114 protein-coding genes, 3 tRNA genes and 1 other annotated feature (2 of these 118 only partly in view) are annotated in these 111,619 nt (G+C 58.8%); of the genes, 64 read left to right on the forward strand and 53 right to left on the reverse strand.

Annotation, left to right across the window (positions count from 1 at the left end; translation table 11 throughout):
- Both EXN68_RS02565 and EXN68_RS02570 read left to right on the forward strand, forming a co-directional pair.
- Positions 1-90 carry the final stretch of a response regulator transcription factor gene (locus tag EXN68_RS02565; RefSeq protein WP_142839505.1) on the forward strand. 519 nt of this gene lie to the left of the window's left edge, so the window shows 90 of its 609 coding nt (coding positions 520-609); the start codon falls outside the window, past its left edge; it ends in the stop codon at positions 88-90.
- Positions 91-179: 89 nt separating this feature from the next.
- Positions 180-662: a GlcG/HbpS family heme-binding protein gene (locus EXN68_RS02570; RefSeq protein WP_142839506.1), complete on the forward strand. Its 483-nt coding sequence runs from the start codon at positions 180-182 to the stop codon at positions 660-662.
- Positions 663-727: 65 nt separating this feature from the next.
- On the opposite strand, the gene EXN68_RS02575 is transcribed toward EXN68_RS02570, so the two are convergent.
- Positions 728-2,611: an ABC-F family ATP-binding cassette domain-containing protein gene (locus EXN68_RS02575; RefSeq protein ID WP_142839507.1), complete on the reverse strand. Its 1,884-nt coding sequence runs from the start codon at positions 2,609-2,611 to the stop codon at positions 728-730.
- A gap of 172 nt (positions 2,612-2,783) precedes the next feature.
- Entirely contained in the window at positions 2,784-3,830 is a 1,047-nt protein-coding gene (locus EXN68_RS02580; protein ID WP_161991168.1) for a GGDEF domain-containing protein, read from the reverse strand.
- Between the two features lie 247 nt (positions 3,831-4,077).
- On the opposite strand from EXN68_RS02580, the gene EXN68_RS02585 reads away from it, so the two are divergent.
- The gene (locus tag EXN68_RS02585; RefSeq protein WP_142839508.1) at positions 4,078-4,773 is read left to right on the forward strand and encodes a glutathione S-transferase family protein; all 696 of its coding nucleotides are present in this window, start codon (positions 4,078-4,080) and stop codon (positions 4,771-4,773) included.
- Positions 4,774-4,876: 103 nt separating this feature from the next.
- Positions 4,877-5,299 carry a nucleoside-diphosphate kinase gene (gene ndk, locus EXN68_RS02590; protein WP_003502118.1) on the forward strand — a complete coding sequence of 141 codons (423 nt, stop codon included), beginning with the start codon at positions 4,877-4,879 and terminating at the stop codon, positions 5,297-5,299.
- Positions 5,300-5,555: 256 nt separating this feature from the next.
- Here the strand turns inward: ndk and EXN68_RS02600 are convergent, their stop codons facing one another.
- Both EXN68_RS02600 and EXN68_RS02605 read right to left on the reverse strand, forming a co-directional pair.
- Complete coding sequence (locus tag EXN68_RS02600; RefSeq protein ID WP_142839509.1) at positions 5,556-6,068, reverse strand: hypothetical protein; 513 nt, start codon at positions 6,066-6,068, stop codon at positions 5,556-5,558.
- Positions 6,065-6,616, reverse strand: coding sequence for a CGNR zinc finger domain-containing protein (locus EXN68_RS02605; protein WP_142839510.1), 552 nt, complete (start codon positions 6,614-6,616; stop codon positions 6,065-6,067). Before EXN68_RS02605 ends, EXN68_RS02600 begins: the two co-directional genes overlap by 4 nt.
- Before the next feature lie 61 nt (positions 6,617-6,677).
- Between EXN68_RS02605 and EXN68_RS02610 the strand changes: the two genes are divergently transcribed.
- Positions 6,678-7,574, forward strand: a complete 897-nt coding sequence (locus tag EXN68_RS02610; protein WP_142839511.1) for a branched-chain amino acid ABC transporter permease — start codon at positions 6,678-6,680, stop codon at positions 7,572-7,574.
- Positions 7,575-7,632: 58 nt separating this feature from the next.
- Here EXN68_RS02610 and EXN68_RS02615 read toward each other — a convergent pair whose 3' ends face one another.
- The 5 genes from EXN68_RS02615 to EXN68_RS02635 all read right to left on the reverse strand — a co-directional run bounded on the left by EXN68_RS02615 (position 7,633) and on the right by EXN68_RS02635 (position 11,880).
- Positions 7,633-8,100 (reverse strand): molybdenum cofactor biosynthesis protein MoaE, encoded by a 468-nt coding sequence (locus tag EXN68_RS02615; RefSeq protein WP_142839512.1) that lies wholly within the window; start codon positions 8,098-8,100, stop codon positions 7,633-7,635.
- A 4-nt stretch (positions 8,101-8,104) separates the two neighbouring features.
- Complete coding sequence (gene moaD / locus EXN68_RS02620; RefSeq protein WP_142839513.1) at positions 8,105-8,359, reverse strand: molybdopterin converting factor subunit 1; 255 nt, start codon at positions 8,357-8,359, stop codon at positions 8,105-8,107.
- Positions 8,359-8,946, reverse strand: coding sequence for a CDP-diacylglycerol--glycerol-3-phosphate 3-phosphatidyltransferase (gene pgsA, locus EXN68_RS02625; protein ID WP_046798832.1), 588 nt, complete (start codon positions 8,944-8,946; stop codon positions 8,359-8,361). Before pgsA ends, moaD begins: the two co-directional genes overlap by 1 nt.
- A gap of 103 nt (positions 8,947-9,049) precedes the next feature.
- The gene (uvrC, locus tag EXN68_RS02630; RefSeq protein WP_161991169.1) at positions 9,050-11,095 is read right to left on the reverse strand and encodes an excinuclease ABC subunit UvrC; all 2,046 of its coding nucleotides are present in this window, start codon (positions 11,093-11,095) and stop codon (positions 9,050-9,052) included.
- On the reverse strand, positions 11,092-11,880 hold the full coding sequence (locus EXN68_RS02635; protein WP_142839514.1) for an SDR family oxidoreductase: 789 nt from the start codon (positions 11,878-11,880) through the stop codon (positions 11,092-11,094). The genes uvrC and EXN68_RS02635 overlap by 4 nt, the downstream gene beginning before the upstream one ends.
- Positions 11,881-12,230: 350 nt before the next feature.
- Here EXN68_RS02635 and EXN68_RS02640 point away from each other — a divergent pair, with 350 nt between their 5' ends.
- Positions 12,231-12,887 carry an outer membrane protein gene (locus tag EXN68_RS02640; RefSeq protein WP_142839515.1) on the forward strand — a complete coding sequence of 219 codons (657 nt, stop codon included), beginning with the start codon at positions 12,231-12,233 and terminating at the stop codon, positions 12,885-12,887.
- 115 nt (positions 12,888-13,002) lie between these two features.
- Here the strand turns inward: EXN68_RS02640 and EXN68_RS02645 are convergent, their stop codons facing one another.
- From EXN68_RS02645 to EXN68_RS27355, 4 genes are all read right to left on the reverse strand, one after another.
- Positions 13,003-13,599 carry a glutathione S-transferase gene (locus EXN68_RS02645; protein ID WP_142839516.1) on the reverse strand — a complete coding sequence of 199 codons (597 nt, stop codon included), beginning with the start codon at positions 13,597-13,599 and terminating at the stop codon, positions 13,003-13,005.
- Between the two features lie 22 nt (positions 13,600-13,621).
- Positions 13,622-14,389: a ribonuclease T2 family protein gene (locus EXN68_RS02650; protein ID WP_142839517.1), complete on the reverse strand. Its 768-nt coding sequence runs from the start codon at positions 14,387-14,389 to the stop codon at positions 13,622-13,624.
- Positions 14,390-14,514: 125 nt separating this feature from the next.
- Positions 14,515-14,904: a type II toxin-antitoxin system HicB family antitoxin gene (locus EXN68_RS02655; RefSeq protein ID WP_161991170.1), complete on the reverse strand. Its 390-nt coding sequence runs from the start codon at positions 14,902-14,904 to the stop codon at positions 14,515-14,517.
- A 48-nt stretch (positions 14,905-14,952) separates the two neighbouring features.
- On the reverse strand, positions 14,953-15,138 hold the full coding sequence (locus EXN68_RS27355; protein WP_161991171.1) for a type II toxin-antitoxin system HicA family toxin: 186 nt from the start codon (positions 15,136-15,138) through the stop codon (positions 14,953-14,955).
- 261 nt (positions 15,139-15,399) lie between these two features.
- On the opposite strand from EXN68_RS27355, the gene EXN68_RS02665 reads away from it, so the two are divergent.
- Complete coding sequence (locus tag EXN68_RS02665; RefSeq protein ID WP_142839520.1) at positions 15,400-16,347, forward strand: lysylphosphatidylglycerol synthase domain-containing protein; 948 nt, start codon at positions 15,400-15,402, stop codon at positions 16,345-16,347.
- A 3-nt stretch (positions 16,348-16,350) separates the two neighbouring features.
- Here EXN68_RS02665 and EXN68_RS02670 read toward each other — a convergent pair whose 3' ends face one another.
- Positions 16,351-17,214 carry a 23S rRNA (adenine(2030)-N(6))-methyltransferase RlmJ gene (locus tag EXN68_RS02670; RefSeq protein ID WP_142839521.1) on the reverse strand — a complete coding sequence of 288 codons (864 nt, stop codon included), beginning with the start codon at positions 17,212-17,214 and terminating at the stop codon, positions 16,351-16,353.
- Between the two features lie 28 nt (positions 17,215-17,242).
- Between EXN68_RS02670 and EXN68_RS02675 the strand changes: the two genes are divergently transcribed.
- From EXN68_RS02675 to EXN68_RS02690, 4 genes are all read left to right on the forward strand, one after another.
- Entirely contained in the window at positions 17,243-19,447 is a 2,205-nt protein-coding gene (locus tag EXN68_RS02675; RefSeq protein WP_161991212.1) for a molybdopterin-containing oxidoreductase family protein, read from the forward strand.
- Between the two features lie 11 nt (positions 19,448-19,458).
- Positions 19,459-20,055 carry an NUDIX domain-containing protein gene (locus EXN68_RS02680; RefSeq protein WP_142839522.1) on the forward strand — a complete coding sequence of 199 codons (597 nt, stop codon included), beginning with the start codon at positions 19,459-19,461 and terminating at the stop codon, positions 20,053-20,055.
- Between the two features lie 22 nt (positions 20,056-20,077).
- Positions 20,078-20,689 (forward strand): NUDIX domain-containing protein, encoded by a 612-nt coding sequence (locus EXN68_RS02685; RefSeq protein ID WP_142839523.1) that lies wholly within the window; start codon positions 20,078-20,080, stop codon positions 20,687-20,689.
- Positions 20,690-20,833: 144 nt separating this feature from the next.
- Positions 20,834-21,787: a peptidoglycan-binding domain-containing protein gene (locus EXN68_RS02690; protein WP_142839524.1), complete on the forward strand. Its 954-nt coding sequence runs from the start codon at positions 20,834-20,836 to the stop codon at positions 21,785-21,787.
- An 80-nt stretch (positions 21,788-21,867) separates the two neighbouring features.
- Here the strand turns inward: EXN68_RS02690 and EXN68_RS02695 are convergent, their stop codons facing one another.
- The 4 genes from EXN68_RS02695 to EXN68_RS02710 all read right to left on the reverse strand — a co-directional run bounded on the left by EXN68_RS02695 (position 21,868) and on the right by EXN68_RS02710 (position 25,597).
- The gene (locus tag EXN68_RS02695) at positions 21,868-22,803 is read right to left on the reverse strand and encodes an omptin family outer membrane protease (protein WP_142839525.1); all 936 of its coding nucleotides are present in this window, start codon (positions 22,801-22,803) and stop codon (positions 21,868-21,870) included.
- 131 nt (positions 22,804-22,934) lie between these two features.
- Positions 22,935-23,609: a phosphoribosylglycinamide formyltransferase gene (purN, locus tag EXN68_RS02700; protein ID WP_142839526.1), complete on the reverse strand. Its 675-nt coding sequence runs from the start codon at positions 23,607-23,609 to the stop codon at positions 22,935-22,937.
- Positions 23,606-24,679: a phosphoribosylformylglycinamidine cyclo-ligase gene (gene purM / locus EXN68_RS02705; RefSeq protein WP_142839527.1), complete on the reverse strand. Its 1,074-nt coding sequence runs from the start codon at positions 24,677-24,679 to the stop codon at positions 23,606-23,608. Before purM ends, purN begins: the two co-directional genes overlap by 4 nt.
- 123 nt (positions 24,680-24,802) lie before the next feature.
- On the reverse strand, positions 24,803-25,597 hold the full coding sequence (locus EXN68_RS02710) for a class I SAM-dependent DNA methyltransferase (protein WP_142839528.1): 795 nt from the start codon (positions 25,595-25,597) through the stop codon (positions 24,803-24,805).
- A gap of 275 nt (positions 25,598-25,872) precedes the next feature.
- On the opposite strand from EXN68_RS02710, the gene EXN68_RS02715 reads away from it, so the two are divergent.
- Genes EXN68_RS02715 through ppx form a run of 4 tightly spaced genes read left to right on the forward strand, consistent with a single transcriptional unit; the run spans position 25,873 to position 31,584 of the window.
- On the forward strand, positions 25,873-27,030 hold the full coding sequence (locus EXN68_RS02715) for an AI-2E family transporter (RefSeq protein ID WP_142839529.1): 1,158 nt from the start codon (positions 25,873-25,875) through the stop codon (positions 27,028-27,030).
- Positions 27,031-27,032: 2 nt separating this feature from the next.
- Positions 27,033-27,761, forward strand: a complete 729-nt coding sequence (gene hdaA / locus EXN68_RS02720; protein ID WP_142839530.1) for a DnaA regulatory inactivator HdaA — start codon at positions 27,033-27,035, stop codon at positions 27,759-27,761.
- 56 nt (positions 27,762-27,817) lie between these two features.
- Positions 27,818-30,064: an RNA degradosome polyphosphate kinase gene (locus EXN68_RS02725; RefSeq protein WP_161991213.1), complete on the forward strand. Its 2,247-nt coding sequence runs from the start codon at positions 27,818-27,820 to the stop codon at positions 30,062-30,064.
- Complete coding sequence (gene ppx / locus EXN68_RS02730; protein ID WP_046798850.1) at positions 30,061-31,584, forward strand: exopolyphosphatase; 1,524 nt, start codon at positions 30,061-30,063, stop codon at positions 31,582-31,584. Before EXN68_RS02725 ends, ppx begins: the two co-directional genes overlap by 4 nt.
- Before the next feature lie 8 nt (positions 31,585-31,592).
- Here the strand turns inward: ppx and EXN68_RS02735 are convergent, their stop codons facing one another.
- From EXN68_RS02735 to EXN68_RS02770, 8 genes are all read right to left on the reverse strand, one after another.
- A complete protein-coding gene (locus EXN68_RS02735; RefSeq protein ID WP_142839531.1) occupies positions 31,593-32,249 on the reverse strand; it encodes a DapH/DapD/GlmU-related protein in 657 nt (218 codons plus the stop codon).
- A 173-nt stretch (positions 32,250-32,422) separates the two neighbouring features.
- Positions 32,423-32,770, reverse strand: a complete 348-nt coding sequence (locus EXN68_RS02740) for a hypothetical protein (protein ID WP_142839532.1) — start codon at positions 32,768-32,770, stop codon at positions 32,423-32,425.
- 103 nt (positions 32,771-32,873) lie between these two features.
- Positions 32,874-33,221: a YunG family protein gene (locus tag EXN68_RS02745; RefSeq protein ID WP_142839533.1), complete on the reverse strand. Its 348-nt coding sequence runs from the start codon at positions 33,219-33,221 to the stop codon at positions 32,874-32,876.
- Between the two features lie 158 nt (positions 33,222-33,379).
- Positions 33,380-34,738 carry an esterase-like activity of phytase family protein gene (locus tag EXN68_RS02750; RefSeq protein ID WP_142839534.1) on the reverse strand — a complete coding sequence of 453 codons (1,359 nt, stop codon included), beginning with the start codon at positions 34,736-34,738 and terminating at the stop codon, positions 33,380-33,382.
- Positions 34,739-34,890: 152 nt separating this feature from the next.
- The gene (locus tag EXN68_RS02755; protein WP_052820378.1) at positions 34,891-35,919 is read right to left on the reverse strand and encodes an adenylate/guanylate cyclase domain-containing protein; all 1,029 of its coding nucleotides are present in this window, start codon (positions 35,917-35,919) and stop codon (positions 34,891-34,893) included.
- A gap of 205 nt (positions 35,920-36,124) precedes the next feature.
- Positions 36,125-36,733 carry a hypothetical protein gene (locus EXN68_RS02760; protein ID WP_161991172.1) on the reverse strand — a complete coding sequence of 203 codons (609 nt, stop codon included), beginning with the start codon at positions 36,731-36,733 and terminating at the stop codon, positions 36,125-36,127.
- Positions 36,734-36,810: 77 nt separating this feature from the next.
- Positions 36,811-37,971 carry a ribonuclease D gene (gene rnd / locus EXN68_RS02765; RefSeq protein ID WP_142839535.1) on the reverse strand — a complete coding sequence of 387 codons (1,161 nt, stop codon included), beginning with the start codon at positions 37,969-37,971 and terminating at the stop codon, positions 36,811-36,813.
- A gap of 82 nt (positions 37,972-38,053) precedes the next feature.
- Entirely contained in the window at positions 38,054-39,325 is a 1,272-nt protein-coding gene (locus EXN68_RS02770) for an MFS transporter (protein ID WP_142839536.1), read from the reverse strand.
- Between the two features lie 180 nt (positions 39,326-39,505).
- On the opposite strand from EXN68_RS02770, the gene aspS reads away from it, so the two are divergent.
- The 4 genes from aspS (at position 39,506) to EXN68_RS02790 (ending at position 47,102) form a co-directional block, all read left to right on the forward strand.
- The gene (gene aspS / locus EXN68_RS02775; protein ID WP_142839537.1) at positions 39,506-41,293 is read left to right on the forward strand and encodes an aspartate--tRNA ligase; all 1,788 of its coding nucleotides are present in this window, start codon (positions 39,506-39,508) and stop codon (positions 41,291-41,293) included.
- Positions 41,294-41,546: 253 nt separating this feature from the next.
- A complete protein-coding gene (creD, locus tag EXN68_RS02780; protein WP_142839538.1) occupies positions 41,547-42,992 on the forward strand; it encodes a cell envelope integrity protein CreD in 1,446 nt (481 codons plus the stop codon).
- Between the two features lie 314 nt (positions 42,993-43,306).
- On the forward strand, positions 43,307-45,412 hold the full coding sequence (locus EXN68_RS02785; RefSeq protein ID WP_142839539.1) for a methyl-accepting chemotaxis protein: 2,106 nt from the start codon (positions 43,307-43,309) through the stop codon (positions 45,410-45,412).
- A gap of 78 nt (positions 45,413-45,490) precedes the next feature.
- Positions 45,491-45,546 (forward strand) — a sequence feature (sul1 is cis-regulatory element that is thought to sense ions involved in sulfur or methionine metabolism; They are found in Alphaproteobacteria).
- A gap of 74 nt (positions 45,547-45,620) precedes the next feature.
- Positions 45,621-47,102 (forward strand): SulP family inorganic anion transporter, encoded by a 1,482-nt coding sequence (locus EXN68_RS02790; RefSeq protein ID WP_142839540.1) that lies wholly within the window; start codon positions 45,621-45,623, stop codon positions 47,100-47,102.
- A 40-nt stretch (positions 47,103-47,142) separates the two neighbouring features.
- Here EXN68_RS02790 and EXN68_RS02795 read toward each other — a convergent pair whose 3' ends face one another.
- Positions 47,143-48,333, reverse strand: coding sequence for a hypothetical protein (locus EXN68_RS02795; protein ID WP_142839541.1), 1,191 nt, complete (start codon positions 48,331-48,333; stop codon positions 47,143-47,145).
- 229 nt (positions 48,334-48,562) lie between these two features.
- On the opposite strand from EXN68_RS02795, the gene parC reads away from it, so the two are divergent.
- Positions 48,563-50,815 (forward strand): DNA topoisomerase IV subunit A, encoded by a 2,253-nt coding sequence (parC, locus tag EXN68_RS02800; RefSeq protein WP_142839542.1) that lies wholly within the window; start codon positions 48,563-48,565, stop codon positions 50,813-50,815.
- A 3-nt stretch (positions 50,816-50,818) separates the two neighbouring features.
- On the opposite strand, the gene EXN68_RS02805 is transcribed toward parC, so the two are convergent.
- The 5 genes from EXN68_RS02805 to hemB all read right to left on the reverse strand — a co-directional run bounded on the left by EXN68_RS02805 (position 50,819) and on the right by hemB (position 54,008).
- Positions 50,819-51,208 (reverse strand): type II toxin-antitoxin system death-on-curing family toxin, encoded by a 390-nt coding sequence (locus EXN68_RS02805; RefSeq protein ID WP_142839543.1) that lies wholly within the window; start codon positions 51,206-51,208, stop codon positions 50,819-50,821.
- The gene (locus tag EXN68_RS02810) at positions 51,205-51,426 is read right to left on the reverse strand and encodes an AbrB/MazE/SpoVT family DNA-binding domain-containing protein (RefSeq protein ID WP_142839544.1); all 222 of its coding nucleotides are present in this window, start codon (positions 51,424-51,426) and stop codon (positions 51,205-51,207) included. The genes EXN68_RS02805 and EXN68_RS02810 overlap by 4 nt, the downstream gene beginning before the upstream one ends.
- 74 nt (positions 51,427-51,500) lie before the next feature.
- Positions 51,501-52,259: an arginyltransferase gene (locus tag EXN68_RS02815; RefSeq protein ID WP_142839545.1), complete on the reverse strand. Its 759-nt coding sequence runs from the start codon at positions 52,257-52,259 to the stop codon at positions 51,501-51,503.
- A 178-nt stretch (positions 52,260-52,437) separates the two neighbouring features.
- Complete coding sequence (locus tag EXN68_RS02825; RefSeq protein WP_046798865.1) at positions 52,438-52,896, reverse strand: RDD family protein; 459 nt, start codon at positions 52,894-52,896, stop codon at positions 52,438-52,440.
- A gap of 98 nt (positions 52,897-52,994) precedes the next feature.
- Positions 52,995-54,008, reverse strand: coding sequence for a porphobilinogen synthase (gene hemB / locus EXN68_RS02830; protein WP_046798866.1), 1,014 nt, complete (start codon positions 54,006-54,008; stop codon positions 52,995-52,997).
- A gap of 184 nt (positions 54,009-54,192) precedes the next feature.
- Here hemB and EXN68_RS02835 point away from each other — a divergent pair, with 184 nt between their 5' ends.
- From EXN68_RS02835 to EXN68_RS02895, 12 genes are all read left to right on the forward strand, one after another.
- Complete coding sequence (locus EXN68_RS02835) at positions 54,193-54,630, forward strand: DUF6163 family protein (protein ID WP_046798867.1); 438 nt, start codon at positions 54,193-54,195, stop codon at positions 54,628-54,630.
- A 234-nt stretch (positions 54,631-54,864) separates the two neighbouring features.
- Positions 54,865-55,374: a transcriptional regulator LdtR gene (gene ldtR, locus EXN68_RS02840; RefSeq protein WP_169539083.1), complete on the forward strand. Its 510-nt coding sequence runs from the start codon at positions 54,865-54,867 to the stop codon at positions 55,372-55,374.
- Positions 55,375-55,748: 374 nt separating this feature from the next.
- Positions 55,749-57,080, forward strand: coding sequence for a L,D-transpeptidase family protein (locus EXN68_RS02845; RefSeq protein ID WP_142839547.1), 1,332 nt, complete (start codon positions 55,749-55,751; stop codon positions 57,078-57,080).
- A 188-nt stretch (positions 57,081-57,268) separates the two neighbouring features.
- Positions 57,269-58,558: a serine hydroxymethyltransferase gene (gene glyA, locus EXN68_RS02855; RefSeq protein ID WP_142839549.1), complete on the forward strand. Its 1,290-nt coding sequence runs from the start codon at positions 57,269-57,271 to the stop codon at positions 58,556-58,558.
- Between the two features lie 12 nt (positions 58,559-58,570).
- Complete coding sequence (gene nrdR, locus EXN68_RS02860; RefSeq protein WP_006312828.1) at positions 58,571-59,050, forward strand: transcriptional regulator NrdR; 480 nt, start codon at positions 58,571-58,573, stop codon at positions 59,048-59,050.
- Between the two features lie 2 nt (positions 59,051-59,052).
- Positions 59,053-60,297 (forward strand): bifunctional diaminohydroxyphosphoribosylaminopyrimidine deaminase/5-amino-6-(5-phosphoribosylamino)uracil reductase RibD, encoded by a 1,245-nt coding sequence (ribD, locus tag EXN68_RS02865; protein WP_142839550.1) that lies wholly within the window; start codon positions 59,053-59,055, stop codon positions 60,295-60,297.
- Positions 60,297-60,908 carry a riboflavin synthase gene (locus EXN68_RS02870; protein ID WP_110759266.1) on the forward strand — a complete coding sequence of 204 codons (612 nt, stop codon included), beginning with the start codon at positions 60,297-60,299 and terminating at the stop codon, positions 60,906-60,908. The genes ribD and EXN68_RS02870 overlap by 1 nt, the downstream gene beginning before the upstream one ends.
- A 295-nt stretch (positions 60,909-61,203) precedes the next feature.
- Complete coding sequence (locus EXN68_RS02875) at positions 61,204-61,836, forward strand: LysE family translocator (protein WP_065115375.1); 633 nt, start codon at positions 61,204-61,206, stop codon at positions 61,834-61,836.
- A gap of 174 nt (positions 61,837-62,010) precedes the next feature.
- On the forward strand, positions 62,011-62,457 hold the full coding sequence (locus EXN68_RS02880) for a 6,7-dimethyl-8-ribityllumazine synthase (RefSeq protein ID WP_020809943.1): 447 nt from the start codon (positions 62,011-62,013) through the stop codon (positions 62,455-62,457).
- Between the two features lie 4 nt (positions 62,458-62,461).
- On the forward strand, positions 62,462-62,959 hold the full coding sequence (gene nusB / locus EXN68_RS02885) for a transcription antitermination factor NusB (protein WP_046798873.1): 498 nt from the start codon (positions 62,462-62,464) through the stop codon (positions 62,957-62,959).
- Between the two features lie 21 nt (positions 62,960-62,980).
- Positions 62,981-64,204, forward strand: coding sequence for an MFS transporter (locus EXN68_RS02890; RefSeq protein WP_142839551.1), 1,224 nt, complete (start codon positions 62,981-62,983; stop codon positions 64,202-64,204).
- 220 nt (positions 64,205-64,424) lie between these two features.
- A complete protein-coding gene (locus EXN68_RS02895) occupies positions 64,425-66,563 on the forward strand; it encodes a sodium-translocating pyrophosphatase (protein ID WP_142839552.1) in 2,139 nt (712 codons plus the stop codon).
- 81 nt (positions 66,564-66,644) lie between these two features.
- Here EXN68_RS02895 and EXN68_RS02900 read toward each other — a convergent pair whose 3' ends face one another.
- The gene (locus EXN68_RS02900) at positions 66,645-67,175 is read right to left on the reverse strand and encodes an outer membrane protein assembly factor BamE (protein WP_046798876.1); all 531 of its coding nucleotides are present in this window, start codon (positions 67,173-67,175) and stop codon (positions 66,645-66,647) included.
- 270 nt (positions 67,176-67,445) lie between these two features.
- Here EXN68_RS02900 and EXN68_RS02905 point away from each other — a divergent pair, with 270 nt between their 5' ends.
- The 5 genes from EXN68_RS02905 (at position 67,446) to EXN68_RS02925 (ending at position 71,276) form a co-directional block, all read left to right on the forward strand.
- A complete protein-coding gene (locus tag EXN68_RS02905; protein ID WP_142839553.1) occupies positions 67,446-67,985 on the forward strand; it encodes a ubiquinol-cytochrome C chaperone family protein in 540 nt (179 codons plus the stop codon).
- Between the two features lie 8 nt (positions 67,986-67,993).
- Positions 67,994-68,557, forward strand: a complete 564-nt coding sequence (locus EXN68_RS02910; RefSeq protein ID WP_142839554.1) for a YceD family protein — start codon at positions 67,994-67,996, stop codon at positions 68,555-68,557.
- 100 nt (positions 68,558-68,657) lie between these two features.
- Positions 68,658-69,719, forward strand: a complete 1,062-nt coding sequence (gene plsX / locus EXN68_RS02915) for a phosphate acyltransferase PlsX (protein WP_003496661.1) — start codon at positions 68,658-68,660, stop codon at positions 69,717-69,719.
- 4 nt (positions 69,720-69,723) lie between these two features.
- Positions 69,724-70,695, forward strand: a complete 972-nt coding sequence (locus tag EXN68_RS02920) for a beta-ketoacyl-ACP synthase III (RefSeq protein ID WP_046798878.1) — start codon at positions 69,724-69,726, stop codon at positions 70,693-70,695.
- Positions 70,696-70,937: 242 nt separating this feature from the next.
- Positions 70,938-71,276 (forward strand): integration host factor subunit alpha, encoded by a 339-nt coding sequence (locus EXN68_RS02925; protein WP_003502236.1) that lies wholly within the window; start codon positions 70,938-70,940, stop codon positions 71,274-71,276.
- Here the strand turns inward: EXN68_RS02925 and EXN68_RS02930 are convergent.
- On the reverse strand, positions 71,258-71,512 hold the full coding sequence (locus EXN68_RS02930) for a hypothetical protein (RefSeq protein ID WP_142839555.1): 255 nt from the start codon (positions 71,510-71,512) through the stop codon (positions 71,258-71,260). The two genes, EXN68_RS02925 and EXN68_RS02930, sit on opposite strands and share 19 nt — an antisense overlap.
- A 30-nt stretch (positions 71,513-71,542) precedes the next feature.
- Between EXN68_RS02930 and EXN68_RS02935 the strand changes: the two genes are divergently transcribed.
- From EXN68_RS02935 to EXN68_RS02985, 11 genes are all read left to right on the forward strand, one after another.
- On the forward strand, positions 71,543-72,076 hold the full coding sequence (locus EXN68_RS02935; RefSeq protein WP_142839556.1) for a MerR family transcriptional regulator: 534 nt from the start codon (positions 71,543-71,545) through the stop codon (positions 72,074-72,076).
- A gap of 187 nt (positions 72,077-72,263) precedes the next feature.
- On the forward strand, positions 72,264-72,992 hold the full coding sequence (locus EXN68_RS02940) for a nuclease (protein ID WP_142839557.1): 729 nt from the start codon (positions 72,264-72,266) through the stop codon (positions 72,990-72,992).
- 138 nt (positions 72,993-73,130) lie between these two features.
- Positions 73,131-73,216, forward strand: a tRNA-Leu gene (locus tag EXN68_RS02945).
- 162 nt (positions 73,217-73,378) lie between these two features.
- Entirely contained in the window at positions 73,379-75,883 is a 2,505-nt protein-coding gene (locus EXN68_RS02950; RefSeq protein WP_161991173.1) for a heavy metal translocating P-type ATPase, read from the forward strand.
- Between the two features lie 13 nt (positions 75,884-75,896).
- Entirely contained in the window at positions 75,897-76,919 is a 1,023-nt protein-coding gene (locus EXN68_RS02955) for a 2Fe-2S iron-sulfur cluster-binding protein (RefSeq protein WP_142839949.1), read from the forward strand.
- A gap of 11 nt (positions 76,920-76,930) precedes the next feature.
- Positions 76,931-77,419 (forward strand): Cu(I)-responsive transcriptional regulator, encoded by a 489-nt coding sequence (gene cueR / locus EXN68_RS02960; RefSeq protein WP_142839558.1) that lies wholly within the window; start codon positions 76,931-76,933, stop codon positions 77,417-77,419.
- 69 nt (positions 77,420-77,488) lie between these two features.
- Entirely contained in the window at positions 77,489-78,433 is a 945-nt protein-coding gene (locus tag EXN68_RS02965; protein WP_142839559.1) for an ABC transporter permease, read from the forward strand.
- The gene (locus EXN68_RS02970; protein ID WP_142839560.1) at positions 78,423-79,376 is read left to right on the forward strand and encodes an ABC transporter permease; all 954 of its coding nucleotides are present in this window, start codon (positions 78,423-78,425) and stop codon (positions 79,374-79,376) included. Before EXN68_RS02965 ends, EXN68_RS02970 begins: the two co-directional genes overlap by 11 nt.
- A 139-nt stretch (positions 79,377-79,515) precedes the next feature.
- Complete coding sequence (locus EXN68_RS02975) at positions 79,516-80,580, forward strand: ABC transporter ATP-binding protein (protein ID WP_142839561.1); 1,065 nt, start codon at positions 79,516-79,518, stop codon at positions 80,578-80,580.
- Between the two features lie 11 nt (positions 80,581-80,591).
- The gene (locus tag EXN68_RS02980; protein WP_161991174.1) at positions 80,592-81,602 is read left to right on the forward strand and encodes an ABC transporter ATP-binding protein; all 1,011 of its coding nucleotides are present in this window, start codon (positions 80,592-80,594) and stop codon (positions 81,600-81,602) included.
- 238 nt (positions 81,603-81,840) lie between these two features.
- A complete protein-coding gene (locus tag EXN68_RS02985) occupies positions 81,841-83,334 on the forward strand; it encodes an ABC transporter substrate-binding protein (RefSeq protein ID WP_142839563.1) in 1,494 nt (497 codons plus the stop codon).
- A gap of 381 nt (positions 83,335-83,715) precedes the next feature.
- On the opposite strand, the gene EXN68_RS02990 is transcribed toward EXN68_RS02985, so the two are convergent.
- Both EXN68_RS02990 and EXN68_RS02995 read right to left on the reverse strand, forming a co-directional pair.
- A complete protein-coding gene (locus EXN68_RS02990; RefSeq protein WP_142839564.1) occupies positions 83,716-83,973 on the reverse strand; it encodes a heavy-metal-associated domain-containing protein in 258 nt (85 codons plus the stop codon).
- 95 nt (positions 83,974-84,068) lie between these two features.
- On the reverse strand, positions 84,069-85,526 hold the full coding sequence (locus EXN68_RS02995) for a TrkH family potassium uptake protein (protein ID WP_161991175.1): 1,458 nt from the start codon (positions 85,524-85,526) through the stop codon (positions 84,069-84,071).
- An 80-nt stretch (positions 85,527-85,606) separates the two neighbouring features.
- Between EXN68_RS02995 and ilvA the strand changes: the two genes are divergently transcribed.
- The 3 genes from ilvA (at position 85,607) to EXN68_RS03010 (ending at position 88,646) form a co-directional block, all read left to right on the forward strand.
- On the forward strand, positions 85,607-86,881 hold the full coding sequence (gene ilvA / locus EXN68_RS03000) for a threonine ammonia-lyase (protein ID WP_142839565.1): 1,275 nt from the start codon (positions 85,607-85,609) through the stop codon (positions 86,879-86,881).
- Positions 86,882-86,954: 73 nt separating this feature from the next.
- A complete protein-coding gene (locus EXN68_RS03005; RefSeq protein WP_142839566.1) occupies positions 86,955-87,263 on the forward strand; it encodes an HlyU family transcriptional regulator in 309 nt (102 codons plus the stop codon).
- 117 nt (positions 87,264-87,380) lie between these two features.
- Positions 87,381-88,646 carry a GGDEF domain-containing protein gene (locus EXN68_RS03010; RefSeq protein ID WP_142839567.1) on the forward strand — a complete coding sequence of 422 codons (1,266 nt, stop codon included), beginning with the start codon at positions 87,381-87,383 and terminating at the stop codon, positions 88,644-88,646.
- A 42-nt stretch (positions 88,647-88,688) separates the two neighbouring features.
- Here the strand turns inward: EXN68_RS03010 and EXN68_RS03015 are convergent, their stop codons facing one another.
- Complete coding sequence (locus EXN68_RS03015) at positions 88,689-89,306, reverse strand: FMN-dependent NADH-azoreductase (RefSeq protein WP_142839568.1); 618 nt, start codon at positions 89,304-89,306, stop codon at positions 88,689-88,691.
- 151 nt (positions 89,307-89,457) lie between these two features.
- Here EXN68_RS03015 and EXN68_RS03020 point away from each other — a divergent pair, with 151 nt between their 5' ends.
- Together EXN68_RS03020 and EXN68_RS03025 are read left to right on the forward strand one after the other, a co-directional pair.
- A complete protein-coding gene (locus tag EXN68_RS03020) occupies positions 89,458-90,426 on the forward strand; it encodes a LysR family transcriptional regulator (protein WP_142839569.1) in 969 nt (322 codons plus the stop codon).
- 375 nt (positions 90,427-90,801) lie between these two features.
- On the forward strand, positions 90,802-91,344 hold the full coding sequence (locus tag EXN68_RS03025; RefSeq protein ID WP_142839570.1) for a DUF2087 domain-containing protein: 543 nt from the start codon (positions 90,802-90,804) through the stop codon (positions 91,342-91,344).
- 142 nt (positions 91,345-91,486) lie between these two features.
- Here EXN68_RS03025 and EXN68_RS03030 read toward each other — a convergent pair whose 3' ends face one another.
- From EXN68_RS03030 to EXN68_RS03040, 3 genes are all read right to left on the reverse strand, one after another.
- The gene (locus EXN68_RS03030) at positions 91,487-93,475 is read right to left on the reverse strand and encodes a bifunctional 2',3'-cyclic-nucleotide 2'-phosphodiesterase/3'-nucleotidase (RefSeq protein WP_142839571.1); all 1,989 of its coding nucleotides are present in this window, start codon (positions 93,473-93,475) and stop codon (positions 91,487-91,489) included.
- A gap of 216 nt (positions 93,476-93,691) precedes the next feature.
- A complete protein-coding gene (locus EXN68_RS03035; protein WP_046798894.1) occupies positions 93,692-94,027 on the reverse strand; it encodes a PilZ domain-containing protein in 336 nt (111 codons plus the stop codon).
- A 99-nt stretch (positions 94,028-94,126) separates the two neighbouring features.
- A complete protein-coding gene (locus tag EXN68_RS03040) occupies positions 94,127-94,594 on the reverse strand; it encodes a DUF1203 domain-containing protein (RefSeq protein ID WP_142839572.1) in 468 nt (155 codons plus the stop codon).
- Positions 94,595-94,757: 163 nt separating this feature from the next.
- On the opposite strand from EXN68_RS03040, the gene EXN68_RS03045 reads away from it, so the two are divergent.
- Both EXN68_RS03045 and EXN68_RS03050 read left to right on the forward strand, forming a co-directional pair.
- On the forward strand, positions 94,758-95,636 hold the full coding sequence (locus tag EXN68_RS03045; RefSeq protein ID WP_142839573.1) for a DUF4344 domain-containing metallopeptidase: 879 nt from the start codon (positions 94,758-94,760) through the stop codon (positions 95,634-95,636).
- Between the two features lie 52 nt (positions 95,637-95,688).
- Positions 95,689-96,333 (forward strand): dihydrofolate reductase family protein, encoded by a 645-nt coding sequence (locus EXN68_RS03050; RefSeq protein ID WP_142839574.1) that lies wholly within the window; start codon positions 95,689-95,691, stop codon positions 96,331-96,333.
- Between the two features lie 245 nt (positions 96,334-96,578).
- On the opposite strand, the gene sseA is transcribed toward EXN68_RS03050, so the two are convergent.
- The 4 genes from sseA to EXN68_RS03070 form a co-directional block, all read right to left on the reverse strand.
- Entirely contained in the window at positions 96,579-98,000 is a 1,422-nt protein-coding gene (gene sseA / locus EXN68_RS03055; protein WP_142839575.1) for a 3-mercaptopyruvate sulfurtransferase, read from the reverse strand.
- 16 nt (positions 98,001-98,016) lie between these two features.
- Complete coding sequence (locus EXN68_RS03060; protein WP_142839576.1) at positions 98,017-98,754, reverse strand: alanyl-tRNA editing protein; 738 nt, start codon at positions 98,752-98,754, stop codon at positions 98,017-98,019.
- A gap of 12 nt (positions 98,755-98,766) precedes the next feature.
- Positions 98,767-99,804 (reverse strand): cysteine synthase A, encoded by a 1,038-nt coding sequence (locus EXN68_RS03065; RefSeq protein WP_142839577.1) that lies wholly within the window; start codon positions 99,802-99,804, stop codon positions 98,767-98,769.
- A 122-nt stretch (positions 99,805-99,926) separates the two neighbouring features.
- Positions 99,927-101,366 carry a cryptochrome/photolyase family protein gene (locus EXN68_RS03070; protein WP_142839578.1) on the reverse strand — a complete coding sequence of 480 codons (1,440 nt, stop codon included), beginning with the start codon at positions 101,364-101,366 and terminating at the stop codon, positions 99,927-99,929.
- A gap of 188 nt (positions 101,367-101,554) precedes the next feature.
- On the opposite strand from EXN68_RS03070, the gene EXN68_RS03075 reads away from it, so the two are divergent.
- The 3 genes from EXN68_RS03075 to EXN68_RS03085 all read left to right on the forward strand — a co-directional run bounded on the left by EXN68_RS03075 (position 101,555) and on the right by EXN68_RS03085 (position 103,086).
- A complete protein-coding gene (locus EXN68_RS03075; RefSeq protein ID WP_046798901.1) occupies positions 101,555-101,836 on the forward strand; it encodes a DUF982 domain-containing protein in 282 nt (93 codons plus the stop codon).
- A gap of 135 nt (positions 101,837-101,971) precedes the next feature.
- Positions 101,972-102,529: a methylated-DNA--[protein]-cysteine S-methyltransferase gene (locus EXN68_RS03080; protein ID WP_142839951.1), complete on the forward strand. Its 558-nt coding sequence runs from the start codon at positions 101,972-101,974 to the stop codon at positions 102,527-102,529.
- Positions 102,530-102,642: 113 nt separating this feature from the next.
- Positions 102,643-103,086 (forward strand): TIGR02594 family protein, encoded by a 444-nt coding sequence (locus tag EXN68_RS03085; RefSeq protein WP_142839579.1) that lies wholly within the window; start codon positions 102,643-102,645, stop codon positions 103,084-103,086.
- A 63-nt stretch (positions 103,087-103,149) separates the two neighbouring features.
- On the opposite strand, the gene EXN68_RS03090 is transcribed toward EXN68_RS03085, so the two are convergent.
- On the reverse strand, positions 103,150-103,389 hold the full coding sequence (locus EXN68_RS03090) for a hypothetical protein (RefSeq protein WP_142839580.1): 240 nt from the start codon (positions 103,387-103,389) through the stop codon (positions 103,150-103,152).
- Between the two features lie 172 nt (positions 103,390-103,561).
- On the opposite strand from EXN68_RS03090, the gene EXN68_RS03095 reads away from it, so the two are divergent.
- Entirely contained in the window at positions 103,562-103,981 is a 420-nt protein-coding gene (locus EXN68_RS03095; protein ID WP_142839581.1) for a DUF2934 domain-containing protein, read from the forward strand.
- A 100-nt stretch (positions 103,982-104,081) separates the two neighbouring features.
- Here EXN68_RS03095 and EXN68_RS03100 read toward each other — a convergent pair.
- Positions 104,082-104,156, reverse strand: a tRNA-Asn gene (locus EXN68_RS03100).
- 176 nt (positions 104,157-104,332) lie between these two features.
- Between EXN68_RS03100 and EXN68_RS03105 the strand changes: the two genes are divergently transcribed.
- Complete coding sequence (locus EXN68_RS03105; protein ID WP_142839582.1) at positions 104,333-104,611, forward strand: hypothetical protein; 279 nt, start codon at positions 104,333-104,335, stop codon at positions 104,609-104,611.
- Positions 104,612-104,615: 4 nt separating this feature from the next.
- Here the strand turns inward: EXN68_RS03105 and EXN68_RS03110 are convergent, their stop codons facing one another.
- Positions 104,616-105,260 (reverse strand): exopolysaccharide biosynthesis protein, encoded by a 645-nt coding sequence (locus EXN68_RS03110; protein WP_046800349.1) that lies wholly within the window; start codon positions 105,258-105,260, stop codon positions 104,616-104,618.
- Positions 105,261-105,780: 520 nt separating this feature from the next.
- Here EXN68_RS03110 and EXN68_RS03115 point away from each other — a divergent pair.
- Both EXN68_RS03115 and EXN68_RS03120 read left to right on the forward strand, forming a co-directional pair.
- The gene (locus EXN68_RS03115; protein ID WP_142839583.1) at positions 105,781-106,368 is read left to right on the forward strand and encodes a YqaA family protein; all 588 of its coding nucleotides are present in this window, start codon (positions 105,781-105,783) and stop codon (positions 106,366-106,368) included.
- A gap of 137 nt (positions 106,369-106,505) precedes the next feature.
- Complete coding sequence (locus tag EXN68_RS03120) at positions 106,506-107,060, forward strand: dual specificity protein phosphatase family protein (protein WP_161991176.1); 555 nt, start codon at positions 106,506-106,508, stop codon at positions 107,058-107,060.
- 327 nt (positions 107,061-107,387) lie between these two features.
- On the opposite strand, the gene EXN68_RS03125 is transcribed toward EXN68_RS03120, so the two are convergent.
- A complete protein-coding gene (locus tag EXN68_RS03125; protein WP_142839585.1) occupies positions 107,388-107,591 on the reverse strand; it encodes a hypothetical protein in 204 nt (67 codons plus the stop codon).
- 353 nt (positions 107,592-107,944) lie between these two features.
- Between EXN68_RS03125 and EXN68_RS27565 the strand changes: the two genes are divergently transcribed.
- Positions 107,945-108,085 carry a hypothetical protein gene (locus EXN68_RS27565; protein WP_137002497.1) on the forward strand — a complete coding sequence of 47 codons (141 nt, stop codon included), beginning with the start codon at positions 107,945-107,947 and terminating at the stop codon, positions 108,083-108,085.
- A 392-nt stretch (positions 108,086-108,477) separates the two neighbouring features.
- On the opposite strand, the gene EXN68_RS03135 is transcribed toward EXN68_RS27565, so the two are convergent.
- Together EXN68_RS03135 and EXN68_RS03140 are read right to left on the reverse strand one after the other, a co-directional pair.
- Positions 108,478-108,738, reverse strand: a complete 261-nt coding sequence (locus EXN68_RS03135; RefSeq protein WP_046800344.1) for a hypothetical protein — start codon at positions 108,736-108,738, stop codon at positions 108,478-108,480.
- Positions 108,739-109,011: 273 nt separating this feature from the next.
- Positions 109,012-109,088: transfer RNA gene (locus EXN68_RS03140), tRNA-Pro, on the reverse strand.
- Positions 109,089-109,316: 228 nt separating this feature from the next.
- On the opposite strand from EXN68_RS03140, the gene EXN68_RS03145 reads away from it, so the two are divergent.
- Entirely contained in the window at positions 109,317-109,853 is a 537-nt protein-coding gene (locus tag EXN68_RS03145; protein WP_142839586.1) for a DUF1269 domain-containing protein, read from the forward strand.
- Between the two features lie 73 nt (positions 109,854-109,926).
- Here the strand turns inward: EXN68_RS03145 and EXN68_RS03150 are convergent, their stop codons facing one another.
- From EXN68_RS03150 to uppF, 3 genes are all read right to left on the reverse strand, one after another.
- Positions 109,927-110,568 (reverse strand): hypothetical protein, encoded by a 642-nt coding sequence (locus tag EXN68_RS03150; protein ID WP_142839587.1) that lies wholly within the window; start codon positions 110,566-110,568, stop codon positions 109,927-109,929.
- Between the two features lie 173 nt (positions 110,569-110,741).
- The gene (locus EXN68_RS27570; RefSeq protein WP_193559493.1) at positions 110,742-110,891 is read right to left on the reverse strand and encodes a hypothetical protein; all 150 of its coding nucleotides are present in this window, start codon (positions 110,889-110,891) and stop codon (positions 110,742-110,744) included.
- Between the two features lie 78 nt (positions 110,892-110,969).
- Positions 110,970-111,619, reverse strand: partial view of a polysaccharide biosynthesis O-antigen ligase family protein UppF gene (uppF, locus tag EXN68_RS03160; protein ID WP_142839588.1) — the 3' portion only. It continues 592 nt past the right edge of the window; 650 of the gene's 1,242 nt are visible here — the last part of the coding sequence; its start codon lies off the right edge, out of view; the stop codon is at positions 110,970-110,972.

The raw sequence follows: 111,619 nt of genomic DNA on the forward strand, positions 1-111,619 counted from the left end.
AGTCATCGCGCCGCCATCGGCCTCAAGCTCGGCACCACCTCACAGGCGGAAATGACGAGGCTGTGGCTGGAGGCCGGCGCAGATCGGTAGAACTACTGACCACCCGGCAAGGCTTACGGATTCGCAGCCGTGTTTTATTTGCCTAGGTTGAAGTCCTCATCAAGCAAGAGGACCTTTTCATGATCCGTAATCTTCTCATCGCGTCCGTTCTGATCGCCCCTTCGGCTGCATTGGCCCAGACGCTGCCGACCGCTCCTTACCTGCCGCTCGAAATGGCTGAAAAGGCGGCCAAGGCAGCGCTTCAGGCTTGTGTCGCAAAAGGTAGCGCCGTCACCGTTGCCATCGTCACCCGCGACGGCGCCACCAAGACGGTCTTGAAGGCGGATAATTCCGGCCCGCATACGGTCTCCAGCGCAACCGGCAAGGCTTTCGCCGCCGCATCGCTCGGTCGTGATAGCGGCGAGATCGCGGATTTCATCGCCTCCAAGCCTGCCAATGATGGTCTGCGCAATATGGACGAGCGCATGGTCATCCAGGCCGGCGGTCTGCCGATCAAGATCGGTGAGGCTCTCGTCGGCGGCATCGGCGTCGGCGGTGCGCCCTCGGGTGCCATTGATGTGGAATGCGCCCGTGAAGGCCTCAACGCCATCGGCGCCAAGTAAGCAGCGTCAGATAAATCCGGCGGCTTCTGAAAAAGCCGTCGGAATTGGGCCCGCGCTGACGCGCATCACCCAGCCATTGCTTCCTCATATTCGCCGGAAAGCATCAGCCATTGCTCTTCGGCGTCGGAAAGTTTGGCAGCGGCCTCGCCACGTTCCTTGACCTTCTGTGCAGCCTTGGCGGGCGCCTTTTCGTAAAGGGCGGGGTCCGCCAGTTCCTTGTCGAGCGCCTGAATCATTTTCTCAAGCTTCGCCGTCAGGGATTCGATTTCGTTGATCTTTTTCTTGAGCGGCGCAAGCTGGGCGCGCTTTTCCGCATTCGCCTTGCGTTGATCTGCCTTCGACGCCTGATCGGACGCGGCCTCGGTCTTGTCTTCCTTTTTCTTGCCGGAGGAAACGACGATGTCGCGATATTCCTCCATGTCGCCTTCGAAGGTTTTGACCGTGCCATCGGCAACCAGCCACAGCCGGTCCACCGTCGCTTCGATGAGGTGACGATCGTGCGAGATGAGGATGACCGCGCCGTTATAATCATTCAGCGCCTCGATCAGCGCGCGGCGGCTGTCGATATCGAGATGGTTCGTCGGTTCGTCGAGAATCAACAGGTTTGGCGCGTGGAATGCGGCAAGCCCCATCAGCAGACGCGCTTTTTCACCACCGGACAGATCCTTCGCCGCCGTCGCCATCTTTTCCGTCGCAAGGCCCATCTGCGCCACGCGTGAGCGCACCTGTGCTTCAGGCGCCAGCGGCATCAGCTTGCGCACATGTTCTACCGGCGTTTCATCAGGCACCAGATCATCCAGCTGGTGTTGCGCGAAGAAACCGATCTTCAGGCCGGGGGCGGTGCGAAGATCGCCCGCCTGCGGGGCAAGCCGGCCGGAAATGAATTTCGCGAAGGTGGATTTGCCATTGCCGTTGGAGCCGAGCAACGCAATGCGATCGTCATTGTCGATGCGCAGATTAAGCTGCTTCAGGATCGATTTGCCCGGTTCGTAACCCACGGCACCGCCATTGATGGCGACGATGGGCGAGGCGGGCTGTTTTTCGGGCTCGGGAAATGTGATCGGCTGAACATGGTCCTCGATAACAGCGGCAACCGTGCCCATGCGCTCCAGCGCCTTGATGCGGCTTTGCGCCTGCCGGGCCTTGGTGGCCTTGGCACGGAAGCGGTCGATGAAGCTTTGCAGATGTTTGCGCGCAGCGTCGCTCTTGACCTTGGCCTTCATCTGCAATTCGTCGGCCTCTGCCTTCTGGCGCTCGAACTGGTCGTAACCGCCGCGATAGAAGGTCAACTTCTTCTGGTCCAGATGCACGATGGAATTGACGGCATTGTTCAGAAGGTCGCGATCGTGGCTGATGATGATGACGGTATGCGGATAGCGGCGAATATATTCCTCCAGCCACAGCGTGCCTTCGAGGTCGAGATAGTTGGTCGGCTCGTCGAGCAGCAAAAGGTCCGGCTCGGCAAACAGCACGGAGGCGAGCGCCACGCGCATGCGCCAGCCGCCGGAGAAGGAGGAGGCGGGGCGAAGCTGCGCCTCGTGGTTAAAGCCGAGACCGGCAAGAATGCTGGACGCGCGGGCCTCGGCCGAATGCGCATCGATATCGACGAGCCGCATCTGGATTTCGGCGATCCGGTGAGGATCAGTCGCGGTTTCCGCTTCGGCCACAAGGGCGCTGCGTTCCTTGTCGGCGGAAAGCACGATTGATATCAGCGATTCTTCCGTTCCCGGCGCTTCCTGGGCCACCTGGCCGATGCGCGCCTGTTTGGGAATGCTGACCGAACCGCTTTCGGCGGAAAAATCGCCGGTAATCACCTTGAACAGGGTGGATTTGCCGGCGCCGTTGCGGCCAACGAGACCCACCTTCACGCCGGCGGGCAGCGCCACGCTGGCATGGTCGAGAAGCAGGCGCCCGGCGATACGGGCGGAAAGGTCGGTAATCGTAATCATGGCGCCGTTTTGGCCGAACTGCGTGGCCAAGGCAAGAGCGCCCGCGCCACATCGGATCATATATGGCGTTTGAAGCGTGTCGGTTTAGACGGAATTGTCGGGCGTGCGCGCAAACTTTGGTTTTGCGCATTTTTCGGGCGCAAAACCGCGATGCATTTTCACTGGAAGTGCTCTAACAGCCGAGCTGGGCCAGATAGCTGCTGCGGCTGTGCTGAGCCAGGTCCCGGGAATAACCAACAACACAGTTGCGCGTGCCGCAGCGTGCCGAAAGCAGGGCAAGTTCGGCATGGCTGAAAAATTCGGCGGGCGTGGCGGTGCCATCCACCGCCGCAACGCCGATCGAAACCGTCAGATGTTCGCCTTCGCCTTCGCTGGTCACGAAGCGCAGCGCCTCCACACTTTGCCGCAGCCTTTCGGCAATCGCTTCTGCGGTATTTTGCGAGACGTTGGCAAACAGAAAGGCAAATTCATTACCGCCGACGCGTGCAACGAAATCGTCCTTCTTGATGGTCTTGCGGAAGAGCGCCGCAAACCGCCGGAGCGCCTTGTTGCCGGCGCTTGCGCCATACTTGCCATTGATTTCGCGGAAGCGGTCAATGTTGAGCAGCATCAGCGAGGTGGCGGATGCCGCCTGATCGCCGGCGAAAAGGTCTGCGAGTTTTTCGAGGAAAGCCGCGCGGTTGGGAAGCGCCGTCAATGCGTCCCGCAGGGAACTTGCCTGCAGTTCGGCCCGGCGTTTTTCAACTTCGCGGATTTTCATCAGCCCCATGGCGATGAAGTGCCTCAGGCTCGTCTGTTCCTCGTGAATGTCGCCCATCAATCGGGCGAGCCGCTCGGTTGCCGGCGGCTCCTGATGATTTTCCTCGGCAAGGCTGGCGATGAATGTTTCGGCGCGCTGCACGCCGGCTTCCAGCCGCGCTGAGATCTGCTTCAGCGTTTCGAAGGCCTCGTTGGCCATTGCCTCGGCCTCGATCTTCGAAAAGCCGGGCAGATCGTGTCTCTGGCCGATAATATCGATTTCATGCTGCTGCGGCGCGTTGCCAAGCGCCAATATATCGCGCCCCATGGCCGGGTTGTGCCCCGACAATATTTCATAGATCAATTCGTAATTGCGCGGCAGTGGAGCAATATTCATCTTGGCGATGAATTGCGTGATCTTGGTAACGACAAGACCGTTTTTTGACTGTTCGCGTTTTTTATCGCCAGCAGATGTCGTCACCGTCAGCCCCAAAAAGATAGTATTTATGGATTCATCGAAATATTCAGTATCCGAATGCGACTATTCCTACACGCCACGGTTTAAAATAGACTAAACTCTTGGGATGTTTTTGTCGTCTTGATGCTGGAATTCACGTTTGGCGGCGCGGGGACGGCTTTTGATCGATAACATGATTAATGCTGATTTGATTTCAGGCCATTGCCGTTCTTATATCGTTGTATCGATATAGCCAAAGAAGGTGCTGCCCATGACGAATTCCAGAACCTTGTACTCGCTGTGTGGAAGCGACATTTCCAGGCCGTTTTCTCCCCATTGCTGGAAAACCGTGCTTTCGCTGGCGCATAAGGGGCTGGATTTCGAGGAGCGCCCCTTGCCCTTCACGGTCATACCGACGGTTGAGGACGGTTTTTCGCGGACGGTGCCGATCCTGCGCGACGGCGAGCAGCTGGTGAGCGACAGTTTCGAAATTGCGCTTTATCTGGATGACGCCTATCCGGAGCGGCCGTCGCTGTTTGACGGGGAGGGCGGCAAGGCAATGGCCCGCTTCGTTGAAAGCTGGTCCCAGACGGTGCTTCACCCGGCCATCACCCGTATCGCCCTGCTGGATATCCACAATATGCTGGATGAGCCGGATCGCCGTTATTTCCGTGACAGCAGGACGAAAGCGCTTGGCCGCCCGCTTGAGGATGTAGCGTCGAACCGCGAAGCGGAAATCGCGGCCTTTCCGGCATTGCTGGCGCCGATCCGTCGCATGTTGAGCTTCCAGCCCTTTATCGGCGGCACGTCGCCGCTTTTTGCCGATTACATCGTGTTCGGGGCGCTGCAATGGGCAAGGATCACCACCGGCGCCGATCTGTTTTCCGATAATGACCCGGTGCGGGACTGGTTCGAAGGCTGCCTTGATCTCTATGATGCAAGAGGCCGCAGTGTGACAGCGGCGTGAAATGTCTCGCGCCGTTATCGCAATATGGTCGATCCCCCTTGTTTTCGGGCCTTTGGGCGGGTAAAGACCGCCCACTTTCTATATAGGAAAAGGAAACGGACACATGGCGATTGAACGCACATTTTCGATGATCAAGCCGGACGCAACCAAGCGTAACCTGACGGGCGCGATCACCAAGGTATTTGAAGATAACGGCCTGCGCATCGTCGCCTCCAAGCGCGTCTGGATGAGCAAGCGCGAAGCTGAAGGCTTCTACGCCGTTCACAAAGAGCGTCCTTTCTTCGGCGAACTCGTTGAAGGCATGACTTCCGGCCCGACCATCGTTCAGGTTCTGGAAGGCGAAAACGCCATCCTCAAGAACCGCGAAATCATGGGCGCCACCAACCCGGCCCAGGCCGCTGAAGGCACCATCCGCAAGTCCTTCGCGCTTTCCATCGGCGAAAACTCCGTTCACGGTTCCGACGCTCCGGAAACCGCCGCACAGGAAATCGCCTACTGGTTCGCCGAAACCGAAATCGTCGGCTGATTCAAAATATCAACGGCTTGAATCGCCCTCTCAGGCGAATGCACGAAGCTGTTGGAAAGACTCAAGGAAACGGAGCCGAAAGGCTCCGTTTTTTTGTTGGTAGGGAGCTTACATGCCGAAACTCCCCACGACCCTCATTCCTGTGCTTGTCACAGGAATCCAGCCGACGCGCGTCTGCGCGGCGAGAGGAGTCTTTCAGCCCAACGACTTGGTCTGGCTAGATTCCTGTGACAAGCACAGGAACGAGGTAAGCAAATCACGACGCCGGACACCCCTGGGCCGGCCGCATATCCGTCGTACCGTCAGGTTTGAACACCTCCGGATTGGGCGTGTAGAGCGGCCCGACCACCAGCGGTTTGGCGGGAAGAAGCGACTGGTCCGTGTCGGAGTGGATCGTGGTCTCTATCGTCTGCAGAATATCGCCCTCCGGCCCCTTGATGCGGATGATGACTTTATAGGGCCGATCCTGCTTCACGCACTCGACCGGCGGGCTCTGAACGGCGATCTTTTCGTCGGCTGGAAAAATCCTGTCGCTCGTCGTCAGGTCAGGACCACCACGGGGATTTTCGAATGAGCCCTCCACCGTGCTGCCGTCGGCGATGGGCGCGACGCGCTGCAGGGTCACCAGATAGGTGGCAATCGCCACGCGGTAATTGAAGACGAACATGCGGCCTGAAATCTTCGCGACCTCGCGCGGTTCGTCGCGCTGACAGCCGGAGAGACCGAGCGCGGCCATAACCGCCAGCAATGAAAGGGCAATGCTGTTCATGCCTGCGCCTCCTTTGTCCGGTGGTAGTGCCGGCTGGCTTTTTGCCGGTTGCCGCACACCGCCATGTCGCACCAGATCCGGCTTCTGTTCTTGCTGCGATCGATGAAGAGCCAGCCGCAATTGCCGCAGATCCGCAGCCGTTCCCGTGTCTCCCGTGCAAGCAGCGACAGGGCGGAATGGGCGGTGGCGTTGCCGAGGCTTTCGGCCGCCGGAAAGGTGCGCAAGGCCGTGCCGCAGGCGAAAAGAAGGTCCGCCAGCCTGGCGTCATCACCGCCGGCACCCATGATCGACGAGCGAAAACAATCGTCGATCGCCTCTCGAAGTTTGAGAAGGATTGGCCGTTGCTCCGCTTCGGGTGCGTTGAGCGCGGGAAACCTGTCGCGCTCCGCGCCAAGCTGTGTCGATGCCTCGGCAAAAGTGGCGATCTGTTCGGGCACTGCAAAACGGTCAACCGATTTTGCGACGTCCGAGCGCAGGATCACACTATTGGCGACATCAAGCGCCAATGCGCCGCCTGCGAAACGATGAGCTGTCCAGCGAAAGGTCATACCGGATATTATAACTGTCAAAACGTATTTTAACAGTTATAATAATAGTGGGAGGACGCGCATGGCTTATTTCCTGCAACAATTGCTGAATGCCGTGCCGGTCGCAGCCCTCTATGCGGTTCTGGCCTTCGGTTATGCAATCGCCTTTTCGGTCACCAAACGTGCCGATGTCACCTATGGTGCCATATTCGCCTTCGCCGGCCAGACCTGCCTGTTATTTGCCGATTTCGGCTGGAACCGGTTATGGCTGGTTCTGCCGGCCACACTGGCGCTTGGGGCGGGGGCAGGGCTGTTCGGCGGGTTGTGGGCTGCGGGTTTCGTCGGCAGGGCGGTGATGCGGCCGCTGGCGAAAGCCTCTCCCAATGCGGTGACGGTCGCCTCCATCGGCGTGCTTATTGCGCTTACCGAAAGTGCAAGGCTCGCCGCCGGCACAAGGCAATTGTGGCTGCCGCCACTTCTGTCGCAACCGGTGCGCTTCTGGAGCGATGGCGGCTTTGCCGTGACCCTGACGCCAATGCAGATGCTGAACACGGCAGCGTTTGGACTGCTCGTCCTCTCAGGATCCGTTTATCTCGGCCGTTCCGCTTTCGGCAGACGATGGAAAGCCGTATCGGATGATCCGCTTGCGGCATCGTTCTGCGGCGTAAATGCGGGCCGGGTATTCCTGCTATCCTACTGCGCGGCAGGACTTGTCGCCGCCATTCCCGGTGTGCTGGCCACTTTTTATTACGGCACCATGGATTTTGGCGCCGGCCTCGTCTTCGGCCTCAAGATCGTGCTGATTTCGGCAGCGGGCGGTTATGCCAGCCCGCTTATCTGCGGTTTGGGGGCGGCGGCCGTCGGATTTGCGGAAACCCTGTGGGCCGGTTATGGCCCGGTCGTCTGGCGTGATGCGGCGGTGCTGGCGCTTCTGGTCGGCTGGTTGATTGTCATGCGCAGCAGGGCGGAGGCGCCTTGAGGCATTTCCGAAAGCGGACTGCGGTTCTCCGCCCGGAAATGCGGGAAAAGGCGATGAATTACCGCCACTTGTCCTTCGCCGAATCGTCGGTCGTCTTGGCTGATACCCAGTCTCGCACCGCTCCGTCCTTGCCATGTTCCTTTTTCCAGAACGGGGCGGAGGTCTTCAGATAGTCCATCACGAAATTTGCGCCGTCGAAGGCCGCCTGCCGATGGCTGGAAGCGGCAATGACGAGAACGATATTCTCGCCGGCAGCGATCTTGCCATGGCGGTGGATGGCGGTGAGGCCGAGAAGGTTGAAGCGTTCGATGGCGAGTTCGGCGATGCGGGTAATTTCGGCTTCAGCCATGCCTGGATAATGTTCAAGCTCCAGCGCTGCCAGTGTTCCGCCGTCGTCGCGGCAAAGCCCGGTGAAGGCGACGACCGCGCCGATGCTTTTGTCGCGTTGCGTCAGCCGCCTGGTTTCGTCCGCGGCATCGAAATCCTCACTTTGCACACGGATCGTAGGCTGCACGGCTTTCTGCATCCGCTCATCCCCCGGTCATCGGCGGAAAGAGACCGATCTCGCGCGCGCCGACGATGCTTTCGTCATGCTCGACATGTTCCTGATTGACCGCAACGCGGATCACATCTGGAAATTCGAAGGCCGCCTCGTAATTTTCGCCACGGGTTATGAGCCAGGCAATCAGCTCACCAGCCGTAGTGACGGAGGAGGGGATGTCCAGCTCCTCCTCATCAGTGCCGATCTTCTCGCGCACCCAGGCGAAATAAACGATGCGTGTCATCAGTCTTCGTCCACGATGTGCTTGAGGCCGGCCTTGAAGTAATCATAACCGGTATACATGGTGAGCGCAGCCGCAAGCCAGAGAAGCGTAATGCCCATCTCTGTCGTATAGGGCAGGACCTTGTCACCCGCCGGACCTGCCAGCAGGAAGGCAATGGCGACCATCTGGATCGTTGTCTTCCACTTGGCGATGCGGGTGACGGGAACACTGACCTTCAGCGCCGCCAGATATTCGCGCAGGCCGGAGACCAGAATTTCGCGGCAGAGAATGGTGATGGCGGCCCAGAGCGACCAGCCGGCGATGGTACCGTCCGCAGCCATCAGCAGCAGCACGGAGGCGACCAGCAGCTTGTCGGCGATCGGGTCCAGCATCCGGCCGATATTGGACGTCTGGTTCCAGATGCGGGCCAGATAACCGTCGAGGAAATCGGTTAGCGAAGCAATGATGAACAGCCAGAGCGCCGTCCAGCGCGCGAAATCCGAGCTTTCCAGCTTGCCCTCGATGAAGAAGCACAAAACGATGACAGGAACCGCCAGAATGCGGCCATAGGTCAGAAGATTGGGGATGCTGTATGCGCGCGAAGCCATGGGAAACCTGTCAGTCAAAGATCAGCTGTCTTGATGCCGCCCCTGACGCATAGGGTCAACATGTGATTATGTTTTTTTAGCAGTTCGCCACGACGGTTCGGTATCAATCGCCGCCGCTCTCGTGGAAGTGATTGTAGATTTGCCGAGCCACCGCCTCGGAAATGCCGGTGACGGCCATCAGGTCGTTGAGGCCGGCACGCGAAACGGCCTTGGCAGTGCCGAAATGCTGCAGCAGCGACCGCTTGCGACCGGGGCCAATGCCTGAGATTTCATCCAGCGGATTGCGTATCATTTCCTTCTTGCGCCGCGCCCGGTGCGAGCCGATGGCGAAACGGTGGGCTTCATCCCGCATGCGCTGGATGAAATAGAGCACGGGATCGCGCGGCGGCAGGGAGAAATCGCTGCGTCCATCTGCGAAAAAGCGTTCGCGGCCGGCATCGCGGTCCACACCCTTGGCAACGCCGATGGCGGTCACACAGTCACGAATGTCGAGTTCATCAAGGATGGCGCGCACCGCCGTCATCTGCCCCTGACCGCCATCGATCAGGATCACGTCCGGCCAGCTGGGGAAAGGCATGTCGGCCGCTTCCTCCGGTGTGGGTGTCTTGTCGCGGTCCGGCTTGCCCTCTTCCTTCAGCAGGCGTGAGAAACGGCGGGTCATCACCTCGCGCATCATGCCGAAGTCGTCACCCGGGGTGATGTCGGTCGATTTGATGTTGAACTTGCGATACTGGTTCTTCACGAAACCTTCCGGCCCCGCCACCACCATGCCGCCCACGGCATTGGTGCCCATGATATGCGAGTTATCGTAGATCTCGATGCGGCGCGGCACATAGGGCAGGCTGAAGGTTTCTGCAAAACCTTTCAGAAGCCGTGCCTGCGAAGAGGTTTCCGCCAGCTTGCGGCCATGCGCCTCGCGGGCATTGGCAAGAACATGGTCAGTAATGTCCTTCTTCTCGCCGCGCTGCGGCACGCTGATCGTGACCTTGTGGCCGGCTTTTTCGCCGAGTGCTGCGGCCAGCAACTCCTGTTCCTCGACGGTTTCGGACAGCAGGATCTGCTTCGGCACCGGCTTGTCGTCGTAAAACTGCGCAAGGAATGCGTTGAGGATTTCCGAGCCGGGCAGGGAAGGGTCCGCCTTCGGGAAATAGGCACGATTGCCCCAGTTCTGGCCGGTGCGGAAAAAGAACACCTGAATGCAGGAAATACCGCCTTCGTGGTGGATGGCGAAAACATCCGCTTCCTCGATGCCGGCCGGATTGATGCCCTGATGGCTCTGGACATGCGAAAGTGCGGCCAGCCGGTCGCGATAGACGGCGGCACGCTCGAAATCGAGATCCTCGGCCGCCTCGTTCATCTGCCGCGCAATGGCGGTCTTGACGCTCTGGCTTTTGCCGGACAGGAAATCCTTGGCTTCCTTGACGAGTTCCGCATACCCCTGATCGCTGATCTCATGCGTACAGGGGCCGGAACAGCGCTTGATCTGGTACAGAAGACAGGGACGCGTGCGGGTCTCGAAAACACTGTCGGTGCAGGTGCGGATCAAAAAGGCGCGTTGCAGCGAATTGATCGTGCGCCCCACTGCGCCGGCCGACGCAAAGGGTCCGAAATAATCGCCCTTGCGCGCCCGTGCACCCCGGTGCTTGAAAATCGCCGGGGCGCGATTGTCGGCGGTGATGAGAATATAGGGAAACGATTTGTCGTCACGCAGAAGCACGTTAAAGCGCGGCCGCAAGCGCTTGATGAGGTTGGCTTCCAACAGAAGCGCCTCTGTCTCCGTGCGGGTGGTGACGAATTCCATATGGGTGGTGAAACGCACCATCTGGGCGATGCGATTGGAATGCACGCGGCCCTGGGCATAGTTGCCGACACGCTTCTTCAGCGAGCGCGCCTTGCCGACGTAAAGAACGTCGCCCGCTTCGTTGAACATGCGATAGACACCCGGCGAGTTGGGCAGGTGTTTGACGAATTCGCCGATGAGGTCCATGCCCTTCAGGCCGGATTCATTCTTCCAGCCCGCATTCCAGTCCATGCCCACGGCGTCGCGCGGAGCCTCCGCCACTTCTGTCGCGGCAAGGCTTGCATCGTCGTCTTCATCGTCGGTTTCATCGAAGAGAATACCGCCATCAGGCAGCTTCTTTCCGTTCATTCAGGTATCTCCGCCACGTCAGGGGTTTCCCAGCCAAGGTGCTGGCCGCCGTCGAGCGCGATCATTTGTCCGGTGACCGACGGCGTATCATAAAGAAAGCGAATCGTCCGCCCGAACTCATCCGGGGCAGGACCACGCTTTAATATAAGGCCGTCGATCTGCGCCTGAAAGTCCTCGGGCGCCTGTCTTTCGCTTTTGAAGGAAGGACCCGGCCCGATGGCGTTCACCCGCACACGCGGCGCAAAGCTCTGCGCCATCGTGCGTGTCGCAGTCCAGAGGGCGGATTTCGAAAGCGTATAGGAATAGAAGCGGGGTGTGAGCGCCAGCACGCGCTGATCGATGATATTGACGATCAGACCGGATTTGTCCTTCGGCAATTGCTCGACAAAAGCAGCGGCGATGAGGGACGGTGCCCGCACATGCACGGAAAAATGTGCATCGAAGATCGTCGGATCGGGTTTGTCCGCACTGTCGTCCAGAAAAACCGAGGCATTATTGACGACGACGCCGATGGGGCCGAGGGCGGAAGCTGCCTGTTCGACAAGCGCCATGGTTGGCGCAGATTGTGTCAAATCCGCCTGAACGGCAACGGCCTTGCCACCGTTTTGCCTTATTTCGTTAGCGAATTCCTCGGCCTGCGCCATCGATTCATTGGCATGGACGGCAATCGCAAAGCCATGGGCGGCCATATCGGTGGCGATTGCCCGACCAAGCCTTCGGGCGGCTCCGGTTATCAAGACTGTCTTTTGTATATCTTCTTTCACGGCGGACCTGCATTTGCTCATACATGCCCTATGTGCTGGATATAAATGCAAATCGCAAGCTGTCCATCAGCCCTAAAAGAATTGGGCGATTTTTTATTCGCAATGCAATTTTGATTTAATTTAAATATAACTAAGTTTAAAGCCGATCTATTGCTGATTAGGCTTCTGTTAGGGTTAATAAAACCCTTGTGGCAATTAGGCAACGTCTAATTCTAGTCACGTGTCTGCCCCAAACAATTCACATTTTGGCTCTTTGATCTCCGCATTCTCCCATCAAGTTCAGTTTCCAGAGGGGCGATTAACCCGACGATTTTTACACCGCGTCTGAAAACAATGTTTTGAGTGCAGAGCGGTCCTGAAAGGAGAATAGCATGCGTATTTTCGTAGCAACCCTTATGGCTTCGACCATGGCCGCTGCCGGCTTTTCGGCTGCTCACGCCGCTGACGCCGTAAACGAAGTGCCCCAGGCGCCGGTGTCCTACGACCAGCCCGCACCGGTCAAGGATTGGTCCGGCGCTTACCTCGGTGGTACGGTCAACTATGACTGGGGCCGTTTCAGCTCCAGCAATGACGGCCGTGACGCCAAGGGCTTTGGTGGCGGCCTGTACGGTGGTTACAACATGCAGAGCGGCCAGATCGTTTACGGTGCGGAAGCAGACGTGAACCTGGGCGACGAGAAGGGCTCTGCCGGTACGGTTGCCGGTCGCGCCATCGAAGGCAAGCAGGGCGTCAACGGCTCGCTGCGTGGCCGCGTTGGTTACGACATGAACCCGTTCCTGCTCTATGGTACGGCCGGTCTTGCTGTCTCCGACAACAAGGTTCGTGACGCGACCTCCAAGGACAGCGCCACCGCCCTCGGTTACACCGTTGGTGCCGGTGTTGAAGCCATGGTGACCGACAACATCACCGCCCGTCTGGAATATCGCTACAGCGACTACCAGAAGAAGGACTACGGTCTCGACTCCGGCGCATTCTCGCGCGGTTTCGACGATCACTCCGTCAAGGCCGGTATCGGCGTCAAGTTCTGATCCTTCACGGATCGGTCAAGGAAAAGCCGGGGCGCAAACCCCGGCTTTTTTGTTTTTGTTCTTGTGGGTTGCCGAGAGCGCCCGGCGATCTGGCCGGGCACTGTTCCGCTTCGCCTCAGGCGGCTGCCTTCATTTCCGCATAGGCTTCGAAACGCTTGCCGAAAATCTCCGGCCATTGTGCCAGCGCATCGCGGCCTTCGGCCCATTCACCGGCAAAACGCAGGTCGAGATAACCGATCATCGCTGCCAGCGCGAAATGGCCGCCATGCAGCTTCTTGCCGGTCTTGGGCAGGTTGGCGTTCAGATGGTCGAGGCCCCGGACCACTTTTTTCCACTGCTTGTCGATCCACGGCTGATGGATCTTGTCCTCCGGGCGAAAACGGCGCTCGTAAACGATGGCCAGGAGACAATCCATGATGCCGTCGCAAAGCGCTTCCAGAATTTCCGCTTCCGTGCGCTTGCCGTCCTTTTTCGGGTAAAGCTTGCCGCCCGAAAGACGGTTGAGATAATGCATGATCGCCACGCTGTCATAAACCGAGCCGCCGTCGTCCAGCAGCAGGACGGGGATCTTGCCGAGCGGATTATTCTCCATCAGCGTTGCGGGCTCGGCGCTGGCGTCGACGCGCACATCGGTAATCTCGATGCCGAGATGGCGGGCGGCCATGCGCACCTTGGCGGAATAGGGGGAGGCGGGTGAATAAAGCAGTTCCATGGTTGGGTCCTATGGGGTTGAATTAGCGTATGGGGATGATTTCGGTGGAGCCGGCGCGGCAGCCTTTGCGGTCAAGCTCGGGGCAGTCGCGAAATGTCATGTCCCTGTTGAGGCAGATGCGCACTTCTTCCAGGCGCTTTCCATCACAGCTGATCGAGATGCCGCGTTTCGACAGGCCGGGATTGGCGTCGGTGAAGGCGGTTTCGATGGCGTCGGCGGAAAGGGTGGCGGCTTGCGCGCCCGAGGCGATCTTGCCCGGCAGCGTTACGGCTTCAAATGCGGCCCGCGTCACTGAAAAATAATCTTTCTGCGACAGGCCGGAACAGGAGCCGTGTTTGCGCCACTGGTGGCCGATCAGACCCATGGAGGGCATGATATCGAACATGCTGCGGCCGAGCGCGTCCGGCACACGGTCCGGTTCGCCGCTTTTGCAGAATTCGGGATAGCCGTTTTCGTTTTGCGGCCAGAGCCCATGCACGACGAAACCGTAACGCCTGTCGCTGCCGCATTGCTGGCGATTGCCGGAACCTTCCGAACTGGCGCAGAATGCCGGCGACCAGGATAATGACAGCACGTAAAAATCAAAACCCGTGCCGCGAGGGGCGGGGTTGGTGCCTGCATGCTGTTGGGATGCATCGCGTCGAGGTGCGTCTGGATTTCCAGCGGGCTGTGATTGCGATTGTGTCTGGCGGTTCGAATTGGAGCTGGTGGGAACGGTTTGTTCCTGCGCAAACCACAGCGCGGCAAGCGACAGAATACCGAAAGCGATGAAACCGGCATAACGATTCATTCCGTGCGCGCTCTCCGGAAAGTGGATGACCTCACATCGCCTGAAGGCGACAGAGCGGTCTTACATCAACTTGTGAACGGGGCAAATGTTGTTTCGTGTGAGCTGCCAATACTTCCCACAATCCCTCAGCCGCCCATCTGCGCAATACGTCGCGTCATCCAGTTGACGTAGCTGGTGCGCGTCATCTTGCGTCTGGTGGACTCCTTGTCAATGAAATCGAGAACGTCGGCGTCAAGCATCATGTTGGCACGCACGGGTTTTCCCGCAAGACGAATGAGTGGCACACTCGTCAACATGCTTCCCCCAGGCACGGATACCTCTTCGAGCGCGCTGGGTTCCGCCAGAGGCGCGTTGTCTCGCTCCATTTCAAGCGCGTAATCGCGCAGGGCTTCTTCGGCGTTGATAATCGCTTCGTCTATGGTTTCACCCATGGCGACCACGCCGTCCATATCCGGAAAGACCACGCCATAAGCGCCTTTCTCTCCATCTATAAGTGCGGGATATCTGACAGTCATTTCGCAGTTCCATAGGTCGTTGAACATTGGTTTTTCGCGACGGGAACGTTAAGCGTTCCACCCGGCCTTCTTCGCAATGGAACCCGCCACGCCGGGACTGAGTTGACGGTGCCTCGGCACCTGTACAAATCCCTTTTCGGGGTGGCGATAGATGTCGTGGGCGGCTCCATGCCGGTCGAACGCCCAACCTTCTTCCTTCAGCCGCTTGATGACTTTAGCAGCATTTATTTCCATTAAATCTCCGCTGTGCATATATTTGCACTCGCAATCGGAAAGGTCAATTTCTGCTGTGCATATATTTGCACGATTACAGCCTTGTGAATGCTGCGTGAGGACCACGTGGGGTAGGAGTGTGACACGGCAACAAAAGGTGACAGGCAATTTTTTGTGAAAAGGTTGAAAGCTTCGCCGCATAACGAATAGACTCCGGCGAATCTTCCGCGAAAGACGGAAGGAGGCTGGGGTGAAGCTGGAGGAAATAGGCGGCATGACCGCATGAGATTCAAGAAATATATCTGGCCTGTCGTTGGTCTGGCGACGATCGGGTTTTCAGCCTGGCTGCTTTATCATGAGCTGCGCGGTCTTTCGCTTGATGATCTCTGGGAAAGCTTCATGGCCATCCGTGTGCGGGACTGGGTGTGCTCCGGCATGGCCACACTGCTGGCCTATGCCGCGCTTGCCGGCTACGATCGCATTGCGCTCCAGCATCTCGGCCGCAAGGTGAACTGGTTCTTCATCACGCTCACCTCGTTTACCACCTATGCGCTTTCCCACAATGTCGGTGCTTCCGTGTTTTCCGGCGCCGTGGTGCGCTACCGGGCCTATACGTCCAAGGGCCTGAGCGCCGCCGAGGTTGGCGTTCTCGTTGGTCTTTGCTCCTTCACCTTCATCATCGGAACCATCATGCTCATCGGCATGGTGCTGCTTTACGAGCCTGACATCACCGAACGCTTCACCGGCATCCTTCCCGTCGAGGCCTCCACAACAACAGGCATCCTGCTGCTTGTTATCGTCGGCCTTTACGTGCTTGGCAGTCTGCTGAAGCTGAAACCGCTGAAAATCCGCTCGTTCTTCCTGCCCTATCCGGCACCGAAACTGGTGGCGCAACAGCTGGTCATCGGGCCGATCGAGTTGATCGGTGCGGCGGGCATCATCTATTTCGCGCTGCCGGAGGCCGGAAATCCCGGTTTCATGATCATTCTCGGGATATTCCTGATTTCTTTCTCGGCGGCGCTGATTTCCCATGCGCCGGGCGGGCTTGGCGTGCTGGAACTGGTCTTCGTCACCGGTCTGCCGGATATGAACCCGGCGGACGTGATCGCGGCGCTGCTGGTTTTCCGGCTGTTCTACCTCATCATTCCCTTCATCATGGCCCTGTTCGTGATCCTGTTCTTCGAACGGTCACAGCTTGCAGAGGCGCAGAAACGGGAAGGGCTGAGGTAACCCTCAGTCCTCCTCCGGCTTTTCCTCGCCGCGCAGCCAGAAGGCGCGGTGAGAGGCGTAGCGATCCTGCGCCATCACCGTTTTCAGGAAGGGCAGGAGCGTGTGCAGCTCGTCCTTCAGCGTATAAGGCGGGTTGACGATGATGAGGCCGGAACCGCTCAGGCCTTCCAGCCGGTCGCTTTTGACGGAAAGCTCGGCGCACAGCATTTTCGGAATGTCGAAGGATTGCAGCCGCTCGTGAAAATCCTTGATCGGTGCACCCTTTTTCAGCGGATACCACAGGCAATAGGTGCCGGTGGAAAAACGCCGATAGGCCTTGTTCAGGCCATCGGCCAGCCGCTGATATTCGTTTTCGAGCTCGAAAGGCGGATCGACAAGGACGAGGCCACGTTTTTCCTTGGGCGGCAGATGCGCGCCGAGCGACAGCCAGCCGTCCAGCTCGGTTACCCGGACCTGATAATCGCCCTCGAAGAGACGGGATAAAGCCCGGCTATCGTCCGGATGCAGTTCCATGGCCGAAAGCCGGTCCTGCGGACGAAACAGCATGCGTGCGAGTTTCGGCGAGCCGGGATAAAATTGAATGCCGCCCTCCGGATTGAGTTCCTTTACGGCGGTGAGATAGGGTTCGAGCAGTTCGGCGATGGGGGCGGGCAGGTCGGCCTCCACCAGCTTGCCGATGCCGGTCTGCCATTCGCCGGTCTTCTGCGCCTCTTCCGAGGTAAGGTCGTAAAGCCCGATGCCGGCATGGGTATCCAGCACCCGAAACGCCTTCTCCTTGTTCTGCAGGTAGCGCACCAGGCGGGCAAGAACCGCGTGTTTGAGAACATCCGCGAAATTGCCGGCGTGATAGATGTGGCGGTAGTTCATGGATGTGTCTCGCTTGCAGATGGTCAGGATGAATATTCTTGATGGACGTCACTTCGGCCTTTTGGCCGCAACATTGATGCAATATACAAAAGCCATGAACGTTGCGACCCCGATCTCCGCTGAAAAAGCCGCCACCAAGGCCGAACTCCGTACCGGCCACACCGTCTGTCCGCATGACTGTCCGAGCGCCTGCGCGCTGGAGGTCGATATCAACGCGGAAGGCCGTATCGGCCGCGTGCGCGGCGCCAATAGCAATACATACACCGCCGGCGTCATCTGCGCCAAGGTGGCGCGCTATTCCGAACGCATCTATCATCCCGGCCGTTTGCTGACCCCGAAGCGCCGCAAGGGCGAAAAAGGAGCGGGTGACTGGCAGGAGATTTCCTGGGAAGCGGCGCTGGACGAGGTGGCGGATGCTTTCGTCAAGGCGGAGGCCCGGCATGGCGCCGAGGCCATCTGGCCGTATTTCTACGCCGGAACCATGGGGCAGGTGCAGCGCGATTCCATCGAGCGGCTGCGCCACGCCAAGAAATATTCCGGCTTCTTCGGCTCGATCTGCACCAACATGGCCTGGACGGGTTACGTGATGGGCACGGGTGCGCTGCGTGGTCCCGATCCGCGCGAGATTGGCAAGGCCGATGTCGTCGTCATCTGGGGCACCAATGCGGTTGCCACGCAGGTCAATGTCATGACCCATGCGGTCAAGGCCCGCAAGGAACGCGGCGCAAAGATCGTCGTCGTTGATATCTACGACAATCCGACGATGAAACAGGCCGATATGCGCATCGTCGTTCGCCCCGGCACGGATGCGGCGCTCGCCTGCGCCATCATGCACATCGCCTTCCGCGATGGTTATGCCGATCGCGATTACATGGCGCGCTTTGCCGACGATCCGGCCGGGCTGGAAGCGCATCTGAAGACGAAGACGCCGCAATGGGCGTCGGAGATTACAGGTCTTTCCGTCGAAGAGATCGAGGATTTCGCAAGGCTCGTTGGAACGACGAAAAAGACGTTCTTCCGGCTGGGTTACGGTTTTGCCCGCCAGCGCAACGGCGCGGTCGCCATGCACGCGGCCCTGTCGATCGCCACCGTGCTCGGCTCCTGGCAATATGAGGGCGGCGGCGCGTTCCACAATAACGGCGATATTTTCAGGCTCAACAAGGCGGAACTGATGGGCACGGCCTATGCCGACCCCGATGTGCGCCAGCTCGACCAGTCGCAGATCGGCCCCGTGCTGACGGGCGATGCCAATGCGCTGCGCCACGGCGGCCCGGTGACGGCGCTGCTCATCCAGAACACTAACCCCGTCAACGTGGCGCCCGAACAACGGCTGGTGAAGCAGGGTTTCCTGCGCGACGATCTTTTCGTTGCCGTGCATGAGCAATTTATGACCGAGACGGCTGACATGGCCGATATCGTGCTGCCGGCCACCATGTTTCTCGAACATGACGATATCTACCGCGCCGGTGGCCAGAACCATATTCTGCTTGGGCCCAAACTTGTCGAGCCGCCGGAAACGGTGCGCACCAACCTCTTCGTCATCGAGGAACTGGCGAAACGCCTCGGCGTCGATCATATGCCCGGTTTCGGCCTTTCGGCCCGCGAGCATGTCGACCGTATGCTGAAAGTCAGCGGCTGGGGTGATTTCGATACGCTGGCGGAGGAGAAGTGGATCGATGCGCAGCCGTCCTTCGAGGTGGCGCATTATCTCGAGGGTTTTGGTTATGGCGACGGAAAGTTCCGATTCAGCCCGGATTGGGCAACGGGGCCGTCTCCGAACAAACCGCCGAAAAATATCGGTGTCATGGGGCCGGTATCCGAGTTTCCGAAATTCCCGGATCAGGTGGATGTCATCGAGACCGCCGACGGGGATCATCCCTTCCGGCTGGCGACATCGCCGGCCCGCAATTTCCTGAACTCCACCTTCGCGGAAACCAAGACCTCCGTGCAGAAGGAAGGCCGCCCGGAATTGATGATCTGCGCCGAGGATGCCGCCGGTCACGGTATCGCCGATGGCGACGTCGTCCGCATTGGCAATGCACGCGGCGAAGTACGCCTCCATGCGAAGATTGTTGAGGGCGCCAGGCCAGGCGTGCTGATTGCCGAAGGGCTGTGGCCCAACAAGGCGCATCTGGATGGCGAGGGCATCAATGTTCTCACCGGCGCCGATGCCGTTGCCCCCTATGGTGGCGCGGCTTTCCATGACAACAAGGTTTGGCTGCGCAAAGACTGACGGGACATGGAATGAGCAAGTTCGACAATGTGAAGATTGAAATTCTGAAAGACGAGACGCTCTCGAAGAACTGGTACCATCTCCGCAACATCACCTATGATTACACCAATTCGAAGGGTGAAACGAAAGTCATCCGGCGTGAGGCCTATGATCGCGGCAATGGCGCGACCATCCTGCTTTACGATCCGCGCCGTGAGACGGTGGTGCTGGTGCGGCAGTTTCGCATGCCCACCTACGTGAACGGCTATCACGGCTGGCTTCTGGAAGCGCCCGCCGGCCTGCTGGATGGTGACGACCCGGCCGAGGCCATTCGCCGCGAAGTGATGGAAGAAACCGGATATGTCGTGAAAGACGTGCGGTTTCTGTTCAAATCCTTCATGTCGCCCGGTTCCGTGACCGAAATTCTGCACTTTTTTGCCGCCATCATCGATTCATCGGATCGGGTGGAGGAGGGCGGCGGTGCCGCACACGAGGACGAGGACATCGAGGTTCTGGAGTTTTCACTGGCGGATGCCATGAAGATGATAGAAACCGGCGATATCTGCGACGGAAAAACGATCATGCTGCTGCAATGGGCGGCCCTGAACAAATCGTCCCTCACCCTGTGACGGAATTGCCTGCGGAGTGATTATGGACCGTTCATTGAAAATGACTGCTGCCGGCGAGGCGGACAGAATACGGCTGGTGGAAAAAGAGACGGTCTGGAAGGGCTTCGTGCATATGCAGAAGCTTATTTTCGACCAGCGCATGCCGGATGGCAAAACGATCCGCATCGTGCGCGAAGTGCACGACCACGGCAGCGCCGCGGCCATTCTGCTTTACGATAAGAAGCGCGACAGCGTGGTGATGGTGCGGCAGTTCCGCCCCGCCGCCTTCGTAAACGGCGATCCAAGCTTCATGATCGAAGTCCCGGCCGGCCTTCTCGATGACGACAATGCGGCCGACGCCATTCGCCGTGAGGCGATGGAAGAATCCGGTTACGCGGTTGAGAAGGTCGATTATCTCTTCGATATGTATGCCAGCCCCGGAACCCTGACGGAAAAGGTCAGCCTCTTCGTCGCGCATATCGATCTCGACGTGCAGGCCGGTAACGGCGGCGGTCTGGCAAGCGAAGGCGAGGATCTGGAAGTTTTGACCTATGGTCTCGACGAAGCCTTTGCGATGATCGCATCCGGCGAAATCACCGATTCCAAGACGATTATCCTGCTGCAATGGGCAATGCTCAACCGTCACAGCCTTTAATATTAAAGGCTGTGCGAAAACGGGGAATGTCTTTCGAACTATACTCTAGATTACTTCAAATTCAATTAAAAATTGTTGTTGATTAATTAATCAACCCCGGTAAGCTTGGTGTGTCTAGGTTCACAAGCGGCTGGGGGGCTGGCTATGATTTTGGAAAAGGGTTCGCGCGGCAGTGCCGTGCAGGCGGTCCAGGAAATTTTGAATTTTCTGCATTTCGAGGGGCGAAAATCGGCCTCGGCCGATTATGAAAGCCTCGAGACGGACGGCGTCTTCGGTGCGGATACGGAAGAAGCGGTACTGTCATTTCAGGCGGACAATCAACTTTATGAAGATGGTCGCATAGGGCCTGTAACGCTCGCTGCCTTGCAGCAGGCATATGAAACACGGCAGCGGGAATTGGTCTCGCCGCTATCACTGGCAGGCGATGCGAGCTACAGCATCGAGACGGGTGAGGCGGACCTTTTCGGAACGGGAAAGGAAAAAGGGTATCCGCGTGTCAGGCTGCGCAGCGACGTTATGTCCGCCTATAAGCAGGTCTACAAGGAGGTTCGTCGCCAGGGTGGATTGATGACATCTTCCGGCGGCGTCCGCGATTTAAACGCCACGGTCAGCAAAAACCGCAGCGCCACTTCCTTTCACTACTCAGGGCGGGCGCTCGATCTTTTCATCTGGAGCGGTATGCAGGATCCGTCGAACGACGCCTATGTCGCCCAGCGGATCGGCGAGAGACGCTACAATGTTTATGCCCGTTGCTGGCAGGATAGGGCTGAAAAAGGAGCTTTGCCGCCGCAGCAGACGATTCCCGATGTCGTGACCAACAAGAACCGCGTCAAGGGAGTGTCCGTCACGGGCCATTTCCTCGACTTGACGGCCCTTTTTGCCAAGAACGGTTTCAAACCGATCCGCGCACGCGCAGCCTTCGAGAAGGGTGGCGATTATCTCGGCGCGGAATGGTGGCATTTTCAATGGGAGGTCGGCCTTGTGCCCGGCGCTTCAACCTTCGGTGCCGAATTGTTGAAGATATATTCCAAGGCAACCTTGGCCAACACGCCGCCATGGGCCTACCGTGATTATATCTGGCAGCAGGACTGGTTTTAGATACTGATTGGGCAATGTGCCCATAAACCAAAGCCGCGCCTTTAATGAGGCGCGGTTTTCTGGGCAGACCTCATTGAGTGTCAGAACCGGCCCTTGATACCGGCGCCCACGAAAATCGACTGCAGGTCGCCGCCACCGGCATTCTTTTCCGATGTGAGGTTTCCAGCGCCCGCGCCACTATAATGCGTGTCCCCGCGCCCCAGGCTGGTATATTCATAGGCGCCATCTATGTAGATCGAGGCATTCTGGGTCAGGTCATAGGCAACACCCGCCTTCACCCCGAACATGCCGGCAACGTCGAATTTATCGGTAAAGCGCATGTCGCGCATCCAGTGATCATCCGTCGCCTTGGCAAAAACCATCGCGCCGCCCTCCAGGCCGGCATTGAGCGACCAGTTGCCGAATCTCTGGCCGCCGGTCAGGTTGCCGTAGAAGGCGGGGATTTGCTGGCGATAGGTAATGCCCTTTTCACCGTCCTTGAACCTGATGTTCAGATCTCTTCGAGAGAAAAGGCTGTAGACGGCGCTGCCGCCATAGGCCGACCATTGCACATCCGTATAACGAAAACCGACGCCGGCGCTGAGATATTGCTGGGGATCATCCAGCAGCATGCGGTTAAGCTCGAAGCTTCCCGAAAAATAGTGATCAAGTCGCGTATCATCGTGTTGGGAGCGATGGCTCCAGTTGTTTTTAGAGCTGTCTCTGGAAAAAGGCGCTATCCAGTCATAGTCGGTCATGTAGCCGTCGCCTTCGAAGCCGACGCGGCCTTCGGCCTTGACGCGCCAGCCGGGTGCAAGCTCAAGCCCGAGAGAGCCGCGCAACGCCATGGCGTTTTTGGTTTCCCATTCCAGTTCGCTCAGCTTGCTGCCGCCGATATGAACGGTTTCCGTTGCCCGAAGATTGAGAACACCGGCATCCAGCGAAGCGGTAATGCCGTTTTGTTCTGCGGCGAGCGGCAGGCTGGTGCTCATCAGCAAAACTGCCGTAAGCGGCAGGGAAAATCTCGAAAATGGCATAATCGCTCCTGACTGACCGGAGGGCCCGAAATGCGGGCCGTTGCAGGCATTAGAGATGATTATGGTAAATGATCGGTTTATTTTTCCGGAAATACCACTTTAAGTATTTTTGTACTTTAGTGATTTCTTTATCAGAAAGTGGAAATCAGACTAGAATACTCGGATTTACTTTCGTTGTCCGTGAAGACGGCCTTGCCGCCTTCCATCCGCACTTTGCCTTCTGCAAGTCGCTTCAGGGCGAGTGGGTAAAGCTGGTGCTCGACGCTCAGAAGCCGCGCCGCGAGTGTCTCGGCCGTATCGTTGGAAAAGACCGGAACAGCGCCCTGAGCAATGGTCGGACCTTCATCCATGCCTTCGGTCACGAAATGCACGGTGCAGCCGGAAATCTTCATGCCGCTGTCGATGGCGCGCTGATGGGTGTTGAGACCCGGGAAAAGCGGCAGCAGCGACGGGTGGATATTGATGATGCGGCCTTCATAGGGCGCGATGAAATCGCCTGATATCAGCCGCATGTAACCGGCAAGGCAGATGATGTCGGGTGCGATTTCGCCAAGTGCGGCCAGAATCGCGCCCTCATGCTCGACCTTGCTGGCATAGGTCTTCCGCTCGAAGACGAGCGTCGGAATGCCGAGATGCTGGGCTTTTTCCAGCCCGCCCGCAGAAGCCTTGTCCGAGATCACACAGGCGATTTCAGCCGGAAAATCCGCTGCCTGACAGGCCTTGGCCAGCGACACCATGTTGGAGCCGCCGCCGGAGATGAAAACGACGACACGTGTGCGACCGGACGACAGGGCGGCGCGCATCATAGGCCGAGAGTACCCTTGTAGATCGTGCCATGCGCGCCCTCTTGCCGGGCGACCATGCGGCCGAGCGGGAACACGGTTTCGCCTTCCGCCGTCAGCGCATCGGTAACCTTGGCAGCATTTTCAGCCGAAACGACCACGATCATGCCGACGCCGCAATTGAAGGTGCGCAGCATTTCCTTGGCCTCGACGCCGCCGGTCTTTGCTAGCCACGAGAAGACCGCCGGAACCTTGATCGCATCGAGATCGATCTCGGCGGCGAGATGTTTGGGCAGAACGCGCGGAATATTCTCGGGGAAACCACCGCCGGTAATATGCGCCAGCGCCTTCAGCGCGCCGGTCTCACGGATCGCCTTCAGAAGCGGCTTCACATAAATGCGTGTCGGTGTCAGCAGTGCTTCACCAAGCTTCTTGCCTTCGGCAAAGGGGGCAGGGGCGTCCCAGCCTAGACCGGAAACCGAAACGATCTTGCGCACCAGCGAAAAGCCGTTGGAGTGAACGCCGGAGGAAGACAGGCCGAGAATGACGTCACCTTCGGCAATGTCGCCAGCCGGCAGAAGCTGGCCGCGTTCGGCCGCACCCACGGCAAAGCCTGCGAGATCATAGTCACCGTCGGAATACATGCCGGGCATCTCGGCGGTTTCGCCGCCAATCAGCGCACAGCCGGATTCGCGGCAACCGGCAGCGATGCCGGAAACGATGGCCGCACCTTGATCCGGGTCGAGCTTGCCGGTGGCGAAATAATCAAGAAAGAACAGCGGCTCGGCGCCCTGAACGACGAGATCGTTGACGCACATGGCAACGAGGTCGATGCCGACCGTATCGTGATAATCCGCGTCGATGGCGATCTTCAGCTTGGTGCCGACGCCGTCATTGGCGGCCACCAGAACCGGATCGGTAAAACCAGCCGCCTTCAGATCGAACAGGCCGCCGAAGCCGCCAATTTCGCCATCTGCGCCGGGACGCCGTGTCGAGCGCACCGCCGGTTTGATCTTTTCGACCATCAGATTGCCGGCGTCGATATCCACACCTGCGTCACTATAGGTAAGACCGTTCTTGCCCGACTGGCTCATGGCTCTCGTCTCCGCTGGTTCCTTTGGCGTCGCCATTCGCACGGGACGGGGCCTGATGCAAGGGTTTGAGTGGCAAAAGCTCCGGTTTTTAACGGCTTTGGCAGGGCTTGCGGTGTGAGACACTCATGATGCCGGCGAAGCGACGCGACAGACGAGATTAAGCAACCCGTCATTGGACGTATCGGAATTTTTCTCGATCGGTCGGCCGTTCTCGCCGAAACGGGCGACGATTTCGAAACCCGCCGCTTCCAGCTGGCGGGTCTGGGCGGCAAGGTCGATGAAATAAAACAGGCCGCTCCAGCGATGCGCCTGATCCACCAGAATGGCGTATTCAGGTGTCTGCCGGGTGGCGGCCTGCAGGCGCAGATAGTTTATCCAGCTTTGCGGATGCAGCGAATTCACCACTTCCCGCGGGTGCCAGGATCGCCGATGCAACGGCATGCCGCCGGCGCGTTTCCATTGCCGGTTATGAAATGAGAAGATGAAATAACCGCCGGGCGCCAGAATGCTGCTGATGGCATGGATGATGGCGAGCCGATCCTCATGGCCGAAGGCGCTTAAAATCGCGAGCGCCCCGAGCACGCAGTCGAAACGCTCCGCGCCGAATTGCCCGATCGCCCGCACATCCATGTCGAGAAAGGTGGCTGCCGGAAAATTGCGCCGCGCCAGCGCCAGCATGGGTTGCGAACGGTCGATGCCGATATAGTCACCCACCAGCGGCAGAAGCGGCTTCGTCGTCCGGCCAGTGCCGACCCCGAGATCAAGCAGCCGTTTGCCGGCATAGGCATGGCGAAACTGGTCTAGAATAATGCGTTCGGCCGGATAAAGCTGCTGGTTGTCGTACCACTCGGCAATGTCGGGGTGATCGAAAAGACCGGCGTTATGTTCCGCGATGCCATTTTCACTGGTGCCTTGCATCGTGCCTCCGGTTGCCGGACATCACAGAGCGCTGCGGGCTCGCCCGACTATTATTTTATATTTGTCTAATATTGGCGGTCGGTCAACCTGCCGTTGCGGCCCAAAGCCCCGGAAAGGCGGGATTTTGCCGACTGGACGAGTTTGCATTGGAAAAAGATAACCAGGCCTGGGTGCTCCGGCGGCCCGTGCGCAGCCGCAGCGGTCTTGACCATAAGCATATGGGCATCCTATCTCCATCTTGGGCGGTGACGGCACGGCGACAAGAGGATGAATGAATGCAACCCCATGTAAGCGGCATGAGCCTGCGCCGGCAGGTATTTTTCTGGATCGGCGTGCTTGCCGTCTTTGTCCTTTTCCTGATGGTCTTCAGCTCCATTCTGCTGCCCTTCGTGGCCGGCATGGCGCTTGCCTATTTTCTTGACCCGGTTGCCGACTGGCTGGAGCGTCGCGGTCTCAACCGGCTAATGGCGACGGTCGTCATTCTCGTCTCCTTCGTGCTGATCTTCGCACTGTCGCTCATCATCATCATTCCGCTCATCGCCGCCCAGGCCTCGGAATTCATCACCCGTATCCCGCAATATATCTCGTCCCTGCAACAGTTGATTGCCGGTGCCGATACCAACCTGCTGCCGGACTGGGTGAGCAACCAGATCGACGCCGTGAAGGAGAATTTCTCCAAGCTCCTCACCGAAGGCGCCGGTTTCATCGGCACGCTGCTGACGCAGATCTGGAACTCCGGCAAATCGCTGGTCGATGTCGTGTCGCTGCTGGTCGTCACCCCCGTTGTCGCCTTTTACCTGCTGCTCGACTGGGACCGGATGATCGACAAGGTCGACAGCTGGATACCGCGCGACTACGTGCATACCGTCCGCCAGATCGCCCGCGACATGGACAAGACGATTGCCGGTTTCGTGCGCGGGCAGGGGTCGCTCTGCATCATTCTCGGTGTTTATTATGCCGTTGGCCTGTCGCTGGTGGGCTTGAATTTCGGCCTGCTGATCGGTCTTTTCTCCGGCCTCATCAGCTTCATTCCCTATATCGGCTCCATGGTCGGCCTCATCCTTGCCGTCGGTGTCGCCATCGTGCAGTTCTGGCCGGATTACATCTATGTGTTTCTCACACTTGCCGTGTTCTTTTCCGGCCAGTTCATCGAAGGCAATATCCTGCAGCCGAAGCTCGTGGGCAAAAGCGTCGGTCTGCATCCGGTATGGCTGATGTTCGCTTTGTTCGCCTTTGGCGCATTGTTCGGTTTCGTCGGTCTTCTGGTCGCGGTTCCGGCGGCTGCCGCCGTCGGCGTGCTTGTCCGCTTCGCATTGTCGCGGTATCTTGAAAGCGATCTCTACCACGGACACGCTGCCAACCTTCCATGGGACGCCAATCCTGGCCCGGAAGAAAAGGAAACGCCCTCCGCCAAGGTGGATGGTCAGGGCTGACGATGACTGACCCAATCAAAACCGATAACGCCCGGTCGAAGGCCGAGCAGCTGCCGCTCGCATTCTCACACCAGGCCGCCTCCGGCCGGGAGGATCTCCTCGTGTCCGCGTCGCTTGCGGCCGCGGTCAGCCTTGTCGATGAATGGCCGAACTGGCGCGCGCCGGTCGTCGTGCTGGCCGGGCCACCCGGCTCGGGAAAATCGCATCTCGCCAATATCTGGAAAAACATTGCCGGCGCCCGGGATATCCACCCGCAGGCCGGCGGTGATGCCGCGCGTGCGGCCGAGAACGGACCCGTTCTTTTCGAGGATGCCGACCGCCGCGGTTTTGACGACACCGAACTCTTCCATGTCATCAACAGCGTGCGCCAGCACGGCACGACGCTTTTGATGACAAGCCGGCAATGGCCGGCTGCATGGCCGGTAACGCTGCCGGACCTGCGCTCGCGCCTGAAGGCCGTGACGGTGGTGGAGACCGGCGAACCGGATGAGGGGCTGCTGGCGCAGGTGCTGGTAAAACTCTTCGCCGACCGGCAGCTTTACATGGATGACAAACTCATAGGTTACATCGTCAATAGAATGGAGCGCTCGCTTGATACGGCCCAGACGATTGTGGACCGCATCGACAGGCTGGCGCTTGCGCGCGGAACGAGAATAACCCGCCCGCTGGCAGCGGAAGTCCTCAATGCGATGGACAGCGCCGCGGCGGGCAGCGAGCTGGACATCGATTGACGACTGTCACAGTTCCGTCGTCAAACTGTTATACGGGCAAGAAGGACGATCACGCGATGCAACAGGATCACGGGACGGAAATTGGTCAGGGGATGGAACAGGGCATGGACGCAGTAGCGCAGGACAACTTCGACAAGGTTCAGCCGGTGACCGAGGGCGAGAGCCTCTGGGATAGCCCCGCCCGTTTCGTCAACCGTGAATTCTCCTGGCTCCAGTTCAACCGTCGCGTTCTTGAAGAAACGCTGAATACGGATCATCCGCTTCTGGAGCGGCTGCGTTTCCTCTCCATCTCTGCCGCCAACCTCGATGAATTCTTCATGGTCCGCGTCGCCGGCCTCGAAGGCCAGGTTCGCCAGAAGATCACCGTGCGGACGCCGGATGGCAAGACGCCGGCCGAGCAGCTGGAAGATATTCTGAAAGAAATCGACAATCTGCAGATGGAGCAGCAGGCCTCGCTCGCCGTGCTGCAGCAATATCTCGCCAAGGAAGAAATCTTCGTCGTGCGGCCTGCCGCACTGTCCGATGCCGACCGCACCTGGCTTGGCACCGAATTCGAAGAGCGCATCTTCCCGGTGCTGACGCCGCTGTCCATCGACCCCGCGCACCCGTTCCCCTTCATTCCCAACCTCGGCTTCTCGATGGGCCTGCAGCTCGACAGCGTCAACGGCCGCGAGCCGATGACCGCGCTCCTGCGCCTGCCACCCGCACTCGACCGCTTCGTGCGCCTGCCGGATGACAAGAACGCCATTCGTTACATCACGCTTGAAGATGTGGTCGGCCTGTTCATCCACCGGCTTTATCCCGGTTATACGGTCCGCGGCTTCGGCACCTTCCGCATCATTCGCGACAGCGATATCGAGGTGGAGGAAGAGGCGGAAGATCTGGTTCGTTTCTTCGAAAGCGCGCTGAAGCGCCGCCGTCGCGGCTCCGTTATCCGCATCGAGACCGACAGCGAAATGCCGCAGTCGCTGCGCCAGTTCGTGGTGCATGAGCTTGGCGTGCCGGATAACCGCGTCGCGGTTCTGCCGGGTCTTCTGGCGCTCAACACCATTTCGGAAATCGTGCGCGCGCCGCGCGACGACCTGAAATTCGAGCCTTACAACGCGCGTTTCCCCGAGCGTGTACGCGAACATGCCGGCGATTGCCTCGCCGCCATCCGCGAAAAGGACATGGTGGTTCACCACCCCTATGAAAGCTTCGACGTGGTCGTGCAGTTCCTGCTGCAGGCAGCGCGCGATCCCGAAGTTCTCGCCATCAAGCAGACGCTTTACCGTACTTCCAATGACAGCCCGATCGTCCGTGCGCTGATTGACGCGGCCGAAGCCGGCAAATCCGTCACCGCTCTGGTGGAATTGAAGGCACGCTTTGACGAAGAAGCCAACATCCGCTGGGCGCGCGATCTGGAGCGTGCCGGCGTGCAGGTGGTGTTCGGCTTCATCGAACTGAAAACCCACGCCAAGATGTCGATGGTGGTGCGCCGCGAGGACGGCAAGCTCAGAACCTATTGCCATCTCGGCACGGGCAACTATCACCCGATCACGGCCAAGATTTACACCGACCTGTCCTTCTTCACCTGCAACCCGAAGATCGCCCACGACATGGCGAATATCTTCAACTTCATCACCGGTTATGGTGAGCCGGAAGAGGGCATGAAGCTGGCGATTTCGCCCTATACGCTGCGCTCACGCATCGTGAAGCACATCAATGAAGAGATCGAGCACGCCAAGCGCGGTGCGCCGGCGGCGATCTGGATGAAGATGAATTCGCTGGTCGACCCTGAAATTATCGATTCGCTTTACCGCGCCAGCGCTGCCGGTGTGGAGATTGATCTGGTGATCCGCGGCATCTGCTGCCTGCGCCCGCAGGTGGCCGGTCTTTCCGACAATATCCGCGTCAAATCCATCGTCGGCCGCTTCCTCGAACACAGCCGGATTTTCTGCTTCGGCAACGGTTTCGGCCTGCCGTCCGACAAGGCGCTGGTCTATATCGGCTCGGCCGACATGATGCCGCGCAACCTTGATCGCCGTGTCGAAACGCTGGTGCCGCTCACCAATCCCACCGTGCACGAGCAGGTTCTTTCACAGATTATGCTGGGCAATCTCATTGACAACCAGCAGAGCTACGAGATACTTGCGGACGGAACGTCGAGGCGCATCGAGGTGCGTAAAGGCGAAGAACCGTTCAACGCGCAGCACTATTTCATGACCAATCCCAGCCTTTCCGGACGTGGTGAAGCCTTGAAATCCAGTGCGCCCAAATTGATTGCCGGGTTGATTTCTTCCCGCAAGAAACAGGCTGAATGACTCGATCAGAAGCACAGGGGCGGCTGACCGGCCTTGCCCCCGTTTCCGTCATAGATATTGGTTCGAACTCCGTTCGTCTTGTCGTATATGAAGGTCTCTCCCGCGCGCCCGCGGTGCTGTTCAACGAAAAGGTCCTTTGCGGTCTTGGCAAAGGACTGGCACTGACGGGCCGCATGCATGAGGAAGGTGTCAGCCGGGCACTGATGGCGCTCAGGCGTTTCCATGCGCTTTCCGAACAGGCGCAGGCACAGGAACTTTATGTGCTGGCGACGGCGGCGGCGCGCGAAGCGGAAAACGGTCCGGATTTCATCCGCGAGGCAGAAGCGATTCTCGGCTGCGAAGTCGAGGTGCTGTCAGGCGAAAAGGAAGCGCTTTATTCCGCTTACGGGGTGATCAGCGGTTTCCATGATCCGGATGGCATTGCCGGCGACCTGGGCGGCGGTTCGCTCGAACTCATCGATATCAAGGGCAAAAGCTGCGGCGAGGGCATTACCCTGCCGCTCGGTGGCCTGAGGCTTTCCGAGCAATCGGATGGTTCGCTCGAAAAAGCAGCGACCATTGCCAGAAAGCACGTCAAATCCTTTGCAAAGCTGCTGACGGCGGGTGAGGGACGCACCTTTTATGCCGTAGGCGGCACATGGCGAAACATCGCCAAGCTGCACATGGAAATCACCGGTTACCCGCTGCATATGATGCAGGGATATGAATTGCCGCTGGAGGAAATGCTGAATTTTCTGGAGGAGGTCATTCTCTCCAGAGACAGCAAGGATCCCGCCTGGCAGGCGGTTTCCAAGAACCGCCGTTCGCTTCTGCCCTTCGGCGCCATCGCCATGCGCGAGGTTCTGAAGGTGATGAAGCCGGCAAAGATCGCCTTTTCCGCGCAGGGCGTGCGCGAAGGTTATCTCTATTCGCTGCTGACGGAAACGGAGCGTGATCTGGACCCGCTGCTGGTCACGGCCGACGAACTTGCCATCCTGCGCGCCCGTTCGCCCGAACATGCGCGTGAACTGGCGGATTGGAGCGGCCGCACCTTTCCTGTCTTCGGCATCGACGAGACGGAAGAAGAAAGTCGTTACCGCCAGGCGGCCTGCCTTCTCGCCGATATCAGCTGGCGCGCCCATCCTGACTATCGCGGCCTGCAGGCGCTCAATATCATCGCCCACTCCTCCTTCGTCGCAATTACCCATCCTGGCCGAGCCTATATAGCGCTTGCCAATTATTATCGCTTCGAGGGACTGAACGACAACGGCACCACCGAGCCGCTGGCGGCCATGGCAGGTGACCGGCTGCTGGAACTCGGCAAATTGCTCGGCGGCCTGCTGCGCGTCGTTTACCTGTTCTCGGCCTCGATGCCGGGCGTTGTCGACCATCTGAAATTCCGCAAATCCACCAATCCCGATCTCGATCTGGAATTCGTGGTGCCGCATGATTACTGCGATTTTGCCGGCGAGCGTCTGGACGGGCGTTTGCAGCAGCTGGCGAAGCTGACGGGCAAGCGGCTGGCGTTCGTGTTCGAGTAATAAGAGTTTTATTTTGCGACAGGCGTGGGTGACGCAGACCAGCGCTCGCAAAAGGCTTCGATGTCGCTCGACTGAAAATCGGCAAGCCGCGCCATGATTGTCTCGAATGGCCAGTCCCACCACGCGATGGCGGCGAGCTGGCGCGCTATGGATCGCGAAAACCGCTCGCGAATGATTTTCGCGGGAACACCGCCAACGATGGTGTAGGACGGCACGTCCTTGGTAACGACCGCACCGGCTGCCAGCACGGCGCCGTCTCCAACCCTTACACCCGGCAACACAATAACTCCGTGTCCAATCCAGACATCGTTACCGATGACGGATCGGTCCTGCTTTCGCCGGTCGAAAAACGCGTCGTCACGAACGGCATCCGCCGAGTAATATTCCGGGCAGTAGCTGAAACGATGCATGGAAGGCCGGTCCATCGGATGGTTGGGAGCGCCTATCCGCACCTCCGCGGCAATGGCGCAGAACTTTCCGATCGTCGCATCACCAACCATGCAACGGGGTCCCAGATACGAGTAGTCGCCGAGATCGGTATTGTTCAGGGCTGTATCCGCCAAGATTTCACAGCATTTGCCGATGCCTGAATCCCTGATACTCGCTGTTGAATGGACAACGGTTTCTGCGATTTTTGGGCGATTGAATTGTGCGGTCGAATCCATGTCAGTCTCCGGATTTGCGTCTGCCTATCCGGAGATGATGAAGGGCCTGTGACGGTAAATCTTAAGAGGAGCCCGGTTGCGCCAGCTGCTGCTGTTAAAGATCAACCCTGTTGGTCACTCGTATCGTGCAAAACCTGCCTTCAGACTGAAAGTCAGGAAGAGGGCATGTGCCGTCAGTCGTGAGATGCATCCGCCTTCGCCTGGCTCTTGGTCCAGTAATGGTCGGATATGTTTTGCGCATTCCGGATGATGTGGGATGCGACTTCAGGGTCTCCGCCTTCGAAGGTTTCCCCGTCGGCTCCGCATAACCGCAGGAAGAGCTGCTGATGCGCGGTGGCGACAAAATATTCATAGGCGGGAGGCTCAATATCGGAGCCAATGGCCTGCAGCTCTTCGGCGGCCTTCGTGCTGGCGCGCTCAAGCGCCGCGTAAATTGCAGCCATCAAAGCTTCTTCTGTTTGTTCAAATATATCCTGAGCTTGCCGTTCGGCCGGTGTCAGGATGGGGCAGCTGTCATTCACGGGGCATTTCTCCTCTTGGTGCGCCTCGTTTCGCTGCCCGATCATATGTCATGGATTGTGTCCGCATTGCGGGAAAGCCAGTCCCACCATATTTTTAAGTGGATCAACCGTGCCCCAGCGCCTTCCTGATGCAGGCGCTGAGATAGGCATATTGCAGCGGCGTAATCTTTGCCATCGCTTCGGTGCGGGTGGCGGGTCTGTCCTGATAACCGACGGGAATATCAAACTGGGCGAAGGTGAAATCCCAGCGAATGTCATCGACGATATTGTAGAAATGTTCGGCGCCGCTGACGGCGGTTTTGGCGATCTCACCGCCGAAAATATCCTGAACCACCAGAGCGGTGACGCTGCCCTGTCCACGGGCGGGGTTTTCCCGCGACCACAGACTGCTGGTCTCGCCCGACCAGCTTTTCCTCAGCGCATAATAAAGTCGTTCGGCATGATCCTGCATGAAGGGGTCTTTCCCGTTTCGGAGCCGGGCTCCGGGTCAGGCATGACTGGAAAAAAGCGGAGCGCCGCGCCTCCTCTGGAGGCTGCAACGACGCTCCGCCCTGTTGAATATGCGCGGTCGCGCGGGTGGTGCCGGAACCAGTTCCGGCACCGTTTTTCTTACTTGGCGTCGAGCAGGTCCTTGACTTCCAAGAGGACGAATTCGTTATCGTCAGCCTTGTCCAGCGCACGACCTGCCGAGAAGGGCAGGTTGTTGTCGTTGCCGACGATGATATGCGTGGCGTCAACGCGGTCGACATTCTCGATGGTGACAAAAGGCATGTCGTAATAGCCGTTGCCGCCGCCCTGACGTTTCTTGTTGTCAGGATCGGAGATCTTCAGAAGATCGATATAGCCGATCTTGCGGGCGGCCTTGCCGACATTGGCGTCATTGAACTCGATCTTGTAGATGCGCTTGACCTTGGAGGGCACGGCAAAGCAGTTTGCTTCCGGCTTCTTCGGATCGGCGCACGCCTTGTCGGCGGTGCCGGCGCCATTGTCACGTTCGATGACCAGCGCCGTGCTGTCATCAAGCATGTTGAAGTCGCCGATGGCTTCGCCGCCCTCTGCCAGCGGATAGAGCCAGGTGCGGCCGGTCCATTCCTTCTTGGCGGTGTCGAGTTCGATGATCCGAAGGCCGGTCGAACCGTCTTCGGTTTTCTCCACCTGGCCATCGGCGGTGTAGAGCGGGCCTTCCAGCAGACCGTAGAGCTTCGAACCGTCCTTGGAGAGCGCCATGCCTTCATAACCGCCGGAACGTTTCAGGTTGAAGGCAGGCATTTTCTGCGTCGGGTTGCCGGGCAGGGCCAGAGTCGGATGATCCGGTGACTTCACGTCGATGTCACCAGCCTTGGTGGCAATGACGTCGGTCAACTTGCCGTCACGGGTGAATTTCAGGATGTAAGGACCGAACTCTTCGCCCACCCAGAAACCATCGGCGACAGGCTGAATGGATTCGACGTCGAAATCGGCGCCCGTCAGGTAACGCTTGCTCGATCCTTCGAGAACGATCGGGAAGGGCGCTTTCATGTCAGGGTCGGAGAGAAACACGGTTTCAAGCGCGTTGACCTTGCCGGCGTCCCAGTCGAACTTCAGATGGTGAAGCATCAGCATGGCGTCGCTGGAATTCAGCTTGGAACCGAAGCCGTTGTCGGAAAGGCTCCAGAAGCTGCCGTCGGCCATGGCCTTGATACCGGAAAAGCCCTGCATCGGCTGGCCGTTGAACGGCATGGAAAGACCGGTCAGGCGAACGCCGTCCTTGCCGGGCACGGTGCCGAGGCCCTCGGCGCGCTTGCGGTCGGCCGTCGTGAACTTGGCGGAGGTCTTGAGGTGCTCCGGCGCATCTGATGGTGCTGGGATGATGGTGTTGGCCGGCAGAATGGCGTGGGAGACCAGCTTTGCCGGAAACTCCTTCTCGGCCGCATAAGATGTGGTGGCAAGCGCGAGAACTGCGCAGGACGCGAAAAGAATGTGCTTCATGGATAAGACCCCTCGATACCTGTTGAAGACAGGATTGAGGCGATAGGGGCGCTCCATGACAGGCAGGTGATTGTCGTTTGAAGCTTTGATGAATTTTGATGACGGCTGCCGTCTCCAAACGGGACAGCACGGCTTCTTCCAGCCAATTGCCCTTATGCGGCAGGGGCCTGATACTGGCTGAGCGTGCATACACCCAGTGTCTGGCCACGGCCCTTGACCGCATGTTCACCGAGATATTCGCTGCGCACACCCTTTGGAAGCACCAGTTGGTGGGCAAGGTCTGCGGAAATCAGCACCGGGTGGCCGAGCATCTTGCTCAGTGATTCGAGACGCGAGGTCGTGTTCACCGTATCGCCGAAATAGGTGATCTTGTGGTGATCGACACCGATTTCCGCTGTTATGACCGGCCCGCCATGGATGGCGAAGCGCAGGCGCGGCACTTCGCCGAATCGGGAAATCCACATGTCGCGTTTTTCCTCGATGGTCGCCAGAATATCGAAGACACAGCGCACGCAGGCCGCCCGCCTGATTGCCATGTGATAGGGCCAGGTGATGATGGCGGCGTCGCCAATATAGTCATCGATGACGCCGCCATGTTTCCGGACCGGTGCGGCATAGCTCGCGAAGATTTCGCCGAGAAACTCCTGGGCCTTCAGGTCGCCATTGGTTTCGGCAAATGAGGTGGAGCCGACAAGATCGATGAAGATGAAGACGCGGTCTTCGCTGACGGGGCGGCGATAGCGTCCGAGAATGAGATCGATGAAGATGTCGCGGCCGAGAAGCTCGCGCACCCGCATGATGAAAACGATGATGCCGCAGACGATGAGGGTGAAGACGAGCGTCTGCACTTCGGCATGCACAGCCCGTTTCCAGGTGCCGGGAAATATCCCGCTCAGCCACAGGATGGTGCCGCCAAGCCCGAAGCCGCAGAAAACGAGAACGGCATAGATGATCAGACCGACGGCGATATAGACCGGTGTCGGCAATGCGCTGACCCGCCGCGACAGGCCGGGCATGATGTAACCGCGCTCAAAAGCGAGAATGGGTGCGCAGGCAAACAGCGCATAGGTCGCGCCGATCAATGCGCCGCCGCCATATTCCAGAAATGCGTAGGCCACCCCGGCGCCGGCCACGGCAACGAAGAGCACCACGTAATCCAGAATGGGCAGCAATTTTCTCATGTCGGTTCTTGGGTCTCGGGCAGGGAAGGCTTGGCCTCGGGAAGGAAGAACTGGCCGCTCCCGTCGGCGAAGCTTCTGTTGCGGTCATATGCGACATTAATGTGGAAAATGCGCTGCAAAAAGTGACCTTTCAGTAAGGTCACATGAAGGATTGGAAAGGTTGTTGCCCTGTTGCCGCAAAACGGGCGCACAGGTGGCATTACGTCTAATATGATGTTCTGTAATAGACAGTTTCAAGCGGGGATTGCGGCCGGTCATCCGGCGAACGGTTCGACCATTTGACCGGAAAGGCGGCAAAACGCAGCCGCTTGCCGTCGATCCATGCCCGGTCGAACAGGGTTTCTCCCTTGTGGGCAAAGGTGATGGCTGCACAGGTCCGGCCATCGACATCAAAGGGAACATTCTCCTTCCAGCCGTTCAGGCCGCAGCCGGTGCCCTTCGGGTCGCCATTATAGTGCGCAACGACGTCGGCGTCGTTCGGTGTCATGGTAATCGCGGTGACGGTATGGGCAAAGAGCATGCTGTCATGGTCTCTCAGGCCACCATCAAGCGTGCCTTCATAACGTACCTGCACCGTGGGCTGCTGGCAGCCATTGCGGGCATAGATCTGCGAGACGGCGTGCATGCGATCACCGCGTATCGTGATGCGTGTGACAATGCCATGCCGGTCGTTCTTGCCGATCTTCAGGCAGTCGGTCGTCCATTCGCCCTGAAGATCGACCTTGCCGTCATCGGCGCGCGCGGAAAAAGGGGCGGGGAGAATGCCTGCGGCCGCCACAAGGGCGGCCAGCAGCAGGATGCGGGCAGGTTTCATCACAAGACCCTCAAAGCGCAACGATGTGCACAGGGATGGACCGCGATACGGGCAAAATTGGGGTTAAAAGCGAGGGGCTACTCGCCGCTCACCGCAACCTCAACCGCCTCGACCTTCTTGCCGGCAAAACGCAGCGCCACTTCGCCGTTGATGAGTTTCAGCGCCACATCGCCGAAGAGTTCGCGCCGCCAGCCGGTCAGTGCCCCCACGGTCGCGTTTTCACCTTCAGCGGCGATCTTGTCCAGATCGTCGCTGTTGGCGATGACCTTGGCGGCAACGCCGTGCTTGTCGGCCGTCAGCTTCAGCAGAACCTTCAAGAGTTCCACGGCAGCACCGGAGCCTTCCGGCGCGTGGCTGTGGCGCGGCGCCTTGGGCATTTCCTCTTTCGGCAATGCCAGCGCTGCATTTACGGTTTCGATGATGGCGGTACCCGAAGTGGAGCGTTCCCAGCCTTTGGGGATCGTGCGCAGGCGCGATAGCGCCTCGGCGTCCTTAGGCTGCTGCTGGGCGATTTCGAAGATCGCATCGTCCTTCAGGACGCGCGAACGTGGCACGTTGCGCGAGCGCGCCTCACGCTCGCGCCAGGCGGCGACGAATTTGAGGATGGCGAGCTCGGTCGGCTTGCGCAGGCGCGATTTCAGCCTCAGCCACGCGTCGTCGGGATGCATGTCATAGGTGTCACGCGATTCCAGAATGTCCATCTCTTCGGTCAGCCACAGAGAGCGGCCTTCGCGCTCCAGCTGCGACTTCAGCGAGAGATAGACGTCGCGCAGATGGGTCACGTCGGCCAGCGCGTAATCCAGCTGCTTTTCGGTCAGCGGGCGGCGGCTCCAGTCGGTGAAGCGCGAGGATTTGTCGATCTGGACGTTCTTGATCTTCTGCACCAGCTGGTCGTAGGAGATCGAATCGCCGAAACCGCAGACCATGGCGGCGACCTGGGTGTCGAAGATCGGGTGTGGAATGAGCCCGCCGAGATGGTAGATGATTTCGATATCCTGCCGTGCGGCATGGAAAACCTTCACGACAGCAGGATTGGCCATCAGCTCGAAAAGCGGCGTGAGATCGAGACCCTTGGCGAGCGGATCGACCAGCACTTCAAGCGTCGGGCTTGCCATCTGCACGAGACAAAGCTCCGGCCAGAAGGTCGTTTCCCGCAGGAACTCGGTGTCGATGGTGATGAATTCCGATTTCGCCAGTTCCGTGCAGGCTTCGGCGAGGGCGGCAGTCGTTTCAATCATTGCAAATGGCCACTCGTGAAAATTATCCGTCTTACTTTCCCTTTGCCGGGCGCATGTCAATACAAAGCCCGCCTTTGAAGGCTCAAGGATCGTTTTTCTCGGGCGGATTGGGCTCCGTCCCGTCCTTTTTGGGCGGCATGGGGGCTGCGAGCTTCTGAAAATAGGCGGATGTGCGCAAAAGCGAACGGAACCGCCAGTTCCTCTCTTCCACGGGAACACCCTCGCGCACCCGCAGCCGGTATATGGTGTAGGCGATGAAAACGATCTGGATCGCGGCGGTGTAGCTGAACAGTGCCTTCGGGCCGAACTGGTCGATCAGAACGGAAGCGAGCAGGGGGCCGACAGTCGCACCCACCGACCAGAAGAACAAAAGCCCGGCCGAAACCATCGCATGTTCGCCTTCCTTGGCATGGTCGTTGCCGTGGGCGGAACTGAGCGAATAAAGCGGCAGGGCGAATGCGCCGAACACGAAGACGCCGATAATGTTGCTCCACTCGTCGGTGCCGGCGAAGAAGGCGAGAAACAGGCCGACGATCACCGAGCCCGCGGTGGTGGCGAGAATGATGATGCGTCGGTCATAACGATCGGAATAAACGCCGAGCGGATATTGCAGCACAACGCCGCCGATGATGCCGGCGCTCATGAAGGTGGCGATGGCAGTTACCGAAAGGCCGATCTGTTCGGCGTAGATCGGGCCGATGTTGCGAAAAGCCGCCATGCTGAGACCGACGGCGACGCAGCCGACGACGGCAAGTGGTGAAATGCGCCAGACGGCGAAAAGATTGAAAGGTATCTGTTTCGGCGGGGCGGGGTTGGATTTGTCGGCAAGCGAGATCGGCACCAGCGACAGCGAAAGCGCCATGGCGATCAGCGAAAATACCACGGGGCCATCGATGCCGGCGACGGGTATGATGTATTGCGCAAGAGTGACGGAGCCGAGATCGACGAAACGATAGATGGAGAGTGTCCGCGCCCGGTTGGAATTCGTCACCTGCGCATTGATCCAGCTTTCGATGGCCGCGAAAAGACAGGCAACCGCAATGCCGATGATGAAGCGCATCGCTAGCCAGAACAGCGGATGCAGGATGAGCGGCATGGCAATCGACGCAGCCGACGCCACGGCCGCCATGGTGGCAAAAGTGCGGATATGGCCGATCTTGCGCAGCAGGCGTGTCACCGAAATGCAGCCGAGCGCGAAACCGAGACTATAGGCGGCGCTGATGAGGCCGATGGTGCTGGCCGAAAACCCTTCGGACAGGCCGCGCAGCGCGATATAGGTTCCTTGCAGGCCATTGCCGCCGATCAGGATGCCGGCGGTGACGAGAAGCGGGATAAGGGGTCTGATCTGGCTCATTGCGGGCCGACTCGGTTTGGCGGGCTGAATAAGCACTATCTAAAGCCAAGGCGGGGGAAAGGACAGTCAGGAGGCGACAATCTTGCGCTTTGCCTTGACAAATCAGGCTGGTCATGCGTTTTTCCGGCCAAATTCGACAGTGCGGCTGATCTGGCCCACGACACGTTCCAGGATATAAAAATGCATCGTTACCGCAGCCACACCTGTGCCGCTCTTCGCAAGTCCGACGTCGGCGAAACCGTTCGCCTTTCCGGTTGGGTTCACCGCGTGCGAGATCATGGCGGCGTTCTCTTCATCGACCTTCGCGACCATTACGGCATCACCCAGGTGGTGGCCGATCCCGATAGCCCGGCCTTCAAGGTTGCCGAGACGGTGCGCGGCGAATGGGTGATCCGCATCGACGGTCTGGTCAAGGCGCGTTCAGAGGACACCATCAACAAGGGCATGGCGACCGGCGAGATCGAGCTTTACGCGCAGGAAATCGAGGTTCTGGGTGTTGCCAAGGAACTGCCGCTGCCTGTCTTCGGCGAGCCGGAATATCCTGAGGACGTTCGCCTCAAGTACCGCTTCCTCGACCTGCGCCGCGAGACGCTGCACAGGAACATCGTCAAGCGCACGCAGATCATCTCTTCCATGCGCAAGGGCATGGGTGAACTGGGCTTTGCCGAATACACGACGCCGATCCTCACCGCATCCTCGCCGGAAGGTGCGCGCGACTTCCTCGTTCCCTCGCGCATCCATGAAGGCCAGTTCTTCGCGCTGCCGCAGGCGCCGCAGCAGTACAAGCAGCTTCTGATGGTGGCCGGTTTCGACCGCTACTTCCAGATCGCTCCGTGCTTCCGCGATGAAGACCCGCGTGCCGACCGTCTGCCAGGTGAATTCTACCAGCTCGACGTTGAAATGAGCTTCGTGACCCAGGAAGATGTCTGGACCACGATGGAGCCAATGATGACGGCCGTGTTCGAACAGTTTGCCGAAGGCAAGCCGGTGACGAAACAGTGGCCACGCATTCCCTATGACGAATCGATCCGTAAATACGGCTCCGACAAGCCGGACCTGCGCAACCCGATCGTCATGGAAGCCGTGACCGAGCATTTCGATGGTTCGGGCTTCAAGGTCTTCGCCAACATGATCGCTTCCAACCCCAAGGTTCAGGTCTGGGCAATCCCGGCCAAGACCGGCGGCTCGCGCGCTTTCTGCGACCGCATGAACGCATGGGCGCAGTCTCAGGGCCAGCCGGGCCTCGGTTATATCTTCTGGAAGGAAGAAGACGGCAAGGTCGGCGGCTCCGGTCCGCTTGCCAAGAACATTGGCGAGGAACGCACCGAGGCGCTGCGCCAGCAGCTCGGCCTGGAAGCGGGTGATGCCTGCTTCTTCGTCGCCGGTGATCCCGCCAAGTTCTACAAGTTCGCCGGCGAGGCGCGCACCCGCGCCGCCGACGAGCTGAACCTGATCGATCGCGACCGTTTCGAAATGTGCTGGATCGTCGATTTCCCCTTCTTCGAATACAACGACGAAGAAAAGAAGATCGACTTTGCTCACAACCCGTTCTCCATGCCGCAGGGCGGCATGGAAGCGCTGGAAGGGCAGGATCCGCTCTCCATCAAGGCGTTCCAGTATGACGCGGTCTGCAACGGTTTTGAAATCGCCTCCGGCTCGATCCGTAACCAGTCGCCTGAGCTGATGGTCAAGGCCTTCGAAAAGGTCGGCCTGTCGCAGAGCGATGTGGAAGAGCGCTTCGGCGGTCTCTACCGCGCCTTCCAGTACGGCGCGCCTCCGCATGGCGGTTGCGCATTCGGCATCGACCGTGTGGTCATGCTGCTGGTCGGCGCCAAGAACCTGCGCGAAATCACGCTGTTCCCGATGAACCAGCAGGCGCAGGATCTCTTGATGAACGCCCCGTCGCCGGCAACGCCGACGCAGCTTCGCGAACTGGCGCTGCGCGTTATTCCGTCCAAAAAGGACTGATCTGGATTTATTCAGGTTCAAACAAAGGGCTGGCGGCAACGCCGGCCCTTTTTGTTTTTGCAACAAACGCGGCAAAGTCACAATTTTACCGCGAGTTAAACCGAATTCCGCGCACAATCAGCCGAAATCCGCTTCCAGTATAGGCTCCGCGTTCACCTGGGGGACGCAAGACTATTTGGGGTTTTAAACTTGGGACAGCGCCGCCGAACTTCGCTTTCGGTTTCGGCGCGATCATATTTATAAGGATTTCAGAATGGTACATGAAACGGAAAAAGATATCGCGCCGGCGGGTGGATATGCACCTCCAGCCCCGCCGCGCGGCAATTTCGCCGTCAGCCTGCGCTCGCCGGGCGCCAAGTTCCTGATGATCGGCTTCATATCCATGGTTCTGCTCGTGCCGCTCCTGCTTGTCTGGGGGTTGACGGAAGAGCGCGCCTCGCGGGCGGAAGATGTGTCGGGGCGGATTGCCAATGGCTGGGGCGGTGATCAGGTGGTGAACGGTCCCTATCTTGCCGTGCCTTTCGACGTGGACCGCCGCCGCGAGGTGAATGGCCAAAGCATCGTCGACCGCACGACGGAATGGGTGCTGGTCATGCCGGAAACGCTTGAAGTTGCGGCCGATCTGAAGACCGAGGAAAAGCAGCTGTCGATCTACAGCCTGCCGGTCTATAACGGCAACATCGCGCTGAAAGGCCGCTTCGGTTCCGGCATCCTGCAGGACCTCGCGCGCTTTTCCGGCACGCCGCGACTGGAGAACGCCATTCTCGTCCTCAGCATACAGGATATGACCGGCATACGCTCCAGCGCCGGCGTCAAAATCGATGGCGGCCCGGTTCTGCCTTTTGATCCCGGCATGCGGGATATTTCGGTGATGACCAACCGCGCCGGTCCGGAGGTATCGATCCGGTCCGATGCCGGTGTGCACAGGCCGATTGAGAGAAACCTCATCGAAACCGGCTTCGCCTTCGATATCGCCTTTTCCCTGAATGGTTCAGGCAGTTTCGCCGTGGCGCCGGCCGGCCAGACGACGAGCTTTGCGGCAAACGCCGATTGGCCACATCCCGGCTTCGAAGGCCTGTTCCTGCCCGAGCAGAAGACCGTCACCGCTACGGATTTCAAGGCGAACTGGACCATTCCTTATCTTGCGAGAGGCATAGACCGGGTGGTGGAGGGCACGCGTCTGCCGCTGTCGGGCAGCCTGATGACGATCAACCTCGTCGAACCCGTGAAATTTTACCAGATCATCGCCCGAACGCTGAAATATTCGATCGGTTTCATCTCACTGGTGTTTCTTGCCGTCTTCATCGTTGAACTCAAGGGCGGTACTGTCGTGCACTGGATACAATATGTGCTGACGGGGCTGGCGCTGATTATCTTCTACGTGTTGCTGCTGGCGCTCTCCGAGCATACGGGCTTCACGGTTGCCTATATCACGGCATCAACAGCGACGGCGGCGCTGATCGCATCTTATCTCGGTAGCGCAACCAATAGTCGCAGGAATGGTGTGGCGTTGTTTACCGTATTGGCGGTCGCCTACGGCGTCATGTATCTGGTTTTGAACGAAGACGAATATGCGTTGCTGGCAGGTGCTGTGATTTCCTTCATTGCCATAGCCGCAACCATGTACGCCACCCGCCGGGTCGATTGGTCGGGGGCAGGCGCTTCGCAGATGCGCAACTCCGCAAACGAGGTGGTATAGTCTGGCATGCTCCGGCCGGATTGATCTCAATCGACATAACTCCCTGTTTTTCTTTATCCGGCTTGGCGTCAGATGATAAAAGCAGGGAGGCAATACTGAGGCGGGAAAGCAGTACTTTCTCGCCTCCTGTCTACTCGGTTTTCCCGGCAGGTATCTTTATCGTGCAAACCTTTTGCTTGCGGGGATCTCCTGTCTATTCTGCTTAACCTGTGGATTGTCATAAAAACTTAATCAAACTGACAAATCCGGTAGAGAACTTCTTAAGTCTTGTCGATCATTCATCGCCCCCATGAAATTTCACAAATGAGGGTTGAATGTTTTCGCTGGTCTCGACGTTCAAAATAGCGCATCGCGTGTCCATGCTGGCGCTGGCTGCGCTGTGCGGTATCGCCGTCATCGCGGGTATGCTGTTGTGGCAACGGCAGATGGAGGAGCGTTATCGCATCGCCGAAGACACGCTGATCCAGAGGGACGGGGTGTTGACGACGCTGGTGGACGCTCTGCACGAAAGCCGCCTGTATCAGAGGGACTTCCTGCTTTCCAGGGACATGAATTCCGTTGCGCAGTTCGACCAGACGATGGGCAAGGTTGGGCAGTCCGTCAATTCTCTCGAAGGCAGCGCCACGCCGCAGGCCCGCGTGAAACTTGATGCACTGGCGCAGGGTGTTGCCGCCTATGGAGAACGCATGAAAGCGCTGGTTTCCAAAAATCAGGAGCTGGGTCTCACCCCTGCCGATGGTCTTGAAGGCGCTATGCGCAATGGTGTGCATTCCATTGAAAAACACATCGACACCGTCGCCAATGCCGAAATCCGCGCCAGCATGTTGATGATGCGCAGGCACGAGAAGGATTTCATCCTGCGGCGCGACGAAACCTATGCGACAAAACACGCCGCCGAGGTGGAAACCTTCAAGGCGCTGGTGAAGCTGGAGTACCGGCCGGGCGTCGAGCGCCAGCGCATCATGGACGCGCTGGAAATCTACACCGCCTCCTTCCGCTTTTATGCGCAGGCGGTGCTGGAGGAGCAGGCGGCACGCGAGACGGTTGCCACGGCCTATACCGCATTGCTGCCGCTCGTCGCCGATATTTCCTCGGCCTATCGGCAGGAGCGGCAGGCAAGCGCGCTGCAGAACAAAAATGCGGCGGAAACCACGGTTTTGATCGTCGTCGCCCTCATTGCCCTGACCGTCGTGATCCTTTTTGCCGGGGTCTATCTCATTGGCCGTTCGATAACGCGCCCCGCGACCTTGATCACCGGTGCGATGCGTCGCCTTGCCGAAGGCGAAACCGAATTCGACGTTCCCGGCCTGCGCCGTAAGGATGAATTCGGCGCCATGGCGCAGGCGCTGGAAATTTTCCGTCAGGCCGCCATCGCCAAGATCGAACTGGAGAACCAGACTTTTGCGGCCCGGCAACAGGCGGAAGACCAAAAGGCCCGTTTCCAGCGCGAGGCGGAGGCGGAGGCACAGGCGCGGCTGATGCAGGCGACGAGCGGTCTTGCGGCAGCGCTGCACCGTCTCGCCGCCGGTGATCTCTCCTTCGAGTTGAACGAGCCCTTCGCTCCGGATTTCGAGACGCTGCGCCACGATCTCAACCGCACCATCCGCCAGCTGGATGCCGCCATGTCCGGCGTCGTGCAGTCGAGCGTGGCGATCGACGGCGGCAGCCAGGAAATCAGCCAGAGCGCTGCCGATCTTGCCCGCCGCACCGAGCAGCAGGCCGCCTCGCTGGAGGAAACCGCCGCCGCTCTTGATGAGCTGACCGCGAATATCCGCATCTCGGCTGAGCGTGCTGTGGAAGCCCGCACGGTCGCCCACTCCGCCGATGAGGATGCCAGCCGCACGGCTGACCTTGTCGTCGATACAATCATGGCCATGGAGAAGATCGAACAGTCATCCGGCAAGATCGGCAGCATTATCAGCGTTATCGATGAGATCGCTTTCCAGACCAACCTTCTCGCGCTCAATGCCGGCGTCGAGGCAGCCCGTGCAGGCCAGGCGGGACGCGGTTTCGCCGTCGTCGCCCAGGAGGTGCGCGAACTGGCACAGCGCTCTGCAAAAGCTGCGGCCGAGATCAAGGTGCTGATCCGCAACTCCAGCACCGAGGTGAAGGACGGTGCGCGTTTCGTGCGGGAAACCGGCGCAGCCCTGTCGCGCATCGGCGGCTCGGTCAAGACAATCAACGGCCATATCGAAGCCATCGCCGTTGCGACAAAGGAGCAGTCTCTCGGGCTTTCCGAGATCAATACTGCCGTCAACAATCTGGATCAGGGCACGCAACAGAATGCCGCCATGGTCGAGGAAAACAATGCCGCCAGCGCCATGCTGGCGAGCGAGACGGCCCGTCTCAAGAATCTGGTCTGCCAGTTCCGGCTGAGCAATATGGATATCGAGGAGCATGGCTTGCGCGAAGCGGCCTGATACCTCATTTCGCTGCATCGAAAAGCGGGCGCGCAACTTGCCGCCCGCTTTTTTGCTGTTTATAGGTGGGGTACTCACCACGGACCCGGTGAAATCCCGGGTGGCTCTTCTGGCCGCCGATCCGCCAGACAACGCAAAGCACCGACATTCCTTTTCAATCTACCGGACATGGCTCCGGCCGGTGCGTCATTCTTTGCGAAAAAATCAGATGAACAGATTTCAGACTTACAGACGTGAGTGGTTTTCCAATATTCGCGGCGATCTTCTTTCAGGTATCGTCGTGGCGCTCGCCCTCATTCCCGAAGCCATCGGCTTTTCCGTCATTGCCGGTGTCGATCCCAAAGTGGGGCTGTTTGCCTCCTTCGCCATCGCCTGCGTTTCCGCCTTCACCGGCGGCCGGCCGGGCATGATTTCGGCGGCAACCGCAGCCACAGCCGTGCTGATGGTCACGCTCGTCAAGGAGCACGGCCTGCAATATCTCTTTGCCGCCACCATTCTCATGGGCGTGCTGCAGATCGCGGCGGGTTTTGCGAAACTCGGCCGGGTGATGCGTTTCGTGTCACGCTCTGTCATGACCGGTTTCGTCAATGCACTGGCGATCCTGATCTTCATGGCGCAATTGCCCGAACTGACCGGCGTGCCGGTTGAAACCTATGTCATGATCGCCGCCGGTCTTGCGATCATCTATCTCTTTCCGCTGGTCACGAAGATCATTCCATCACCGCTGGTCGCCATAGTTGCCTTGACCTGCGTGGTGGTGTTCTCCGGCATGGACATCCGCACGGTCGGCGATCTCGGTGAGTTGCCGTCGACATTGCCGATCTTTGCATTGCCGCAGGTGCCGCTGACCTTCGAAACGTTGCAGATCATCTTTCCCTACTCCGTGGCGCTCGCCGCCGTTGGCCTGCTGGAATCGCTGCTGACGGCCCAGATCGTCGACGACATGACGGATACGGGCAGCAACAAGAGCCAGGAATGCATCGGGCAGGGGACGAGCAATATCGCATCTGCCCTCATCGGCGGCATGGGCGGCTGCGCCATGATCGGCCAGTCCGTCATCAATGTCAGCTCCGGCGGTCGCGGCCGCTTGTCCACTTTCGTCGCGGGTGCGTTCCTGCTGTTCCTCATTCTGGTGCTGGATGATCTCGTGCGCATCATTCCCATGGCGGCTCTGGTGGCTGTCATGATCATGGTGTCCATCGGCACCTTCTCGTGGCGTTCGATCCTTGATCTGCGCCGCAACCCGCCATCGTCAAGCATCGTCATGCTGGTAACCGTCGGCACGGTGCTCGCCACCCATGACCTTGCAAAGGGTGTGCTGGCGGGCGTGCTTCTTTCCGGCGTGTTTTTCGCGGGCAAGGTTTCCAAGCTTTTCCACGTCAGACCTGAGCTTTCAGCCGATGGCCGCGAGCGGATCTATCGCGTTGACGGCCAGATTTTCTTCGCTTCGACGGAAAGCTTCATCGCCGCCTTTGATTTTGCCGAAGAGGTGGAGGCGGTGACGATTGATGTCTCGGAGGCGCATCTGTGGGATATCTCCGCAGTCGGCGCGCTGGACAAGGTGGTCCTGAAATTCCGTAAGGTCGGCAAGCGGGTCGAGGTGATCGGCGTCAATGAGGCAAGCGCCCACATGATCGACCGTTTCGCCCTGCACGACAAGCAGGGTGCGGCAGCAGCCCCGCTGCATTGAGTACAAATAAAAAGCCCCGGCAGAACCGGGGCTTTTTTGTTTATTCGTTTGCCGTCACCGTCACGCCGAGCATTTTCGGCAGGGTGTTCGGTGCGCCCATCGCAGCGCCCATGATCATCGGGAACGGAACCGGCTTTTCCGGCTCTGCGGTGATCGAGAAGTTCTTCGGATTGTCGATATAGGTGTTGATCGCCGTCGACACCATGTTCTGCAATTCCGGTACGTTGAGCGAGGCCATCATGATCGGGGCCATGCCCTTGATGGTCTGGGCGAGCTGGTCGCTCGTCATGCCCTGCTGGCTTGCCGTGTAATCGATGGCGCGCTTGGTGATGCTGGCGTCCTCGAAGCTGATCTCGGCATTGACGAAGGAAAGCTGCTGCATCAGGCCGAGCATGGCAAGGCTGGCTGCCTGGTCTGCCTGTTCCTTGTTCGGATTGGCGGCCTGCGCCTTCACCGTCTCCTGCATCGACTTGATGAAGGCAAGCGTGTAGCCGGAGAAGCCGAACGACATGTTGAGGCGGCCGACATTGTCGAGGTTGATGGCATATTCCTCGACATCAACGGTGCCGGAGGCAACTTCCCAGCTGCCGCTCATGGTCATGTCGCCGGAAAGGGCCTTGAGTTCGAGCTTCTCGATCGCGTCCTTCGTGGCCGGGTCGGTGACTTCGCTGAGATCGGCCTTGAAGCCGGATGCATCAAGTTCGAAACCGATCGAGGCCTTGTCATCGCTGACCGACATCGTCGCGGTGCTTTCCTCAAGCGAGAAAGCCGGCTTGCCATCGATGGAAACCGAAACCGGGCCGCTATGTGCTTCGTCATAGAACATCAGCGCATCCACGGTGCCCGTGGTCGCATCGGCGGGAATGACGAGGCCCGACATGTAGATGTCGCTTGCCTTGATCTCCACGTTTTCCTGCTTGTAGTCGATATTGTCGAAACGGGCGTTCTTGATCGTGTAACCGCCGTTGTTTTCCTCGACGCCTTCAAGCGTGATGTTGCCGACCGGGATTTTCTTGGCGGGATCGGCGGCTGCGTTGAAGGTCACGCTGTTCAGCGTCACCGTCGAGCCGTTTACGGCAACCGAGCCGGCGGCGATCTCACCGCCCTGGGCGGCGTAGGCTGCATTGATCTTCTTCAGCACATCCCCGCCGTCCAGCGCAAAAGCCGGTGCCGAAAGCGTAAGAAGCGCGGCACTCGCGAAAAGAACCTGCCGGGTGGATTTCAATCTCATGATGTTTCTTCCCTCAACGTACGGATGTGCACCCTGTCAGAATGCTAATGGTGATACTTATATTCACGATTATTCAAAGGTCTACAGAATTTAGATCGATTCCCATGACGGCGGCATTGCGGCATTTAGATCGCGGTTAACAAAAAACCTCACGAAAGAGGTGTTTTCATCCACAGGGCAGACCCCTGAATTTCTTGCCGGGAATCGGCATTTCCGCTAGTCAAGCACCATGGGAAAAAATCTTGTACCTCCGTCTGGCGGAGACGATAACATTCATCCGGTCGATTTGAAGGCGGCGCTTGAAGAGCGCTACCTCGCTTACGCCTTGTCCACGATCATGCATCGTGCGCTGCCGGATGTGCGTGACGGCCTGAAGCCGGTTCACCGCCGCATCATTCACGCCATGAGCGAAATGGGCATTCGTCCCAACTCGGCCTTCAAGAAATGCGCCCGTATCGTCGGTGATGTCATCGGTAAGTTCCACCCGCATGGCGACCAGTCGGTTTATGATGCGCTGGTGCGCCTCGCGCAGGATTTCTCGCAGCGTTATCCGATCGTCGACGGGCAGGGCAATTTCGGCAACATCGATGGCGACGGCGCCGCCGCCTATCGTTACACCGAAGCGCGCATGACCGATGTGGCGGCATTGCTGCTGGAAGGCATTGGCGAGGACGCGGTGGATTTCCGCGCCACCTATAATGAGGAAGACGAGGAACCGGTGGTCCTGCCGGGTGCTTTCCCGAATCTTCTGGCCAATGGTGCCTCTGGCATTGCCGTGGGCATGGCGACATCGATCCCGCCGCACAATGCCCACGAACTTTGCGATGCGGCGCTGTATCTCATCAAGCATCCCGATGCGACGGTCGAAAAGCTGGTGGAGTTCATTCCCGGCCCCGATCTGCCCACGGGTGGCGTGATCATCGAAAGCCGCGAGAATATTCTCGATGCCTACAAGACCGGCCGCGGCGGTTTTCGTGTGCGCGCCAAATGGGAAACGGAAGATCTCGGTCGCGGCGGTTACCAGATCGTCATCACCGAAATTCCCTTCCAGGTGCAGAAATCGCGGCTGATCGAAAAGATCGCCGAGCTTCTGCTCGCCCGCAAGCTGCCGCTGCTGGAAGATGTTCGCGACGAATCCGCCGAAGACGTGCGCATCGTGCTGGTGCCGAAGAACCGCACCGTCGATGCGACGCTCCTGATGGAATCGCTGTTCCGCCTGTCCGACCTCGAAAGCCGCCTGCCGCTCAATATGAACGTGCTGTCGCTTGGCAAGGTGCCGAAGGTCATGGCGCTGAACGAGGTGCTGAGCGAATGGCTGGCGCACCGCAAGGACGTGCTGGTCCGCCGCTCCCGCCACCGTCTGGCCGCCATCGATCGCAGGCTCGAGATTCTGGGCGGCCTGCTGGTCGCCTATCTCAATCTGGATGAGGTGATCCGCATCATCCGCGAGGAGGACGAGCCGAAACAGGTGATGATGGCCAAGTGGTCACTCACCGACAACCAGGCCGAAGCCATTCTCAACATGCGGCTGCGCAATCTGCGCAAGCTCGAGGAATTCGAAATCCGCAAGGAGTTCGATGAACTCAGCAGCGAGAAGGCCGAAATCGAAGGTCTGCTCGCCTCCGACGACAAGCAGTGGCAGACCGTCGCCTGGGAAATCGGCGAGGTCAAAAAGAAATATGCCAAGGCAACCGAGATCGGCCGTCGCCGCACGCAGTTCGCGGATGCGCCGGATGCCGATATCGAGGCCATCCAGCAGGCGATGATCGAAAAGGAACCGGTCACCATCGTCATTTCGCAGAAGGGCTGGATCAGGGCGTTGAAGGGCCACATGTCCGATACGTCGACCCTGACCTTCAAGGAAGGCGACGGCCCGAAGCTTGCCTTCCCGGCGCAGACCACCGACAAGCTGCTGCTTTTGACCACCGGCGGCAAGGCCTATACGCTCGGCGCCGACAAGCTGCCGGGTGGGCGCGGCCATGGCGAGCCGATCCGCATCATGGTCGACATGGAGAACGATCAGGACATCCTGACCGCCTTCGTCCATGATCCCTCACGCAAGCTGTTGCTCGTCTCCACCGCTGGCAACGGTTTCATCGTGGCGGAAAGCGAAATGGTCGCAAATACCCGCAAGGGCAAGCAGATCATGAATGTCTCCATGCCTGACGAAGCCAAGCTCGCGGTGCCGGTGACGGGTGATCATGTCGCTGTCGTTGGCGAAAACCGCAAGCTGTTGGCCTTCCCGCTGTCGCAAGTGCCGGAAATGTCGCGCGGCAAGGGCGTGCGCCTGCAGCGCTATAAGGATGGCGGCGTTGTCGACGTTAAATGTTTCGCGCTTGCCGAAGGCTTGTCCTGGTCCGACACGGCCGGGCGTCTCTTCAACAAGGTGGGTGAAGAACTGCGCGAATGGCTGGCCGACCGTGCCACCGTTGGCCGCACCGTGCCGAAGGGTTTTCCACGTAGCGGGAAATTTGGCGGGTAAGAGTTACGGGTATGGGACGATATGATCTTTGAGGAACCGGCTCACGCCATCCTCATCGATCTCTCCAGAAGCGACGGCCATAACGAATTGGTAGAGATGTGCTTCTTCCGTTTGGATCATGAAGCCGTTTTCCATCAGGAAAATACCGGCGGTCACGATAGCGATCCGCTTATTGCCATCGAGAAACGCATGATTTCTCGCCAGTCCAAAAAGATAGGCCGCTGCGAGATCGCAAACGTGGCCGCAGCCATAGTCAGCTTTGTTGATGGGTCGGTTTAAAGCCGAATCCAGCATGCCTTCGTCACGCAGCCCGTGAATGCCCCCGAAATTATCGATTTGCATTTTGTGAAGCTGCTTGACGGTCTTGACGTCCAGGAAAATAAACTCGGTCATTCAGCGAGTTTCTTCAAGGCTACCTTGTATTTATCCATGAAGACGCGTGCATGTTCTAGTTGACGTGCGAAGGCTTCGTCTGCAACGCGCACACGCAGCTCACCGTTGCTTTCGTCGAGGTCAAGCGTGTCGCCTGCCTTAACGCCCATGCGCTCCAGAACTTCCTTGGGGATAATGATGCCTTCGGAATTACCGATTCTGCGCACCGTCACGTTCATAGCTAGATACTCCATGTTATAACGGCGTTATAACATTGCTGAGGCGTTGTTGCAACGGAGTTGCAACACTGCGCTCAAACGGGGTCTGGCTCGTAAACCTCCCACCCGCGCGGCGTCAGATGTTCCTGCGGGTGGTAGCGGGTCTTGTAGCCCATCTTTTCCGAACCATCGACCCAGTAGCCGAGATAGACATGCGGCAGGCCAAGCCCGCGGGTGCGGGTGATGTGATCGATGATCATGAAGGTGCCGAGCGAGCGCTTTTCGAGATCGGGATTAAAGAAGGAATAGACCATCGACAGGCCGTCGCTCATCACGTCACTGAGCGCCACGGCCAGCAACTCGCCGCGTTTGCTGGAATCAATGCCGGAGCCCGGTTCGCGCACGCGGTATTCGATGATGCGGGTGTTCACATGCGTGTCTTCGACCATGATCGCATAGTCCAGCGCCGACATGTCGGACATGCCGCCAGACTGGTGGCGGTGATCCAGATAACGGCGGAACAGGGAGAACTGCTCGGTGGAAGGTTCGGCGGCGTGAACGGTGGCGACGACATCCTTGTTGATGGACAACACGCGTCGCATCGATTTCGTCGGCTGGAACTGCTCGGTCAGGATACGCACGGAAACGCAGGCGCGGCAGTTTTCGCAGGCCGGGCGATAGGCGATGTTTTGCGAACGCCTGAAGCCGCCCTGGGTCAGAAGGTCGTTCATTTCCGAGGCGCGCGGGCCAACCAGATGCGTAAAGACCTTCCGCTCCATCTGGTTCGGCAGATAGGGGCAGGTGGCCGGCGCCGTAAGATAGAATTGGGGGGAGGGCGTCGCCTGCGTGTTCATCGAACCGTGATCGCCTCCTGCGTCTGTTATGAAAGCGCGCCGCGATTTCACGGGGTTGGCGGCGGCGCTTCAAGCGACATGCATAATGTCACAGAATGGCAAAATGACGGAAAACGTCAACTGCGGGATGAGGTATTTACCGCCTTTAAAAGGCACGTTTTCGTGGCTTCATGCGATATCAGCGTGTCCTGACCATGACGGTGCCGAGCAGGAAGTCGTGAACGAGGCGCGAGCGCTCGGTAAACAGGCCTGCCAGAAGAATCAAAGGCGTCAGAACCGAGTTGATGACCCAGAACAGCACGATGTGCACGGTCGCCAGCAGAAAATCGATTCGCCGTCCATCCATGCGCGCCATGGCGATGCCCATCGCCCGCATGCCGGGTGTGGCCTGCGAGGGACCGCCGAGCGATACGCCGAAATAAAGCACCGCGACGATGACGAACAGCGCCGGGTAGAGGAAAAAGCCGAGACCCAGCGTGATCACGCCGAGAAAGAAGACAATCACGGCGGCCGGAATGCAAAGCAGCAGAACGATCGCATAATCGATCAGGAACGCGAAGACGCGCCGGCTCAGGACGCCGCTATAGGCGCGCCAGTCGTCCGGTGCGGCATAAGTGGGGTTCTGGTCGAGGCTCATCTTTCGTTTTCTCCTGAAAAGGTCTGACAGCGCGGCTTATATGCCGTGTCAGCAGACAATATGGGAAGAAAACGACCGAATACAATAAGAGGTGGCCGTCAGCCCTTTGCGAGTTTGCGTGCAGCCTCGATGGCGAAATAGCTCAAGATGCCATCGCAGCCTGCGCGCTTGAAACAGAGAAGTGTTTCCATCATCACCCGTTCGCCGTCGATCCAGCCATTCATGGCCGCCGCCTTGATCTGGGTATATTCGCCGGACACCTGATAGGCGAAAGTCGGCAGCCCAAAATTCTCCTTCAGCCGCCAGCAGATGTCGAGATAGGGCAGGCCGGGTTTGACCATCAGCATATCCGCGCCTTCCTCCACATCGAGCGCCGCATCACGGATCGCTTCCATGCCGTTGGCAGGGCTGATGTAATAGCTATTCTTGTCGCCCTTCAGCAGGCCGGCCGTGGAGATGGCCTCGCGATAGGGGCCATAATAGCCGGAGGCGAATTTCGTTGCGTAAGCCATGATGCCGACATTCTGGTGCCCGGCGGCATCAAGACCGCGACGAATAGCGCCGATGCGGCCATCCATCATCTCAGACGGAGAGATAATGTCCGAACCGGCCTCGGCCTGCAGGATCGCCGCCCTGACGACCTGATCGACCGTCTCGTCATTGACGATCTCGTCGCCGCGCAGAATGCCGTCATGCCCGTGGCTGGTGAAGGGGTCGAGCGCGACATCGGTGATCATGCCGATATTTGGAACGGCTTTTTTGACCGCGATCGTCGCCTGATTGATGAGATTGTTGGCCTCGAGCGCATTAGAGCCGGTCTCGTCACGCAGATCCATCTCGATATTCGGGAAGGTGGCGATTGCCGGAATGCCGAGGTCGGCGGCTTCCTTCGCCGCTTCGACGAGCTTGTCGATACTCATGCGGTTGACGCCGGGCATCGCCGGAATGGGATCGAGGATATTGCTGCCGGGTACGATGAAGACCGGCCAGATGAGATCGTCGACGGTCAGGCGGTTCTCCTGCACCAGACGGCGCGTCCAATCCGCCTTGCGATTGCGCCGCATGCGGCGATGGCCGGTGATCTCGTCGACCAGATGCGTTTTGTCCTGCATGTCAGAATGTCCTTCGGTCAAATTTCGCAAGCTGCATAACATGAAGCATGCGCCGTGCGAATGCGACAATGTCGCCCTGGCTTTCCCTCTTGCCTGCCTTGCCGGGAAGCGATGCTTTGACAAGGTAGACCACCGGATTCAATATGGGCTGGTCGCCCGCCCGTCGAGACCGTATCTTCCGGCCATGGAACCTGATTCTCAACCTCTGCCGAAGCGTCCGCTTACGGAAATCCTCTTTCTGGTCTTCATGAGGCTGGTCGCGGTCTCCTGTTTCTGGTTCGGCCTGCAATATTGGGCAATGCTCACGGGGTACTCGCTGGGCGGGCAGGGGCGGTTCGATATGCTGAACCTGCCCTGGCGGGTGGCGGGCAGTGCACTGGCGGTTATTTTCCCGGTTGCGGCCCTTGGTCTCTGGCTTGGCGCCTCCTGGGGCGCGGTCATGTGGGTCATGGGCGCGGGTGCGCAGATCGCCATGTATAAGGTATGGCCACATATCTTCGGCGCCAACACGCTGGTACCCGTCATGCACGGTCTCGTGGCAACCATTTATATACTATTTCTGGTCGCTTTCTGGCTGGATCACCGCCAGAATGAAGAACGCGCAAGAATTGATTTACCATAAGAATAAAGCAATGCGGCCTGTTTTCAGGCCGTTTTTTATCTCTAAGTCATTGATTTATAATGCGTGGCCTCTGACCATTCCCGCTTCGCCACAAGTTGGGTCCTCCTGGGAAAATGCAGGTAACCATTTGTTAATCGTAGCTTTTAAGTAGAATTTTATGCGCATTGATTAGGTTCTCACTCAAGGCGGGAGACAAACAAACACACCGCCAAACAAAACAGTGAGGCAGTCATGATCAATAGCAAAGTTAAGCCGCAGGCCGTTGTTGCCGACGCACACGAAGATACCATCCGTTCGCTCTACATGGAGTCGCTGCATCTGGTGGAACGTCTCCACCGCCGCCTCCTCGATGTCATCAAGGACGAGTTCGATCGTCAGGGTCGTGATGACGTCAACGCCGTACAGGCTCTGCTGCTGTTCAACATCGGCAATTCCGAATTGACGGCCGGTGAACTTCGTTCCCGCGGTTATTACCTCGGCTCGAACGTTTCCTACAACGTCAAGAAGCTGGTCGACCTCGGTCTCATCAACCACCAGCGCTCGCGTGTCGACCGCCGCTCGGTCCGCATCAGCCTGACCGAAGAAGGCCAGGCCATCGCCGAAACGGTTGCCCGCCTTTATGAACGCCACGTCGGCTCGATCGAAAAGGTCGGCGGCATCGGCACCGGCGAGTTCTCCGAAATGAACAAGCTGCTGCAGCGCCTCGATCGCTTCTGGAACGACTCGATCGCTTATCGTCTCTAATATCCGCGACGGGTTCACTGTTTAAGCCGGGGGCATCGCTTTGCCTCCGGCTTGCGGATTCCGTGCAACGCCGGCGCTTGTTTTTCATGTCAAGCCCGTTGCCTTATCCGAGCCTTCGCCTTTGTTTTCAGGCAACACAGCTTTGTGAGAAAAGGCTCGTGACACGAATTGGCCATATTGATATGGGACCGGCAAGGGTGAGGGAGCCGGCTGTTTCTCCTGCTGTCGCGGCAAGTCCCGACTGTTCCGCCAGACTGTAGCGCCCAGACCCTGGGCCTCGAGCATTACCGGCCGGCAGGCACGTTGTACGTGTTTGTTAATCATATTGATTTAGGCATTGTTGAGAATGCCGAAGAGAGTGGCTGGTAGGTAGAATGACAAAGAAATCCGTTTCCGATTCCGTATCGCGCCGCGCGCTTCTGCGCTCAGCCGTTTCCGTTGGTGTTGCAGCACTTGCCGCGCCGGCCTTGGCGCAAAATGCGCTGAACGACCTCATGGGTTCGTCACGCCGCGGCAACTGGGATGACCAGTTCGACGCCAATACGTCGCGTTCCGCCGTCGGCGTCGTTTCCAACAATCCGGTTCTCGGCCGGGAAGCGCCGGTCTACATGCAGCAGGCGATCATGCAATATCAGCAGATCGTCCAGAATGGCGGCTGGCCGGATGTGCCCGTCAGCCAGCAGCGCCTTCAGATCGGCGTCTCTGACCCCTCCGTACAGGCGCTTCGCCAGCGACTGATGGTGTCTGGCGACCTGCCGCGCGAAGCCGGTATTTCCAGCGCCTTCGATAGTTACGTCGATGGTGCGCTGAAACGCTTCCAGGCCCGCCATGGTCTTCCGGCTGATGGTGTCAGCGGTGAATATACCACCAAGGCGCTCAATGTTTCGGCCCAGATTCGTCTGGCGCAATTGCAGACCAACCTTGTGCGCATTCAGTCCATGTCGGGCGATCTCGGTCCGCGTCACCTGATGGTCAATATTCCGGCCGCCGCCATCGAAGCGGTGGAGAATGAACGCGTCGTCCTGCGCAACACGGCCGTCGTCGGCCGCGCCAGCCGCCCGACACATGTCATCAATTCCAAGATTTACGAGGTCATCCTCAATCCCTACTGGACCGCGCCGCGCTCGATCATCGAGAAGGATATCGTGCCGCTGATGCAGAAGGACCCGACCTATCTGGAGCGGAACAATATCCGCCTCATCGATGGCAAGGGACAGGAAGTGCCGCCGACCGCGGTCGACTGGTTCGCGCCGAAGGCCCCGAACCTGATGTTCCGTCAGGACCCCGGCAAGATCAACGCCATGTCTTCGACGAAGATCAACTTCCACAATCCGAACAACGAATATATGCACGACACACCGCAGCAGGGCCTGTTCAACAAGCTGATGCGTTTCGAATCCTCCGGTTGCGTGCGCGTGCAGAATGTGCGCGACCTCACAAGCTGGCTGCTGCGCGACACGCCCGGCTGGTCGCGTCAGGAAATGGAACGCGTCATCGCCACCCGCGTCAACACGCCGATCAAGCTGGCGCAGGAAGTGCCGGTTTATTTCGTCTACATCACCGCATGGTCGGCGAAGGACGGCGTGGTGCAGTTCCGCGACGATATCTATGAAAAGGATGGCAACGCCGAACTGGCGCTCAACACCACGAGCGGCATGGAGCAGCCGGCCGGCGCTGTTGATGACGACCTTCTGCCGCGCAACTGATCGGCGCTTTTATCGATGAAAACAGGCCGCATCTTCGGGTGCGGCTTTTTTCTTGACGATTTTCTGAGAACAGCTGCCGTTTTTTGTCGCAACGTCGCGTTTTGACGGGCAAATCTCGCACCTCGTATTGCTCTTGTCCGGGCGGAACGCTAAGACGCCATCGCATTACTGTTTCAGGAGCCTTCACCATGTCGAACACAGATGCTTTCTTCTCCCGTCCGCTTGCCGAAGTTGATCCGGATATTTTCGGCTCGATCGAGAAGGAACTGGGTCGCCAGCGCCACGAGATCGAACTGATCGCCTCGGAAAACATCGTTTCCCGCGCCGTGCTTGAAGCGCAGGGTTCGATCATGACCAACAAATATGCCGAAGGTTATCCGGGCAAGCGTTATTACGGCGGTTGCCAGTTCGTCGACATTGCTGAAGAGCTTGCCATCGAGCGCGCCAAGAAGCTGTTCGGCGTCAACTTCGCCAACGTCCAGCCGAATTCCGGTTCGCAGATGAACCAGGCCGTGTTCCTCGCGCTGCTGCAGCCGGGTGATACCTTCATGGGTCTCGACCTGAACTCGGGAGGTCACCTGACCCACGGTTCGCCGGTCAACATGTCCGGCAAATGGTTCAACGTCGTGTCCTACGGCGTGCGCGAAGGCGACAACCTGCTCGACATGGACGAAGTGGAGCGCAAGGCCAAGGAAACCCGGCCGAAGCTGATCCTCGCCGGCGGCACCGCCTATTCCCGTATCTGGGACTGGAAGCGCTTCCGCGAGATCGCCGATGAAGTCGGTGCTTACCTCATGGTCGACATGGCCCACATTGCCGGTCTCGTTGCCGGTGGCCAGCATCCGTCGCCGTTCCCGCACTGCCATGTCGCCACCACGACGACGCATAAGTCGCTGCGCGGCCCGCGCGGCGGCATGATCCTCACCAATGAAGAGGATCTGGCCAAGAAGTTCAATTCCGCCGTATTCCCCGGCCTGCAGGGCGGCCCGCTGATGCACGTCATCGCCGCCAAGGCCGTTGCCTTCGGTGAAGCGCTGCAGCCGGAATTCAAGGACTACGCCGCACAGGTCGTCAAGAATGCCAAGGCACTGGCCGAAACGCTGATCGAAGGCGGTCTGGATGTCGTCTCCGGCGGCACCGACAACCACCTGATGCTGGTCGATCTTCGCAAGAAGAACGCCACCGGCAAGCGTGCGGAAGCAGCCCTGGGCCGCGCCTACATCACTTGCAACAAGAACGGCATTCCTTTCGATCCGGAAAAGCCCTTCGTCACCTCCGGTGTCCGTCTTGGCACGCCGGCCGGCACGACGCGCGGTTTCAAGGAAGCGGAATTCCGCGAAATCGGCAAGCTGATCGTCGAGGTTCTCGATGGTCTGAAGGTTGCCAATTCGGACGAGGGCAACGCCTCGGTCGAAGCTGCGGTACGTGAAAAGGTCGTCGGCCTGACCGACCGTTTCCCGATGTACCCGTACATGTAAGGAAAAAAGACGATGCGCTGCCCATTTTGCGGTTCCGAAGACACACAGGTCAAGGACTCGCGTCCGGCGGAGGACAACACCTCCATCCGCCGGCGGCGCATCTGCCCCGATTGCGGCGGCCGCTTCACGACCTATGAGCGCGTGCAACTGCGCGAGCTGATGGTCATCAAGAAAAGCGGCCGCAAGCTGCCCTTCGACCGGGAAAAGCTGGTGCGATCCTTCGAGATCGCGCTGCGCAAGCGCCCGGTTGACCGCGACCGGATCGAGCGGGCCGTGTCAGGCATTGCCCGTCGTCTCGAAAGCTCCGGCGAGACGGAAATTCCCTCGGAAGAAATCGGCCTGCAGGTTCTCGAAGCGCTGAAAAGCCTCGATGACGTGGCCTTCGTGCGTTATGCCTCGGTCTATCGCGATTTCAGCCATGCCGAGGATTTTGAAAACGTGATTGCCGAAATCAACGCCAAGATCGCCCGCGACACGGACGCCGGAGTCTAGCCGTGACGAGCCGTGCCGATGACGAAAGGTTCATGGCCCGCGCCATCGAGGTTTCGCTTCGCCACCAGGGCCAGACGCTGACCAACCCCTCGGTCGGCTGTGTTCTCGTCAAGGACGGGAAAATCATCGCCGAAGCGGTGACTGCCATCGGCGGTCGCCCCCATGCCGAACGTCAGGCGCTGGAAATCGCCGGCGAGGCGGCCCGTGGTGCTACCGCCTATGTGACGCTCGAACCATGCTCGCACTGGGGCAAGACCCCGCCATGCGCCAATGCCCTGGTGGAATACGGCGTCGCCCGTGTCGTGGTGGCGGTGGATGATCCGGATGAGCGTGTTTCCGGCCGTGGTTATACGATTTTGCGCGATGCCGGCATTGTCGTGGAAACCGGCCTGCTGCGTGATGAGGGTAAGAGGGCGCTTGCCGGTTACCTCACGCGCCAGATGAAAAAACGCCCGCATGTGATTCTGAAGCTTGCCGTTTCCGCCGATGGCATGATCGGCAGGAAAGGCGAGGGGCAGGTGGCGATCACCGGTCCCGAGGCTCGCCATGCCGTGCATGAGCTGCGGGCGCGTTGCGATTGTATTCTCGTCGGCATCAGGACCGCGATTGCGGATGACCCGGAGCTGACGGTGCGGATCACCGGCATGGAGCAGCGCTCGCCGGTGCGCATCGTGCTGGACCGGCAGTTTGAATTGCCGTTGACGTCGAAGCTGGTGCGGAGTGCGCGGGAGGTGCCGGTGGTGGTTGCGGCTTTACCCCCCTCTGCCCTGCCGGGCATCTCCCCCTCAAGGGGGGAGATCGGCAAGGGGCTGTCCGCTCGCTCAAATTTTGAGCCGGGGTCTCATTCGCCAGCTGTTGATGTCGGGCAACACGCCGCTCCATCGATCTCCCCCCTTGAGGGGGAGATGCCCGGCAGGGCAGAGGGGGGTAACCGCGAGTCAAAGCGCCAACTCCTCACCAACGCCGGCGTCCAGATCCTCGAAGCCACAACCCTCGAAAACCTCCTCCACGTCCTTGCCGATAGCGGCATGTCGGAACTTCTGGTCGAAGGCGGTGCCTTTGCCGCAAAATCATTCCTTGAAGCCGGGCTGGTGGACCGTATCATGCTGTTCGAAAGCCCTGTCGTGATCGGTGAGGGCGGCATTGAAACGCCGCTCCGCCGTGCCGATATCACGGGCGATTATGCTTTGGTCAGTGAAACCGCCTATGGGCCGGATCGCTGCTTCGATTATGAAAGGCCGATTTGATGTTTACCGGAATTGTCACCGACGTTGGAACCGTTTCCGAGCTGGAAGCCCTGGCTGAAGGCATTCGTCTGCGGGTGGCGACCAATTACGATCCCAAGACCATCGATATGGGTGCATCCATCTCCCATGGCGGCATTTGCCTGACGGTGACGAGGCTGCCGGAAGACGGCAGCAACGAGCGCTGGTATGAGGTCGAGGCCTGGGAAGAGGCGCTGCGCCTGACAACGATTGCCGGCTGGAAACAGGGCACCCATGTCAATCTGGAGCGGGCGCTGAAGATCGGCGACGAGCTTGGCGGTCACATCGTCTCCGGGCATGTCGATGGCAAGGCGGAAATCCTGGCCGTAGAGCCGGAAGGCGAAGCGGTACGTATCCGCCTGCGCGCGCCGGACCATCTGGCAAAATTCGTGGCGCCCAAGGGTTCCGTGGCGCTCGACGGCACTTCGCTGACCGTCAATGCCGTCGAAGGCACCGATTTCGACGTGCTGCTCATCCGCCACACGCTGACTGTGACGACGTGGGGCGAGCGCCAGCCCGGAGACTTCGTCAATTTCGAAGTCGATACGATGGCGCGTTATGCCGCACGGCTTGCGGAATTTCCCTCGGCGTAAGCTGGCGAGGCTCGGCGTTTTATTATGTTCGCGGACTCTTCCTTCTCCCGTCATTCCGGCCTTGAGCCGGAATCCAGCCAGCCCAAGTCCTTGGGCTGAGAAGACTCCTTTCGCCGCACAGACGCGCGTCGGCTGGATGCCGGATCAAGTCCGGCATGACGGAGGAGGAGCAGCGAGTTTGATCGTGATCGGTGTTGGTCGCCGCCACACTTCCGGTCGAACCGGAAAGATTGTAAAGACGTCATTCAGCCGTTTGAGATCGACTGCGCGCCAAACAGGGTAGGGAACATACATCATGCCGTCTTTTGAACTGCTGACAGCCTTTTTCATAACCACCGCCCTGTTCGCCTATATTCCCGGTCCGGCCATGCTTTACGCGGCGGCACAGACCATGGCGCGGGGTCGGTTTGCCGGGCTGATGGCGGTACTCGGCATCCATGTCGGCTGCTATTTTCATATCTTCGCCGCTGCGGCCGGTCTCTCCGTGCTGTTTCAGGCGGTTCCATGGCTTTACCTCGCGGTGAAGCTGTGCGGGGCGCTTTATCTTATCTGGCTGGGTTTCTCGATGCTGCGTAGCAAGCTGGAAGGGGAGGCGGTCAATCTCACCATCGAGCCGAAATCGGCGCGTCGGGCTTTCATCGACAGTATCATCGTTGATGTCCTTAATCCGAAGACGGCGCTGTTCTTTCTGGCCTTCCTGCCGCAATTCGTGGATCCGGCGGCCGCTTTCCCGGTCTGGCTGCAGTTCCTGATCCTCGGCATTGCCGTCAATTTCATTTTCTCCTCCGCCGATCTCGTCGGCGTGCTTCTGGCGGGCGCGATGGTCGGGCGTCTGAAGCGGTCGAGCGCCGTGCAGGCTCTGGCCCGGCGCGCTGCCGGAACGGTGCTGATGGGGCTTGGCGTGCATCTGGCTTTCCAGAAAAGCTGATTTTTCATCCGCGCCGCAGAGACATCAAGCCTTGCGGGATACCCCGCAAACGGGCCATGCTGCGTGGGCGATGCATGAAAATACTTGCCAAGAACGGCCAGCCGTGGTTTGACCGCCGCAAAAGCCGGTATGATCCGGCGTAAGCTTTTCGGGAAAATCCCCAGGAACCCTCACATGTCCAAACCTCATCTTCTTATCGTGGAAGCACGTTTTTACGACGATATGGCGGATGCCCTTCTCGAAGGCGCGAAGTTCGCGCTCGATGAGGCCGGCGCCACCTATGACGTCATCACCGTTCCCGGCGCGCTGGAAATTCCCGCCGCCATCGCCATGGCGCTTGATGGCGCCGACAATGACGGCACGGAATATGACGGTTTCGTCGCACTCGGCATGGTCATTCGCGGCGAGACCTACCACTTCGATATCGTCTCCAACGAATCCTCCCGCGCCCTGATGGATCTCGCCGTCAGCGAATCGCTGCCGATCGGCAACGGTATCCTCACCGTTGAAAATGACGAGCAGGCCTGGGCGCGCGTGCGCCGTTCCGACAAGGACAAGGGCGGTTTTGCCGCCCGTGCGGCGCTGACCATGATCGAGCTGAAGAAGAAACTGGGTGGCTGAGCGCATGTCGAATGTTGATAATGGCGGCGAACCGCGCCAGCCTTCGGTAAAGCCGGCCAACCAGCGCGGCGCGGCCCGCCTTGCGGCCGTGCAGGCGCTTTACCAGATGGATGTCGGCGGCACCGGCGTGATGGAAGTGGTGGCCGAATATGAGGCGCACCGTCTCGGTCAGGAAGTCGATGGCGATACCTATCTGAAGGCCGATCCGTCGTGGTTCCGCTCCATCGTCTCCGGCGTCGTCCGTGACCAGACGAAGATCGACCCACTGGTGCGTTCCGCCCTTCTGGAAGACTGGCCGCTGTCGCGTCTCGATGCCACCGTGCGCGCCATTCTTCGCGCCGGCACCTTCGAGATCCTTGAGCGTAATGACGTGCCGGTCGCCGTCATCGTCACAGAATATGTTGAAATCGCCCGCGCTTTCTTCGAACACGACGAGCCGAAGCTGGTGAATGCGGTGCTTGACCGCATCGCCAAGCAGGTGCGCGGCGAGGCAAAACGCTAAAATACATCAGGTGAGGAAGACATGAGCGCCGTTTCCGTCCCCGGACTTGAAGTTCAACTGGGCGAGGCCAAGCGCAACGTCTTCCTCCTCACCATGGCGCAGGCGATCATGGGGTCGGCCGCGCCCTTAAGCTTTTCGGTCGGCGCGCTTGCCGGTTATCAGCTGCTCGGAGCCGACAAGTCGCTGGCAACCGCGCCGCTCACCGGCTTCAATATCGGCGTGGCGCTCGGTGCCATCTGCGTTGCGGCGGCATCCCGTTTCCTCGGCCGCAAGGCCGGTTTCATGGTCGGCGCGCTGATGTGCTCGATCGGCGGTGGCATCGCCGCAGTCGCGCTCTTCCGCACGGATTTCTGGCTGTTTGCCGTCGGTCTGCTGCTGATCGGTATCTCAGGCGGTTTCACGCAAAAAATCCGTTTCGCCGCAGCCGACGCATCGCCATCCTTTTACAAACCGAAGGCTATTTCCTGGATTCTGGCAGGCGGCATCATTTCGGCCATCGTCGGGCCGCAACTGGCTATCCTCGGCAAGGATCTGCTCGCACCGGTCACTTTTGCCGGCGCGTTCATCGCACTGGTGCCGCTCGGCCTCGTCTCGATCGCCATTCTGGCTTTCCTGAAATTGCCCGACCCGAAGGCAGCATCCACCCATACGGAGGCCGCGCGTCCGCTGTCGGAAATCGTCCGCACCCAGCGTTTCATCACCGGCATGGTCTGCGGTATCGGTTCTTATGCGCTGATGACCTTCATGATGACCGGTGCGCCGCTTGCCATGGTCGTCGGCTGCGGTTTCCCCACCGAACTCGCCACGCTCGGCATCCAGTGGCACGTTCTGGCCATGTTCGCGCCGAGCTTCTTCACCGGCATGCTGATTTCCCGATTCGGTGCGGAAAAAATCGTTGCATTCGGCCTCATCGTGCTGATGGCCTGCGCCGTCATCGCCCATATGGGCATCGAATTGTGGAACTTCTGGGCCGCGCTCATCCTGCTCGGGCTTGGCTGGAATTTCGGCTTCATCGGCGCAACCGCCATCATCACGTCAAGCTATCGCCCGCATGAGGCGGACAAGGTGCAGGGCTTCCACGATATCGTGCTGTTCGGCACGGTAGCGCTCTCGTCCTTCTCTTCCGGCAAGGTGTTTACGGCGTGGGGCTGGTCGGTGATGAACCTCGTCATCTGGCCGGTTGCGGGGCTTTGCCTGCTGCTCGTCCTCTCGCTGCTGCTGAGGCAGCGCAAAACCGCCGCGTAAGGTCGCACTCCTTCTCTACCCCTTTCATGTTTCAGGCAAATTTGTGGGCTTGACGCCGCACCTTTCGCCAACGCAATCTTGCCGCGCAGGTCGTTTTTCCTTGGGAGGGGAATAAACGGCCCCGACAGGACCTGGTGCGCGTGTGAACGCCCATGTCCTTGCACATGGTTCGCCGCGCCGGGGAGGGAGTGAGACCCGGCCTTTTGGGAGGTAAGTGCGCATGACCGTAATACCGTTAGTGATTTTATGTGGGGTCCTGTCCGTGGTGTACGCGGTGTGGACGACCAAGAGCGTTCTCGATGCCGATCAGGGCAACGAGCGTATGCGTGAAATAGCAGGTTTTATCCGTGAAGGTGCGCAGGCTTATCTCACCCGTCAATATCTCACCATCGCCATCGTCGGATTGATCGTCGCCGTTCTTGCCTGGTATCTGCTGTCGGCCATCGCGGCCATCGGTTTTGTTATCGGCGCGGTGCTGTCCGGCGTTGCCGGTTTCGTCGGCATGCATGTTTCCGTGCGCGCCAATCTGCGCACCGCGCAGGCCGCATCCCACAGCCTTGGCGCCGGCCTTGATATCGCCTTCAAGTCGGGCGCCATTACCGGCATGCTGGTTGCCGGCCTCGCGCTGCTTGGCGTTTCCATCTATTATTACATACTGACCTCGGTCCTTGGCCATCCGCCCGGATCACGCGCGGTCATCGACGCGCTGGTGTCGCTCGGCTTCGGCGCGTCGCTGATTTCGATCTTCGCCCGTCTCGGCGGCGGCATCTTCACCAAGGGCGCCGATGTCGGCGGTGACCTTGTCGGCAAGGTCGAGGCCGGCATTCCGGAAGATGACCCACGCAACCCGGCAACCATTGCCGATAATGTCGGTGATAACGTCGGCGATTGCGCCGGCATGGCGGCCGACCTGTTCGAGACCTATGCCGTCTCCGTTGTTGCGACGATGGTTCTCGCCGCGATCTTCTTTGCCGGAACGCCGATCCTGGAAAGCGCCATGGTCTATCCGCTGGCGATCTGCGGCGCCTGCATTCTGACTTCGATTGCCGGTACCTTCTTCGTCAAGCTTGGCACCAACAATTCCATCATGGGCGCGCTCTATAAGGGGCTTATCGCCACCGGTATCTTCTCGGTCGCCGGTCTTGCGGTCGCAACCTATGCAACGGTTGGCTGGGGAACGATAGGCACGGTCGCCGGAATGGAAATTACCGGCACCAACCTCTTCCTTTGCGGGCTGGTCGGCCTGGTCGTCACGGCGCTGATCGTCGTCATCACCGAATATTATACCGGCACCAACAAGCGCCCGGTCAACTCCATCGCCCAGGCATCGGTTACCGGCCACGGCACCAACGTCATCCAGGGGCTTGCCGTCTCCCTGGAATCGACGGCGCTGCCGGCCATCGTCATCGTCGGTGGCATCATCGGCACCTACCAGCTCGGCGGCCTGTTCGGCACCGGCATCGCGGTCACCGCCATGCTTGGCCTTGCCGGCATGATCGTGGCGCTCGACGCTTTCGGTCCGGTCACGGACAATGCCGGCGGCATCGCCGAAATGGCCGGCCTTGATCCGGATGTGCGCAAGGCGACCGACGCGCTGGATGCCGTCGGCAACACCACCAAGGCGGTCACCAAGGGTTATGCCATCGGCTCTGCCGGCCTCGGCGCGCTGGTGCTGTTTGCCGCCTATGCCAACGACCTGTCCTACTTCGCCGCCAATGGCGATACCTATCCCTACTTCAAGGACATGGGCGAGATTTCCTTCAGCCTTGCCAATCCTTACGTCGTTGCCGGCCTGCTGTTCGGTGGCCTTATCCCCTACCTCTTCGGCGGCATCGCCATGACGGCGGTGGGCAAGGCGGCAGGTGCCATCGTCGAGGAAGTGCGCCGTCAGTTCCGCGAAAAACCCGGCATCATGGCGGGCACGGAAAAGCCTGACTACGGCAGGGCGGTCGATCTGCTGACGAAAGCGGCGATCCGGGAAATGATCATCCCGTCGCTTCTGCCGGTTCTCGCCCCTCTCGTCGTTTATTTTGGCGTGCTGCTGATCTCGGGCTCCAAGGCGTCAGCCTTTGCCGCACTCGGGGCATCGTTGCTCGGCGTCATCATCAACGGCCTGTTCGTGGCGATTTCCATGACATCAGGCGGTGGCGCCTGGGATAATGCCAAGAAGAGCTTCGAGGATGGTTTCATCGACAAGGACGGCGTGCGCCACGTCAAGGGCTCGGACGCCCACAAGGCGTCGGTGACGGGTGATACCGTCGGCGACCCCTATAAGGACACCGCCGGCCCCGCCGTCAATCCGGCCATCAAGATCACCAATATCGTGGCGCTGCTGCTGCTGGCAATTCTTGCCCACTGAAAGCTTGATGCCTGACAAACGAAAAAGGCCCGGGGAGCGATCCTCGGGCCTTTGATTTTTGCGAATTCTTTTGCCTGCCGGTCAGGGCGTGTTGTTGCCCTGGCCGAGAATGCTCTTGGCGATGTTGGCGCCCGAGGTGCCGCCGGAGAGCAGCTGCTGCAGGAAGGTGAGATCCTTGCCGCCCGTCGGGGTGGTGCGCGAAATCGTGTCGAAGACCTTGCCGTCCTGCAGCGCGTAATTGGCCTTGCGCTCGATCACGCCGTCCTTGTTGAAATAGATGGCGAGAATGTTCTGCTCGACCAGCGTCGGCTTCATGAAGGCGGCGCGGCGCACGCGCTTCTGCGAGATGTAATAGAACACCTCGTTGCCGAAGGTCGCCGTGGTGGAGGGCGTGCCCATGGTCAGCAGAACCTGTTCGCGGCTGGAGCCTTCTGGGATCAGCTGGAGCGACTGCTCGTCCATGACGTAGCCGTTGTGGAACACGTCGGTGGTGCTGGTGCAGGCGGAAAGCAGGCCGGATGCGAGCACGATTGCGATGGCCGTCTTGCTCAGAATTTTGCCGTGACTTGCGGATTTCTGCTTGCTCAACTGCTTTTCCCCGACTGCGATCATGAATGGCACCTTCCGGCATTGCGTGGTGCACAGTGTCTGTGCACATGATTGTGTCAATCCGGGGACGGAAAATCCCGATCACCCCCCAAATTCAATGCTTTCCCGGTCTTTTGGAACTCCTCCGGTTCTCTTCGACTGTTTCAGCCGAAAGACGAACGTGACCGCGACAGCATTGCAATTCGTGGATGCTTCGGTAAACCAGCTTTGACGATCATGCAACAAGTGCGAGGGGCGGTAAGTGAATTCACCGGTCACGTTCGGAAAAAAACGATGATATTCGGGCTGTTCAAGAAGAAAAACAACAATCGCGCCATAGTCGACCGGCAATATGAGACCTTGACGGCGGCCGCCCGCTCGCCCGGTTTTTATCTCGATCTCGGCGTTCCCGATACCGTGATGGGCCGTTTCGAGATGCTGTCGGTCATCATGATTCTCTATTTCCGTCGCACCAAGTCCTCCGGGGTCAGCGGTCAGGAGATCGCGCAGGAGATCGTTGACGCCTTTTTTCAGGATATCGATCATTCCATCCGTGAACTCGGTATCGGTGACCAGGGTGTGCCGAAACGCATGAAGAAATTCGCCGGCATGTTTTACGGACGGCTCGAATCCTATGCGGCGGCGCTGGATGCATCCGACCCCGTTGCCCTTGCCGCAGCGCTTCGGCGCAATATATATCCGCAGGCAGACGAGACGGCGCCGGCGCTGGACGGGCTGGCGGGCTGGATGATGGAAGCCTCTTCGGCCCTTTCCGCCGTCTCCGAAGAAACAATAGCAACCGGAAGCCTGACGCTGCCCTTGCCTGGACGATGAGGTTCACCATGAACACGCGACACGCCGCAAATGACGACCTGCCTTTTTCCTATCCCGTAAAGGTAGGCCATATTTCCGCCAATCCCGTCAGGATTGGTCTGGAAGCCAACGCCGAGGAGCTGAAGGCGCTGGCGAAATTCTGGAATGTGGTTTCTGTCGAATATCTGAAGGCGGAATTGCAGGTTACCCGTTGGAAGAAGGACGGCGTGAAGATCAAGGGCGAGGTGCATGCGGCCGTGACCCAGTCCTGCGTCGTGACGCTGGAGCCGGTCACGAGCAAGATCGACGAGCCTGTTGAGCATATTTTTGTGCCGGAGGGATCGAAGCTGGCGCGGATGGTCACCAATGAGGAAGGCGAGATCGTACTCGACCCCGATGGTCCTGACATTCCCGACCAGTTCATCGGCGACAGCATCGATGTCGGCGCTGCAGTTGCCGAATTCGCTGCCCTGGCGATCGACCCCTATCCGCGCAAGCCGGATGCGGAATTTCCAGAAACCGCAGACAAGGAGCCGGAAGAAGAAAAGCGCCCGTCGCCTTTCGCCGCGTTAAAAGATTGGAAAAAAGACTGAATGGCCCGGTTGGGCTGAAATAATTTTATTGTAACAAAAGCCGGAAAAGGTATTTTCGCGCAAAATCCGCTTGAGTGGCGGCAAAAAGGATAAGGGACGAGTGATCAGAATTGCAATTGACGTCATGGGTGGCGATTTCGGCCCAGATGTTGCCATACCCGGTGCCGCCAAGGCGCTTGAACGGCACAACGATGTAACTTTTCTGCTCTACGGGCAGAAGAGCAAATGCGACCCCATTCTGGCACAATATCCCGCACTTCGGGAAAAGTCGGTCTTTCACGATTGTGAAGTCTCGGTCAGCATGGACGAAAAGCCGAGCCAGGCGCTTCGTCGTGGCCGCTACGTCTCCAGCATGTGGCGCGCCATCGAGGCCGTGAAGCTCGGCGAGGCGGATGTCGTCGTCTCCGCCGGCAATACTGGCGCGCTGATGGCCATGGCCAAATTCTGTTTGCGCACCATGGCGCGGGTGGAACGTCCGGCGATCGCCGGCATCTGGCCGACTTTGAAGGGTGAGAGCATCGTTCTCGATGTCGGCGCAACGATCGGTGCCGATTCCCAGCAATTGCTGGATTTCGCCCTTATGGGCGGCGCCATGGCGCGTGCGCTGTTCGATATCGACCGCCCGACCGTCGGCTTGCTGAATGTCGGCGTTGAGGAGGTCAAGGGTCAGGAAGAGGTGCGTGAGGCCGGACGGCTGATCCGCGAGGCTGACCTCGGTACCATCGACTATCGCGGTTTCGTTGAAGGCGACGATATCGGCAAGGGCACGGTGGATGTGGTGGTGACCGAAGGTTTCACCGGCAATATCGCGCTCAAGGCCGCCGAAGGCACGGCACGCCAGATCACCACGCTGCTGCGTGAGGCGATTTCCCGCAGCTTCTTTGCGAAGATCGGTTATGTCCTGGCGAAAAGCGCCTTTGACGTGCTCAGGGAAAAGATGGACCCGCGCAAGGTCAATGGTGGCGTGTTTCTCGGCCTGAACGGCATTGTCATCAAGAGCCATGGCGGCACTGATGCCATCGGTTTTGCCTCCGCCGTGGATGTCGGCTACGACATGGTTCACAACGGCCTGACGGCCAAGATTGAAAATGATCTGAAAATTTACCACGCAAGACGGCTTCCGCCCCCGGCGCCCGAAGCTCTCGTGGCTGACGAGGAATAAGGGAATGATCCGCTCTATAGTCCGTGGTTTCGGGGCAGCGCTTCCGAAGCGTGTCATGACCAACAGCGAAATCGAAGGTGTCGTCGAGACCACCGACGAATGGATCGTGCAGCGCACCGGCATCCGGCAGCGCTATATCGCCGGTGAAGGCGAAACGACCGCTTCGCTCGGTGAAGCTGCGGCCCGTGCCGCGCTCGACAATGCCGGCCTGACCCCTGATGATATCGACCTGATCATTCTGGCGACCTCCACTCCGGACAACACCTTTCCGGCAACGGCAGTGAACATCCAGAATCGTCTCGGCATGACCCATGGTTTCGCCTTCGACATGCAGGCCGTCTGTTCCGGTTTCGTCTATGCCGTCTCGACCGCCGATCTTTATATTCGCGGTGGCATGGCCAAGCGCGTTCTGGTCATCGGCTCTGAAACATTCTCGCGCATCCTCGACTGGAAAGACCGCACCACCTGCGTTCTGTTCGGCGATGGCGCCGGCGCTCTTGTTCTGGAAGCTGGCGAAGGCGAGGGGACCTCTGACGATCGCGGCATCCTGACCGCGCAGCTGCGGTCCGACGGTTCGCACAAGGAAAAGCTTTATGTCGATGGCGGGCCTTCGACGACTGGCACCGTCGGCCATCTGCGCATGGAAGGCCGCGAAGTATTCAAGCATGCCGTCGGCATGATCACCGACGTCATCGAGCAGGCTTTCGAAGCAACCGGCACGACGGCGGATGATCTCGACTGGCTCGTGCCGCATCAGGCCAACAAGCGCATCATCGACGGATCGGCGAAGAAGCTCAATATCGATCCGGAAAAGGTGGTCATTACCGTCGACAAGCACGGCAATACCTCGGCAGCATCCATTCCGCTGGCGCTGGCCGTTGCGGCCAGCGACGGTCGCATCAAGAAGGGCGATCTGGTCATGCTGGAGGCCATGGGCGGCGGTTTCACCTGGGGTGCGGTGCTGCTGCGCTGGTAACGGTAAATTCATTGCGCGGGCAGGCGTTGACGCGAAATCGGTTGTGTTTTTCGCAGTCGAGGCCTGATCCGTTGCGCCTGAGCACCCTGTCGTTGCGGCAAATCTGCACCAAGCGCCCTAAGCCCTTGCACTGATTGCCGAAAGCCTCAAATGAATCTGGAACAATCCCTTGACCGGTCGCCACAAGGGAAATAATCTCGGCGGCTCCTAGAGAAAAATTCAGACACGGTTTGTGGGGAAAAATGGCCGGGAAGACAGTGACACGCGCAGATCTTGCAGAATCTGTGTTTCGTAAAGTCGGGCTGTCCCGCACCGAATCCGCAGAACTGGTCGAGACGATCATCGACGAGATTTGCAACGCAATCACCCGTGGTGAGGTCGTCAAGCTTTCGTCCTTCGCGACCTTCCAGATCCGGGAAAAGAACGAGCGTATCGGCCGCAACCCGAAAACGGGTGAGGAAGTTCCGATTTCGCCGCGCCGGGTGATGACCTTCAAGGCGTCGAATGTGCTGAAGCAGCGTATTCTCAAGGCGCACACGGCCCGCAAGGCCAAGCAAAAGGGTCAAAAGGCCGGGGCGTAAGCCGGCTGCGGCACGGCATTTTTGCCATATGGCAAGCCCTTTTCCCCATTCTTCTTGTGAACATGCTTGAATTTCAACGTGCAAGCCGTTGAAATCCAGTCGACTCGCATCATAATCAATTTTAGTAATTGGTATCTTGCCGTAACGGGCATCGGCGTGAAGATCGGATACGGTTTTCGCGACGGTTGAATGTTCGGCTGGTGATAGGCGTTCTGTTCAGCACCGGCTGGATGCATGGCGCTCCAGGTCCGGATGGGAGTGGAAATTTGGACAAAAGCCCCGACGCGTTTCGGACCATCAGTGAAGTGGCGGATGAGCTGAACCTGCCGCAGCACGTGCTGCGTTTCTGGGAAACACGCTTTCCGCAGATCAAGCCGATGAAACGGGGCGGGGGCCGCCGTTATTACCGCCCTGACGATATCGATCTCCTCAAAGGCATTCGTCACCTTCTTTATGACCACGGTTATACCATCAAGGGTGTGCAGAAGCTGCTGAAAGCCAATGGCAACCGTTTCGTGGCGGCCATTGCCTCGGGTGATCTCGCGACCATGGAAGCCATCATGGCGGCGAGTGGCGAGAAGGAAGTCGCCGAACCGCGCGTCATCGATACCGATGGGGACGAGGTGGTCGGCCGCCCGAAGGCCAAGCCAAGTGGTCGTTTCTTCGGCTTCGGTGGCGGCGGCAACGATGCGGAAATATCGGTCGGCAAGTCGGGCATCGGCAAGGATGATCAGGCGCTGCTTCAGGAAGCCCTGTTCGATCTGCTCGAATGCAAGCGACTTCTCGATCAGGTTCGCTGATCGTTTATCCACAGGTCTGTTCGAGCACTTTCAGGAAAAGTGAACCGCGGTTCTCCGTCTGGAAACGCGTCAAAACAAAGAGTTAGAGCGTTTTCTCGATTCGAGGAAAACGCGAATGCTCTAAAATGCCAACCTTTCGGAAACTCCTTTGGCCGATAATGCGGCTCCGTAAAGAAGGAGTCCGATCGTGAGCAATCGAAAATCGACAGGGCGACGCCGCACGGCGAAGAAATCGGCTGGTGGCAGCGTCTGGCCCTGGGTGCTGATGCTGGGCGTCGTCGCCGGTGGCATTCAGGCTTACGAATATCGCGACAGTCTTCTGCCGCAACGCCATGTTGCGAAGGCGACACCCGCGACAACGAGTTCTCCAAAACTTGCAACCGCAGCAAAACGCGAGGCGGCCGCACCGGAAAAAGTAGCGAGCATTCGGCCTGCATCGCCGGTTTCGCCCGGCAACGGGCCGGTGCCACCACGCTCCATCGCCATGCCATCCACGTCATCGCAGAGCCAGGTCGCAGCCATCCTGCCGGAAACCCGTCCCACGGTCGAAAAAATCTCGATCGGTGAAAAGAGCGGTGCCTTTGCCTTTTGTGGCCGCTCCGGGCTTAACAATTGCGTGGCCGACGGCAACACCTTCTGGATGAAGGGCGTGAAAATGCAGCTTGCCGGCATCGAGGTTCCGCAGATCGACCGGGCGCGCTGCATGGAAGAACGCCAGCGCGGTTTCGTCGCCAAGGTCAGGCTCCGCGACATGCTGAATGCCGGTACCTTCGATGTTGCCTCTTCCGCAGGTGCCAGCGGGCAAGCCATGGAACGCAAACGGCTTTCGCGTTCGGGTGTCTCTTTTGCCGATCAGCTCGTACGCGAAGGACTGGCACATCCGGCATCTGCAAAAAATCAGTCCTGGTGTGGCTGAGGCCCCGTTGACCGCAACCGTTCTGCCTGTGTAGATGAGGCGCTGTCGGCATTCGGGATCGGAACTATTTAATCCTGCACCGAATAATGACGAAGCAAGTTGCAGCGCCGGAGCCGGATTGGCAAGCGGCGCGGCAATGCGGACGTGGCGAAATCGGTAGACGCAGCAGACTTAAAATCTGCCGACCATTGGTCTTGCGGGTTCAAGTCCCGCCGTCCGCACCAACTTCCCTTTGATTTATCCCCTATTCAAGTCCTGAGCCGGCGTAAAAACGCCCGTTCACGTGCGCGTCATCTCTTCTTGAAAATCATCAAAAAGAACCTATTGACCTTGCCACGATGGGAAGCCCTATCTTTTTCGATATAAAGAAAAGAGGGGTCATACGCATGTCACAAACAGAGATCCGGGCAAGCCATCAGATTGCGATCGATGGCATGACATGCGCCTCCTGCGTCGGTCGTGTCGAGAAGGCGATTGCCAGGGTGCCGGGGGTTCTCAAGGCCTCGGTCAATCTCGCTACCGAGCGCGCCGATATTGCCTTTTCCGGCCCGCCCGATGTGATGGCTGTCATCGCAGCCGTGCGGAATGCGGGTTATGGCGTCGATGAGAAAACCATCGAACTCGATATTGAGGGCATGACCTGTGCCTCCTGCGTCGGGCGCGTGGAGAAGGCGCTGAAGGCTGTCGCCGGTGTCTCCGGAGCAAGCGTCAATCTGGCGACGGAACGCGCCACTGTCCGCGTTGCCGGCAATACCGTCTCTGCCGCAAGGCTGGCCGAAGCAATCAGCCAGGCTGGCTACAAGGCAAGCGAAATCGCCACGGACAAAGCCAAGGGTGATGAGCCGGACCGGCGCGAAGCCGAATTGCGCGGTCTGAAAATCAGCCTCGCCGTCGCCGTTGCCCTGACACTGCCGGTCTTCGTGCTGGAGATGGGTTCGCATCTGGTTCCCGCCATCCATGATTTCGTGATGGAAACGGTCGGCATGCGGGAAAGCTGGTATCTGCAATTTGCGCTGACGACGCTTGTTCTTTTCGGACCCGGTCTGCGCTTCTTCAAAAAGGGCATACCCGCACTTCTGCGGCTCGCACCCGACATGAATTCGCTTGTCGTGCTGGGCACTGCCGCCGCCTGGGGATTTTCGGTGGTCGCGACTTTCCTGCCGGAAATCCTGCCGCGTGGCACGGCCAATGTCTATTATGAGGCGGCGGCCGTTATCGTCACGCTCATTCTGCTCGGCCGTTTTCTCGAGGCGCGCGCCAAGGGTCGCACCAGCGAGGCGATAAAGCGGCTGGTTGGCCTGCAGGCCAAGTCGGCCCGCGTGCTGCGCAATGGCGAAACCGTCGATGTGCCGTTGCAGGATGTGCAGACCGGTGACGTGATCGTCGTTCGTCCGGGCGAAAAGGTACCCGTCGATGGCCTGGTACTCGATGGCTCCTCTTATGTCGATGAATCAATGATAACGGGTGAACCGATCCCGGTGACGAAAACTGCAGGTTCCGAAGTCGTCGGCGGCACTGTCAACCGTAATGGCTCCTTCACCTTCCGCGCCACCAAGGTGGGCGCCGATACGCTGATCGCCCAGATCATCCGCATGGTCGAGGAAGCGCAGGCCGACAAGCTGCCCATTCAGGCGCTGGTGGACAAGGTGACCAACTGGTTCGTGCCGGCGGTGATGCTGGCCGCACTCGCCACCTTCATCGTCTGGTTCGTGTTCGGGCCGGACCCGGCTTTGACCTTCGCGCTTGTCAACGCTGTTGCAGTCCTCATCATCGCCTGTCCCTGCGCCATGGGCCTTGCCACGCCAACCTCTATCATGGTCGGCACCGGCCGCGCTGCCGAGATGGGTGTGCTGTTCAGGCGCGGCGATGCGCTCCAGACGCTGCGTGATGCCGATGTCATCGCCGTCGACAAGACCGGTACGCTGACGCTCGGCAAGCCGAAACTGGTGCATTTCACCACGACTGAGGGGTTCGACGCGGATGAAGTGCTGCGCCTCGTTGCTTCACTCGAAAACCGTTCCGAACATCCGATCGCCGAGGCAATCGTTGAGGCTGCGAAACATGCCGGCCTGACGCTTGCCAATGCGGAGAGCTTTGAGGCCACCCCCGGTTTCGGCGTGGCGGCGATAGTCGATGGCTGCAAGGTCGAAGCGGGTGCGGATCGCTTCATGACGAAGCTCGGTTACGATGTTTCCATGTTCGCCGGTGATGCCGAACGGCTGGGCAGGGAAGGGCAGTCGCCGCTTTATGCCGCCGTCAATGGCAGGTTGGCCGTGATCATTGCTGTTGCCGATCCGGTAAAGCCGACGACGCCGGAAGCAATCGCGGCGCTGCATGCGCTGGGTCTCAAGGTCACGATGATTACCGGCGACAACCGCCGCACTGCCGAAGCCATCGCTCGCCGTCTTGGCATTGATGAAGTGGTGGCGGAAGTGCTGCCGGACGGCAAGGTCGAGGCGGTGAAGAGACTGGCCGCTGGCGGGCGACGCGTCGCCTTTGTTGGCGATGGCATCAACGATGCGCCGGCGCTTGCCGCGGCCGATGTCGGCCTTGCCATCGGCACGGGCACGGATGTCGCGATTGAAAGCGCCGATGTGGTGCTGATGTCGGGCGATCTTCGCGGCGTTGCCAATGCCATCGCGCTCTCCAAGGCGACCATCCGCAATATCGGCCAGAATCTGTTCTGGGCCTTTGCCTACAACGCTGCACTCGTTCCCGTTGCGGCCGGAATATTGTATCCTGTCAACGGCGTTCTGCTGTCGCCTGTCCTTGCCGCCGGAGCCATGGCGCTTTCCAGCGTGTTTGTCCTGACAAATGCGCTGCGCCTGAAAAGCTTCCGTGCGCCGCTGGTGGACAAAGCGGCTGGCATGCAGCTCGCAGCGGCCGAATAGGAGGGCGGATATGATGACGCCTGGCAACACAATCTATCTGCCGCAGATCGGACGCAGCATAATGGCGGCGCAAGGCGAGACCGTGCTTCAGGCCGCGCTGGCTGCAGGCATCACCTATCCGCACGGCTGTCGCATGGGCCGCTGTGGCGCCTGCAAATCGCACCTCGTCTCCGGCGAGATCGATCTTCTCAAGCACACGCCCTTTTCATTGACCGAAGAGGAAAAGGCGGAAGGCCTGACGCTCGCCTGCCGCGCCGTGCCGCTAAGCGACGTGACGATCGGCTGGCTCAACGGTGAGGACGAATTTGCCGATATTCCGACCGGCCGCTTCGAGGGCGTGGTGGCGGAAGCCGTGGATGCGACACATGATATCAAGCTCATCCGCATCAGGCTCGACGATCGCGCGCAGTTTACCTTTAAACCCGGTCAATATGTGCGCCTGCTTTACCCGGACTGTTCGCCGCGCGACTATTCCATCGCCAGCCGGATCGACGAGGAGTTGATCGAATTCCACATCCGGCACGTGCCGGGCGGCCTGACAAGCGGCCATATATTCGCGCAGGCCAAGGTGGGCGATCCTGTCACTTTGGTGGGCCCTTTCGGCTCGTCATTCCTGCGGGAAAAACATTGCGGGCCAATCCTTGGCATTGCCGGCGGCTCAGGTCTGGCACCGGTCAAGGCGGTTGTCGAGGCTGCTCTTGCAACGGGGCAAATGACGGGCCGGGATCGCCCTGTCCATGTCTATTTCGGCGCCCGCGCCCTGCGCGATCTTTATATGGTCGAGTATTTCGAAGCGCTTACCGCGCGCCACGGCAATCTGAGTTTCGTTCCGGTTCTCTCCAATGAGCCACATGCGCAGATGCGGTGCGGTTATGTCGGCAACGCGGTAGCGGATGATTTTGACGACCTTGACGGCTGGAAAGCCTATCTCGCGGGCCCGCCGGCGATGATCGAGGCAACCGTGCCGCAACTGGTGGCGCGGGGCATGCGCACCGCCGACATTCATGCAGACGTGTTTTTCACCCCGGACAGATAGGAGCAGGATCCATGAATATCGGCACAGCCGCCACCGCCTCAGGTGTTTCTGCGAAGATGATCCGTCACTACGAGATGATCGGCCTGATCAAATCGGCAAACCGCACGGATTCCGGATATCGGGTCTATACGGCCAATGATCTGGAGACGCTGCGTTTCATCAGGCGTGGACGCGACCTTGGTTTCTCGATCGAAAAGATCAGGCAGCTGATGACGCTGTGGCGCGATCCGGGTGGCGCGTCCTGCGATGTCAAACGCATCGTCATGGAGCATGTCGTGGATCTGGAAGCGAAGATGCATTCGCTCCGCGACATGGCCGACACGCTTCGAAATCTCGCAACCTATTGCCCCGACAATGGCGAGCCGGATTGCCCTATCATTCAGGATCTGGCGCAATCCGAAGACCCCGATTTTGTTCCGGTGGCGGTTGTGCCCAAACGCTCCGGAATGCTGAAGGGCACCTCCGGCGTGGCGACGGAATTGTCGCGTCTCATGAAATAAACAGCCGTTCCCATCGGGAATTGATCGTCGATTGCAGCAAATGCCAATTGTGGTGAAGGAAACCGGGCCATGTGGATACAGATATTGCAACGCTTCCTTATTCTGTGCCTGATGCTGACGATCGTTTCCGTCATCGCATTTCTTTTGCCCTATATGGCGGGTGGCGATCCGGCCCGCACCATCCTGTTTTCCCGCATGCGCGATACCGCGCTCGATCCGCATGCGGTCGAGGCGCTGAGAGTAAGCCTCGGGCTCGACCGGCCGCTCTACGTGCAATATTTCGCATGGCTCTCAAACGCGCTGCGCGGCGATCTGGGCTTTTCCTTCACCAGCAGCCAGCCCGTGGCCGGTGAGCTTCTGCGCTCCCTCGGCGTGTCGGTAACGCTGGCGCTGACGGCGCTGGCAATCGCGGTCGCCGTGGCGCTGCCGCTCGGCACGCTGGCGGCGATGCGCCCGGGCGGGCGGCTCGACAATTTCGCGACACTGATGATCCAGACCTTCGTTGCGACGCCGGAATATTGGTTCGCGCCCATGTCGGCGCTGGTCTTTGCGCTCTATCTCGGCTGGTTGCCGTCGGCGGGATGGGACAGCTGGCGTTCCCTAGTGCTTCCCGCCTTGACCCTGACGTTGCGCCCGCTCGCTTATTTCACGCAGGTGACACGCGCAGCAATGGCCGAGGTTCTGCGCGCACCCTATATCACCGCCGCCCGCAGCCGGGGTCTCGGCATGCATAGCACGGTCCTGCGGCACGGTGTCCGCAACGGCTCGCTGCCCGTCGTCACCTTCTTTGCATTGTGGCTCGCGGGCCTGCTCGGCGGATCGGTGGTCGTGGAAGTCATCTTCGCCATTCCAGGTATGGGTCGGCTTCTCTATGACGCCGTGGTCAATCGCGACATCCCGATGCTGCAGGGTGGTTTCATCTGCATCGTCGCCCTGTCGATCCTGATCAATACCCTGGCCGACGGCTTTTATGTCCTGATCAATCCAGCAATGCGAGGTCACAATGACCATTAGCCAGTTCCCGAGCGCGCCGGTAGCCGCCTTGCCCCTGAGCAATACGCCCCTGAGCAATACGCCCATGACCAACACGCCAATGACCGCCACCCCCAAGCGCCCGTCGGCCTTCAGCCGGTTCACGGACTTCATCAGCCGGCGGCACTGGACCTTCTATGCGGGTTCGGCGATCTTTCTCGTCATCATCCTGCTGCTGGTCATCGCGCCATGGATATCGCCCTATAATCCCGCACAGCAGAACCTTCGCCTGCGGCTGAATGCGCCAGGCGCCACCTACTGGCTGGGAACGGACCATCTCGGTCGCGACGTGCTCAGCCGGTTGCTGATCGGCGGCCGTTTCACGGTCACGATTGCCGCCATCACCGTCATTCTCTCGGTCGCCATCGGCACCTTTGTCGGCATCATCAGCGGCCGCAGCCGCGGTATCCTCGACGAAGTCCTGATGCGCGTGGTCGACCTGCTCATCGCCATTCCGGACGTGGTGATTGCCATCTTCCTCGTCGCCATCTTCGGGCCGGGATATGGAACCCTGATCGCGTCGCTGACGATTGTCGGCTGGACACCCTTTGCGCGTCTGGCGCGCGGGCTGACGCTGTCGATCAATTCCCGCGAATATATCCGCGCGGCGGAAGTGCTTGGCTGCACGCGGCGCTTCATCATCTTCCGGCATATCATTCCGAACACGATCTGGCCGATTGCGGCCGTGGCGTTCCTGCGTTTTGGCCACAAGCTGATCACGGTGGGCGGCCTGTCGTTTCTGGGTCTCGGCGTGCAGCCGCCGGCCGCCGACTGGGCGCTGATGCTCGCCGATGCACAGGCCTATGCGGAGCGCATGCCCATTCTCGTCATCGCACCCGGTCTGGCGATTTTCCTATCGGCGCTGAGCGTAACCTGGATCGGGCACGGGCTGAACCTGGAGACCAAAAAACAGAATGGTCATTGACGCCTGTCGGCAGGTAATGGCCGGCTTGATCATCGTCAAACATAGCCGAGGCAAAGGAACTGGAAGGAGAGTAATATCGTCTGAAGCCGCATGAAAATACGCAAATGCCTCCGATTCAATAAAAATAAGGGGAACTCTTATGAATATCGAAGGACAAACGCATGCCATTACGGCCCTGTCTCCCGAATGCGCACCGCTTCTGGAAATAGAGGACCTGCACGTTTCGGTGCCGGCGCAAAATGGCCGAAAATTTGTCATTTCTGGCCTCACGCTTTCCGTCAATGCCGGTGAAGTGGTCGCGCTCGTCGGCGAATCCGGTTCCGGCAAGAGCATGACGGCCCTGTCGCTGATGCGGCTTTTGCCGCAGGGCGCGGAAATCAATTCCGGCCGCATTTCCTTTGCCGGGCGCGATATCCTCGCGCTTTCATCGTCCGAACTCGATGCGCTGCGTGGCGCCGATATCGGCATGCTGTTCCAGCAGCCACAGGCGATGCTTGATCCGACCAGCCGGGTGAAGACGCAGGTTGCCGAGCCGCTGTGGGTCCATCGCAAGATGAGCCGGAGTGCTGCGCTCAACCGGGTGGTCGGTCTCCTGTCGGATGTCGGCATTCCAGACCCATCGGCGCGGGCGCAATGTTTCGCCCATGAGCTTTCCGGCGGCATGGCGCAACGTGTCATGATTGCCGCGGCACTCTCGGGCAATCCGCAACTGCTGATCGCCGATGAGCCGACGACGGCTCTTGATGTCACCGTCCAGGCACAGATATTGCGCCTGCTTGATGACGAACGCCGCAAGCGTCGGCTCGCCACCCTGTTGATCACCCATGATCTGTCGGTGGTTGCCGCTTTCGCAGACAGGATTGCGGTGATGTATGCCGGCCGCATCGTCGAGGAGGGGCCTACACAGGCGATCCTCAAGGCGCCGCAACATCCCTATACAAAAGCGCTGATCAGCTGCTCGCTTCTGACCACCGACAGCGAGGGACAGTTGCTGACGATCCCCGGATCAAGCTCGCAGGCCCATGACATGTCCTGCGGCTGCCGGTTTCATCCGCGTTGCGCGCTTGCCAAGTCGGAAGGCATGGGCAGCCGGTGCATGGCGTCGGAACCGGATCTGAATGCATTGCCGGAAGGGCGCAAGGCGCGGTGCTGGGCAGTCGGTGAGGATCATGCCGGCGACCATACCAGCCACGCGGTCTGCTGAAGGAGGGTATGATGCAATTGACAGCTGTAAAACAGACCCCGCCATCGGTCGATAGCGACACTCGCCCCTATGTGGTCGCGAAGAACCTCTGCAAATATTATCCGATATCCGGCCTTGGTCACCGGGTGGTGAAATCGGTCGACGATGTGTCCCTGACCATCGGCGAAGGGGAAGTGCTCGGCCTTGTCGGCGAATCCGGATGCGGTAAAAGCACTGTCGCCGGGCTGATCACCCGGATGACCCACGCGACCAAAGGCGAGGTCAGCATCGGCGAACACGACATATTGCACATGCAGGGCGAGACGCTGCGGCGCATGCGCCGGGTCGTGCAATTGGTGTTTCAGGACCCATATTCCGCGCTCGATCCGCGCATGCGCGTTGGGCAAAGCATGGAAGCGCCGCTCGCCCAGCACGGCATCGGCACCCGTGAAGAACGCACGGCGCGCGTGTTCAGGATGCTGGAAGAAGTCGGTCTCGATGCATCGTTTTTCGATCGTTATCCGAGCCAGTGTTCCGGCGGGCAGTTGCAGCGCGTCGTCATCGGGCGTGCACTTCTGCTCAATCCAAGCTTCCTTGTCTGCGACGAACCGACCTCGGCGCTCGATGCTTCCATGCGCACGCAGATACTCAACCTGCTGATGGACATGAAACGCCGCCATGGTTTGACGGTTCTGATGATTTCCCACGACCTGCGCGTGGTGCGTTATCTCTGCGATCGCATCGCGGTGATGTATCTCGGTCGGATCGTTGAAATCGCCGACCGGGAAGAGCTCTTTCGTGCGCCAAAACATCCCTACACCAAAGCGCTCATCGCCTCATCGATGCTTGATGAGACCGGCCTTTATGCGCCGGAAATGCTGCTGGACGGCGATTTGCCAAGCCCGCTCAATCCTCCAGGCGGCTGTAAATTTCACACCCGCTGCAAATATGCGACGCCGATTTGCGGTGAAAAAGAGCCGGTTCTGGAGAGCGTTGCGGGCGCGCATTTCGCCCGTTGCCACCATTGGCGTGAATGGGGTTGAAGCATGAAGCAGTTGCGGTTTTGTGCTTTGGTAAAAACAGATGAATCGTGTGTCTGAGGTTTAATATCGGAATTAAATTCCGAGTATAGGGCAGTAAAATAAATGATATTCAGATGGATATTCGTCGAGTATCCACTGGATATTCTTTTGTCTTTTGACTTGAGAAAATTTAAGCGGGAATTTTATGAAAATAAGTGAATTGTGAGCGTTATCATCAAAAATAAAAGGGGAATATTCTATGATGAAGCACGCACTTTTGGCGACTTGCGCCATCGTGACTGCGTTTGGAGCCGACGCGGCTAAGGCCGGCACGATTACCTATGACGATAATTTCGGGGTGAAGACCGGCTGGCAGATGGCGTCCGACGATGCCTATCTCGGCTCCCGTGCAGGTTGTTTCGAAAGCCTGATACGTGTCGGCTACGACATGAAGCTGGAACCGAGTCTGGCTGAATCCTGGGCACAGACCGGCCCCAAGGTATGGGAATTCAAGCTGCGCAAGGGCGTCAAGTTCCAGAACGGCGAAACGCTCGATGCCAAGGCCGCAGTTAATGCGCTTACCAATCTTTTGCAGGCCCCGGTTCCGGCCCGTGCCTTTTCACCCAAGCTGATTGCTGCCGTCGAAGCGGCCGGCGATGATACCGTGAAGATAACGACGATCGAGCCATCGGTGTTGCTTCCGGCGCAGATGGCGAGCCCCGCAACCTCCATTCTCGCGCCATCGGCTTATAAGGACGGCAAGGTCGATCCAGTGGGAACCTGTACCGGACCTTTCAAGATCACGGAGGTCGATCCGAGCCAGCATATGATGCTGACCGCCAATCATGATTATTGGGGCGGCATGCCGAAACTTGCGGGTGGCCGCGTGAATTTCGTGCCCGATGCCGACACCCGCGCCACCCAGGCAAGAACCGGGGAAGCACAGATTTCGCGCCTTGTCCCGCCATGGACCGTCAAGACCATCGAATCGACCGACGGCGTCAAGGTCGCGCCCATCCCGTCGCCCCGCATCACGGAGCTGTTGCTGAACAATTCCAGGCCGCCTTTCGACAATCTCAAGGTACGGCAGGCAATTCAGGCCGCCATCGATACCGGTGGCATCGCCGACAGCATCTATGAAGGTGCGGTGAAAGGCGCCGCCTTGCCCTTTGCCGCGGGTGAGCCATGGGCTGGAAAAGAGGGCAAGCCTGCCTACGACGTGGAAAAAGCCAAGGATCTGCTGAAGGAAGCGGGCATTGCACCCGGCAGCCTGAAGGTGACGCTGCTTGCCTATACGGCAAAGACGGAACTGAAGGATGTCGCGGCGATCATTCAGGCACAGTTGCAGGAACTCGGCATCAAGGTTGATGTTCGCGTTGCCGATTACAGCGCTATCGAACCCGACCTTCTGGCCGGCAAGTTCGATATGGCGCTGCTGTCGCGCGGTTATGCCACGGATGTTGCCGAACCCGCCGGTTTCCTGAATGCCGATTATACCTGCGGCGGCAGCTATAACATCTCGCATTATTGCAATGAGGCGACCGACAAGCTGATCAAATCCGCCTACGCGACGGCAGAACCCGCCAAGCGTTATGAGATTTACAGCGAAGCGGCGCAGAAGATTTACGACGAAGCCGTCTCCGTTTTCCTTATCCATGAGACGGTCTTCGACGCCTATTCCGCCAAGCTCGAAAATTACAAGCCGCATCCGCTCAACTATTTCGTCATGACCAAGGATCTGGCGACGAAGTAAGTTGGCGGGATTTGGCCGAAAAATAGAAGCCCGGCTCGAAAGAGCCGGGCCTTTGTTATGATACGAATGCGGTACTTTTTCCGCCATCATGCCGATGATGCAGCGTCGCTCAATCGTCATTCATGCAGGACTTATTTGCAGCCTCAAAGCATGTGCGACAGCAGTTCTTAGCGTCAGATGCGATATGGCCGATGCGCGGCGAAAAGGCGATTTCCAGAAGTTGAAAAACCTCCACCGTCATCCCTGGATCAAAAAGGGAGAGGGCATCCGCCGTCTGGGGGAGGCAAGCGTGACGAACGTTTTGATGACTTACGTCAGCGTGAAGCGGGCAGGGCGATCCGGCGGCGGCTGCGATAAAGCGCCGCCGGGTGTCTCTTCGGTTCAGGCGCGTGCTTCCGGCGTATAGCCCGCAGCGGTGATGATTTCGGCAATACGCGCGACATCGGAGACGCCACCGACCACAACGGTGCGGCTTGAAGGATCGGCATGCACGGCAGCACCGGGAACGGTCTTTTCGATCGCGCCCTTGATCACACCGGCGCAGTGACCACAGGTCATGTCTTCAACGTGAAAGGAAAGATCTGCGCCGACAGGGGCAGCAGTGGTGGTTTCGTGGTGGTGCTGATGGCCATTGCACATAGGCTGTTCTCCATGGTTTGGAATTCTAACAGGGAGAGCCTGGACTATTCCAACGTGGGAAGGTCAAGCGCTTTATTTGCGCTGATGCAGCGATCTCAGCTCTTCCAGAAAATCGGCATCAGCAGCACCAGAACGGTGAGGATTTCCAGACGTCCGAGCAGCATCATCACTGAGAGCAGATAAAGCGCCGGGTCGCTGATCGTGGAGAAATTGCCGACAGGCCCAATGATCGGGCCGATGCCGGGGCCGACATTGGCAAGCGCTGTTGCAACACCCGAAGTGGCGGTGAGGAAATCATAACCCATCAGGCTCATGGCAAGGCTGCCGGCGATCCACAGGGCGATGAAACAGCTGATGAACAGGAAGATGGTGCGGATTGTTTCCGGATCGACCACCTGCTGGCCGTATCGCACCGAATAGACGGCGTTCGGGTAGATCAGCTTCTTCAGCCCGGCCCGCGCCACATTGAAGATGATGAGAAAACGATAGGCCTTGATGCCGCCCGCCGTCGAGCCGGAACAGCCGCCCATGAAGGTGGCGAAAAAGGCGACGACGACAACGAAGGGACCCCAGAGCGTATAATCGTCGCTGGCAAAGCCGCCGGTCGACAGGATCGAGGTCATGTTAAAGAAGGAATGGCTGAGCGCTTCATTCAGCGGCACGCCGTTTCTAAGGTGGTGATAAACGCCGACCGCAATAGAAATCGCACAGAGATAACCGAGGAAGACGGCGATCTGTGGATCGCGCAGCGTCTCCAGCCGGCGACGCACGGCAAGCAGGATCATGACAGAAAAGGGCAGGCTGCCGAAGATCAGGAAGATGGTGGCGATCCACAGCAATGCGGTATTGTCGAAATAGGCGAAGGAGGCGTCATGGGTGGAAAAACCACCGGTCGCGACGGTCGACATGGCATGGTTCAGCGCATCGAAATGCGACATGCCGGCAAAGTCGAAGGCAACCGTGCAGGCAATCGTCATGACGATATAGATCGCCACGAAAGCCTTGGTGAAGCTTGCCAGCCGCGCGAAGGGCCGATCATTGCCGGTATCGGAGGATTCCATGCGGAAAAAGGTCATGCCGCCGACGCGCAGCAGCGGCAGGATGAACAGGCCGAGCGCGACGATACCGATGCCGCCGAGCCAGCAGAGAAGAGACCGCCAGAGAAGAATGCCCTGCGGCGCATTGTCGAGGCCGGAAATCGCGGTCGATCCGGTGGTGGTGATGGCTGAGACGGATTCGAATATCGCCTGACCGAGCGTCAGGTCGAGCTTGGAAAGATAGAGCGGCACGGCCCCCACAAGCGAAAACACCAGCCAGAGAAGGTTGACGAGCAGGAAGCCGAAACGTTTGTTGAAAGAGGCGATCGGTCCGCGGGTCGCCAGCGCACAGGCAAGCGCAAAGCCGCCGCACATGAAACCGGAAAGCGCAAACACCATCCAGTCGTCATTGCCGTAATAAAGATCGGTAAGCGCCGGCAGGAACATGGCCGTTGCAAGGTAGAGCCCGAAGATGGACGCCACATAGATGACGGAGCGCAGAAGGTTGCTGTTCAAGAGATGAAACCCAGAGTTCGTGGCCGCGCTGAAATGAGTCTTTGTCTCCGACGCCTTCCTATGGCATAGCGGGTGCCATTATGAATTTCAATGGATTGACTATCGTGGACAAGCAGCTTGTGGAAGCAGCGCGGCGGGAAGTGCGGGAAATATTCCCGGAAACGCCGTTGCAGTTGAATGAACATCTCAGCCGTCGGTATGGCGCGTCGATTTGGCTGAAGCGTGAAGATCTGTCCCCGGTCCGTTCCTACAAGATTAGAGGCGCATTCAACTTTCTCCGCAAGGCGGTGGCCAAGGCCGGCAAGGACAAGGTTTTCGTCTGTGCGTCCGCCGGCAACCACGCCCAGGGCTTTGCTTTCGCCTGCCGCCATTTCGGCGTTCACGGCGTGGTTTTCATGCCAGTGACGACACCGCAGCAGAAGATCGAAAAAACCCGCATCTTCGGCGGAGAATTCATCAAGATCCGGCTGGTGGGCGATATATTCGACCAGTGTTATGCAGCCGCGCGTCAGCATGTGCAGGACAATGACGGTTACATGGTACCGCCGTTTGACCATGAGGATATCATCGAGGGTCAGGCGACGGTCGCCGCCGAGATCATGGATCAGCTTCCGGAAGGCACGAAGCCGGATATCGTCGTCATGCCGGTTGGCGGCGGCGGGCTTTCGGCCGGCCTCACGGGTTTCCTCGCCGGCACCGTCAGTAAGGAGAACTTCGTGTTCTGCGAGCCGGAAGGCGCGCCGAGCCTGAAAAAGAGCCTTGAACGCGGCGAACCGGTGACGCTGAACAAGGTCGATAATTTTGTCGATGGCGCGGCCGTCGCCCGCATCGGCGATCTGAATTTCAAGGCGTTGAAGGATTTTCCGGCTGAGCAGGTCATGCTTATCCCGGAAAATGCCATCTGCGTGACGATCATTGAAATGCTGAACCTTGAGGGCGTGGTGCTGGAGCCCGCCGGCGCACTGGCGATCTCCGCACTCGAAAAGCTTGGCCGCGAGAGGCTGGAAGGCAAGACGGTCATCGCCGTCGTTTCCGGCGGCAATTTCGATTTCGAGCGCCTGCCGGATGTCAAGGAACGCGCCATGCGTTACACCGGCGTCAAGAAATATTTCATCCTGCGCCTGCCGCAGCGCCCCGGCGCCCTGCGCGATTTCCTCAATCTGCTCGGCCCGGATGACGATATCGCCCGCTTCGAATATCTGAAGAAATCGGCCCGCAATTTCGGCTCGATCCTGATCGGTATCGAAACCAATGCGCAGGAGAACTTCGCAGGTCTTCTGGAACGTTTCGAGGCCGCAGGCCTTGGCTATGAGGATATTACCGAAAACGAAATCCTGTCGAACCTGATCATCTGATCGGGGACGAACGACAGGGAAGGGCGGAGCATATTCGCCCTTCAAACGCGAGATAGATCAGGGAGTGAAAACCATGGCATCGTTTTTTTCCAAAATCCTTTCGGCCTTCGGCTCCGGCCAGTCGTCCGATGCACCGCAGAAGACGGCGCAGGTGGAGCCGCATGCGCATGGCGACTATCTGATCTATGCGACGCCATTGAAGGAAGGCGGCCAGTTCCGCTTGGCCGGCCGCATCGAGAAAAAGGCTGGCGAGGAAGTGCTTGTGCATGAATTCGTGCGCGCCGATGTCTTCAGCAGCATGGATGATGCGGTGGAGTTCACGATCCGCAAGGCGAAGCTGATCATCGACCAGAACGGTTCATCGCTTTTCCCAGGAAAATGATGACGTTTTCTTACTCTCTAAATTAAGATTCCGTTGGTTGCTTAGGCCTATCGTCCTTTAAGGGCATGGAGTTGCGCCGATAGACCGGCGTGATGTGGATCGATAGGGCGTGTGCCGATGCAATGGGCAAATCTGGCCCTCTTCCTTACGGAGGCCATCGTCTATTTTTCGGTAATGACGGCATTCCTTCATTACCGGCATATTCTCGGCATCGGTGTTTTTCTCACCGCGCTGGGTGTCATGCATTTCATGGAAACCTATCTGGCCGCCGTCTTTTATGTCGGCCTGCCTTTCGGCGTCGCCTCGCCGGGTTCCTCCATCCTTTTTGCCGGCAAATTGATGATGATCCTCATGCTTTATATGCGCGAGGATGCGGCGGTTGTGCGCCAGCCGATCTACGGCCTGCTGCTCGGCAATATATTGACCGTCATCATGGCGCAGATCATCCGGTTTCATCAGACGGTGGCGATCGTCCCCGGACAGTCGGTCGATACGGGCTTTCTTGATGAGATGGGCGTGCTGATGGTCTGGGGCACCAGCATTCTTTATGTCGATGCCATCGCCATCATCCTGCTTTACGAAAAGCTCGGGCGGTATTTGCAGCGCCACATCGTGCTGCGCTTCGCGATCTGTGGCGTCGTCATCTTAAGCTTCGATCAGGCGGCTTTTTACGGGGCGTTGCGATATTTGTTCGATGCGCCGGTCAATGTCTTCTACGATGGCTGGAAGGCGAAGATGGCCGCGGTTGGCATCTATTCGGTCTTGTTCGCCCTCTATCTCGGTCTGACATCGACCAAGGGGCGTTTCCTGACACGCCGCAGCGTTGCCGATGTCTTCAACGACCTCACTTTCAGGGAACGCTACGAGGAGCTTCTGTCCCGTTCGGGTCGCGACATGCTGACTGGCGTGTCGGATCGGGCCCGCATGGAACTCGATGCGCCGTCGGTCGTCGTGGAGTGCCTGGAGAAACAGCGGCCGGTCAGCGTGCTGATCGTCGATATCGATCATTTCAAGACCGTCAACGATACTTTCGGCCACCTGCAGGGCGACGAGATATTGCGGGACTTCGCCGCCGTGCTGAAACGCAGCGTACAGCCGCATGGGCATCTATACCGCTTCGGTGGCGAGGAATTCGTGGCACTCCTGCCGGCAATGGCGCATGAGGCGGCGCTTGCCTTTTCCGCGGGGCTGCGGGTGGCGATCCTGGCGGATCTGCGCCGCCCTGACGGTTCGCCGCTGACGGTCAGCATTGGCGTCGCCACGGCCTTTGAGGACGGGCAGCTTTTCCGCGCACTTTTATCGGAAGCCGATGCCCGACTGTATGCGGCAAAAAATAACGGCCGGGATCAGGTCCACGGCCGTTTTGGAATGTGGGTCGGCTGAGACCGGCAGTCCTGCCGGCATCAGCCTGCCATTCTGTGTGCCTCAGGCGGCCTGTGCCAGTTCGGCAACCTTGGCGCCGGCGGCGGCAATGGCCTTCTCGACGGCTTCCGGGCCGAATGCCAGACCTTCGACATAGATCACTTCCACGTCGGTCATGCCCATGAAACCGAGAACGGTCTTCAGGTAAGGAACGGCATGGTTCATCGATACGGCCGGGCCTTCGGAATAAACGCCGGCAGCGGCAAGCACGATATAGACCTTCTTGCCCTTGGCGAGGCCTTCCGGACCGGTTTCGGTGTAGCGGAAGGTCTGACCGGCGCGGGCGACATTGTCGATCCACGACTTCAGGCCGGAATAGATGTTGAAGTTGATGAGGCCGGTGCCGATGACGACGGTGTCGGCGGCCATAAGCTCGGCAACCAGCTTGTCGGAATATTCAGCCGCAACCGCTTCTTCAGCGGTACGCTGGTCGGCCGGCTTGCGGATTGCAGCCGTCTTGACGGTGTCGAGGTGCGGAATGGGATCGGCGGCGAGATCGCGGTGGACAAGGGTATTCGCCGCCGACTTGGCCTTCAGCTTGTTCGCGAGTTCACCGGAAAACTTGTTCGAAACCGATTCGTCGCCACGCGGGCTGGAGGTGATGAGCAGAATGTTGGACATAGTCTTTTCCTTGCATGCAATGGGTTTGACGGGGTGCCTTGGGAGGGCGTGAAACAGCTACGGGCGCTTTCGTGGCCCCTATATGAAAAATTACGGCCATCAAGAAAACTGTGATAATGTGGAAGTAATCTATCGATGAAATGGATGGGACATGGACGCGAACCCCACACTCGACCAGTTGCAGGTATTTTTGACCGTTGCCGAGACCGGCAGTTTCTCCGCCGCGTCGCGGGCGCTTAATCGCGCCCAGTCGGTGGTCAGCTACACCATCGCCAATCTCGAGGCCCAGCTGGAAGTCACCCTGTTCGAGCGCAGCGGCGTGCGCCAGCCGAAGCTGACGGATGAGGGCCGTGCCATGCTGGAGGATGCAAGGCGCATTGTCGCTGGCCTGCAGGAAATGCGCGCCCGTGCCAAGGGGCTGAAGCAGGGGCTTGAGGCGGAGCTTTCTGTTGCCATTAGCACCATGGTACCGGCAGAAGCCGTCGTTGCGGTGCTGCGGGATTTTCGCCAGCAGTTCCCCACCGTCACCCTCAGCCTCAATGTCGGTGAACTGGGTATGGTGATGGAGATGGTGCTCTCCCGCAAGGCGGGCATCGGCATCGGCGGGGCGCTGATGCGCCAGGATGATGAACTCGTCGTCGAAAAAGTCGGCCATTCCTTCATGCTGCCGGTCGTCGCTGCGGATCATCCGCTGGCGCAGATCGAGCGACCGCTGACCCTGGCGGATGTGCGTGAGGAGGTCCAGCTCGTCGTCACCGATGCCTCCGGCCTCACGAAAGGACGCGATTTTAATGTGCTTTCCTACAAGACATGGCGGGTGAGCGATATCGCCACGAAATACCAGCTGATCAAGGGAGGTCTGGGCTGGGGCGGTCTGCCCGCATCAATCGTCCGCAACGACCTGACCAATGGCAGCCTGAAGGCTCTTGAACTCGAAGCCTATGAACAGGGCGAATATCCGCTCTTTGCACTGCGGCGGGTGGATTCACCCGCAGGTCCTGCAGGTCAGTGGCTCGCCGAGGCGTTCCAGCAGCGCCTGTCGGCCTGCCCGAACCACAAGGATTTCAGTGGGATGCTGGAAGCGAACAAGCAGAGGAATATTGCTGTCGCCGCAGAGTGACATTGACTATTGCATGTGGAGCGAGCGGGTGCCGCGAGCTTCTTCTCCCCGCCGGGGAGAAGGTCGCGGCAGCGGGATGAGGGGGCAAGCTCTCGGTTCATCGCTGACGTCGCCCCTCATCCGACCCTTCGGGCCCCCTTCTCCCCCATGGGGAGAAGAAACAAGCGGCAACCTCGCGTTACACCACGATAGGGCCAATTGACGGCAACGAACGGTCTGCCTATACGTAAACCACGGTCAGCAGTTCACCGAGGCATCGCCGTCCCGCAAGGGAAGCTAAACCTGCATCTCGAATAATTGACAGCACTTATCCCGTGCCTTGTCGGAAGCCGGCGATCAGCGACACCTCTTCGGAATGGCACGTGAGGATAAGTCATGCCACGTTCGATCCTTTCCATTGATATCGCCGACCTCTCGACCTTTGCCAAATCCGTTCGCGAACAGATCGGCAGGCTGGAGCGCCAGCCAAGCCATGTGGAGATGCTCAATCTTCTCAGCCGGGCCGCCGGGTTCCGCAATTTCCAGCATCTGCGCGCTGCACGCACATCATCCGCTGAAAGTAGCCCGCCGTTGCCGCAGATAATGCCGGCTGCCAACGAGGGCAGAGTGCTGAAGACTGCGCGGATTTTCGATGTCGCCGGCAGGCTGATGCAATGGCCTGCGCGTCGCTCCCAGCAGGAACTGTGCCTCTGGTACCTATGGGCGAAAATTCCCGCTGGGCGCAGTTTTTCCGAACGGGAATTTAGTAGCTTCCTGAATGATCTGCATCTGTTTGGCGATGCCGCGATGTTACGGCGCGACATGGTCGGCCTGAAGCTCATCCGCCGCAACCGCGATGGTAGCGACTATCAACGCATCGAGCAAAAGCCGCCGATGGAGCTGCCGCTGCTGTTGCGCGCTGTGGGTGGGCGTAATTGAGAAATAATCAGCAATGGGGCGACAAGCCTTCATCACACTCGACGTCATCCTCGGGCTCGCCCCGAGGATGAGGTGGAGTTGATGGAGACATCGTGAATAAGTTAGCCCTCCCGGCGATGTTTCGACGGGAGGGCTACGGTCTTTAAAGAACCAGACGGAACTTTGCGAAGCCTTCCGCGCCGTCACCGGCATCCTCGATCTTTGCGCCCTTGATCTCGGCAGCGTAATGGCGGCCTTTCGGACCCGTCTCGAAGATTGCCGAGGTATTGGCCACCGGCGCGAAAGACCAGTTGGCATCCGCGGACGGATTGATGGTGCCCTGATCGATGATATAGCGCACGATCACGTCGCGGTTGGTGTCAGGCGCCACGAAGATCACCTTGTCGGCAGCGATGTCAGGGAACTTGCCGCCGCCGCCGGCACGGTAATTATTGGTGGCAACCACGAATTTCTGCTCGGGATCGATCGGCTTGCCATTGAACTGAAGGTTGACGATGCGGTTGCTGTCGGGATTGACCGCCTTGCCGTCCTTGTCGAACTTCGCCGGCTTGGAAATGTCGATCTGATAGGTGACACCGTCGATGACGTCGAAATTATAGGACGGGAAATCGGCGTTCAGCAGCGGAGCATCCTTGGCGCCGGCCTCGACCGTGTTGAACATGCCCGCCGACATTTCCAGCCAGTTCTCTACCTGCGCACCATTGATCAGCACCGCCTGCACCGTATTGGGGTAAAGATAGAGGTCCGCGACATTCTTGATGGCAATGTCACCGGCGGGGACATCGGTATAATAATCCGCGCCGCCGCGACCGCCGGACTTGAAGGGCGCTGCTGCCGAAAGCACGGGCAGGTCCTTATATTCCCCTTCCTTCAGCATGTCCTTGATGTACCAGGTCTGGGCGTTGGAGACGATCTGCACGGAAGGGTCGTCTGCCACCAGCGCGAAATAGGAATAGAGCGGCGCAGAGGTCTTGCCGACCGGGCGGCGCACATAGGCGAGGGCTGCCTCGTGATCAGCCTTGGCGGCGGCGATGACTTCCGGCTTGTCCGTGAAGTCGGCAACGATCTTGCGGTTTTCATCACGGTGGTAGATCGGCCGTGCTTCGGAGGTAAAGTCGACGATCTTCCAGCTCTTGCCGTCCTTTTCGAGCAGCAGGTCGATGAGGCCCATATGCGAACCCCAGAAACCGGCCATGACCGCCGGCTTGCCGAGGAGCGTGCCCTTGACCGCATCAACACCCTCGATGCCGTCCCAGGTCTTCGGACCGGGGAAAACGAGATGCTGGTGGCCGGTGAAGATGGCGTCAATGCCTTCGACGCCCGCCAGATAAAGCGAGGCGTTTTCCATGCGGTCGCTCTGGCCCTTGCCATCGATGCCGGAATGGGAAAGCGCAATGACGATATCGGCGCCTTCTTCCTTCATGGCCGGAACCCAGGCCTTGGCCGCTTCGACGATGTCGCGCGTCTGCGCCTTGCCTTCGAGGTTCTTGGAATCCCACATCATGATCTGTGGCGGCACGAAACCGATGATGCCGACCTTGACCGGGCTGATGACGCCGCCGCCGTCGCGGATCTGTTTTTCAAGAATGATATAGGGCTTGAAGAACAGATCGTCCTGCTTGGGATCAGACGCCAGCTGACCCTTGGTGAGGTTGGCGCAGACAAAGGGAAAGCCGGCGCCGGCCAGCGTGTTCGACATATAGTCGAGACCGTAATTGAACTCGTGGTTGCCGAGCGTGCCGCAATCATAACCCAGCACGTTCATGGCATTGATCACGGGATGCTTGTCGCCGGCCTTCATGCCGCGCTCATAGGCGATGTAATCGCCGAGCGGGTTGCCCTGCAGGAAGTCGCCATTATCCACCAGCATCGAGTTTCCGGCTTCGGCGCGGATGGCGCCGATGATCGAGGCAGTGCGCGCCAGACCCATCGTGTCGTTCGGCTTGTCGGCGTAATAATCATAGGGAAAGACGTGAACGTGGATATCAGTCGTTTCCATGATGCGCAGATGCGCCTGATTGGCGGCCGCACGGGCGGCAAAGGGGTGCAGCAGCACCAGCGCCGAAGAGGCCGCAATGCCGCCGAGCAGCGAACGGCGGGTAATGGGGTGGAGAGCGAGAAGCGGCGACATGGGAACTCCTTCGGATGAAGCTTGCTCTGTCTTGAGAAGCGGACAGGGTAGAAGCAATCGCCGAGGAGTCCATCACCAAAATGACAAGCCGGTGACAGATAGGCCCGTTTTCAACCGTTTGATAAATTTTTTGTCATTGGAGCGTGATGCGCACGCTTCCACATCGGAAAAGGTGCCTCGTCCGGGCAGCCCATTCCGGCTTTGGGGAAAAGCAACTCAGCGGGCGAGCGTCGGCTTCACTTCTTCATGGAAGAAGCGGAAATAGGACGAGAGCTGCGCCAGCGTGTTGGTGGAAAGCTTCAGCTGCAGGCCAAGGCGGTTCTGGTGCTGCCATTGCACAACGCCTTCGATGAAGCCCAGATCCTCGCTCTGCACCTTGACCCGGCTGCCCTTGGCGGCAGCGAAAGGTCCGTCCAGCTCCAGCGCCATGCCCGTGGCCGAGAGATCAAGGACACGGGCTCTGGTCGACTGGCTGAAGTAGTGCACGGTCGCAAAAATCCTGGTCTTGCTGCGCGGCGCGGTGCGGGTCGCCATATTGAGGTTGTTTGCCATTTTGCTGCTCAAATCAATTGTTTCCGACAGGAGCACCATAGGCTGCAAAAGTTTGAGACCGGTTTAGTTGTTCGGTTAAAATTCTAGACAATGCTGTGATTATGCTTTGGCGATACGGCACTGATAACAATTGTTGCGGGCGGAACGGACATGCACATAAGCAACGTCTGTGCGCTCCAGAAGATGTCGTGCGCGAGACGTGATCTCGTTCGTCGCCGTTACAGCGCCTGTACCGTAAACGATGCGGTTGTCGGCGCCATATCCGCGCACGATGTAATCCGGGCTGTTGAGCATCGGCGGAACGGTCTCCGTTTGCGGATAGCGCTCGCAGGCTTCGGCATGCAGAAACACAGGTCCCGTCTCCGCATAGGGCTGCAGCGACGGAAACGGCCTGTAGGCAAGGATCAGCATGCCTTCGCCTTCACCAATCTGGGAAAGACAGTGGCGGCAGGGCATGCCTCCGGGAGAAAAGCGCCGTTCGGGCGGATTGCCATAGGCGTCGGCAGCGCCTGCCCGGAAGGCTTCGGCTTCCTTAGCCGGCATTGCAATAAAGACGAGATCGGTCATGGCGGGTTCTTTCTGGTTTGGATCGGCGTTGCTTCTTTGCAGCTATGATCTCCAAACAGAGTGCTATCCACCCGATTCTTGCCAGGTGATGCAACCAGCCCATTGCATGACTCGTTTGCATCGGGAATCAGTGACGCTCCTCGTTCCCGGAAGGTCTGATTTTATGTTGCGTCGTTTTCTGGCCGCCATTCCGCTGGCTTTCGTTTCGTTGACGGCCCCGGCCCAGGCACAGACTGCCGCCGGTCTCGATGGCCTGTCCGACGACCAACTGCAGCAGGCGGTCAACTTCGTCATCGGCAACGCCATATTCGCGCTTTATCACGAGGGCGCGCGCATGCTGATTTCGGATTTCGGAACGGTGGAGACCGGCAGTGCGCAGGCCCCGGCGGACCAGCTGGCGGGCACGCTCATTCTTCAGGCCAACGAGGAATGGCTCGATACCGCGCTCGTCAACGCCACCGACAGCTGGTATCTGGGACGCGAGGCGGAAACCTTGCCAGAGCACGAAGCACCAGTCTTTTCCGCGCTCATCCCCGACAGAAGCCGTGACCGCAACATGGCCTGCCTGATGGTCGGCCGCGACAAGGATGGTTATGGCGATCTGGCCGCCATGATGGGTCTGGACAATGCCGAATTCGACAGATGCGCTGCCGCCTATCCGCGCGTCGCTTCGGACTGGGAGAATTTTCTGAGCCCGCATCGCAGCCAGACGCGGTCCAAATTCACCGTCAGCTACATGCCGCCACGCGATCCCGAGCTTGAACCCTATGCCATCATGATCAGGGAATCGAAGGTTCTCGATCTCATCAGCCGCAGTTTCGGCGCTTACGGTCTGAAGGGTGACGTCAAGCTCACGGCCAGGACCTGCGGCCGTCCCGATGTTTACTGGTCGGCTGAAAAGCGCGAGATCACCTATTGTTATGAGCTTGGTAAATTCCAGGCGGAGCTGATTGCCGATCATCTGCTGAACACCGTCACGGAAGACAAGGGCGCCGCCGGCGGGCAAATTCCAACGGCGGTCAATCTGGAACGGGAAATCTGAGGTCGATTGCCTGACGCTGGCGATCTGGCCTCCTGAACGGGAGGAAAGTGCCATGCCCAAGGTTGTCGTTCGCAATTTCTCCATTTCGCTTGATGGATATGGCGCGGGGCCGGACCAGAGCCTGCAGAACCCACTGGGCGTGAACGGCGAAGAGCTGCATCAATGGGCCTTCAAGACCCGCACCTTCCGCCGCATGTTCGGCAAGGAAGGCGGCGCGACCGGTACGGATGAGGATTTTTCCGAAAAGAGCTTCGAAAATATCGGCGCATGGATTTTAGGCCGCAACATGTTCGGTCCCATCCGCGGCGCATGGCCGGATGAAAGCTGGAAAGGCTGGTGGGGCGAGGAACCGCCTTATCACGTTCCGGTTTTCGTGCTGACGCACCATCCGCGCCCGTCCCTTGCCATGAAGGGCGGCACGGTGTTCCATTTTGTTACCAACGGCATCGAGGCGGCCCTAGATGGCGCGCTCGTCGCAGCGAATGGCAAGGATGTCCGCATCGGCGGCGGCGTTTCTACCATCCGGCAATATATGGCCAAAGGCATGATCGATGAATTGCATCTGGCGCTGGCGCCGGTGTTTCTCGGCAAGGGCGAAAATCTGTTCGAAGGGCTGGACTTGCCGGCACTCGGTTATCGCTGCACAGGAACGGTGGCGGGCGAGGGTGCTACCCATCTGATTATCGACCGGGCATGAATGCTGCGCCGTTAAAGGTATCCCCACCAACATTGCGCAGCGGTTCCTGCGCTGACATTTCCCTCACTCCCTCATTCCTGTGCTTGTCACATGAATCTAGCCGACGCGCGTCTGCGCGGCGAGAGAGTCCTTTTCAGCCCAAGGACTTGGGCTGACTGGATTCCTGTGACGAGCACAGGAATGAGGCAGTGGGAACCAGACACTCCCTATCGGCGAATGGCACGCGTTGCTCTCAATGGCGCTACTCAATTGCGCAGCGAAATTTCCAGAAGCTCGGTATCAGACAGCGGCTCCACCCAGGCCTCATAGGTGCCGACGGGCGAGAAGCCCATCATCTGGTAAAGTTGTAGCGCGCGCGGATGATCGAGCGTATTGGTCGTGACAGTCACCCGTTTCGGATTGTCCTGCCAGGCCGCGTAAAGCGCCTGCAACAGGAACCACTTGCCGACGCCAGCGCCAATCGCCTCTTCGAGCAGGCCGAAATAGGAAAGCTCGGTCACCTCGTCGCTCGCCTTGTGCAACTCGAAGAAACCGGCAGGCGCACCGTTCATATAAAGAACCGTAACGCTGTTCTTCGGGTCCTTGAGGACGGCTGACAGCTCCGCATCGCTCATGCGCATGCGCTTCTGCCAATGCCAGCGTTTCCCCACCCGCCAGTAAAGATAGCGATAGAAGTGCAGGGGAATATCGGTGACCCGCATCAGTGCCGTCTGGATGTTGACGGGGATCGGCAAGCTGACCTTCGGCGGCGACGTCATTTCCAGCTGCGTTACATGCGCCTTCAAAGGCCCATGCGACACAACGGGAACAGGCTCGGCGGGTCCGGTGGCGACAGGCGTGTCTTCCAGCCCGCCCCATTCCGACCAGGAACCGTCATAGAGCGAATTATCCTGATGGCCGAGCGATTCCAGCGCAAGCGTGATGACGGCGGCGGTAACGCCCGAGCCGCAGCTCGTCACCACCGGCTTGCCAAGATCGATGCCCGCATCAGTTACCATCTTGCGGATTGCGGTCAGGTCCTTGAAGTGGCCGTTCTCCGAAAAGGCTGTCGCCGGCAGGCTGCGCGCGCCGGGCATATGGCCCGACCGCATGCCGGCACGTGGTTCGGCTTCATCACCGGTGAAGCGCCCCGCGCCGCGGGCATCGGCAATCTGTTTTTCGCCGCTGTCGACAATGCCGCGCATGGTCGATAGCGAAGTCACGCGTTTCTCGTTGAAGTCAGGCGTAAAGGTCGCAGGCTCGATCCCCGGCGTACCGGTTTCAAGCGGTCGGCCTTCGCGCTTCCAGCCATCAAGGCCGCCATCCAGCACATAGGCCTTGCGCACGCCCATCACCCGCAGCATCCACCAGACGCGCGGTGCGGAAAAGAAACCGGGGCCATCATAGACCACGATCGTATCATTCTCGCTGAGACCAAGCTCGCCTGCCTCCTGCGCAAAGAATTCCGGCGAGGGCAGGGAGTGCGGCAGACCGGTGGTGTGATCGGCGATCCTGTCCTGATCGAAGAACACGGCGCCGGGCAGATGGCCGGCCGCGAATTCCTCCGCGCCATTGCGCTTGTGCGCCGGCAGATACCACGAGGCATCAACGAGACGAAACCGGGCTGTGCCAAGCTGTTTTTCCACCCAGTCCGCCGAAACGACGAAACGGCTCTTATCCGTGCTCACGATGTCTCTCCCGATCTCAGGCAACAGCTTCAGGCGCGCCGAAACGAATGCGGAACCGCCTGTTCTCCTTGCCCTTCTTTTCTATCTTGGCAATGTGAATATCGCCCACTTCCTGCGTTTCGGAAACATGGGTGCCGCCGCAGGGCTGGCTGTCGATGCTGGAATTTTCGCCGATGCAGACGAGGCTGACGCGGCCGAGGCCCATCGGCGGCCGCACATTCTTGGATTTGACGATGCCCGGATTGGCAGCCAACTCCTCGTCGGTAATCCATTGCAGAAAGACGGGGTGGTTGGCTTTCACCAGCTCCATCAGCTTCGCAGTCACCTCATCCTTGTCGATGGTCTCGGACATGTCGAAATCAACACGCGATTCTTCCTCGCCGACGGCAGCGCCGGTGATTGGCCACTGGCAGACGACGGAGAGCAGATGGCAGGCCGTGTGCATGCGCATCAGCTTGTAGCGGCGTGGCCAGTCCACATGCAGGGTCAGCTTCTCGCCAACGTCGGGAGAAGGCTGGCCTTCGAGCGGCACATGGATGATGACGCTCTTGTCTGCACCGTTCTTGGTGACGCCGAGGTCGATGCGCGCACCATCCGCCCGCTCGAGAAACCCGCTATCGCCCGGCTGGCCGCCGGAGGTGGCATAAAAGCAGGTCTGGTCGAATTCTATGCCGCCATCCTCATGCACCGCCGTGACGATTGCTTCTACGGTTGAGAGATAAAAATCGTCACGGAACAGGGCATTCACAGGCATTTCGGCATGTCCTCAAACGGTTTCGTACGGAACCGCAATCTCGCTTTTCGTCGCCAGCCATTGCGGAATCGGCAGCCCCTTGGAGCGCAGGAAATCCGGATTGAACAGCTTCGACTGATAACGATTGCCGTAATCGCATAGTATCGTCACGATTGTATGCCCCGGACCAAGCTCGCGGGCAAGGCGGATTGCGCCGGCAATGTTGATGCCGGAAGAACCGCCGAGGCAAAGCCCTTCCTTCGTAACGAGATCGAACAGCACCGGCAGCGCTTCCGCATCCGAGACCCGATAGGAAAAGTCCGGCGTAAAACCTTCCAGATTGGCGGTGATGCGGCCCTGCCCAATGCCCTCGGTAATGGAAGAACCTTCGGACTTCAGGACTCCGTGCTTGTAGAATTCGTAAAGGGCCGCACCTTCAGGGTCGGCAAGGCCGATCTTGATGTCAGGGTTGAAATCGCGCAGGCCATCGGCCACGCCCGCCAGCGTTCCGCCTGAACCGACCGAGCATATGAAACCATCGACCTTGCCATCCGTCTGGTCCCAGATTTCCGGGGCGGTGGTTTCGATATGGGCCTGACGGTTGGCGATATTGTCGAACTGGTTGGCCCAGATCGCGCCGTTCTCATCGGTCGCGGCAAGCTGTTTCGCCAGCCGGCCGGAAACCTTCACGTAATTGTTCGGGTTGGAATAGGGGGCGGCCGGAACTTCGACCAGCTTGGCGCCAAGAAGTTTCAGCGCATCCTTTTTTTCCTGGCTCTGGGTCTCGGGAATGACGATGACCGTCTTGTAGCCGAGCATATTGGCGACCAGCGACAGGCCGATGCCGGTATTGCCCGCCGTGCCTTCCACGATTGTGCCGCCCGGCCGCAGCTGTCCGCGCCGTTCGGCATCGCGGATGATGTAGAGCGCGGCGCGATCTTTCACCGACTGGCCGGGATTGAGGAATTCCGCCTTGCCGAGGATTTCGCAGCCCGTCGCTTCAGAAGCGGCTTTCAGACGGATGAGTGGCGTGTTGCCGATAGCACTGAGCGCAGAGGGATGAATGGTCATGATTGAGCCTTCTTGTCTGAGCGGAAATTAGGTGCCGTTATGTCCCGTTACAACCGCCTTTAGGCAAGAAATTATCTTCCCGGCTTTGGCTTCGCCACGCAAAATTTTGCCGATACCCAGTTTTATGCGTTGTTCTTCACCGCAACATAGGCCGCAAGCGCTCTTTCCCGCGCCTTTGCATGGTCGACGATTGGCAGCGGATAGGTTTCACCAAGCGTGATACCCGCTTTTTTCAACACGTCTTTCGGCGCTTCGAACGGCTTGTGGATGTATTTCCGCTCGAGCTTTTCCAGCTCCGGTACGAAGTGGCGCACATAGTCGCCATCACCGTCGAATTTCTCGCCCTGCAGGATGGGGTTGAAGATGCGGAAGAATGGCGAGGCATCCGCCCCGGAACCCGCCACCCATTGCCAGTTGGCGGCGTTGGAGGCCGGATCGGCATCGACAAGCGTATCGCGGAACCATTTCTCGCCTTTCCGCCAGTCGATCAGCAGATGTTTGATGAGGAAGGAGGCCACGATCATACGCACCCGGTTGTGCATGGTGCCGTGCTGCCACAATTGTCGCATGCCGGCATCGACGATGGGATAACCCGTCATGCCGCGCGTCCAGGCCTTGAAGGATTTCTCATCGTCCCGCCAGCCGAAGGCGTCGAAACTGTCGTTCCAGTTTTTCTCGTCCAGTTCAGGGAAATGAAACAGCAGGTGATAGCAGAATTCCCGCCAGGCGATTTCCTTGCGAAAACGGCTGATATCGTTTGAGGCGAGGTGGCGGGAAAGCCCCTTCGTCGCGTGCCAGACGGTGGCGGGCGATATTTCCCCCAAGGCCAGATGCGGCGAGAGCATCGAGGTCGCGTCCTTTGCCGGAAAATCGCGGCCTTCTTCATAGCCTTTCAGGGCGCCATCGATGAAGTCGTCGAGTTTCTCCTGCGCGCCGTCTTCGCCGGGCGCCCAGATATCGCTGAAGTGCTTCGCCCAGTCCGGCCTGACGGGCAGCAGCTTCCAGCCATCAAGCTTTTCCGATGTCGGCCATGTCTTCGGTGCCTTCAGGCTCTCTGGCGCCTCCGCCGGGGCATGCGGCTCCTCGCCACCCTCCAGTGCCCGCCAGAAGGGCGTATAGACCCGGTAGGGGCCGCCGGATTTCGTCTTCAACCGCGAGGGTTCGTGCAGAAGATGGCCGGAAAAGCTGCGAACCGTCAGACCATCGTCGCGAAGCTTCTGTTTCAACGCCCTGTCCGTGGCCATGCCGGCCGGATCATACCGGCGGTTCCAGAATACCGAGTCTGCGCCGGTTTCCGATATCAGCTTCCGCAGTATCTTTTCGGCATCACCGCTTAAAAGCAGAAGGCTGCTGCCGGTTTTTTCCAGCGCGGCGGAAAGCGCGGCAAGCGAATGGTGAAGCCACCACTCCTGCGCACCGCCCAGCGGGCCAGAGGACTTTTCCCTGACGTAGACGGGGATGATGGGGCCGCCGTGGTCCACAGCTGCGAGGAGGGCAAGATTGTCCGAAAGGCGCAGATCCCTGCGGAACCAGACGATGACGGGGGAGGCTGTTGTCGGCATGAAAGAACCCGGTTCACTTCCGCTTGAACGAGTGTTGAAACGCTTTGTTCCGCAAATCGGCTAGAATGGAAAGATGGGGCACATGGTTTCTCGAGGGTTATTTTTTCGCTCTTGAAACAGCAGGTGAAGGGAACCAACTGGAGGAGCCGGCGTTTGTCGCGGGTTAATAGAGCATGGAAGTGCAATCAATGTTGCTGAAAGACGTTAAGTGGGAAAAGCCCGTTACCATTTCCCTTGAAAACGGTGCGCCCCGAATTTTCAACGGCGTTTACGAAGCCTTCGATTTTCTGCAGCACGAATGGCCAGAACGCGGCGACAAGGCGCATGAGCAGGCGCTTCGTCTGTGCCGCGCCTCGCTGATGGGTGATGTGGCGGGTGAAATCGCCCGCACGGCCTTCGTTGCGGCCAGCCGGCAGGCGCAATGCCTGATGGAGGACAGGGCGGAGACGCAGAATAAAATCGCATCCTGAGCTGTTTTTCAGGACTGGCATGGAAAAGGCCACCCGCCGAACCGGGTGGCCTTGTTTTTTTTGAAGATCAGGAAACGGGTTGTTTCGGACGCAGGATATGGCATCGTGTGCGCCCGAAGCGGATGAATGAATGCGATGACCAACCACTACGGCTATATTGTTTTTCCAACCGCGCTTGGCCATTGCGGCCTTGCATGGGCGGGGCGCGGCATCGCCCGTCTGCAATTGCCCGCTGCTGATGCAGGGGAAACCGAAAAGCTTCTCCTTAAACGCGTTCCGTCGTCCGCGATTGCGGTTCCCGATACACGCACGCGTGAGGTGATCGCGATGATCACCCGCTATTTCGCTGGTGAGGCGATCGATTTTACCCCCGTCGAACTGGATCTCTCCGGGCAGGAGCGGTTTTTTCTCGATGTCTACGATGTTGCGCGCCAGATCGGCTGGGGCCGCACGACGACCTATGGCGGTATCGTGAAGGATCTCGGCCTAGGCATGGAAAAGGCCCGCGATGTCGGGCAGGCGATGGCGAAAAATCCGGTGCCGCTCATCATTCCCTGCCACCGCGTTCTGGCGGCTGGCGGCCGGCTGGGCGGCTTCTCCGCGCCGGGCGGAACCACCACCAAATTGCGCATGCTGGATCTCGAAAATGCCGGTCGCAGCCGCGCCGATGAGGCGCAGGGCAGCCTGTTTTAAAGCAATGACAGATCAGGCCGCATGAATAGGCGTCTGATTTCTGCCCATTTCTCGTCAAATTGTCGCTAAATTGTCACAATACACGGACGCCCTCCAACATAAGGGCGAGACGTTTGAGAGTATCCGCGTTAATTCTATCTGCTGCCTTGGCTTTTACAGTCGCGGCGCCGGCCTCTGCCGGCATGCTGAACCAGGCAGAAAAATACACCGGGCTGCATGAGTCCAAGAACAATAAGAGTCTGAAGAATATTCTTGGGGCAAATCCCCGCAGCACCCCCTGGTGTGGCCTCTTCCTGCATGCCGTCGCCAGCAAGGCCGGCCGGCAGTCGCCGAAATCCTACGGGTTTGCGAAGTCCTGGACGTCTTTCGGTTACGCCGTTCCCGTCGGCCAGGCCAAGCCCGGCGATATCGTCGTCATCCGCAACGGTCGCGGTTATCACGCCGGAATTCTGAAGAGCATGAGCGGCAAGACCGCCCAGATCCTCGGCGGTAACCAGTCTGGCCGGGTGCAGGTATCGAATTTCAACCGCAAGGCCATCGTTTCCGTTCGCCGTTGAAGACCACACAGCACATATTCTTATAAAGGCGGGCCATGACCCGCCTTATCCATTTCAAGGGGCCTATGGCTGCTCCCTGGTGCCGGGTGCGGCATTGCGCTGGTCATCATCCTCAAGGTCGGTGGCAACGATAAAGGCGTCCTCATGCTGGCGGGCTGCCTGCCGACGGGCGCGCAGGCTCATTGTCTCATCCGGATAAATCTCACCGTCTTTCGATTTGAGCTCGCTGTCGGTTTCGAAACGCGCCACATCCTCGTCGCGAATATCGAGCGGTTCGTTCTTCGGCTTTTTCGGGGTGCTCATTGAGTAATTCTCCTGCGGGGTTTCCGCGGGGCAAACGATCCCGCATCCATGACGGTTCCCTTTTTCGAAGAAATGCTCATTCACAATCGGTCTGCGAGGAACAAAGTCTGGCTTTTTCTGTTTTTTCAGTGGCACAATCAAAACCGGTGCAACGCAAAGAGGGAGGCCTGTTATGAGCCATGATCGCGAAGCCGCAATCCGTGAAAAAGCGCGCGCAATATGGGAGAAGGAAGGCAGACCTGACGGGCATCATGAGCGCCACTGGAGCGAGGCGGAACGGGAAGTCTCCGCCGGTGCCGGAGCCGCAAAGACGACGGCCAAGAACGGCGTGAAAAAATCCGCAGCTGCCAAGACCTCGGCAGACAAGACATCAACGGACGAGGCGCCGGCGAAGAAAACGCCAGCGAAGAAGGCTCCGGCAGCAAAGGCCAAATCCCCGGCGGTAAAATCGCTTGAGAAGGAGCAGAAGTCGACGGGCAAGGACAAAGTCGACGATCTCACGGAAAGCCTTGAGGAAAGTTTCCCGGCCAGCGATCCGCCAGCGCTCACCAACGCCGCAAAGGCAACGAAGCGCGCGGTCAAGAAGAGCTGATTACTGGAAGGCCCGCCAGTCAGGAGGGCGCAAAATGCCACGAACCGGATTGGGCGAATGCAGCTGCACTTCGCTCTTCAAAACACGTTTTTGAGAGAAATGGCTCCCCGGGCCGGATTCGAACCGGCGACCTGTCGATTAACAGTCGAATGCTCTACCGCTGAGCTACCAGGGAACGTGCGCTGCTTGGCGCGGTGTGAGCGGGGTAATACAAATGCTTTTCCGATTTGCCAAGCGGTTTTTTCAAAAAAAACGCATTCCTCTTGTTTTATCCCTCTGAAGCCCCGATTTTCCGGGCTTATCGACGTTCAAAAAATTATCCACAGGCCAGACGCTGAAGGGCAGGATGGAATGAAATTCGGAATGAACCACAAGACGGGTCGCCTCCATGTCGGAAAATGGAGCCTTGCCATGCCGCGTTCGCGGGTTGGCAGGATCGCTACCGGCTCCGCTCTGGTGGTTGGCGGAACGTTGGGGTTTTTGCCCGTTCTCGGTTTCTGGATGATTCCGCTCGGTCTTGTCGTACTTTCGCACGATCTGCCGGCGGTGCGCCGCAGGCGGCGAAGGCTCGCGGTCTGGTGGGCATCGCGGCAGAACGGCCGCGAGGCCCGTCGCAACAGGGGTCAGTAGGCGTTTATCCACCGATCGAGCTGCTGATGCCCTGTCCGGCCCAGAAGGCGGCATAGGCAAGCGCTGCGAAATAAATCGCCGTCAGGCCGAGAAACAGATAACCGCCGAGCACCGTGACGCCGTCTCTCTGAATCATGCCCGCAGATAAAAGCAGGATGGCGACACCGGGCAGGGTGTTGGAAAAGGGAATGAAGCCGAGCGGCATCATCAGCAACACGCCTGCCGTCATCAGCGCCAGACCGTTTATTCTGTTGGCGACAATGCCGGTGGTGAGCGCCGGTACGCGCGGGCGAATAAATCCATCCAGCTTGGAAACGATGGCGACACCTTTTTGAAGCGCCGGTACCAGCTTTGCCGTTTCCATCTGCCGGTCGAGAATCTTCGCCGGCAGCCATGGCAGGCGGTTCAGCGTGATTGCGAGGCTGACGAGGATGATCGCAGCGCCGAACACCGTGCTGACGCCGGGAATGGAGACCGGAATGAGAAAGGGCAGGGACGCAATTGCGCAGATAAGCAACAGGCCCTGTTCGCCGATTGCTTCCATCAGTTCGCGCAACGTGATCGTCTGGCCCTGCAACTTGCCTATAAGCTTCTCCAGCGTGGTGCTGAGCTTTTCAGACGTATCAGTGAATGCGAATTCGTTCGTCATGCCGCTTCCCGGAAGTTGTTTTAACTCCGGGTTTGATAACATTCATCCGGCCACATGCCTATCGCCGATAGAAATCGGCATCGTCATGGTTCGTCGTATCTTTCGCTTTATTAGTGCGAAACCCAGTGGCTATAGGCGCCGGCGAGAAGAACCACCAGCAGGATGGCGAGTATCACCGGATTGATCGACGTAATGAAGTTTACATAGTCCATGATAACTTCCTCCACTTCTTACGGCTTTTATTCTACAGCAAAAAGGCGAGGTTATCTACCATAGGGTGAAATTTTGCAGCGCAGCAACCGCTTGCCGGTGTGGACTGGAATTGCTGGGATTTCTCATTTTCCGCGATGCAAAAATAAATCTTCCAACATTTGCCATTCTCTTGCGTTGTGTCTAATCCTGCTGCGGCGCTGGCTTTTCTCCGTCCGCTGCGCGCCGCCGTAAATCGCCTCAATCACCGCTGAGATGCCTCGGCACTCCCGCCTTGACTTCGCTCCACACTCTTCCCCGGGGACATGAAATGCTGAAAAACATCTATGCCTGGACGATGGCGCTTGCGGCGCGCAAAACCGCCGTATGGTGGCTGGCGATCGTCGCTTTTGTGGAAAGTTCCGTCTTTGTCGTGCCTGCGGATGTGCTTTTCCTGCCCATGGTGTTGGCCAAGCCGAAAAAGGCGATGTTTTATGCGTTTGTGGCGACGGTCGCCTCGGTCCTCGGCGGCATCGCCGGCTGGTTTCTCGGTCATTATGCTTTCGAGAGCATTGCGCGGCCCATTCTTGAATTTTACGGCAAACTCGACAGTTTCGAACAGCTGAAGAACTCGGTGGACTACGAAACCATCGTTCTCCTGCTGGTGACATCGGGGCTGGCGCACCTGCCGCCGATCAAGGTGGTGACGATCCTTTCAGGCGCGGCCAATATCAGCCTCGGCCTGTTCATTCTTTCAGCCGTCGTCACACGTGGCGCCCGCTTTTTCATTCTTGCCGGATTGCTGCAGAGATATGGGGATTCAGTGCGCCATTTCATCGAAAAACGCCTCGGCGTCATCACGGCCGCAGCCGCCGCGGCGCTCATCGCGGTCTATGCGGTTTACGTTTTCGTGCGTTGATCGAACGCATTTTTTTACTCTTACAATACTGTCGCATAACTTTCAGCTTGCTGTCAGAATCCGTCTGTATCGGTTCTCTTGTCGAGTAAGGGAACCGTTTTATTATGCGAAGATTTTGGAAGTGCTCCTTTGGGGGCATGGGCTTTGTTGTGCTTGCGGCAGGCGGATATCTTTACGCCATCCAGCTCCTCGGCAACTTTCACGAGGTGGTGGCCGGTCAACTTTACCGCTCCAACCAGCCAAGCAATGAAGAGCTTGTCCGCTACACCAGGGATCACGGCATCAAGACGGTTATCAACCTGCGCGGACCGAATGAATCCCAGGCCTGGTACCGGGACGAGGTCGAAACAGCGCGCGAGCTTGGGTTGAAGCACATCGATTTCGGCATGTCGGCCAGCCGGGAACTCAACATGGATCAGGTCAACCAGCTCGTCGCGATCATGCGCGATGCGCCGAAACCGATCCTCATCCATTGCAAGGCCGGCGCTGACCGGACGGGCCTCGCCACCGCTCTTTACCTCAGTCGCGTCGCACGCCTCGGCGAGAAGGAGGCGGAAAGCCAGCTTTCGGTGCGTTACGGCCACATCGGCATTCCCTATCTCTCGGCAACCTATGCCATGGACAGAACATGGGAGAATGTAGAGCGCATGCCAATCACGGACGACTTCGCCATCGCCTCAAACGAGTTCTGAGGGCGCTTTCAGCTGATCCTGCGTAAATCACGGATCGTTCCCGGCACAGGGATTTGCGTTCTGTCTTGATTGCCGATGTGATCAGGCTGCACGCAATTCTCGGTGCGGGCTTGCTCAATTGGCGAGGCCATAACAGCGGCGGAGCGGTGATAAGGCGGACCAGGATCCGGTCCGTAATCGACGCGACCCGCAACGCACTATCTTGTCGGAAATATCTTGCCGGAGGGCGATTCTGGCAGGTGCGGGCTCCATCCACATCAAAGGCATGGTCCGTCAAAGTTACGATATCCTCACGGGGTAAGCCGCATCCAACGGCAAACAGCCGGCTCAATCGCCTGCCATATCCGGTGTCCAGCCGCGCGTATATCCTTTGCCCATGATGGCAACCGCAAGGGAAAGCTGTTCCTGCAAATGTTCGATTTCACCAAGCAGCGTTTCGACGGCGGCCCTTGCATCGCCGTCGTGACACTGGATGACGTATCCGGCTATGTCGTCCGGCCGTACGGGGGTGGTTTTTGCAGCATCGGACATCTCGGTGACCTCTCTTTTGTTCACTAAATGTTCTAATTTTAGCGAAGAGTCAACAAAGCAATGCGTGCAATCATTCTCTTTGACGAAAGGCGAGTGGCATGAACAAAGGGCAAATCGCCAACCTGTTGATTACTAGGCATTCCTCGCTACCGGAATGAACGAATGGCGGCTGGTGAGCGCCATACGGCAGTGGATGGCTGAGGCATGACGCAAGCGCCCCGGATGAAACAAACCGGGCTGGGCTGCGTCAAAAAGACCGTGCTTGCGTGCATGAATGAAGTTGCTGAAACAGCAGTTTTGACGTAGCTCTAGTCGCGGGAGATTATGTCAAGAATAGACTGGAAATATTCAAAATGACGGATTGGAATTGGGTGGATTTGTTCCCTATAGTCTTCTTCCCGTTCAAGATTATCGTATTGGGTACAGGCATGTACTTCGCCATCAAGTGGCATCACGATCAGGCGAAGAAGGAAAAAGAAACCAGCGGATCGTAAACGCCCGCCGGACACACTCGTGACGCCTCAGATTAACCCGGCCAATATCGAGTGATGCGGCAGCAATGCGCGCAACAGGGCAAGGCCACGCGCACCTTCATCTCAAACACCTGTTCCAGCGACTGCCGCTCGAAAATCATTCTGATCGCTTCAGCTGCATCGCTGTCATCGCTATGCGTTGACTTATAAACGCTAGTGCCGCGACTGAATCCCCGTAGTCACCACAATGGGCTATCTTTGCGTTTGATAAGTTTCGAGGGGCAAATCACCACTCCATAACGAAGCAACAATTGCGACCGACGCTAACGCCGAAAGCCCTTGTCCTCCGCAGGGTGGTGAATACGGCGGGTGGCCCCACAATTATGCTGCGACGTGGTTCGTGTGGGCAAGCCCTAATGGACTGCGGGATCCTCGTCTTCAAGAAAGCTACGAATGCCGTCCTTTTCGCACGTGGCAAGGAATTCTTCCCATGCATCTTTATCGGTGGCGAAAGGCTCGTCCCAGGTGGTGACAAGGTCATTTTCGCTTATGACCTCAAGCTTCCAATCCTGCTGCGTGCCGGCCGATCGGTAGATATCGACGAGGACCGTGACACCGTCATCTTCGAATTCGCCTGAAAATTCGGAGTGTTCGATTTTTGATTTCTTCGCCATGTCAATGTCCTTCAGGCTCAGGCTTCGTCAGGGTGCTGGGGGCGTGCTTGAACACGATAACCGTCAGGGGGACGGCGATGGCGGCAGGAACAAATTTGGTCTAGCGCTCAATCAATCAGCCTCCAGCAAATCAAATGCGCGCCGTCAAGGCGGGAAAGAACCAAACACCACGCAAAGCCTAACGCGCAGTTGCGAGAGTGGACCCGAGGGCTGCAAAATCGCTAAAACAAATATAGCCAGCTCTGGGGGAACTGGCTATCTATCTGATTTTTATGGTCGGAGCGGCGGGATTCGAACCCACGACCCCTTGACCCCCAGTCAAGTGCGCTACCGGGCTGCGCTACGCTCCGAACCTGAAAGCCGTTTATATATAAGCCTGTTAGGGCGCAAGCGGAAAATCGCCTTTTCTCAAAAAAAGGAACAAAGGGTGTGGATGGCGGGCAGGGGACAGACTGTCGTTCGGCTCTCTACCGGTTGCTTCCGTCAAACGCATGACACATCCTCTTTCCATCATGGCTGGAACCTGCGGTGAACTTCAGCGTTCAATTGCAGCGGAATTGAAACTCAGGGAGATAAATATGTCCGAACTCGTCGTTGTTGGTTTTGATGGAACGGAAGAGGCCGACCGCGTTCTTCTGAAGCTTGCCGGCCTGAAAAAGGAATATCTGGTCGATCTGGAAGACGCCGTGGTCGTTGTTCGTGATGAAAACGGCAAGGTGCATCTGAAGCAGAGCGTCAACCTGACGGCGCTTGGTGCAAGTTCCGGTTTTCTGTCCGGCGGCCTCTGGGGCGGCCTTGTCGGCCTGCTGTTCCTTAATCCGCTGGCGGGCTTTGCAATTGGCGGCGCAATTGGTGCCGGCACGGGCGCGCTGGCGGGTTCGCTGACCGATTTCGGCATTGATGACGATTTCATCAAATCCCTTGGCGAAACCATTCCCAATGGCTCTTCGGCACTGTTCGTGCTGATCCGCAAGGTACAGCCGGAAAAGGTTCTGGCGGAACTGGAAGGGCTGCGCGGCCGGGTCATCAAGACCTCGCTGTCTCCTGAGCAGGAAGCGCAATTGCAAAAAGCTCTGTCGGGTGAAACCGCGCAGGCAGCTGCGCCCGTCGCTTGAATGGCAACAGGAACAACGCTGCGGCATGATCGATGCCGCAGCTTTTTGTCCAGATGGGTCCGGAAGCGGCCGCTTAGACGGTCAGCGTGCCGGGTTTAGCCTGCGGCCAGGTGAGATAATAATAGCGGCTGCCGACGCTGCCGAAAAACGCGTTGTCGCCGGAAATCCTGTCAACATAAGCGCCGCTGGCGCTCTTGCTATAGGCTGAGCCGTCGCGTTTGAGGTGATCCTTCAGAAAATCGCTCCAGCCCGTAGTGGCGATCTCGGTTGCCGGTTTCGAGGTGGTTTTCGAATCGGCCTTCACGTCCCACGCCTTGATCTGCGCGCCTTCGGATGGATCGGATACGGTGAGCGTGCCGGCGGCCAGTGCTTCCAGCATCGCCTTTGCCTGCGAGGCCTTGTCCGGGTCCTTGGACAAATCCTCCAGCATCGCCTTCAGATCCTTCATGAAACCGGCCTGCGTAATATCGCCGGATGAAGCCTGAGGTGTCGTCTCGGTCTGCGTCTCCACGCCGGCGGTCTGCGCATATTGCGCCAGAAGCTGTGTCAGCCTCGTATTTGTGGAAGAAGACGTATCGACGCCATAGGCGCCAAGCAGCGCTGCCCGCGACGAGGAAGATGAGGTCGCGGTGGAGTTGTCATCCTGCTCCTTGATGGCCTTGAGGGCTAATCTGGTGGCGGTGAGGCGGGTGGACAGGTCGACGGAGGAGACCATTTCGGTAACTTTTCCATGATCAGCCCGATACGCATCATTCGTACCGAACCGGCTTGGCGAGGATTGTTGATCCCGCCTTTCGTCTCCTCTCATAAGAAGACCGGGTGCGTCCCGCGCCGCTTGGGCTTGGGTGCACCCGGTCTAATGAAGGAAGTTTGCGCGACGCTTGCGCCTTAATTTTCCTGAACGGAGACGCCGTTCGGGCCGATATTCATCTCGATGCCCTTCGGCTTGCTTTCCTCGTGCCAGACATAGACCCCAAGGCCAACAAGGACCACCAGGAGTGCGCCAATGATGAGATAGAGATTATTGGTCTGCGTCATAAGATGTCTCCCCGTTTGACGATCATAATCGCCGGCTAAACGCATGAAATCGCGCAGGGTTCCGTTAGGGGAAGCATTTTAGGCGTGGCTTGTGCGGCGGCGCAGGTTTTCGCGTTTTTCCAGCGCCATGCAGCCCCACAATATGCCGAGCAGCAGGAAGAAATGCCGCCAGTGATCGGTATCGATGACGGCGCCGATCATGACGTGGCCGACAAAGGTCACCCAGGAAATGATCAGGAACGGCTGCCACGGCCGCGGCCGCAGCAGATGCCTGAAACCGGCAGCGATCGTCCAGCAGATCAGCGTCAGATAGATCACGAAACCGAACCAGCCATGCGTTGTCAGGCTTTTCAGCCAGATATTATGTTCGGCGGCGGGAAAGATATTGTCGAACACCATCGGCCCGATGCCGAGCGGATGTTCCATCGCCAGCAGGAAACCAAGATAGTGACGGGCAAAGCGCCCCAGATGCCCACCATCATAGGATTGCACCGCAGAGGCGCGGCTGAAGAACAGGTCCGAGACCTGTTTGAATTGCAGCGCGATGATGACGGCTGCGACCATGAGCGCGACGGCAACCAGAAACAGCACGAGAATTTTCAGCCGAAACGCGGCAGTGCGCTCCTTCAGCAACATGACGAAGACGAGCAGGAGGGCTGCGAACAGAAACAGGCCCCATGCCGCACGCGAAAATGACAGGAACACGCCAAGCGACAGGATCAGCAGGC

The organism is Martinezella rhizogenes (genome assembly GCF_007002745.1).
GTDB classification, from domain to species: domain Bacteria; phylum Pseudomonadota; class Alphaproteobacteria; order Rhizobiales; family Rhizobiaceae; genus Agrobacterium; species Agrobacterium cucumeris.

Coding starts and splice junctions, on each gene's coding strand:
- EXN68_RS27355 (WP_161991171.1), bottom strand. CDS start 15,138: ATGGAAATAAATGCTGCTAAAGTCATCAAGCGGCTGAAGGAAGAAGGT.
- EXN68_RS02970 (WP_142839560.1), top strand. CDS start 78,423: ATGACCATTAGCCAGTTCCCGAGCGCGCCGGTAGCCGCCTTGCCCCTG.
- EXN68_RS02680 (WP_142839522.1), top strand. CDS start 19,459: ATGAGCAAGTTCGACAATGTGAAGATTGAAATTCTGAAAGACGAGACG.
- ilvA (WP_142839565.1), top strand. CDS start 85,607: ATGAATTTCAATGGATTGACTATCGTGGACAAGCAGCTTGTGGAAGCA.
- EXN68_RS03020 (WP_142839569.1), top strand. CDS start 89,458: ATGGACGCGAACCCCACACTCGACCAGTTGCAGGTATTTTTGACCGTT.
- EXN68_RS03025 (WP_142839570.1), top strand. CDS start 90,802: ATGCCACGTTCGATCCTTTCCATTGATATCGCCGACCTCTCGACCTTT.
- purN (WP_142839526.1), bottom strand. CDS start 23,609: ATGATGCGCGCCGCCCTGTCGTCCGGTCGCACACGTGTCGTCGTTTTC.
- EXN68_RS02710 (WP_142839528.1), bottom strand. CDS start 25,597: ATGCAAGGCACCAGTGAAAATGGCATCGCGGAACATAACGCCGGTCTT.
- EXN68_RS03005 (WP_142839566.1), top strand. CDS start 86,955: ATGGCATCGTTTTTTTCCAAAATCCTTTCGGCCTTCGGCTCCGGCCAG.
- EXN68_RS02610 (WP_142839511.1), top strand. CDS start 6,678: ATGGCTTATTTCCTGCAACAATTGCTGAATGCCGTGCCGGTCGCAGCC.
- EXN68_RS02755 (WP_052820378.1), bottom strand. CDS start 35,919: ATGAGAAAATTGCTGCCCATTCTGGATTACGTGGTGCTCTTCGTTGCC.
- EXN68_RS02810 (WP_142839544.1), bottom strand. CDS start 51,426: ATGAACGTGACGGTGCGCAGAATCGGTAATTCCGAAGGCATCATTATC.
- EXN68_RS02890 (WP_142839551.1), top strand. CDS start 62,981: ATGAGCGCCGTTTCCGTCCCCGGACTTGAAGTTCAACTGGGCGAGGCC.
- EXN68_RS02880 (WP_020809943.1), top strand. CDS start 62,011: ATGTCCAAACCTCATCTTCTTATCGTGGAAGCACGTTTTTACGACGAT.
- EXN68_RS03045 (WP_142839573.1), top strand. CDS start 94,758: ATGTTGCGTCGTTTTCTGGCCGCCATTCCGCTGGCTTTCGTTTCGTTG.
- EXN68_RS02770 (WP_142839536.1), bottom strand. CDS start 39,325: ATGAGCCAGATCAGACCCCTTATCCCGCTTCTCGTCACCGCCGGCATC.
- EXN68_RS03075 (WP_046798901.1), top strand. CDS start 101,555: ATGTTGCTGAAAGACGTTAAGTGGGAAAAGCCCGTTACCATTTCCCTT.
- EXN68_RS03080 (WP_142839951.1), top strand. CDS start 101,972: ATGACCAACCACTACGGCTATATTGTTTTTCCAACCGCGCTTGGCCAT.
- EXN68_RS02920 (WP_046798878.1), top strand. CDS start 69,724: ATGATCCGCTCTATAGTCCGTGGTTTCGGGGCAGCGCTTCCGAAGCGT.
- EXN68_RS02645 (WP_142839516.1), bottom strand. CDS start 13,599: ATGGAACTGCTTTATTCACCCGCCTCCCCCTATTCCGCCAAGGTGCGC.
- hemB (WP_046798866.1), bottom strand. CDS start 54,008: ATGCAGGACAAAACGCATCTGGTCGACGAGATCACCGGCCATCGCCGC.
- pgsA (WP_046798832.1), bottom strand. CDS start 8,946: ATGGCTTCGCGCGCATACAGCATCCCCAATCTTCTGACCTATGGCCGC.
- EXN68_RS02655 (WP_161991170.1), bottom strand. CDS start 14,904: ATGACTGTCAGATATCCCGCACTTATAGATGGAGAGAAAGGCGCTTAT.
- nrdR (WP_006312828.1), top strand. CDS start 58,571: ATGCGCTGCCCATTTTGCGGTTCCGAAGACACACAGGTCAAGGACTCG.
- EXN68_RS02965 (WP_142839559.1), top strand. CDS start 77,489: ATGTGGATACAGATATTGCAACGCTTCCTTATTCTGTGCCTGATGCTG.
- uvrC (WP_161991169.1), bottom strand. CDS start 11,095: ATGAACGGAAAGAAGCTGCCTGATGGCGGTATTCTCTTCGATGAAACC.
- aspS (WP_142839537.1), top strand. CDS start 39,506: ATGCATCGTTACCGCAGCCACACCTGTGCCGCTCTTCGCAAGTCCGAC.
- EXN68_RS02825 (WP_046798865.1), bottom strand. CDS start 52,896: ATGAGCCTCGACCAGAACCCCACTTATGCCGCACCGGACGACTGGCGC.
- EXN68_RS03105 (WP_142839582.1), top strand. CDS start 104,333: ATGAAATTCGGAATGAACCACAAGACGGGTCGCCTCCATGTCGGAAAA.
- EXN68_RS03135 (WP_046800344.1), bottom strand. CDS start 108,738: ATGGCGAAGAAATCAAAAATCGAACACTCCGAATTTTCAGGCGAATTC.
- EXN68_RS02955 (WP_142839949.1), top strand. CDS start 75,897: ATGACGCCTGGCAACACAATCTATCTGCCGCAGATCGGACGCAGCATA.
- EXN68_RS02575 (WP_142839507.1), bottom strand. CDS start 2,611: ATGATTACGATTACCGACCTTTCCGCCCGTATCGCCGGGCGCCTGCTT.
- EXN68_RS03150 (WP_142839587.1), bottom strand. CDS start 110,568: ATGGTCTCCTCCGTCGACCTGTCCACCCGCCTCACCGCCACCAGATTA.
- EXN68_RS03015 (WP_142839568.1), bottom strand. CDS start 89,306: ATGTCCAACATTCTGCTCATCACCTCCAGCCCGCGTGGCGACGAATCG.
- EXN68_RS03095 (WP_142839581.1), top strand. CDS start 103,562: ATGAGCCATGATCGCGAAGCCGCAATCCGTGAAAAAGCGCGCGCAATA.
- EXN68_RS03040 (WP_142839572.1), bottom strand. CDS start 94,594: ATGACCGATCTCGTCTTTATTGCAATGCCGGCTAAGGAAGCCGAAGCC.
- EXN68_RS02650 (WP_142839517.1), bottom strand. CDS start 14,389: ATGAATCGTTATGCCGGTTTCATCGCTTTCGGTATTCTGTCGCTTGCC.
- EXN68_RS02875 (WP_065115375.1), top strand. CDS start 61,204: ATGCCGTCTTTTGAACTGCTGACAGCCTTTTTCATAACCACCGCCCTG.
- EXN68_RS02990 (WP_142839564.1), bottom strand. CDS start 83,973: ATGTGCAATGGCCATCAGCACCACCACGAAACCACCACTGCTGCCCCT.
- EXN68_RS02635 (WP_142839514.1), bottom strand. CDS start 11,880: ATGAGCAAATGCAGGTCCGCCGTGAAAGAAGATATACAAAAGACAGTC.
- EXN68_RS02685 (WP_142839523.1), top strand. CDS start 20,078: ATGGACCGTTCATTGAAAATGACTGCTGCCGGCGAGGCGGACAGAATA.
- EXN68_RS03065 (WP_142839577.1), bottom strand. CDS start 99,804: ATGACCATTCATCCCTCTGCGCTCAGTGCTATCGGCAACACGCCACTC.
- EXN68_RS02570 (WP_142839506.1), top strand. CDS start 180: ATGATCCGTAATCTTCTCATCGCGTCCGTTCTGATCGCCCCTTCGGCT.
- moaD (WP_142839513.1), bottom strand. CDS start 8,359: ATGACACGCATCGTTTATTTCGCCTGGGTGCGCGAGAAGATCGGCACT.
- EXN68_RS02585 (WP_142839508.1), top strand. CDS start 4,078: ATGACGAATTCCAGAACCTTGTACTCGCTGTGTGGAAGCGACATTTCC.
- ppx (WP_046798850.1), top strand. CDS start 30,061: ATGACTCGATCAGAAGCACAGGGGCGGCTGACCGGCCTTGCCCCCGTT.
- EXN68_RS02975 (WP_142839561.1), top strand. CDS start 79,516: ATGAATATCGAAGGACAAACGCATGCCATTACGGCCCTGTCTCCCGAA.
- nusB (WP_046798873.1), top strand. CDS start 62,462: ATGTCGAATGTTGATAATGGCGGCGAACCGCGCCAGCCTTCGGTAAAG.
- EXN68_RS02815 (WP_142839545.1), bottom strand. CDS start 52,259: ATGAACACGCAGGCGACGCCCTCCCCCCAATTCTATCTTACGGCGCCG.
- EXN68_RS02835 (WP_046798867.1), top strand. CDS start 54,193: ATGGAACCTGATTCTCAACCTCTGCCGAAGCGTCCGCTTACGGAAATC.
- EXN68_RS02715 (WP_142839529.1), top strand. CDS start 25,873: ATGCAACCCCATGTAAGCGGCATGAGCCTGCGCCGGCAGGTATTTTTC.
- EXN68_RS02785 (WP_142839539.1), top strand. CDS start 43,307: ATGTTTTCGCTGGTCTCGACGTTCAAAATAGCGCATCGCGTGTCCATG.
- cueR (WP_142839558.1), top strand. CDS start 76,931: ATGAATATCGGCACAGCCGCCACCGCCTCAGGTGTTTCTGCGAAGATG.
- creD (WP_142839538.1), top strand. CDS start 41,547: ATGGTACATGAAACGGAAAAAGATATCGCGCCGGCGGGTGGATATGCA.
- EXN68_RS02615 (WP_142839512.1), bottom strand. CDS start 8,100: ATGCAGAAAGCCGTGCAGCCTACGATCCGTGTGCAAAGTGAGGATTTC.
- glyA (WP_142839549.1), top strand. CDS start 57,269: ATGTCGAACACAGATGCTTTCTTCTCCCGTCCGCTTGCCGAAGTTGAT.
- EXN68_RS02985 (WP_142839563.1), top strand. CDS start 81,841: ATGATGAAGCACGCACTTTTGGCGACTTGCGCCATCGTGACTGCGTTT.
- rnd (WP_142839535.1), bottom strand. CDS start 37,971: ATGATTGAAACGACTGCCGCCCTCGCCGAAGCCTGCACGGAACTGGCG.
- EXN68_RS03035 (WP_046798894.1), bottom strand. CDS start 94,027: ATGGCAAACAACCTCAATATGGCGACCCGCACCGCGCCGCGCAGCAAG.
- EXN68_RS27570 (WP_193559493.1), bottom strand. CDS start 110,891: ATGACGCAGACCAATAATCTCTATCTCATCATTGGCGCACTCCTGGTG.
- EXN68_RS02745 (WP_142839533.1), bottom strand. CDS start 33,221: ATGCAGGATCATGCCGAACGACTTTATTATGCGCTGAGGAAAAGCTGG.
- EXN68_RS02925 (WP_003502236.1), top strand. CDS start 70,938: ATGGCCGGGAAGACAGTGACACGCGCAGATCTTGCAGAATCTGTGTTT.
- EXN68_RS27565 (WP_137002497.1), top strand. CDS start 107,945: ATGACGGATTGGAATTGGGTGGATTTGTTCCCTATAGTCTTCTTCCCG.
- EXN68_RS03145 (WP_142839586.1), top strand. CDS start 109,317: ATGTCCGAACTCGTCGTTGTTGGTTTTGATGGAACGGAAGAGGCCGAC.
- EXN68_RS02605 (WP_142839510.1), bottom strand. CDS start 6,616: ATGACCTTTCGCTGGACAGCTCATCGTTTCGCAGGCGGCGCATTGGCG.
- EXN68_RS02690 (WP_142839524.1), top strand. CDS start 20,834: ATGATTTTGGAAAAGGGTTCGCGCGGCAGTGCCGTGCAGGCGGTCCAG.
- EXN68_RS02760 (WP_161991172.1), bottom strand. CDS start 36,733: ATGAAACCTGCCCGCATCCTGCTGCTGGCCGCCCTTGTGGCGGCCGCA.
- EXN68_RS03120 (WP_161991176.1), top strand. CDS start 106,506: ATGGGCTTTGTTGTGCTTGCGGCAGGCGGATATCTTTACGCCATCCAG.
- purM (WP_142839527.1), bottom strand. CDS start 24,679: ATGAGCCAGTCGGGCAAGAACGGTCTTACCTATAGTGACGCAGGTGTG.
- EXN68_RS03125 (WP_142839585.1), bottom strand. CDS start 107,591: ATGTCCGATGCTGCAAAAACCACCCCCGTACGGCCGGACGACATAGCC.
- EXN68_RS03070 (WP_142839578.1), bottom strand. CDS start 101,366: ATGCCGACAACAGCCTCCCCCGTCATCGTCTGGTTCCGCAGGGATCTG.
- EXN68_RS03115 (WP_142839583.1), top strand. CDS start 105,781: ATGCTGAAAAACATCTATGCCTGGACGATGGCGCTTGCGGCGCGCAAA.
- ndk (WP_003502118.1), top strand. CDS start 4,877: ATGGCGATTGAACGCACATTTTCGATGATCAAGCCGGACGCAACCAAG.
- EXN68_RS02980 (WP_161991174.1), top strand. CDS start 80,592: ATGCAATTGACAGCTGTAAAACAGACCCCGCCATCGGTCGATAGCGAC.
- EXN68_RS02665 (WP_142839520.1), top strand. CDS start 15,400: ATGAGATTCAAGAAATATATCTGGCCTGTCGTTGGTCTGGCGACGATC.
- EXN68_RS02695 (WP_142839525.1), bottom strand. CDS start 22,803: ATGCCATTTTCGAGATTTTCCCTGCCGCTTACGGCAGTTTTGCTGATG.
- EXN68_RS02910 (WP_142839554.1), top strand. CDS start 67,994: ATGAACACGCGACACGCCGCAAATGACGACCTGCCTTTTTCCTATCCC.
- EXN68_RS02670 (WP_142839521.1), bottom strand. CDS start 17,214: ATGAACTACCGCCACATCTATCACGCCGGCAATTTCGCGGATGTTCTC.
- EXN68_RS02900 (WP_046798876.1), bottom strand. CDS start 67,175: ATGATCGCAGTCGGGGAAAAGCAGTTGAGCAAGCAGAAATCCGCAAGT.
- EXN68_RS03090 (WP_142839580.1), bottom strand. CDS start 103,389: ATGAGCACCCCGAAAAAGCCGAAGAACGAACCGCTCGATATTCGCGAC.
- EXN68_RS03010 (WP_142839567.1), top strand. CDS start 87,381: ATGCAATGGGCAAATCTGGCCCTCTTCCTTACGGAGGCCATCGTCTAT.
- EXN68_RS02640 (WP_142839515.1), top strand. CDS start 12,231: ATGCGTATTTTCGTAGCAACCCTTATGGCTTCGACCATGGCCGCTGCC.
- EXN68_RS02870 (WP_110759266.1), top strand. CDS start 60,297: ATGTTTACCGGAATTGTCACCGACGTTGGAACCGTTTCCGAGCTGGAA.
- EXN68_RS03060 (WP_142839576.1), bottom strand. CDS start 98,754: ATGCCTGTGAATGCCCTGTTCCGTGACGATTTTTATCTCTCAACCGTA.
- EXN68_RS02930 (WP_142839555.1), bottom strand. CDS start 71,512: ATGCATCCAGCCGGTGCTGAACAGAACGCCTATCACCAGCCGAACATT.
- EXN68_RS02750 (WP_142839534.1), bottom strand. CDS start 34,738: ATGAAGCACATTCTTTTCGCGTCCTGCGCAGTTCTCGCGCTTGCCACC.
- EXN68_RS02735 (WP_142839531.1), bottom strand. CDS start 32,249: ATGGATTCGACCGCACAATTCAATCGCCCAAAAATCGCAGAAACCGTT.
- hdaA (WP_142839530.1), top strand. CDS start 27,033: ATGACTGACCCAATCAAAACCGATAACGCCCGGTCGAAGGCCGAGCAG.
- EXN68_RS02600 (WP_142839509.1), bottom strand. CDS start 6,068: ATGAACAGCATTGCCCTTTCATTGCTGGCGGTTATGGCCGCGCTCGGT.
- EXN68_RS02895 (WP_142839552.1), top strand. CDS start 64,425: ATGACCGTAATACCGTTAGTGATTTTATGTGGGGTCCTGTCCGTGGTG.
- EXN68_RS02795 (WP_142839541.1), bottom strand. CDS start 48,333: ATGAGATTGAAATCCACCCGGCAGGTTCTTTTCGCGAGTGCCGCGCTT.
- EXN68_RS03050 (WP_142839574.1), top strand. CDS start 95,689: ATGCCCAAGGTTGTCGTTCGCAATTTCTCCATTTCGCTTGATGGATAT.
- EXN68_RS03030 (WP_142839571.1), bottom strand. CDS start 93,475: ATGTCGCCGCTTCTCGCTCTCCACCCCATTACCCGCCGTTCGCTGCTC.
- EXN68_RS02950 (WP_161991173.1), top strand. CDS start 73,379: ATGTCACAAACAGAGATCCGGGCAAGCCATCAGATTGCGATCGATGGC.
- parC (WP_142839542.1), top strand. CDS start 48,563: ATGGGAAAAAATCTTGTACCTCCGTCTGGCGGAGACGATAACATTCAT.
- EXN68_RS02790 (WP_142839540.1), top strand. CDS start 45,621: ATGAACAGATTTCAGACTTACAGACGTGAGTGGTTTTCCAATATTCGC.
- EXN68_RS02905 (WP_142839553.1), top strand. CDS start 67,446: ATGATATTCGGGCTGTTCAAGAAGAAAAACAACAATCGCGCCATAGTC.
- EXN68_RS02725 (WP_161991213.1), top strand. CDS start 27,818: ATGCAACAGGATCACGGGACGGAAATTGGTCAGGGGATGGAACAGGGC.
- EXN68_RS02805 (WP_142839543.1), bottom strand. CDS start 51,208: ATGACCGAGTTTATTTTCCTGGACGTCAAGACCGTCAAGCAGCTTCAC.
- EXN68_RS03110 (WP_046800349.1), bottom strand. CDS start 105,260: ATGACGAACGAATTCGCATTCACTGATACGTCTGAAAAGCTCAGCACC.
- EXN68_RS02845 (WP_142839547.1), top strand. CDS start 55,749: ATGACAAAGAAATCCGTTTCCGATTCCGTATCGCGCCGCGCGCTTCTG.
- EXN68_RS02675 (WP_161991212.1), top strand. CDS start 17,243: ATGAATATTCTTGATGGACGTCACTTCGGCCTTTTGGCCGCAACATTG.